General features: G+C 70.7%; 92 protein-coding genes, 2 tRNA genes, 5 pseudogenes and 1 riboswitch (2 of these 100 only partly in view). Of the genes and pseudogenes, 39 read left to right on the top strand and 60 right to left on the bottom strand.

Annotated elements, in window-relative coordinates; translation table 11 throughout:
* A protein-coding gene (locus ACZ5TL_RS18400; protein ID WP_010034659.1) for a WhiB family transcriptional regulator crosses the window boundary here: on the bottom strand, positions 1-156 show its 5' portion. 108 nt of this gene lie to the left of the window's left edge; the window shows 156 of its 264 coding nt (coding positions 1-156); its start codon is at positions 154-156; its stop codon lies off the left edge, out of view.
* 726 nt (positions 157-882) lie between these two features.
* Between ACZ5TL_RS18400 and ACZ5TL_RS18395 the strand changes: the two genes are divergently transcribed.
* The 4 genes from ACZ5TL_RS18395 to ACZ5TL_RS18380 all read left to right on the top strand — a co-directional run bounded on the left by ACZ5TL_RS18395 (position 883) and on the right by ACZ5TL_RS18380 (position 4,909).
* The gene (locus ACZ5TL_RS18395; RefSeq protein ID WP_468590888.1) at positions 883-1,389 is read left to right on the top strand and encodes a cysteine dioxygenase; all 507 of its coding nucleotides are present in this window, start codon (positions 883-885) and stop codon (positions 1,387-1,389) included.
* 171 nt (positions 1,390-1,560) lie between these two features.
* Positions 1,561-2,520 carry a 2-phospho-L-lactate transferase gene (gene cofD, locus ACZ5TL_RS18390; protein ID WP_468590887.1) on the top strand — a complete coding sequence of 320 codons (960 nt, stop codon included), beginning with the start codon at positions 1,561-1,563 and terminating at the stop codon, positions 2,518-2,520.
* On the top strand, positions 2,517-3,836 hold the full coding sequence (locus ACZ5TL_RS18385; RefSeq protein ID WP_468590886.1) for a coenzyme F420-0:L-glutamate ligase: 1,320 nt from the start codon (positions 2,517-2,519) through the stop codon (positions 3,834-3,836). Before cofD ends, ACZ5TL_RS18385 begins: the two co-directional genes overlap by 4 nt.
* A gap of 71 nt (positions 3,837-3,907) precedes the next feature.
* Positions 3,908-4,909: a DNA-3-methyladenine glycosylase family protein gene (locus tag ACZ5TL_RS18380; protein ID WP_468590885.1), complete on the top strand. Its 1,002-nt coding sequence runs from the start codon at positions 3,908-3,910 to the stop codon at positions 4,907-4,909.
* Between the two features lie 196 nt (positions 4,910-5,105).
* Here the strand turns inward: ACZ5TL_RS18380 and manB are convergent, their stop codons facing one another.
* Both manB and ACZ5TL_RS18370 read right to left on the bottom strand, forming a co-directional pair.
* Positions 5,106-6,188: a mannose-1-phosphate guanylyltransferase gene (gene manB, locus ACZ5TL_RS18375; protein WP_468590883.1), complete on the bottom strand. Its 1,083-nt coding sequence runs from the start codon at positions 6,186-6,188 to the stop codon at positions 5,106-5,108.
* A gap of 133 nt (positions 6,189-6,321) precedes the next feature.
* Positions 6,322-7,812, bottom strand: coding sequence for a peptidoglycan recognition protein family protein (locus ACZ5TL_RS18370; protein ID WP_468590882.1), 1,491 nt, complete (start codon positions 7,810-7,812; stop codon positions 6,322-6,324).
* A gap of 149 nt (positions 7,813-7,961) precedes the next feature.
* Here ACZ5TL_RS18370 and ACZ5TL_RS18365 point away from each other — a divergent pair, with 149 nt between their 5' ends.
* The 6 genes and pseudogenes from ACZ5TL_RS18365 (at position 7,962) to ACZ5TL_RS18340 (ending at position 16,939) form a co-directional block, all read left to right on the top strand.
* Positions 7,962-8,717: a TIGR03089 family protein gene (locus ACZ5TL_RS18365; protein ID WP_468590881.1), complete on the top strand. Its 756-nt coding sequence runs from the start codon at positions 7,962-7,964 to the stop codon at positions 8,715-8,717.
* Between the two features lie 260 nt (positions 8,718-8,977).
* Positions 8,978-10,114 (top strand): LCP family protein, encoded by a 1,137-nt coding sequence (locus tag ACZ5TL_RS18360; protein ID WP_468590925.1) that lies wholly within the window; start codon positions 8,978-8,980, stop codon positions 10,112-10,114.
* A gap of 239 nt (positions 10,115-10,353) precedes the next feature.
* Complete coding sequence (locus ACZ5TL_RS18355) at positions 10,354-12,096, top strand: LCP family protein (RefSeq protein ID WP_468590879.1); 1,743 nt, start codon at positions 10,354-10,356, stop codon at positions 12,094-12,096.
* A 90-nt stretch (positions 12,097-12,186) separates the two neighbouring features.
* A pseudogene (locus tag ACZ5TL_RS18350) lies at positions 12,187-13,160 on the top strand (LytR C-terminal domain-containing protein).
* A gap of 217 nt (positions 13,161-13,377) precedes the next feature.
* The gene (locus tag ACZ5TL_RS18345; protein WP_468590878.1) at positions 13,378-15,120 is read left to right on the top strand and encodes an LCP family protein; all 1,743 of its coding nucleotides are present in this window, start codon (positions 13,378-13,380) and stop codon (positions 15,118-15,120) included.
* Between the two features lie 91 nt (positions 15,121-15,211).
* Positions 15,212-16,939, top strand: coding sequence for an LCP family protein (locus tag ACZ5TL_RS18340; RefSeq protein ID WP_468590876.1), 1,728 nt, complete (start codon positions 15,212-15,214; stop codon positions 16,937-16,939).
* 58 nt (positions 16,940-16,997) lie between these two features.
* On the opposite strand, the gene ACZ5TL_RS18335 is transcribed toward ACZ5TL_RS18340, so the two are convergent.
* Entirely contained in the window at positions 16,998-18,041 is a 1,044-nt protein-coding gene (locus ACZ5TL_RS18335; RefSeq protein WP_468590875.1) for a glycosyltransferase family 2 protein, read from the bottom strand.
* A 127-nt stretch (positions 18,042-18,168) separates the two neighbouring features.
* On the opposite strand from ACZ5TL_RS18335, the gene ACZ5TL_RS18330 reads away from it, so the two are divergent.
* Positions 18,169-19,656 carry an LCP family protein gene (locus ACZ5TL_RS18330; protein WP_468590874.1) on the top strand — a complete coding sequence of 496 codons (1,488 nt, stop codon included), beginning with the start codon at positions 18,169-18,171 and terminating at the stop codon, positions 19,654-19,656.
* Between the two features lie 122 nt (positions 19,657-19,778).
* The gene (locus ACZ5TL_RS18325; RefSeq protein ID WP_468590872.1) at positions 19,779-20,144 is read left to right on the top strand and encodes a four-helix bundle copper-binding protein; all 366 of its coding nucleotides are present in this window, start codon (positions 19,779-19,781) and stop codon (positions 20,142-20,144) included.
* Between the two features lie 63 nt (positions 20,145-20,207).
* On the opposite strand, the gene ACZ5TL_RS18320 is transcribed toward ACZ5TL_RS18325, so the two are convergent.
* The gene (locus tag ACZ5TL_RS18320) at positions 20,208-21,509 is read right to left on the bottom strand and encodes an LCP family protein (protein ID WP_468590870.1); all 1,302 of its coding nucleotides are present in this window, start codon (positions 21,507-21,509) and stop codon (positions 20,208-20,210) included.
* Between the two features lie 225 nt (positions 21,510-21,734).
* On the opposite strand from ACZ5TL_RS18320, the gene ACZ5TL_RS18315 reads away from it, so the two are divergent.
* Positions 21,735-22,292: an acyl-CoA thioesterase gene (locus ACZ5TL_RS18315; protein WP_468590869.1), complete on the top strand. Its 558-nt coding sequence runs from the start codon at positions 21,735-21,737 to the stop codon at positions 22,290-22,292.
* A 37-nt stretch (positions 22,293-22,329) separates the two neighbouring features.
* Here the strand turns inward: ACZ5TL_RS18315 and ACZ5TL_RS18310 are convergent, their stop codons facing one another.
* Positions 22,330-22,773: an ATP-binding protein gene (locus tag ACZ5TL_RS18310; protein ID WP_468590867.1), complete on the bottom strand. Its 444-nt coding sequence runs from the start codon at positions 22,771-22,773 to the stop codon at positions 22,330-22,332.
* Between the two features lie 235 nt (positions 22,774-23,008).
* Between ACZ5TL_RS18310 and ACZ5TL_RS18305 the strand changes: the two genes are divergently transcribed.
* Positions 23,009-23,860 carry a helix-turn-helix domain-containing protein gene (locus tag ACZ5TL_RS18305; protein WP_468590865.1) on the top strand — a complete coding sequence of 284 codons (852 nt, stop codon included), beginning with the start codon at positions 23,009-23,011 and terminating at the stop codon, positions 23,858-23,860.
* 11 nt (positions 23,861-23,871) lie between these two features.
* On the top strand, positions 23,872-24,054 hold the full coding sequence (locus tag ACZ5TL_RS18300) for a DUF397 domain-containing protein (RefSeq protein ID WP_468590864.1): 183 nt from the start codon (positions 23,872-23,874) through the stop codon (positions 24,052-24,054).
* Between the two features lies 1 nt (position 24,055).
* On the opposite strand, the gene ACZ5TL_RS18295 is transcribed toward ACZ5TL_RS18300, so the two are convergent.
* The 6 genes from ACZ5TL_RS18295 to ACZ5TL_RS18270 all read right to left on the bottom strand — a co-directional run bounded on the left by ACZ5TL_RS18295 (position 24,056) and on the right by ACZ5TL_RS18270 (position 30,672).
* Positions 24,056-26,275, bottom strand: coding sequence for a PH domain-containing protein (locus tag ACZ5TL_RS18295; RefSeq protein WP_468590862.1), 2,220 nt, complete (start codon positions 26,273-26,275; stop codon positions 24,056-24,058).
* Positions 26,276-26,562: 287 nt separating this feature from the next.
* Positions 26,563-26,874, bottom strand: coding sequence for a hypothetical protein (locus ACZ5TL_RS18290; RefSeq protein ID WP_468590861.1), 312 nt, complete (start codon positions 26,872-26,874; stop codon positions 26,563-26,565).
* 161 nt (positions 26,875-27,035) lie between these two features.
* Entirely contained in the window at positions 27,036-27,368 is a 333-nt protein-coding gene (locus ACZ5TL_RS18285) for a hypothetical protein (RefSeq protein ID WP_468590859.1), read from the bottom strand.
* A gap of 395 nt (positions 27,369-27,763) precedes the next feature.
* Entirely contained in the window at positions 27,764-28,171 is a 408-nt protein-coding gene (locus ACZ5TL_RS18280) for a hypothetical protein (RefSeq protein WP_468590857.1), read from the bottom strand.
* Between the two features lie 382 nt (positions 28,172-28,553).
* Complete coding sequence (locus tag ACZ5TL_RS18275) at positions 28,554-29,132, bottom strand: PH domain-containing protein (RefSeq protein ID WP_468590855.1); 579 nt, start codon at positions 29,130-29,132, stop codon at positions 28,554-28,556.
* Positions 29,133-29,514: 382 nt separating this feature from the next.
* Positions 29,515-30,672 carry an acyl-CoA dehydrogenase family protein gene (locus ACZ5TL_RS18270; protein ID WP_468590854.1) on the bottom strand — a complete coding sequence of 386 codons (1,158 nt, stop codon included), beginning with the start codon at positions 30,670-30,672 and terminating at the stop codon, positions 29,515-29,517.
* Positions 30,673-30,859: 187 nt separating this feature from the next.
* On the opposite strand from ACZ5TL_RS18270, the gene ACZ5TL_RS18265 reads away from it, so the two are divergent.
* Complete coding sequence (locus tag ACZ5TL_RS18265; protein WP_468590853.1) at positions 30,860-32,203, top strand: UDP-glucose dehydrogenase family protein; 1,344 nt, start codon at positions 30,860-30,862, stop codon at positions 32,201-32,203.
* A 103-nt stretch (positions 32,204-32,306) separates the two neighbouring features.
* On the opposite strand, the gene ACZ5TL_RS18260 is transcribed toward ACZ5TL_RS18265, so the two are convergent.
* A complete protein-coding gene (locus tag ACZ5TL_RS18260; RefSeq protein ID WP_468590852.1) occupies positions 32,307-32,813 on the bottom strand; it encodes a CGNR zinc finger domain-containing protein in 507 nt (168 codons plus the stop codon).
* 156 nt (positions 32,814-32,969) lie between these two features.
* On the opposite strand from ACZ5TL_RS18260, the gene ACZ5TL_RS18255 reads away from it, so the two are divergent.
* Positions 32,970-33,341, top strand: coding sequence for a VOC family protein (locus tag ACZ5TL_RS18255; protein WP_468590851.1), 372 nt, complete (start codon positions 32,970-32,972; stop codon positions 33,339-33,341).
* Positions 33,342-33,542: 201 nt separating this feature from the next.
* Here the strand turns inward: ACZ5TL_RS18255 and ACZ5TL_RS18250 are convergent, their stop codons facing one another.
* Positions 33,543-34,676 (bottom strand): dipeptidase, encoded by a 1,134-nt coding sequence (locus ACZ5TL_RS18250; RefSeq protein ID WP_468590850.1) that lies wholly within the window; start codon positions 34,674-34,676, stop codon positions 33,543-33,545.
* Between the two features lie 266 nt (positions 34,677-34,942).
* Here ACZ5TL_RS18250 and ACZ5TL_RS18245 point away from each other — a divergent pair.
* Positions 34,943-35,233, top strand: a pseudogene (locus ACZ5TL_RS18245) (alkene reductase); the annotation flags it as partial.
* Here ACZ5TL_RS18245 and ACZ5TL_RS18240 read toward each other — a convergent pair.
* From ACZ5TL_RS18240 to ACZ5TL_RS18230, 3 genes are read right to left on the bottom strand one after another with little or no spacing between them, the layout of a single operon-like run.
* Positions 35,173-36,360, bottom strand: coding sequence for a dipeptidase (locus ACZ5TL_RS18240; protein ID WP_468590848.1), 1,188 nt, complete (start codon positions 36,358-36,360; stop codon positions 35,173-35,175). The pseudogene ACZ5TL_RS18245 and the gene ACZ5TL_RS18240 overlap by 61 nt on opposite strands.
* Positions 36,361-36,365: 5 nt before the next feature.
* On the bottom strand, positions 36,366-36,893 hold the full coding sequence (gene purE, locus ACZ5TL_RS18235) for a 5-(carboxyamino)imidazole ribonucleotide mutase (RefSeq protein WP_078899324.1): 528 nt from the start codon (positions 36,891-36,893) through the stop codon (positions 36,366-36,368).
* Positions 36,890-38,041, bottom strand: coding sequence for a 5-(carboxyamino)imidazole ribonucleotide synthase (locus ACZ5TL_RS18230; RefSeq protein ID WP_468590847.1), 1,152 nt, complete (start codon positions 38,039-38,041; stop codon positions 36,890-36,892). The genes purE and ACZ5TL_RS18230 overlap by 4 nt, the downstream gene beginning before the upstream one ends.
* A 160-nt stretch (positions 38,042-38,201) precedes the next feature.
* Between ACZ5TL_RS18230 and ACZ5TL_RS18225 the strand changes: the two genes are divergently transcribed.
* Positions 38,202-38,708 (top strand): GtrA family protein, encoded by a 507-nt coding sequence (locus ACZ5TL_RS18225; RefSeq protein WP_468590924.1) that lies wholly within the window; start codon positions 38,202-38,204, stop codon positions 38,706-38,708.
* Positions 38,709-38,790: 82 nt separating this feature from the next.
* On the opposite strand, the gene ACZ5TL_RS18220 is transcribed toward ACZ5TL_RS18225, so the two are convergent.
* Both ACZ5TL_RS18220 and ACZ5TL_RS18215 read right to left on the bottom strand, forming a co-directional pair.
* Positions 38,791-40,068: an ATP-binding protein gene (locus tag ACZ5TL_RS18220; RefSeq protein ID WP_468590845.1), complete on the bottom strand. Its 1,278-nt coding sequence runs from the start codon at positions 40,066-40,068 to the stop codon at positions 38,791-38,793.
* Positions 40,069-40,172: 104 nt separating this feature from the next.
* A complete protein-coding gene (locus ACZ5TL_RS18215) occupies positions 40,173-40,850 on the bottom strand; it encodes a response regulator transcription factor (RefSeq protein ID WP_468590843.1) in 678 nt (225 codons plus the stop codon).
* 514 nt (positions 40,851-41,364) lie between these two features.
* On the opposite strand from ACZ5TL_RS18215, the gene ACZ5TL_RS18210 reads away from it, so the two are divergent.
* The gene (locus ACZ5TL_RS18210) at positions 41,365-42,870 is read left to right on the top strand and encodes a peptide MFS transporter (RefSeq protein WP_468590841.1); all 1,506 of its coding nucleotides are present in this window, start codon (positions 41,365-41,367) and stop codon (positions 42,868-42,870) included.
* A 166-nt stretch (positions 42,871-43,036) separates the two neighbouring features.
* Here ACZ5TL_RS18210 and ACZ5TL_RS18205 read toward each other — a convergent pair whose 3' ends face one another.
* The 4 genes from ACZ5TL_RS18205 to ACZ5TL_RS18190 form a co-directional block, all read right to left on the bottom strand.
* Entirely contained in the window at positions 43,037-44,098 is a 1,062-nt protein-coding gene (locus ACZ5TL_RS18205) for a hypothetical protein (RefSeq protein ID WP_468590839.1), read from the bottom strand.
* Positions 44,099-44,234: 136 nt separating this feature from the next.
* Positions 44,235-44,942 (bottom strand): LPXTG cell wall anchor domain-containing protein, encoded by a 708-nt coding sequence (locus ACZ5TL_RS18200; RefSeq protein WP_468590837.1) that lies wholly within the window; start codon positions 44,940-44,942, stop codon positions 44,235-44,237.
* Positions 44,943-45,332: 390 nt separating this feature from the next.
* The gene (locus ACZ5TL_RS18195) at positions 45,333-45,887 is read right to left on the bottom strand and encodes an ATP-binding protein (protein WP_468590835.1); all 555 of its coding nucleotides are present in this window, start codon (positions 45,885-45,887) and stop codon (positions 45,333-45,335) included.
* A gap of 243 nt (positions 45,888-46,130) precedes the next feature.
* On the bottom strand, positions 46,131-46,508 hold the full coding sequence (locus ACZ5TL_RS18190; protein ID WP_468590833.1) for an STAS domain-containing protein: 378 nt from the start codon (positions 46,506-46,508) through the stop codon (positions 46,131-46,133).
* A gap of 251 nt (positions 46,509-46,759) precedes the next feature.
* On the opposite strand from ACZ5TL_RS18190, the gene ACZ5TL_RS18185 reads away from it, so the two are divergent.
* Positions 46,760-47,674 carry an RNA polymerase sigma factor SigF gene (locus ACZ5TL_RS18185; RefSeq protein ID WP_468590832.1) on the top strand — a complete coding sequence of 305 codons (915 nt, stop codon included), beginning with the start codon at positions 46,760-46,762 and terminating at the stop codon, positions 47,672-47,674.
* An 83-nt stretch (positions 47,675-47,757) separates the two neighbouring features.
* On the opposite strand, the gene ACZ5TL_RS18180 is transcribed toward ACZ5TL_RS18185, so the two are convergent.
* The 7 genes from ACZ5TL_RS18180 to hutU all read right to left on the bottom strand — a co-directional run bounded on the left by ACZ5TL_RS18180 (position 47,758) and on the right by hutU (position 56,970).
* Positions 47,758-48,465 carry a hypothetical protein gene (locus ACZ5TL_RS18180; protein WP_468590831.1) on the bottom strand — a complete coding sequence of 236 codons (708 nt, stop codon included), beginning with the start codon at positions 48,463-48,465 and terminating at the stop codon, positions 47,758-47,760.
* Between the two features lie 4 nt (positions 48,466-48,469).
* Positions 48,470-48,823 (bottom strand): hypothetical protein, encoded by a 354-nt coding sequence (locus ACZ5TL_RS18175; RefSeq protein ID WP_468590829.1) that lies wholly within the window; start codon positions 48,821-48,823, stop codon positions 48,470-48,472.
* A gap of 9 nt (positions 48,824-48,832) precedes the next feature.
* The gene (locus ACZ5TL_RS18170; protein WP_468590827.1) at positions 48,833-51,031 is read right to left on the bottom strand and encodes a glycoside hydrolase domain-containing protein; all 2,199 of its coding nucleotides are present in this window, start codon (positions 51,029-51,031) and stop codon (positions 48,833-48,835) included.
* Positions 51,032-51,360: 329 nt separating this feature from the next.
* On the bottom strand, positions 51,361-52,650 hold the full coding sequence (hutI, locus tag ACZ5TL_RS18165) for an imidazolonepropionase (RefSeq protein WP_468590826.1): 1,290 nt from the start codon (positions 52,648-52,650) through the stop codon (positions 51,361-51,363).
* Positions 52,647-54,020 carry a formimidoylglutamate deiminase gene (locus ACZ5TL_RS18160; protein WP_468590825.1) on the bottom strand — a complete coding sequence of 458 codons (1,374 nt, stop codon included), beginning with the start codon at positions 54,018-54,020 and terminating at the stop codon, positions 52,647-52,649. The genes hutI and ACZ5TL_RS18160 overlap by 4 nt, the downstream gene beginning before the upstream one ends.
* Positions 54,017-55,219 (bottom strand): allantoate amidohydrolase, encoded by a 1,203-nt coding sequence (locus ACZ5TL_RS18155; RefSeq protein WP_468590923.1) that lies wholly within the window; start codon positions 55,217-55,219, stop codon positions 54,017-54,019. Before ACZ5TL_RS18155 ends, ACZ5TL_RS18160 begins: the two co-directional genes overlap by 4 nt.
* An 86-nt stretch (positions 55,220-55,305) precedes the next feature.
* Positions 55,306-56,970: a urocanate hydratase gene (hutU, locus tag ACZ5TL_RS18150; RefSeq protein WP_468590823.1), complete on the bottom strand. Its 1,665-nt coding sequence runs from the start codon at positions 56,968-56,970 to the stop codon at positions 55,306-55,308.
* A 127-nt stretch (positions 56,971-57,097) separates the two neighbouring features.
* Between hutU and ACZ5TL_RS18145 the strand changes: the two genes are divergently transcribed.
* Positions 57,098-58,462 carry a type III PLP-dependent enzyme domain-containing protein gene (locus ACZ5TL_RS18145; protein WP_468590821.1) on the top strand — a complete coding sequence of 455 codons (1,365 nt, stop codon included), beginning with the start codon at positions 57,098-57,100 and terminating at the stop codon, positions 58,460-58,462.
* Between the two features lie 295 nt (positions 58,463-58,757).
* Here the strand turns inward: ACZ5TL_RS18145 and ACZ5TL_RS18140 are convergent, their stop codons facing one another.
* From ACZ5TL_RS18140 to ACZ5TL_RS18130, 3 genes and pseudogenes are all read right to left on the bottom strand, one after another.
* Entirely contained in the window at positions 58,758-59,342 is a 585-nt protein-coding gene (locus tag ACZ5TL_RS18140) for a hypothetical protein (protein ID WP_468590819.1), read from the bottom strand.
* 102 nt (positions 59,343-59,444) lie between these two features.
* Complete coding sequence (locus ACZ5TL_RS18135) at positions 59,445-60,290, bottom strand: MurR/RpiR family transcriptional regulator (protein ID WP_468590818.1); 846 nt, start codon at positions 60,288-60,290, stop codon at positions 59,445-59,447.
* Positions 60,291-60,450: 160 nt separating this feature from the next.
* A pseudogene (locus tag ACZ5TL_RS18130) lies at positions 60,451-61,419 on the bottom strand (alpha/beta hydrolase); the annotation flags it as partial.
* 67 nt (positions 61,420-61,486) lie between these two features.
* On the opposite strand from ACZ5TL_RS18130, the gene ACZ5TL_RS18125 reads away from it, so the two are divergent.
* Both ACZ5TL_RS18125 and ACZ5TL_RS18120 read left to right on the top strand, forming a co-directional pair.
* Positions 61,487-61,852, top strand: a complete 366-nt coding sequence (locus ACZ5TL_RS18125) for a hypothetical protein (RefSeq protein ID WP_468590816.1) — start codon at positions 61,487-61,489, stop codon at positions 61,850-61,852.
* A gap of 160 nt (positions 61,853-62,012) precedes the next feature.
* Positions 62,013-62,444, top strand: coding sequence for a hypothetical protein (locus ACZ5TL_RS18120; RefSeq protein WP_468590814.1), 432 nt, complete (start codon positions 62,013-62,015; stop codon positions 62,442-62,444).
* A 500-nt stretch (positions 62,445-62,944) separates the two neighbouring features.
* On the opposite strand, the gene ACZ5TL_RS18115 is transcribed toward ACZ5TL_RS18120, so the two are convergent.
* A complete protein-coding gene (locus ACZ5TL_RS18115) occupies positions 62,945-64,333 on the bottom strand; it encodes a cystathionine beta-synthase (RefSeq protein ID WP_468590812.1) in 1,389 nt (462 codons plus the stop codon).
* Positions 64,334-64,491: 158 nt separating this feature from the next.
* On the opposite strand from ACZ5TL_RS18115, the gene ACZ5TL_RS18110 reads away from it, so the two are divergent.
* From ACZ5TL_RS18110 to ACZ5TL_RS18100, 3 genes are all read left to right on the top strand, one after another.
* Positions 64,492-65,517, top strand: coding sequence for an SGNH/GDSL hydrolase family protein (locus ACZ5TL_RS18110; RefSeq protein WP_468590811.1), 1,026 nt, complete (start codon positions 64,492-64,494; stop codon positions 65,515-65,517).
* Positions 65,518-65,646: 129 nt separating this feature from the next.
* Positions 65,647-66,867, top strand: coding sequence for an acetyl-CoA C-acetyltransferase (locus tag ACZ5TL_RS18105; protein ID WP_468590810.1), 1,221 nt, complete (start codon positions 65,647-65,649; stop codon positions 66,865-66,867).
* Between the two features lie 273 nt (positions 66,868-67,140).
* Positions 67,141-67,923, top strand: a complete 783-nt coding sequence (locus ACZ5TL_RS18100) for a hypothetical protein (RefSeq protein WP_468590809.1) — start codon at positions 67,141-67,143, stop codon at positions 67,921-67,923.
* 298 nt (positions 67,924-68,221) lie between these two features.
* On the opposite strand, the gene ACZ5TL_RS18095 is transcribed toward ACZ5TL_RS18100, so the two are convergent.
* A complete protein-coding gene (locus ACZ5TL_RS18095; protein ID WP_468590808.1) occupies positions 68,222-68,533 on the bottom strand; it encodes a hypothetical protein in 312 nt (103 codons plus the stop codon).
* Positions 68,534-68,634: 101 nt separating this feature from the next.
* Here ACZ5TL_RS18095 and ACZ5TL_RS18090 point away from each other — a divergent pair, with 101 nt between their 5' ends.
* Positions 68,635-68,865: a DUF4287 domain-containing protein gene (locus ACZ5TL_RS18090; RefSeq protein ID WP_030242638.1), complete on the top strand. Its 231-nt coding sequence runs from the start codon at positions 68,635-68,637 to the stop codon at positions 68,863-68,865.
* Positions 68,866-69,005: 140 nt separating this feature from the next.
* Here the strand turns inward: ACZ5TL_RS18090 and ACZ5TL_RS18085 are convergent, their stop codons facing one another.
* The gene (locus tag ACZ5TL_RS18085) at positions 69,006-69,914 is read right to left on the bottom strand and encodes a Bax inhibitor-1/YccA family protein (RefSeq protein ID WP_468590806.1); all 909 of its coding nucleotides are present in this window, start codon (positions 69,912-69,914) and stop codon (positions 69,006-69,008) included.
* Positions 69,915-70,072: 158 nt separating this feature from the next.
* Positions 70,073-71,248, bottom strand: coding sequence for a 4-hydroxybenzoate 3-monooxygenase (locus ACZ5TL_RS18080; protein WP_468590805.1), 1,176 nt, complete (start codon positions 71,246-71,248; stop codon positions 70,073-70,075).
* Positions 71,249-71,919: 671 nt separating this feature from the next.
* On the opposite strand from ACZ5TL_RS18080, the gene ACZ5TL_RS18075 reads away from it, so the two are divergent.
* A complete protein-coding gene (locus ACZ5TL_RS18075) occupies positions 71,920-72,309 on the top strand; it encodes a hypothetical protein (RefSeq protein WP_468590922.1) in 390 nt (129 codons plus the stop codon).
* Between the two features lie 199 nt (positions 72,310-72,508).
* On the opposite strand, the pseudogene ACZ5TL_RS18070 reads toward ACZ5TL_RS18075, so the two are convergent.
* A pseudogene (locus ACZ5TL_RS18070) lies at positions 72,509-73,078 on the bottom strand (dienelactone hydrolase family protein); the annotation flags it as partial.
* A 213-nt stretch (positions 73,079-73,291) separates the two neighbouring features.
* Positions 73,292-73,375 (bottom strand) — tRNA-Leu (locus ACZ5TL_RS18065).
* Between the two features lie 426 nt (positions 73,376-73,801).
* Between ACZ5TL_RS18065 and ACZ5TL_RS18060 the strand changes: the two genes are divergently transcribed.
* Complete coding sequence (locus ACZ5TL_RS18060) at positions 73,802-74,572, top strand: ABC transporter ATP-binding protein (protein ID WP_468590804.1); 771 nt, start codon at positions 73,802-73,804, stop codon at positions 74,570-74,572.
* Between the two features lie 38 nt (positions 74,573-74,610).
* Positions 74,611-77,139 carry an ABC transporter permease gene (locus ACZ5TL_RS18055; protein WP_468590803.1) on the top strand — a complete coding sequence of 843 codons (2,529 nt, stop codon included), beginning with the start codon at positions 74,611-74,613 and terminating at the stop codon, positions 77,137-77,139.
* Between the two features lie 57 nt (positions 77,140-77,196).
* Here ACZ5TL_RS18055 and ACZ5TL_RS18050 read toward each other — a convergent pair whose 3' ends face one another.
* The 9 genes from ACZ5TL_RS18050 to ACZ5TL_RS18010 all read right to left on the bottom strand — a co-directional run bounded on the left by ACZ5TL_RS18050 (position 77,197) and on the right by ACZ5TL_RS18010 (position 88,011).
* Positions 77,197-78,525, bottom strand: coding sequence for a class I SAM-dependent methyltransferase (locus tag ACZ5TL_RS18050; protein WP_468590802.1), 1,329 nt, complete (start codon positions 78,523-78,525; stop codon positions 77,197-77,199).
* Between the two features lie 245 nt (positions 78,526-78,770).
* Positions 78,771-80,159 carry an NAD(P)/FAD-dependent oxidoreductase gene (locus ACZ5TL_RS18045; protein ID WP_468590800.1) on the bottom strand — a complete coding sequence of 463 codons (1,389 nt, stop codon included), beginning with the start codon at positions 80,157-80,159 and terminating at the stop codon, positions 78,771-78,773.
* A 420-nt stretch (positions 80,160-80,579) separates the two neighbouring features.
* A complete protein-coding gene (locus ACZ5TL_RS18040) occupies positions 80,580-81,521 on the bottom strand; it encodes a Ppx/GppA phosphatase family protein (protein WP_468590798.1) in 942 nt (313 codons plus the stop codon).
* The gene (locus ACZ5TL_RS18035; protein WP_468590797.1) at positions 81,518-82,123 is read right to left on the bottom strand and encodes a DUF501 domain-containing protein; all 606 of its coding nucleotides are present in this window, start codon (positions 82,121-82,123) and stop codon (positions 81,518-81,520) included. Before ACZ5TL_RS18035 ends, ACZ5TL_RS18040 begins: the two co-directional genes overlap by 4 nt.
* Positions 82,124-82,208: 85 nt before the next feature.
* Positions 82,209-82,685 (bottom strand): FtsB family cell division protein, encoded by a 477-nt coding sequence (locus ACZ5TL_RS18030; protein WP_468590796.1) that lies wholly within the window; start codon positions 82,683-82,685, stop codon positions 82,209-82,211.
* A 120-nt stretch (positions 82,686-82,805) separates the two neighbouring features.
* On the bottom strand, positions 82,806-84,095 hold the full coding sequence (gene eno, locus ACZ5TL_RS18025) for a phosphopyruvate hydratase (RefSeq protein WP_468590921.1): 1,290 nt from the start codon (positions 84,093-84,095) through the stop codon (positions 82,806-82,808).
* Positions 84,096-84,465: 370 nt separating this feature from the next.
* Positions 84,466-85,170 carry a transglycosylase family protein gene (locus ACZ5TL_RS18020; protein WP_468590795.1) on the bottom strand — a complete coding sequence of 235 codons (705 nt, stop codon included), beginning with the start codon at positions 85,168-85,170 and terminating at the stop codon, positions 84,466-84,468.
* 4 nt (positions 85,171-85,174) lie between these two features.
* Positions 85,175-85,341: riboswitch (cyclic di-AMP (ydaO/yuaA leader) on the bottom strand.
* A gap of 228 nt (positions 85,342-85,569) precedes the next feature.
* Entirely contained in the window at positions 85,570-86,571 is a 1,002-nt protein-coding gene (locus ACZ5TL_RS18015; RefSeq protein ID WP_468590794.1) for a LysM peptidoglycan-binding domain-containing protein, read from the bottom strand.
* A 180-nt stretch (positions 86,572-86,751) separates the two neighbouring features.
* Positions 86,752-88,011 carry a cytochrome P450 family protein gene (locus tag ACZ5TL_RS18010; RefSeq protein WP_468590793.1) on the bottom strand — a complete coding sequence of 420 codons (1,260 nt, stop codon included), beginning with the start codon at positions 88,009-88,011 and terminating at the stop codon, positions 86,752-86,754.
* Here ACZ5TL_RS18010 and ACZ5TL_RS18005 point away from each other — a divergent pair.
* Complete coding sequence (locus ACZ5TL_RS18005; RefSeq protein WP_468590792.1) at positions 88,010-88,357, top strand: hypothetical protein; 348 nt, start codon at positions 88,010-88,012, stop codon at positions 88,355-88,357. The two genes, ACZ5TL_RS18010 and ACZ5TL_RS18005, sit on opposite strands and share 2 nt — an antisense overlap.
* Positions 88,358-88,373: 16 nt before the next feature.
* On the opposite strand, the gene ACZ5TL_RS18000 is transcribed toward ACZ5TL_RS18005, so the two are convergent.
* The 5 genes from ACZ5TL_RS18000 to ACZ5TL_RS17980 form a co-directional block, all read right to left on the bottom strand.
* On the bottom strand, positions 88,374-89,408 hold the full coding sequence (locus ACZ5TL_RS18000; protein ID WP_468590790.1) for a nucleoside triphosphate pyrophosphohydrolase: 1,035 nt from the start codon (positions 89,406-89,408) through the stop codon (positions 88,374-88,376).
* 181 nt (positions 89,409-89,589) lie between these two features.
* Positions 89,590-90,237 (bottom strand): SurA N-terminal domain-containing protein, encoded by a 648-nt coding sequence (locus ACZ5TL_RS17995; RefSeq protein WP_468590788.1) that lies wholly within the window; start codon positions 90,235-90,237, stop codon positions 89,590-89,592.
* A 142-nt stretch (positions 90,238-90,379) separates the two neighbouring features.
* Positions 90,380-91,876 carry a protein kinase domain-containing protein gene (locus ACZ5TL_RS17990; RefSeq protein ID WP_468590920.1) on the bottom strand — a complete coding sequence of 499 codons (1,497 nt, stop codon included), beginning with the start codon at positions 91,874-91,876 and terminating at the stop codon, positions 90,380-90,382.
* 38 nt (positions 91,877-91,914) lie between these two features.
* Entirely contained in the window at positions 91,915-92,520 is a 606-nt protein-coding gene (locus tag ACZ5TL_RS17985) for a hypothetical protein (RefSeq protein WP_468590787.1), read from the bottom strand.
* A 308-nt stretch (positions 92,521-92,828) separates the two neighbouring features.
* Complete coding sequence (locus ACZ5TL_RS17980) at positions 92,829-93,605, bottom strand: HNH endonuclease family protein (RefSeq protein WP_468590785.1); 777 nt, start codon at positions 93,603-93,605, stop codon at positions 92,829-92,831.
* A gap of 161 nt (positions 93,606-93,766) precedes the next feature.
* Here ACZ5TL_RS17980 and ACZ5TL_RS17975 point away from each other — a divergent pair, with 161 nt between their 5' ends.
* A complete protein-coding gene (locus ACZ5TL_RS17975) occupies positions 93,767-93,952 on the top strand; it encodes an antitoxin (protein ID WP_468590784.1) in 186 nt (61 codons plus the stop codon).
* Positions 93,953-94,320: 368 nt separating this feature from the next.
* Here ACZ5TL_RS17975 and mfd read toward each other — a convergent pair whose 3' ends face one another.
* The 3 genes from mfd to ACZ5TL_RS17960 all read right to left on the bottom strand — a co-directional run bounded on the left by mfd (position 94,321) and on the right by ACZ5TL_RS17960 (position 101,535).
* Positions 94,321-97,854 (bottom strand): transcription-repair coupling factor, encoded by a 3,534-nt coding sequence (gene mfd / locus ACZ5TL_RS17970; protein ID WP_468590783.1) that lies wholly within the window; start codon positions 97,852-97,854, stop codon positions 94,321-94,323.
* A 316-nt stretch (positions 97,855-98,170) separates the two neighbouring features.
* Positions 98,171-100,750, bottom strand: coding sequence for an ABC transporter permease (locus ACZ5TL_RS17965; protein ID WP_468590782.1), 2,580 nt, complete (start codon positions 100,748-100,750; stop codon positions 98,171-98,173).
* A complete protein-coding gene (locus ACZ5TL_RS17960; RefSeq protein WP_468590781.1) occupies positions 100,747-101,535 on the bottom strand; it encodes an ABC transporter ATP-binding protein in 789 nt (262 codons plus the stop codon). Before ACZ5TL_RS17960 ends, ACZ5TL_RS17965 begins: the two co-directional genes overlap by 4 nt.
* A 560-nt stretch (positions 101,536-102,095) precedes the next feature.
* Here ACZ5TL_RS17960 and ACZ5TL_RS17955 point away from each other — a divergent pair.
* Positions 102,096-102,473: pseudogene (locus ACZ5TL_RS17955) on the top strand (cation acetate symporter); the annotation flags it as partial.
* Positions 102,474-102,675: 202 nt separating this feature from the next.
* On the opposite strand, the gene ACZ5TL_RS17950 reads toward ACZ5TL_RS17955, so the two are convergent.
* The 3 genes from ACZ5TL_RS17950 to ACZ5TL_RS17940 all read right to left on the bottom strand — a co-directional run bounded on the left by ACZ5TL_RS17950 (position 102,676) and on the right by ACZ5TL_RS17940 (position 108,087).
* On the bottom strand, positions 102,676-103,560 hold the full coding sequence (locus ACZ5TL_RS17950; protein WP_468590780.1) for a cellulose-binding protein: 885 nt from the start codon (positions 103,558-103,560) through the stop codon (positions 102,676-102,678).
* Positions 103,561-103,867: 307 nt separating this feature from the next.
* On the bottom strand, positions 103,868-107,044 hold the full coding sequence (locus tag ACZ5TL_RS17945; protein WP_468590779.1) for an SUKH-4 family immunity protein: 3,177 nt from the start codon (positions 107,042-107,044) through the stop codon (positions 103,868-103,870).
* 8 nt (positions 107,045-107,052) lie between these two features.
* Positions 107,053-108,087, bottom strand: coding sequence for an SMI1/KNR4 family protein (locus ACZ5TL_RS17940; protein ID WP_468590778.1), 1,035 nt, complete (start codon positions 108,085-108,087; stop codon positions 107,053-107,055).
* Positions 108,088-108,494: 407 nt separating this feature from the next.
* On the opposite strand from ACZ5TL_RS17940, the gene ACZ5TL_RS17935 reads away from it, so the two are divergent.
* Complete coding sequence (locus ACZ5TL_RS17935) at positions 108,495-109,082, top strand: YwqJ-related putative deaminase (protein ID WP_468590777.1); 588 nt, start codon at positions 108,495-108,497, stop codon at positions 109,080-109,082.
* 100 nt (positions 109,083-109,182) lie between these two features.
* Positions 109,183-109,677: an SUKH-3 domain-containing protein gene (locus ACZ5TL_RS17930; RefSeq protein WP_468590776.1), complete on the top strand. Its 495-nt coding sequence runs from the start codon at positions 109,183-109,185 to the stop codon at positions 109,675-109,677.
* Positions 109,678-109,801: 124 nt separating this feature from the next.
* Here the strand turns inward: ACZ5TL_RS17930 and ACZ5TL_RS17925 are convergent, their stop codons facing one another.
* Positions 109,802-111,100, bottom strand: a complete 1,299-nt coding sequence (locus ACZ5TL_RS17925) for a sensor histidine kinase (RefSeq protein WP_468590775.1) — start codon at positions 111,098-111,100, stop codon at positions 109,802-109,804.
* Between the two features lie 167 nt (positions 111,101-111,267).
* On the opposite strand from ACZ5TL_RS17925, the gene ACZ5TL_RS17920 reads away from it, so the two are divergent.
* The 3 genes from ACZ5TL_RS17920 to glmU form a co-directional block, all read left to right on the top strand.
* On the top strand, positions 111,268-112,140 hold the full coding sequence (locus ACZ5TL_RS17920) for a hypothetical protein (RefSeq protein ID WP_468590774.1): 873 nt from the start codon (positions 111,268-111,270) through the stop codon (positions 112,138-112,140).
* Positions 112,141-112,151: 11 nt separating this feature from the next.
* Positions 112,152-112,222, top strand: a tRNA-Gln gene (locus ACZ5TL_RS17915).
* A gap of 125 nt (positions 112,223-112,347) precedes the next feature.
* On the top strand, positions 112,348-113,160 hold the 5' portion of the coding sequence (gene glmU, locus ACZ5TL_RS17910; protein WP_468590773.1) for a bifunctional UDP-N-acetylglucosamine diphosphorylase/glucosamine-1-phosphate N-acetyltransferase GlmU. 636 nt of this gene lie beyond the right edge of the window; the window shows 813 of its 1,449 coding nt (coding positions 1-813); it begins with the start codon at positions 112,348-112,350; the stop codon falls past the right edge of the window.

Below are 113,160 nucleotides of genomic sequence, written 5' to 3'. Positions count from 1 at the left end.
CTCACAGGCGAGGCAGACCTTCTTGGCCTCCCGGGTCGAGCCGCCCTTCTCGGGAAAGAAGGACTCGGGATCGGTCTGGGCGCACAGTGCGCGCTCCTGCCAGCCGAGTTCCTCGTCCGCGTCGTCGACCAGCAGTTGCTGCACCGTCTCGGTCATGTGCGCCCCTCGTCTGTCTTTCGCGTCCCCGTGATCTAGCCGTTACCGATTCCGGCTGAACGACACGAGTGAAATTACAAGTGTGCTGCTCCGGGCGAGTCAAGCCGAGATCTGCTATTGGGCCCCTTATTCACTCTGCGGAACCAAGCCCATGCGGAAAGTGTTCAAATCACCATAAAACCTGACACACGGACGCGAGACCGCTGGGCTCACGCCTTCCGCCGGACCCCTCGCAGCCCCTACGGAGAAGGACGCCCAGGAGTTCGATCTCGTTCCGGCACGCCCCGCGAAGCGAACTGGATCACAGTCGGATCACGAGTGCGCAACGGGGTTTGCCGGCCCGGATGGACGCCATGTGTCCCGGGTCGGGCATGAACAAACCTTTCATCTGAGCGATCGACCGGATGAGGTGAACCTCATCCCACATACCGGGTGCCGAGTTGACAGTGGAGGTGTGAACCGGTGTCCTTGGGGGCATGCTCGCGAACTTGGCACTCACCTCGACCCGCACCGCCGGGTCCCACGGTGCTGCCCGCGCTCGCTGTAGCTGTCGCTGTTGCTGTTCCAGCTGTTGAGCCCAACGCGCTCCGGCTGCCGCTGAGTCACCCACGGCTCGGCCGCTGTTGCCTCCGCCCCCACCAGGCACTCCTGTCGCCGCCCGCGACCCGGGCACACGCGGCGCGCCCCCCACCGACTTTCCACTCCTGCCGAGGAACCACCGCACCCATGAACAGCGACAGCGACCTCCAGATCGCCGGCGACATCCTCGAAGTCCCGCACCTGCTCCAGCTCCCGCGCGAGCACCCGGCCACCGTCGCCGAGTTCGCCGGACTCGCCCGCTCCCTCGCCGACGACCGCTCCCAGTGGGAGCACCTCGTCCGCTACGACACGGCCAGCCGGTGGTACCACCGGCTGCGCACCGGCCCGGGCTACGAGGTGTGGCTGCTGTCCTGGGTGCCCGGGCAGGGCAGCGGGCTGCACGACCACGGCCGCTCCTCCGGTGTGCTGACCGTGCTGGACGGCACGCTCACCGAGCGCACGGAGCGGGGCACGCGCGCGTTGCGCGCGGGCGCGCAGCGTGTGTTCGCGCCGGGGTACGTACACGAGGTGGTGAACGATGCACTGGAGCCGGCGGTGAGTCTGCACGTGTACCACCCGGGGCTGACGGAGATGCCGATGCACACGGCTCCGCACTGCGAGGCCCTCACCGAGCCGGGCGCCCTGACCGCCTGACGGGTTGCCGTGACCGATAGCGGGTGGCCGTGACCGATGACGGGTGGTCTCAAGCCCCCGGCGGGTCCCGTGGCCGCTGACCGGTTGTCGTGGCCGCCCGCGACCCTGTCCCGCCCGTCGTCCGACCACCACCCCTCAACGAGTCCGCCTGGCGGCTGACACACTGTTTCAATGCGCATTGTGGTTCTGGCAGGCGGCATCGGTGGTGCCCGGTTCCTGCGTGGTCTGAAGCGGGCCGTGCCGGACGCGGACATCACGGTCATCGGCAACACCGGGGACGACATCCACCTCTTCGGGCTGAAGGTCTGCCCGGACCTCGACACGGTGATGTACACGCTCGGCGGCGGCATCAACGAGGAGCAGGGCTGGGGCCGGGCCGACGAGACCTTCCACCTCAAGGAGGAGCTCGCGGCGTACGGCGTCGGGCCCGAGTGGTTCGGCCTCGGCGACCGGGACTTCGCCACGCACATCGTGCGGACGCAGATGCTCGGCGCCGGGTACCCGCTGAGCGCGGTGACCGAGGCACTGTGCGACCGGTGGCAGCCGGGAGTGCGGCTGATCCCGATGTCCGACGATCGTGTCGAGACCCACGTGGCCGTGGAGATCGACGGCGAGCGCAAGGCGATCCACTTCCAGGAGTACTGGGTGCGGCTGCGCGCCTCGGTGCCCGCCGAGGCCGTCGTGCCGGTGGGCGCCGACCAGGCGAAGCCCGCGCCGGGCGTGCTGGAGGCCCTCGCCGAGGCGGACGTGATCCTCTTCCCGCCGTCCAACCCCGTGGTGTCGATCGGCACCATCCTCGCCGTGCCCGGCGTCCGGGAGGCGATCGCCGACGCCGGGGTGCCGGTGATCGGCCTGTCCCCCATCGTCGGCGACGCACCCGTGCGGGGTATGGCCGACAAGGTGCTCGCCGCCGTGGGCGTGGAGTCGACCGCGACGGCGGTGGCCGAGCACTACGGCTCGGGCCTGCTGGACGGCTGGCTCGTCGACACGGTGGACGCGGGAGCGGTGGACCAGGTCGAGGCGGCCGGGATCCGCTGCCGGGCCGTGCCGCTGATGATGACCGACGCGGACGCGACCGAACGGATGGCCCGGGAGGCGCTGGCGCTGGCGGAGGAGGTGCGCGGCGCGTGAGCGGCGAGGAGCGGGGTGCCGCGGAATACCGGGTGTGGGCCCCGGCCGGGCTGCCCGAGGTCGCGGCCGGAGACGATCTGGCCAAGCTGATCGCCGCCGCCGAACCCGGTCTGGCCGACGGGGACGTGCTGCTCGTCACGTCGAAGATCGTGTCCAAGGCGGAGGGCCGGATCGTCCGGGCCGCCGACCGGGAGGCCGCGATCGACGCGGAGACCGTACGGGTGGTCGCCCGGCGCGGCAGCCTGCGGATCGTCGAGAACCGGCAGGGCCTCGTCATGGCCGCGGCCGGGGTGGACGCGTCCAACACCCCTGACGGGACCGTGCTGTTGCTGCCCGAGGACCCGGACGCCTCCGCCCGCGCCATCCGCGCCGGGCTGCGTGACGCCCTCGGCGTCGATGTCGGTGTCGTCGTCACCGACACCTTCGGGCGCCCCTGGCGCGCGGGGCTCACGGACGTCGCGATCGGCGCCGCCGGAGTGCGCGTACTCGATGATCTGCGTGGGGGCACGGACGCGTACGGCCATCCGCTCAGCGCCACCGTCGTCGCCACGGCCGACGAACTCGCCGCCGCCGGTGACCTGGTCAAGGGCAAGGCCGCCGGCCTGCCCGTCGCCGTGGTGCGCGGACTCGCGCACCTGATGGCGGACGGCGACGACGGCGAGGGGGCCCGGGCCATGGTCCGCGGCGCCCGCGACGACATGTTCCGCCTCGGCACCTCGGAGGCGGTACGGCTGGCGGTGACCCAGCGGCGTACGGTCCGGGCCTTCACCGACGAGCCCGTCGACCCCGGTGCCGTACGGCGGGCCGTGGCCGCGGCCGTGACCGCGCCGGCGCCGCACCACACGACGCCGTGGCGGTTCGTGCTGCTGGAGTCGGAGGAGTCGCGGACGCGGCTGCTCGACGCCATGCGGGACGCGTGGGTCGCCGACCTGCGGCGGGACGGCAGGACGGAGGAGTCGATCGCCAAGCGGGTCCGGCGCGGTGACGTCCTGCGGAACGCGCCGTACCTCGTGGTGCCCTGTCTGGTCATGGACGGCTCGCACACCTATGGCGACGCACGGCGGGACGGAGCCGAGCGGGAGATGTTCGTGGTCGCCGCCGGTGCCGGCGTGCAGAACTTCCTCGTCGCGCTGGCCGGGGAGCGGCTGGGGTCGGCGTGGGTGTCGTCGACGATGTTCTGCCGGGACGTGGTCCGTGAGGTGCTGGAGCTGCCGGCGCACTGGGACCCGATGGGGGCGGTGGCGGTCGGGCATCCCGCGGAGGAACCGCGGGCGCGGGCGGAGCGGGACGCGGGGGCGTTCGTCGAGGTGCGGTGAGAGGCGCCGGCCCGGGCCTACCCTCGTAGGGCCCCTCTCGACCCCGGCGACCTCATTCAGGGACTTCATTCATGGCAGGACGGTTCGCTCCCCGGCCCACCCGTACGACGGTGCGCGGTGGGCATGTCGCCGTGCCCGGAGGGGTGCCGCGGCAGGCGGCGGGGCCGGGGCGGGTGCGGGACTGGGTGCCGGACGGGCCGCTGGATCTCGGGCTGGTGCTCGGGCCGTTGCGGCGCGGCCCGGGGGATCCGACGTTCCGGGCGATGCCGGACGGGTCCGTGTGGCGGGCGAGCCTCACTCCCGCCGGGCCCGGAACGCTGCGGGTGTGCGCGTACGGCGGTGGGGTGCGCGGGGAGGCCTGGGGGCCCGGGGCGGAGTGGCTGCTGGAGCGGCTGCCGGAGATGCTCGGGGCCGCGGATGATCCGTCGGCGTTCGTGCCGCGGCATCGGCTGCTGGCGACGACCCGGCATCGGCTGCCCGGGCTGCGGCTGACGCGGAGCGGGCTCGTGCTGGAGTCGCTGATCCCGTCGATTCTGGAGCAGAAGGTCACGACCGACGAGGCGTACCGGGCGTGGCGGTTGCTGGTACGGAAGTACGGGGAGCCAGCACCGGGGCCCGCGCCCGGGCGGATGCGGGTGATGCCGGCGCCTCGGACGTGGGCGCTGATTCCGTCGTGGGAGTGGCACCGGGCCGGGGTCGACAACAAGCGGGCGTCGACGATTCTGCGTGCCGTGCGGGTCGCCGCGCGGCTGGAGCAGGCGGTGGGGATGGAGCCGGGGGCGGCTCGGGCGCGGCTGGAGGTCGTGCCGGGGATCGGGCCGTGGACGTCGGCGGAGACGGTGCAGCGCAGTCATGGGGCGGCGGACGAGGTGACGGTGGGAGATCTGCACCTGCCGGGCATCGTGGGGTGGGCGCTGGCCGGGGACCGGGACGCGGACGACGCGGTGATGCTGGAGCTGCTGGAGCCGTATGCGGGGCAGCGGCATCGGGCGGCTCGGTTGATTCTGCTGAGCGGGAGGGTGCCGGGGCGGAGGGCGCCGAAGATGCCTCGGTGGGACATCGGGACGTTGTGAGGTGCTGCCTGGCGTTCGGTGCTCGGCGTGGGGGGCGGGGCGTTGCGCAGCCGGTGCTGCGGGGTGCCGCTGCGCCCGCCCCTCTCCCAAGCTCTCGGCTTCGCCAGAGCAGGGCCCCGACGCCCTGAGCGGCACGGTTGCCCGCATCTGAGCGGGAGGACGCCCCTGGTCGCGGCCCCGCCCCACCCCGTAGGCGCTACTGGTCCGACGAGAAGCGGACCGCTCCCGCTGGGATGCGGGCGTCGCACCATATGCGGGCGCCCTCCAGGAGTTCGTTGTCGGGGCCGACGATCGCGCCGTCGCCTATGACCGTGCCCGTGAGGACGGAGCGTTCGCCCACGCGGGCCCGGGTGCCGATCAGGGAGTCGGTGATGACGGCGCCCGGTTCGATCACCGCGCCCGGCAGGATCGTGCTGCCGAAGACACGGGCACCCTCGGCGACGAAGGCACCCTCGCCCACCACCGTGCCGCCCGACAGTTTCGCGTCGGACGCGACCTGAGCCGTCGGCAGGACCAGGCGGTCGCCGCAGCGGCCGGGGACGGCGGGCGACGGGGCCCTGCCCAGCACCAGGTCCGCCGAGCCCCGCACGAACGCCGCCGGTGTGCCGAGGTCCAGCCAGTACGTGGAGTCGACCATGCCCTGCAGGTGAGCGCCGGCGGACAGGAGGTCCGGGAAGGTCTCCCGCTCCACCGACACCGGCCGGCCCAGCGGGATCGTGTCGATGACCGAGCGGCGGAAGACGTACGCCCCCGCGTTGATCTGGTCGGTGACGATCTCCTCGGGGGTCTGCGGCTTCTCCAGGAACGCCAGGACCCTGCCCGTCTCGTCCGTGGGGACGAGACCGTAGGCGCGCGGGTCGGTGACCTTGGTGAGGTGCAGGGAGACGTCCGCGCCCGTCGTCTCGTGGGTGTCGACCAGGGCCCGGATGTCGAGGCCCGTCAGGATGTCGCCGTTGAAGATCAGGACCGGGTCGTCGGGCCCCGAGTGCAGCCGGGAGGCCACGTTCCGGATGGCGCCGCCCGTGCCCAGCGGCTCCTCCTCCGTCACGTACTCGAGGTGGAGCCCGAGCGCGGCCCCGTCACCGAAGTACGGCTCGAAGACCTCGGCCAGGTACGAGGTGGCCAGGACGATGTGCTCGACGCCCGCCGCTCTCGCTCTCGCCAGCTGGTGCGTGAGGAAGGGCACCCCGGCCGCCGGGACCATGGGCTTGGGCGTGTGCACCGTGAGCGGGCGCAGCCGGGTGCCCTTGCCGCCGACCAGGAGGATCGCTTCTGTCACGTGTCGTCTCTGCTTCCTGCCGGGACCGGCCGAACTGTCTTTCGGCCGGTCAGTGTATGCAGACCGTTCCGTGGCGCCTTCGTCGGCCGTGCGGCATCCGCCCCCCTGCCCCCCGGCGGCGGTGAACGTGTCCTCAGCGGCCCTGGTAGCGGGCCGCCTTGGAGCGGGCCGAGCCGAGCTTGCCGTAGAGCTTCCGGCCCGGGCACTCGGTCCTGAAGCCGTCCCGGTGGCCTGAGATCACGTTCAGTCGCACCTTCTTGCCTTTTCCGTAGAGGTTGCTGCCGGCCGACCGCAGGTACGTCTTTCCCCGCGGATTCACCCCGTACAGACCCAGCTTCCACGCGGTCAGCCGGGCGACGGCCTTGACCGCGGACTCCGAGGGCTTGGTGGAGCCGTACGACCCGAGGACGGCGATCCCCATGCTGTTGCTGTTGAAACCAAGCGTGTGCGCGCCGAGGACCGGCTTCGCCACGCCTCCGGCACGGCCCTCGTAGATCTTTCCGCACTTGTCGATGACGAAGTTGTAGCCGATGTCCCGCCAGCCCATGCTCTTGACGTGGTAGCGGTAGATACTGCGGATGAGTGACGGGGCCTGCGAGCAGCGGTACTTGTTGCCGCTGGCCGTGTGGTGCACGAAGGCCGCCTTCACCTTCTTCGTGTACCGGAAGCCCCGCTCCCGCACCCCCTCGTTCGCCCCCCAGCCGCGTCGCGTGACGATACGCGGGCGCGGGCCGACGTACGGCCTCGCCTGCTGGTGCGCCGTCAGGTTGCCGCCGCTGAACGCGCGGAACTTCCGCTCGGACTCGGCCCGGTTCAGGGCCGGGATCTCGGTGACGCCCAGAGGGGCGAGGTCGGCGTTGACCGCGGAGGCCTCGACGGCGGCCTCGACGGCGGCGGACGCCGCGACTGCGGCGGAGCTCTCGCCGGCGAGGCCGGCGGCGCGGGGGCCGTCCGCGGAGGCGCCGGGTGACGAGGCATCGTCGCCCGGGTCGACGAGTTCGAGGCGGAGGCCGGAGGGGAGCGGGGGCGCGGCGGGCAGGTTGCGGGCGCCCGTGCCGTGGTGCGCGGAGCCGGCTTCCGCGCTCTCGGGTTCGGAGCGGACCCGGAGTTCCACCCCGTCGGAGTCCCCCACCCACAGCGGGGCCGTGGCACCGCGGACTCGGCCCGACGTGCTCTCGGGCGTGCCCCGGTCGGCCGCGTGGTCGGCGTTGTGCGCCTCCATGTCCTGCCAGCCGGACCAGGTGCCGGTGTCCGCAGCACGGGTGCGGACCTGGACACGGCCGTGCAGTTCGGCCCGGGGGTCGTCCCAGACGACGCCGACGAGGGAGAAGTGGCGTACGGCACGGCGGGGCAGGCCCTGCTCGGTGGCGGGGGCGGAGGGGGTGGCGCGGTTGCGGGTGAGGGGGCCGAGGGGGAGCGACTGAGTGCTGCCGGGGGCGTACGGTTCGGCCGCGCGCCGGGGAGCCGTGGCCGACGTCCCCGTGTGGAGCGCGGGTCTCGCGGCCGTGGCGGCTTCCGTGGACGGCTCCGGTCTCGCCGTCGCCGCGAAGGCGGGTGGGGTGAGGGGGAGGGCCAGAGCGGCCGCACAGGTGACACCGATCGAGGAAGCAAGGAATCCACGCATGCCCCTGATCTTGGACATAGTCGTACAAGTCTGTCCATTTGGGAGTTGACGGCCCGTCGGTCCGGGTTCGGCCGAACCGGTGGCGGAATCGCGGCGGGAGGCGGGCGGGCCGTTGGGTGGGGGCCGGTGCGCCGCGTACGCTTGCGCGGGTGAACGCCACCGATCGCACCCCTGCCGACCTGCTGGGTTCCGCGCTCGCCGCGGACCCGGGACGTCCCCTGGTGACCTTCTACGACGACGCCACGGGCGAACGGGTCGAACTGTCCGTGGCCACCTTCGCCAATTGGGTGGCCAAGACCTCGAACCTGCTCCAGGACGAGTTGTCCGTCGAACCCGGGGAACGGGTCGCCCTGTTGCTGCCGGCGCACTGGCAGACGGCGGTGTGGCTGCTGGCGTGTTCGTCGGTGGGGGTCGTCGCCGACGTGACCGGGGATGTGCGGTCGGCCGATGTCGTGGTGAGCGGGCCGGACGGGCTGGAGGCGGCGCGGGCGTGCTCCGGGGCACGGGTCGCGATGGCGCTGCGGCCGCTCGGGGGGCGGTTCCCGCAGGCGCCCGAGGGGTTCGTCGACTACGCGGTGGAGGTGCCGGGCCAGGGCGACCGGTTCGTGCCCTATGCGCCGGTGGATCCGGAGGCGCCCGCGCTGATCGTGGCGGGGCGGGAGTTCAGCGGAGCCGAGGTGGTCGAGCGGGCCCGGGCCGAGGCGACGGTACTGGGGCTGACCGGGCCCGGGTCGCGGATCCTGTCGGGGCTCGCGTACGACACCTGGGAGGGGTTGAACGCGGGGCTGTACGGCCCCCTGGCCACGGGCGGTTCCGTGGTGCTGTGCCGGAATCTGGAGCGGGCCGGGGACGGGGTGCTGGACAAGCGGGTCGAGAGCGAGCGGGTCACGGCCATCGCCCGCTAGCGCCGCAACAGGCCACGTTCGCCCCGTCGCGACGCCCTGCACGCAAGGGCGTTCCCTCACCGTCCGCCTCTCCCCCGTTCGGACCATCCCCACCCCTCCCCCGCCGTCCATCCGCGCCATCGTCGTAGGAGCAGTGCGTACGGCACGTTCCTACGTGAGGAGGGGTGGTCCCTGTCGTGGCCGACACACGAAGGCTGGGGCCTGGGGCCGGGGCCTCCGCCAGTGGGCCGGGGCTGGTGCGGCGGCGTCGGCGGCGGGGCATGCGGATCGCGGCGTTCGCGGTCGGCGGTGTCGTCATGGCGGCCGCCGGGGCGGGATGGGCGGTGTACGCGAAGCTCAGCGGGAACATCACGCCCGACGAGGCGGCCGCGGCCGAGCTCGCCCGGTACGAGAAGGAGCGGCCCACCTCGCTGGTCAAGGACGCGCGGAACATCCTGCTGATCGGGTCGGACTCGCGTGAGGGCGACGACAACGCCCGGTACGGGCGGGACTCGGGCACCGAGCGGTCCGACACCACGATCCTGCTGCACCTGTCCGCGGGCCGGGGCCGCGCCACCGCCGTCTCCCTCCCCCGGGACCTGATGGTGGACGTGCCCGGCTGCCGCCGCCCGGACGGGTCCCGCAGCACGCCCCGGTTCACCATGTTCAACCAGGCCTTCCAGATGGGCGGTTCGGCCTGCACCATCCGGACGGTCGAGAAGCTCACCCGCGTCCGCGTCGACCATCACGTCGTCGTCGACTTCCACGGCTTCAAGGAGATGGTCGACGCGGTCGACGGCGTCGAGGTGTGCCTGCGGGAGCCGGTCGACGACCGGGCCGCCAAACTGCGGCTGCCCGCCGGGCGGGTGACGCTCGACGGCGAGCAGGCCCTCGGCTACGTCCGCGCCCGCAAGTCCCTCGGCGACGGCAGCGACACGGAGCGGATGGAACGGCAGCAACGATTCCTCGGGGCACTCGTCAACAAGGTGCGCAGCAATGACGTCCTGCTGAATCCGGCGAAGCTGTATCCGGTGCTGGACGCCGCCACGTCCTCCCTCACAACGGACCCGGATCTGGCGAGCCTGCGCGGTTTGTACGCACTCGTGCGGGGCTTGCGCGACATCCCCATGGAACAAGTGCAATTCCTGACCGTTCCCCGGGAGTCGTATGCGTACGACGCCAATCGCGACCAACTCGTGGAGCCCGAGGCGGAGAAGCTGTTCGAGCGGCTGCGCACCGACACACCGGTGGTCGTGGAGGGAAACGTACCGCGCGGTTCCGCTCCGCTGAAGCCCGCGGATTCGCGTGACGGGCCGCACGGGGACGCGCATCCGGGGCCCTTCGCGAAGCCCGTCCTCACCGTTTCTCCTCCACCGACGTTCCGGGGGAACACGGCAGCCGAGGACACCTGCGAGTAAAGCGGGCACCAAGGTAACTCCGAGGCAATGAACTCTTCACCTGAGAAATGGGCGAATTGCCCAGGTGTAGGGACGTGGAATGGGTCACCGCCGTCGCTCGACCCGGAAGTAGCCAGTTAATGTGAGCGGTCCGGTGCGCCCGGCTCTGAGGGACGGTCCTGAGGTCGCGCGCTGTGTGACCAAAACCGAGCGCCTTGGAGGGGAAGGCGCCGCGTGCCCCGACGGAGGAACAGGCAACCGTGGACGCGCAAGGCCGTGGGCGGGCGGACGACATCGATCCCGCAGACCAGTGGGTGCTCAACCCGAACACCGGCGAATACGAACTGCGACTGACCCCTTCCACACCGCAGTCGGGCGTCCCCGGGCCCCGGAAGCCGCCGGCCTCCGACACGGGCAGGCCGGCGCGCGGCCGTACGGGCACGCCCGGAAGGCCCCGGCCCGAGACCTCCGGCCGCACGGTACCGCCGCCGCGCAGGCGCCGCGGGGCGCCGGAGGAGCCGCTGCCGGGGCGGCGCGGGCGGCGGCCGGCCAAGAAGGCCGCGAAGGGGAAGAAGATCCTGCTGTGGACCGGCGGCGTGATGGCGTTCGTGCTGCTCGCCGGGGCAGGCGCCGGGTACTTCTACATCGAGCACCTGAACGACAACATCGCGTCCGTCTCCGACGACGGCGCGAGCACCGGTGGCTTCCAGAAGGACAAGGCCATCAACATCCTGCTGATCGGCACCGACAAGCGCACCGGCAAGGGCAACGACAGCTACGGCGACGCGGGCAGTGTCGGGCACGCCGACACCACGATCCTGCTGCATGTCTCCAAGGACCGTTCGAACGCGACCGCGCTGAGCATCCCGCGTGACCTGATCGTGGACGTGCCGGACTGCCCGACCACGCAGGAGGACGGCTCGCAGAAGATCATCCCGGGCACGCGGCAGGCCCGCTTCAACACCAGCCTCGGCCAGGACGGCCGTACGCCCAGCTGCACCATGCGGACCGTGACCGAGCTGACCGGGGTCAAGCCGGACAACTTCATGGTCGCCGACTTCAACGCGGTCAAGACGCTGACCAGCGCGGTCGGCGGGGTCGAGGTCTGTCTGGGCAAGGACATCGACGACCCGGACTCGCACCTGAAGCTGTCGAAGGGCACGCACACGATCGAGGGCGAGCAGGCGCTGGCGTTCGTGCGCACCCGGCACGCCGTGGGCTTCGGCGGCGACCTGAGCCGGATCGGGCTGCAGCAGCAGTTCCTGAGCGCGCTGATGCGCAAGCTGAAGGACAACGACACGCTCACCAGCCCGTCGAAGATGCTCGACCTGGCCGAGGCGGGCACCAAGGCACTGACCGTCGACTCGCAGCTGGACAGCATCGGCAAGCTGAAGGACCTCGGTCTGGAGCTGGGCAAGCTCAACACCAAGAACCTGACCTTCACCACCGTGCCGGTGGTCGACAACCCGGCGGAGAAGGTCAAGGCCACGGTCGTCCTCAACCAGTCGACGGCCCCGCGGGTCTTCGAGATGATCAAGAACGACGTCTCCTTCACCGCGGTCAAGGAGGAGAAGAAGAAGGAGGCCGCGTCGGTGGCCGCCCGGCTCAAGGGCACCAAGGCCCCGGCCTCCGAGGTGCGGGTGCGGATCCTCAACGGCGGTGCCGTCGCGGGCAGCGCCCAGGAGACGCTCAGCTGGCTGCAGAACGAGGAGGGCGTCACCAAGTCGGAGAACGCCGGCAACGCGCCCGCCGAACTGGCGAAGACCACCCTCGAGTACGCCCCGGACCAGGCCGCCCAGGCCCGCCGCCTCGCCGCCATCATGGGCCTGTCCGGGGCCGCGCTGAAGCCCGGCGAGAGCGTGACCAACTCCCAGGGCGTGCCCGCGATGACCCTCACCCTGGGCAAGGACTTCGAGGGGCCGGGCACCTCCCTCACGACTCCGTCGAAGGCGCCGGAGGGCGTCGACAGGTCCACGGCGGACAAGGTCGAGTGCGCCCAGTGACCTGACGGGCCTGTCGTACGTCTCACAGGGCGTACGGCGGGCCGTGTCCTATGACGCGCGGGACGCGCGCGGGGTGGGGAAGCGGGAGAGATGGCGCAGAGCAGCAGTGTGTACGGGGAGGGAACACGACCCGGTGCGGTGCCACGCGGCCCGGCCCCGGACGGAGACGGCCCGGGCGGGTCCGCCGGTGCCGCGGGCTCCGGGGGCCGGCCGCCGCGCCGCGGCGGGCGCCGCGTCCTGCGCTGGTCGGCGACCGCCCTCTCCCTGCTGATCCTCACGACGGCCGGCGCCGGCTGGCTCTACTACGAGCACCTGAACGGCAACCTCGAGAAGGGCCGGCGCAGCAGCGGTGACTCCAAGGCGAGGAAGGCCGAGCCGAACGCGGCCGGGCAGACGCCCCTGAACATCCTGCTGATCGGTTCCGACAGCCGGAACAGCTGAAGACGGTCCCGACGGACCGCATCACCATGACGACGCTGCCCACGGCCGCGGACCCCGAGGACGCCAACCACCTGATCCCGGCCGGTGCCGACGCCGACCGGATATGGGAGATGCTCCGCGACGACGTGCCCTTCGACGGCAAGGGCACGACACCGGGCGCGCAGCGCAAGGAGCCCGCGGCGCGGTCCTCCGGGGATGCCGCCGCGGCGGACGGCGAGATCGGCGTCCTGGTACGGAACGCCACGCGCTCCGGCACCCTCGGCCCGGTCGACGGGCGGGCGGGCGCCATCGCGCGGACACTCGTCGGCAAGGGCTTCACGAAGGCCGCCGCGGACACCTCCGGTGCACTGTCCGAGGAGCGGACCGTGGTGCGCTACCCGAGCGCCGAGCTGGCGGGCGACGCCCAGCGGGTCGCCAAGTCCCTAGGCATCCCGGTGGGTTCGGTGAGGCGATCCACCGACGTCTCGGGCGTCACGGTCGTCGTGGGCGCCGACTGGCGTACGGGTACGGCGTATCCGAAGCCGCCGAAGCCGCGGGCCGGGGATCTGCTCGGCGACGCGGACGCGCTCAACGGCTCGGACGCCGGCACGTGCATGGACGTGTACGCGCCCTACCGCTGGTAGCGGCCGAAGCGTCACGCGCGCACGGGCCCCTCGGACCTCGGTTCACGGACTTGGGATGGATTGCCCCCATGTAGGGATGTTGAATTTGTCATTCAGTGCACACTGGCGTTCAACTGGGCGGATAGTGTGAGCGATCCAGTGCTTCTGTGATGACAAGTACCCGTGCGCGTCCAGGGGGAGAGGGCGCCGCGTGCCCCGACGGAGGAAACAGACAACCGTGGACGCGCAACGCCGTGGGCGGGGGGATCAGATGGACCCCGCAGACCAGTGGGTACTCAATCCGAAGACCGGCGAATACGAACTGCGACTGACTCCCTCCGGACCGCAGTCACCGGCTCCCGGAACACGCAGGGGCCCGGGCGGCGCTACGCCCGCTCCCCGCACGGCGGCCTCCCGGACGGCGGCTCCCCGTGGCGGCCGGACCCGTACCGACCTTCCGTCGCAGCGCCGGCGGCGCGGTGCGCCCGAGGAGCCGCCTCCGGGGCGGCGCGGTGGGCGCCGGCAGGTGCAGCGGAAGCCGGCGAAGGCGAAGAAGGGGCTGAAGTGGACCGGCGCCACGATGGCGTTCGCGCTGGTGGGAGTCGCCGCGGCCGGCTACCTCTACGTCCGGCACCTGGAGGGCAACGTCTCGACGACCGACGTGGGCAGCGCCGGTGCCAGCAACTTCAGCAAGGACGACGCCTTCAGCATCCTCATCCTCGGCACGGACAAGCGCACCGGTGAGGGCAACGAGGGCTACGGCGACAAGGGCAGCTCCGGGCACGCCGACACCACGATCCTGCTGCACGTCGCGAAGGACCGCTCGAACGCGACCGCGCTCAGCATCCCCCGGGACCTGATCGTGAACATCCCGGACTGCCCGACGAAGCTGGAGGACGGCTCGGAGAAGATCGTCCCGGGCCTGCGGGGCGCCCGCTTCAACCGGAGCCTCGGGGAGAGCGGCCGGGACCCGGGCTGCACGATGCGCACGGTGAAGGAGAACACCGGCATCCAGGTCGACCACTTCATGATGGCCGACTTCAACGCGGTGAAGACCCTGACGACGGCGGTGGGCGGCGTCGACGTGTGCGTGGAGAAGGCGGTCAACGACAAGCAGTCCAAACTCGTCCTGCCCGCGGGCGAGTCGACGGTCGAGGGCGAGCAGGCCCTCGCCTTCGTCCGGACCCGCAAGAGCTTCGGCAACAGCGGGGACCTCGACCGGATCAAGGTGCAGCAGCAGTTCCTGGGCTCGCTGATGCGCAAGATGGCCTCCGGCGACACCCTCACCAGCCCCTCCAAGCTGCTGAAGCTGGCCGAGGCCGCGACCGAGGCGCTGACCGTGGACACGGCCATCGGCAAGGTCGGCACGCTCAAGGACGTCGCGCTGGAACTGAAGAAGGTGCCGACGAAGAACATCACGTTCGCGACCGTCCCCGTGAAGGACAACCCCGCGGAGACGGTGAAGGCGACGGTCGTCCTCGACGAGTCGCGTGCTCCCCAGGTCTTCGACATGATCGCGAACGACGTCTCGTTCACCGAGGTCAAGCAGCAGGAGAAGAAGGAGAAGGACGCCGAGGCCGCGCGGCTGAAGGGCTCCAAGGCCGACGCCTCCGAGGTGCGGGTGCGGATCCTGAACGGCGGTGCCGTCGCCGGCAGCGCGCAGAAGACCCTCCAGTACCTCCAGGTCGAGGAGGGCGTGACGAAGTCCGAGAACGGGGGCAACGCACCCGCCGCCCTGGCGAAGACCACCCTCGAGTACGCCCCCGACCAGGCCGCCCAGGCCCGCCGCCTCGCCGCCATCATGGGCCTGTCCGGGGCCGCGCTGAAGCCCGGCGAGAGCGTGACCAACTCCCAGGGCGTTCCGGCGATGACCCTCACCCTCGGCAGGGACTTCAAGGGCGCCGGTGTGAAGCTCAGCGCCCCGGCCAAGGCGCCGGACGTGGAGAAGTCCACGGCTGACAAGGTCACCTGCGCGAGTTGACCCGCTGAGGGCAACTGACAGGCCCGTCGTGCGTCTAACAGGGGGCAGGGCGGGCTGTTGCATGCGCCGGGAGGCGGAGAGGACCGGGGAAGTGACGCAGAGCGGTGTGCGGGAGGACGGAACACGACGGGGGGTCCTCGAACCGGGTGCGGACGAGACCGCGCACGACGCCCGGCACGAAACCGGGACGGACGGGGAGGAGCCGACGACGGCCGCGCGGCCGTCCGCCGACGACGGCGGGCCGACGGGGCCGGGCGGTGACGACGACGGCCCGGCCGGAAAACGGAACAGCGGAGCCGGAGACGGCGGCGAGGCGGGAGACCTGCGTCGCGGCGGCCGGCCCCCGCGCCCGCGGCGGGCGCTGAAGTGGGCCGCCGCCGTGCTGTCCGTGCTGATACTCGGGACCGCCGGCGCGGGTTACCTCTACTACCGGCACCTCAACGGCAACATCAAGAAGGACGCCCTCAACCTCGGCGACAACAAGGTCGCCGCTCCGACGCCGAACGCCGCAGGGCAGACCCCGTTGAACATCCTGCTCATCGGCTCCGACGCGCGGGACACCGAGGAGAACCAGAAACTCGGCGGTGCCCGCGAGACCTTCGGCGCCAAGCCCCTCGCGGACGTGCAGATGCTGCTGCACCTGTCCGCCGACCGCACCAACATGTCGGTCATCAGCATGCCCCGCGACACCCTGGTGAAGATTCCCAAGTGCACCGACCCGGACGACGGGAAGGTCTACCCGGCGACCCAGGGCCGGACGATGACCAACCAGAGCCTCGGCCACGGCGGCCCCGGCTGCGCCGTCGCCACCTGGCAGGAACTCACCGGCATCCACATCGACCACTTCATCATGGTCGACTTCGCCGGGGTCGTGTCGATGGCCGACGCCGTCGGCGGTGTCCCCGTGTGCGTGGACGCCAACATCCACTCCCGCACCTCCGACGGCAAGGGCTCCGGCCTGAAACTGGAGAAGGGCACCTCCTACATCCAGGGCGAGCAGGCCCTGCAGTGGCTGCGCACCCGCTACGGCTTCGAGGACGGCAGCGACCTCGCCCGCGCCAAGGCCCAGCACATGTACCTGAACGCGATGGTCCGCCAGTTGCGCGACAACGCCACCCTGAGCAGCCCGAACAAGCTGCGCAGACTCGCCGAGGACGCCACCCGGGCCATGACCGTCGACCCCGGCCTCGACACCGTCAAGAAGCTCTACGACCTCAGCAACGAGCTGCGCAAGGTCGAGCCGAGGCGCATCACCATGACCACCATGCCCAACCGGTACGTGGGCGCCCGGGTCGAGCCCACCGAGGACGCCGAGCAGCTCTTCCGGCTGGTGCGGGAGGACATCGCCCTGGACGGCCGGGACACGGCGAAGAAGGCCGAGGAGGAAGCCTCCACCGACCCGGCCGCGGCCGACGACGCGATCGCCGTCCAGGTCCGCAACGGCACCCGTACCGACACCCTGGCCCCGGCCGGCGGGCGCGCGAGCACGGTGGCCGGCCTGCTGACGGAGCGGGGCTTCACCCAGGCCGTCGCCGACACAAACGGCTCCTGGAGCGAGGACAGAACCGTCGTCCGCTACCCGAGCGCCGACCTGGAGGGCGACGCCCAGCGCGTCGCCGAGGCCCTCGGGATCCCGCGGGGTTCGGTGAAGCGGTCGACCGACGTCTCCGGCGTCACTCTCGTCGTCGGCGCGGACTGGCGTACCGGCACGGACTACGAGGCGCCCGAGCGGGACGACAAGACCCCCGAGTCGGCCGAGGCGCTCAACGGCGCGGACGACAAGGCCTGCATGAAGGTGAACCCGGCGTTCACCTGGTGACGCGAACGGGCCCCTCCTCAGAGGGGCCCGCACAGCAACGGCGTACGCGCGGCGTACGTCAGCCGGTGGCCGCGTCGGCGTCCGCGCGGACCGCGGGGCGCCGGGAGGCGATGACCTTCTTCGCCAGCGACCTCGGACTGGTCAGGAAGCCCCAGCCCCACGACATGTGCATCGTGGCCAGCGCCACGGGAATCCGCAGCCGCGCCTTCAGCGGCAGCCCCTTGCCCGCCGGGACCGAGCCGAGCAGGATCGCCGCGAGGTAACCACCGGGCACCACGAAGCCCCACGGCGTCAGCAGCGCCCCCACGACGGCACCCGCCGCGATCGCGCACACGGCGGTCGGCGGGGCGAGGTAGCGCAGGTTGATCGAGCCCTCGTGGTAGCGGGCGACGACGTGGCGCCAGCGGCCGTAGTCCTTGTACTGCTTGGCGAGCGCCCGCACGCTCGGCCGCGGCCGGTACGACACCCTCAGCTCGGGCGAGAACCAGATGAGGCCCCCGGCCTCCCTGATCCGGAAGTTCAGCTCCCAGTCCTGGGCGCGGATGAACTCCACGTTGTAGCCGCCCTGCCGCTCCAGCGCCTCGCGCCGGAACACGCCCAGGTAGACCGTCTCGGCCGGGCCCGCCTGCCCACCCGTGTGGAAGGCGGCGTTGCCGACCCCGATCTTCGAGGTCATCGCGGCGGCGACCGCGTGCTCCCAGTCGTTCTCGCCCTCGGCGTGCATGATGCCGCCGACGTTCTGCGCGCCGGTCTCCTCCAGGAGCCGTACGGCGGTGGCGATGTAGTTCGGCGAGAGCATGCCGTGGCCGTCGACGCGGACGACGATCGGGTGCCGGGAGGCGCTGATCGCGGCGTTCAGCGCGGCCGGCGTACGGCCGGTGGGGTTGGGGACGGTGTGCACACGCGTGTCTTCTGCCACGAGCTCGGCGGCGATCTCGTCCGTGCGGTCCGTGGACGGACCGAGGGCGATCACGACCTCCATCTCGCCGGCGTACTCCTGCGCGAGGATCGCTTGGACTGCTCCCCGCAGATGCCGCTCCTCGTTGAGGACGGGCATGATCACGGAAACGGCGGGGAGCCGCACGTCGGGATTGGCGTTCATAGGGGGCTCACGTTACCGCGAACGGGGGACACCGGTGCGCGCCGCCGGGGCGGTGGCGCGGGCCGCAGATCGTATCGGCCTACGGTGTCACGGATCCCACGTACGGCCGTCGTCCGGAGGTGTCCCCATGCCCACGCCGCCGCGGTCCCCTCGGTCCACCGCCGCTCCCCAGCGCCGTCCGCAGCCCCCCGCCCCCCGCCGGGCTCCACGCCGCCCCGCACCACCCGCACGGCGTGGCCGACCGCGCTGGGGCATGCGGGCGGTCACCACCTTCTCCGTGGTGGTCCTCGCCTCCGCCGGCATCGGGCACGCGGTGGTGACCAGCCTGGACGCGGACATCGCCCGGGTCGACCCCTTCAAGGACATGAAGAACCGGCCCCAGGCGGGCCACGGCATGAACGTCCTGCTGGTCGGCACCGACGGCCGCGAGAAGATCAGCGAGGAGGAGCGGCGCAAGTACCGGCTCGGCGGCGCCCCCTGCCACTGCACCGACACCATGATGATCGTGCACATCTCACAGGACCGGAAGCGGGCGAGCGTGGTGAGCCTGCCGCGCGACTCCTACGCCGTCATGCCCGCGCACGTCGACCGTACGACGGGCGAACGGCACGGCGAGCACCCCGTCAGACTGAACGCGGCGTACGCCGAGGGCGGGCCGCAGCTGACCGTACGCACGGTCGAGAACATGACGAAGGTGAAGATCGACCACTACCTGGAGGTCGACTTCACCAGCTTCATGAGGACGGTCGACGTGGTCGGGGGCGTACCGATCTGCACCCCGGTCCCGCTGAAGGACAGCCACACCGGCCTGAACCTCCCGGCCGGCCGGCACACGCTCGCGGGCGGGCAGGCCCTCCAGTACGTACGCGCCCGCCATGTCGACGGGGCGTCCGACCTCGGCCGGATGAAACGGCAGCAGCGCTTCATGGCCGCGCTCGTGGAACGGATCACCTCCTCCGGAATGCTCCTCAACCCGATGAAGTTCCGGGACGTGACGCGGGCGGTGCTCGGCTCGGTGCGGGCCGACAAGGGCTTCGGCACGGACCAGATGCTGGACCTGGGGCGGGCCATGCGGAACTTCTCCCCCTCCTCCTCCGAGTTCACGACCGTCCCGATCGGGCGGATGGGACACGCCGTGAAGGGCGTCGGCTCGACCCTGAAGTGGGACCCCGTCAAGGCGGAGCAGCTCTTCCACGCCCTGCGCCAGGACCAACCGCTGTCCGTGCACCGGCCGCGCGACGCGGCCCGGATCGTCACGGTCGCCCCGCAGCAGATCCGCGTCCAGGTGGAGAACGGCACCCGGACCCCCGGCCTCGGCCGCCGCGTGGACGCGGCCCTGGCCTCGACCGGCTTCCGCACCACCAAGGCCCCGGTGAACGCCCCCGCCCGCGACGTGAAGCGCACGGTCGTCGCCTACGACCCCCGCTGGGACCGCTCGGCCAAGTCCCTCGCGGCGGCCCTGCCGGGCAGCGAACTCCGGGTGGTCAAGGGCCTGGGCGCCACCCTGAAGGTCATCGCGGGCCCGGACTTCGAACGCGTACGGAAGGTGCGGGCCGAGGACCCGGGGAAGGGCGAGTTCGGGGTGGTGCGGGGGGACGAGGTGGCGTGCTCGTAGGGGCCGCGACGCACGCATGGCGGATTCCTTCCTTCCGCCCCGTGGCGGCCCGGGCCGCACAGGCGTAGGACGGAGGGCACGGGGTCCGACCCCCGGCCCCCGCCGTCCCCCGGGAGGAAGTCATGACCCAGCAGCCCGCCACCATGACCCCGCTGAGCAAGGAGATGCAGGACTGTGTCCAGGCGTGCATGACCTGCCACAGCGTGTGCGAGGAGACCATGAGCTCCTGCCTGCAGATGGGCGGCACCGCCCAGATGCAGATCATGCGCGCGGTCATGGACTGCGCCGAGATGACGCGCATGTGCGCCGACATGATGATGCGCCGCTCGCCGCTGTCGGCCGAGATGTGCGCGATGTGCGCCCGCGCCTGTGACATGTGCGCGGAGGCGTGTATGTCCATGCCGGACGACGAGCAGATGATGCGCTGCGCCGAGGCGTGTCGCCGCTGCGCCGAGATGTGCCGCTCGATGTCGGCCGCCACGATGTGAGGACCGCCTCACAGCAGTCGTCGGGGGCACCCCCTGTGGGTGCCCCCGACGCGTGCCGGTGCTTCAGTTGCCCGAGACGGTGACCGTCTCGTCGTTCTTCAGCTGGCTCACCAGCGTCTTCAGCTTCGCGGTGTCCCACTGGAGGTTGCCGTTCGGGGAGCTGCCCGAGATCGGCATGTTCATGGACTTGCCGTCGCCGCCGCTGACGCCCTTCATCGCCCAGAACATCGACGCCAGGTCGAACAGGCCCATGTCCTCGTCGACCACCAGGGAGTCCAGGCCCGCGCCCATGGTCGGGTACAGCCTGAACGGGTTGAGGATCGTGCTCGGGGTGGCGACCTGGTTGGCCAGGGCCGACAGGAACTTCTGCTGGTTCTTCGTACGGTCCAGGTCGGAGCCCTCGAGCGCGTAGCGGGTGCGGACGAAGGCGAGGGCCTGCTCGCCGTTGAGGGTCTGCTTGCCCTTCTTGAGGTCCGCGCCCGACTTGGTGTCCTTGATGTCCTTCGGGATGTCCATCTCGACGCCGCCGACCGCGTCCACGATGTTCGCGAAGCCGCCGAAGCCGATCTCCACGTAGTGGTCGATGTGCAGTCCGGTGTTGGCCTCGACGGTGCGGACCAGCAGCTCCGGGCCGTCCTCCGCGTACGCCGCGTTCAGCTTCACCTGGCGGCCCGCGGCCGGGTAGAGCTTGCCGGAGTCGGAGCCCTTGTACGACGGGATCGTGACGTTCGAGTCACGCGGCAGGGAGATCAGCGTCGGGCCGTTGCCTCCGGTGTGCAGGATCATCATCGAGTCGGTGCGCTTGCCCTCGGCGGACCCGGTGCGCAGCCTCTTCCTGTCCTCGGCCGAAAGGCCCGCGCGGCTGTCGGAGCCGACGATCAGGTAGTTCGTGCCCTCGCCCGCCTCCGGTCTGTCGATGACCTTCGACAGGTCGACGTCGCGGTTGAGCTTGGAGTCGGCCCAGAAGTACGTGCCGACGCTCGTCACGACCAGCACCGTCGCGACCATGATGGCCGTCACCTTGATACGGCGGCGCCAGTTCGGCGCGGGACGCGGCTCGTACATGCCGTCGCCCGGACCGCCGGGGCCTCTGCCGCCGGGGGAACCGTAGACCTGGCCGGTGTTGTAGCCGCTGTCGTAGCTGTCGCCGGGGCCGTAGCCGCCGCCGTCGACGTACGAAGGCTGCTGCGGTACTCCGCTGCTGTACGGCGGGGCGCCTCCGTAGCCGGCCTGCCCGGGCGACGCCGCCGGACCGCGGCGGACCTGCCGCATGACACGGGCGCTCTCGGGCTGTGCGCTCGCGCTTCCGTGTCCGTAGCGGTTGCCGCGGTTGTCGTCGGACCATCCCTCGGGCCAATTGTTCATGCGCTCAGTGTGCAGGTCCCCGTAGTGGGCCATACAAGAGTCGTCGGAAAATCAGAGCACGGCTGTGGCGAAGCTGACACAAAATCCCCCCATACCGCCTCGGCATAAGGGGTCGTTTCACTATGAGCGTCCGATCAGGTCGCGTGGTCTGGTGCCGTGCATCGCCGCGTTGCCAGGCCGCGCGACCCGGACGGGTGTAGTGAAAGGGCCCCTAAGGTGGGGGCCATGACAGACCAGGCCCCAGCTGCGGATTCCGGCACTACGGGAATCCCGGGCAAGCCGACTTCGGCGTCCCGCACCACCCTCAGCCACATCATGACCCACAACGACACGAACCTTCTGGGGACGGTGCACGGCGGGGTCATCATGAAGCTGGTCGACGACGCGGCCGGGGCCGTGGCCGGGCGGCACTCCGGCGGGCCGGCCGTCACCGCCTCCATGGACGAGATGGTCTTCCTGGAGCCGGTCCGCGTCGGTGACCTTGTCCACGTCAAGGCCCAGGTCAACTGGACCGGCCGCACCTCCATGGAGGTCGGCGTCCGCGTCCTGGCCGAACGCTGGAACGAGTCCACCCCGCCCACGCAGGTCGGCTCGGCGTACCTGGTCTTCGCGGCGGTGGACGCCGACGGCAAGCCGCGCCCGGTGCCGCCGGTGCTCCCGGAAGCCGAGAAGGACAAGCGGCGCTACCAGGAAGCGCAGATCCGCCGCACCCACCGCCTGGCCCGCCGCCGGGCGATCATGGAGCTGCGGGAGAAGCGGGCGGCGGAGGGGTTCGGGGACTGATCCGAGGGCCGAGGACCGAGGGCTGATCCCAGGCGCCTCACCCGCCCACTTCGAACCACAGCAGCTTCCCGGCCCCGCGGTCCAGCAGGCCGTCACCGAGGGGCCAGCCACCCCAGCGGTCGGCGTACTCCTGCACCAGGCGCAGGCCGCGCCCGCCGTCCGACTCCGTCGGAGCAGCCGGAACCCGGTCCCAGGGCGGCTGGCCGAAGGGCGCGGGGATGCCCGGATGACTGTCCCAGACACCGACCCGCAGACGCCCGCCGGCCAGCGCGGTCAGGCGGAGGGACGCGGGGCCGTCCGTGTGCCGGTAGGCATTCGTCACCAGCTCGGAGGTCAACAGCTCGACGGCGTCGAGCACTTCGGGTCTGCCGTGGCTGTCGAGCACCGAACGTACGGTCATGCGTGCGACCCGTGCCGCGCGGGGGTCGTGGGGCAGCCGGAGGGCGTACACCCAGGTGTCCGACGGGGATACGGTGCGCATGGGGACCTCCGGAAGTGTCGCGTGGAAGGGGTTGCGAACTCGCTCAACGGCCGCGCCTGGCGGTGGCAGTGCCTGGGGTGGTGCGCTTCCGGCTTATGGGCGGGGGAGTTGAGTGAATGCACGAGCAACGTAACGCAGGGACTGGAAGGTATTCCATCGAATCTGCGAAGATCTACCAGCGATCATCCGTGTGGGTGACGCCGCCCACCCGCATGCAGGGGAGAGACGACTCGACATGCCGCCCGCCTCCACCACGACCTTGCGGCAGCAGCGCCTTGGCGCCGAGCTACGCAAACTCCGCGAGCGCGCGGGACTGACGTCGACCGCGGCCGCCGCGCTGCTGGGCGCCCCGCAGGCCCGAATCAGCAACATCGAGGCCGGACGGTACGCCGTAAGCGCCGATCGCGTGCGAACGCTGGCACGCAACTACAGCTGTGCCGACGATGCATACGTGGATGCCCTGGCCGGTATGACCGGCACCCGCAGGCGGGGCTGGTGGGAGGAGTATCGAGACAACCTCCCCTCGGGCCTCCTCGACCTGGCGGAACTCGAACACCACGCAACGGCGATGCGCGTAGCAGTCACCGTTCACATGCCGGGGCTGCTGCAAACCTCGGAGCACGCCCGCGCCACCATGCGGGAAGCCGTTCCGCCTCTACGTCCGTACGAGATCGAGCACCGCGTCTCGTACCGCGTGAAGCGCCAGGCCATCCTGTTCGAGGACGCCCCGACCCCCTACCGGGCCATCGTGCACGAGGCGGCACTGCGTATGGGCTTCGGCGGCCCGGATATTGCCCGTGCCCAGCTCCGCTACCTGCTGGAGGCGAGCGAGCAGCCCACCATCACGCTGCTGGTGCTGCCCTTCGGCCAGACAGGCTTCCCCACCTCAGGTCAGCCCATCACGTACGCGACCGGCGATGTCCCACAGCTCGACACCGTCGTCCTGGACACCGACCACGGTTGTGAATTCCTTGACGCAGAGGCTCAGTTGAACCGTTACCACTCCGTACTGGACCGGATGGAGTCATGTGCCCTTTCCGAATCCGAGTCCCGTGACCTCATCCATCGCATCACCACAGAACTCTGAGGAAACCCGCCATGCCTGAACTCACCTGGCAGAAGTCCACATACAGCGCCGAAGCCGCCAACTGCCTCGAGATAGCCACCACCTCGACCACCGTCCACATCCGCGACTCCAAGAACCCGGACGGCTCTCACCTCACCCTCCGGGCCACCGCCTGGAGGGAGTTCCTCTCGACCGCGTGGAGTCGGGACGCTTGAACTAGGAGTCACCCACGAGTCGGCAGAGATAGCTCCGGTCCTCTGCGCTTTCAGTGCGGACCTCCCGCAACCCCTGAAGTGGCCACAGCGACTGCCCTTCGATCCACGGTACGACCGTAGGCTCCTCGTCGAGCCAGCCCCGCAGGTCGGCCGTGCCGACCGGGTCGGGCAGCCCCTGCCACGGTCGCTTGGCCGGGCCGGGAGGGAGGACGGTGAGCACGGCGTCAGGCAGGGCATCCGGTCCTGCATGGCCAGGGAACAGGACCAGCACAGGCATTCCGTCGTGGGGGTCGTGCACAAGAACGTACGGCCTCAGTACGGGGACGGGGGCCCGGGCCGCCCGCACAAGTCTGCGAACGGTGGCGAGCCCATAGGACTTGGCTCGCCAGCCCGACGCGACCATCGCTACGCATCCGGCCACCATGACAAAGAGCAGACCGACATCCGCCTCACCTCCGAACCGCCACCAGAGGAACGCTGCGAGACCTCCGCCCGCTCCCGTGAACACCCCGCCCAGATGGGATATCCGCCACAAGGTCCGCACCCGCCACCAGGGCAGGGAACGCACGTCGGCTTCACGCCGCCTGGTGGACTCCGACGGCGGCCAAGCCCTACGACGCGCCAGCTCCGCCCACGCCGCGTACGAGAGATCTGTGAGTTCCCGCGCGTCAACCGCACTGTCCTTGGTCAGCTCCACACGCGGGACGTTGCCTCCTGCCGCATTCCCGGACTCGCTCCCGCGCCAGGTGGCACGCCGCTCAGTCACACGTCGGGCGATACGAATACCGCCCCCGATCCCGGAACCGGCCAGGCCCAGAAGCCCGACGAGAAGCAACCCGTCGTTGACTGCGTTGGCGGGCGTGCCCTCCAGATCCGCGTTGTACAGATCGCCCTTCCAAGGCCCGTACGAGACGACGAATCCCGTCTCCCAGTCGCTCAGGATCGGGTCCCTGCCGGGATCACATCGGAACGGCCCATGGCGCTCCGCACCACTCCATGGATCGCGCCAGGTCACGGAGCAGTTCCCCTGCGCGCCTTCCTCGACGACCGTCAGGTCCACCTGGGGATCCCGCTCCGCCGCCATGGATCCGGCGATCCCCAGGCCCATGACCAAGGCGGCAAGGAGCCCGACCCACCGGAAGAGCGGTCGGCGGCGAGGTGGAGTGGCGATCGCTTCCCTCGCCGGCGAGTTCGCCTGCGGCTGCCGGGGCGCAGCCCACTTCAACAGCCCCAAGGACACGGCTCTTCGCACGTCGCCTTCTCGTCGGCGCCCTCTACGAGTCGGCCGCACCCACGCCAGGATCTCCCCACTCGGCTGTGCGACGACTCCACCCCGGCGGGGATCCCCACACCACCAGAGCACCCCGGAGCCCCCCGGCACAACGAGGTGGTAGCGCTGCCGAACGGCGACCACGGTCAGTGCCAGGAAGTCGCTGCTGCCGGGTACGCGCAGCACGAGGCGAGGTGCTCCCGTTCCCACCGGCAGTGCGATAGCGGAGCAGGCGATCCATGGCCCGCCCGACAGGGTGTTCCCCATACGCGCGGCGATACGGACGGAGCCGACTCCGATGACCGCGATGCCCAGGCCGCCTCCCCCCGCCCACACGGCCACCGTGCCGGACCACTCGCCACTCACCGTTTCCCCGCTCACTCCGGCCACCGCGACGCCCGCCACAAGGCCAAGCCCCACGCCCAGCAGGCGCCATGCACGCCGCCGGTAGTCGGCCAAGGCAGCACGCGTGCCACCGTAGGCGAGAGCGGCTGTCGACACACGGGCAGAGCGAGTCCAATACTCACGAATCAGATTGAATTTTCCTTCAAAAGCGCTGTCATGCCTCCGGGTGGCAAATGCGCCAGGTATCGCAAGCGGCCGCCCGTGCGAGCGAACGATGCGCAAGTCCCAGCACTCTCCACTTCGCGCCTGATGACGCCGCTTCTCAATATCGACAATCTCGACCCACGGAATCGACCGGCGGCTGAAGAAAGTGCGGAATGCGATCCGATCCGACGTAAGGAGACTTCGACCGTACCCTCGGTTAACCATATAGACGACCGAGAGCAGCCAGCACACGGCAACAGAAAATACCCACCAGAACTTTTCACCCGTCGCAGTAAGTGCCACCGCGACTTCCAATCCGCCGAAAATCGCCGTCAAATACCCGGTCCACCACCAGTTCTTGCGCCGGGCAGCGACATCGAAGGCAATCCAAGTGTCAGGCATGCACGGATTCTACAGCCACTGTTCCCTGCAACCCCGAGCTCCACGATTAGGATCCCTCAAGCCAGGGACGCCGCCGGGTGTCAGCGAATTCAACACTCCATGATCATCGATCCGTTCCTGCACGTTTCTATCTGCCGACCCATCACCACCACGGCTGAATCGATACTCTATGATCACGGGAAAGCCGCAGGTTGGGGGGCGACCTGGTCCCACACTCTCAGTGTGCAGTGAACGCCATCCAAAGTGCACCCGCACCTATTGTTAGCGCGAAGAGAATCAAGGCTGCGTCAGCGTACCTGCGCCACGTCCAGGACACCTGCACGGCCGCCTGTTCTCCGTCTGGAGTCCGGGCGAGTGAGAGCCACTCGCGGATGGTCTGCTTTGTTTTGCCGCTCGTGCCCCTGAAATGATTCCATTAGAGACCCGGCGAATGCGGTCACGTAGACGTTCGAAATCCTGCCCAGGATGCGCAGTCTCAGCTCTTTGTGCAGATAGATTCTGAGATTCCCGTTGTTGTCGACTTCGACGTCACGGGTCGCGTTTTCCGGGATTTGCAGGTTCGAAAGATGGTATTCCTTGCCATCCTTGCCGGAGCCCATGCGCCATTGTTACCGAGGATATCGCAATAGGGAGGACGATTCCCAGACCAGCGAGGAGCACCCAGGCAAGTATCAACATGCCGGGACGTTTAAGTACAACGTCAATTTTGGTATCCGTCATTACTTTTGCCAGCATACCGAGAGACCTAGCCGTCTCCTCGTCAACGCAATGCCGCGTATGCCAGCATGCAGCCACCGGCTGCCAGCACCATGAATTCGGCTACAGCATCCGCTACAATACGACGCCGCACAGGGCCGTCTGCTCCTTCCATGCGCCGCCCCTTCTTCTGGGCTTTCTTCAACTCTCGAGCCGCCCTTTCCGAAGCCTTGAAGATGCGGTCGAGCAGCGAGCCGGAATATCCCACAGCGAGATACCCTTCCCCCTCATCATTTGGAGTGTAATCCTTGGGGAAAATGATCAGACTACCGGATGGATTGGTCTCAATTTTCTGGATCGCGAAATAAGGAAATTCGTAACTGAAGATGGGATTCACGACAATGAGTGAGGCGTCGGTAAGATGGATCCTGCTGCGCATTGTTCGATATGCCATGGATCCGACGCCAAGGCAGACCGCTGCCCCGAACATTGGGCCTGCCTCACCGCTGGAGATTGCAGCGGAAGCGGGGAAAAGAGCTCCTCCCCCGAACAAAATCAGGACCAGCACAGCCAGCACCCTGAAGGACCGGCGGCGAAGTACGCGTCCACCAGCGGCCCGTCCGTATTTCATCAGGCTGACGTCCGTTCTTCTTGCTCGTGCTCGTGGGGGCGTACACCCCTACGAGCCCAATTCCATCCGCACAATAGATGATGCATGCCCCCCACAAGCCAAACCATCCCAAACCGAACCTGGGCGGCTTGACGAAAGACATTGAGGCACCCCCCGGGCACTCAGTCACCGACGAACATCGAGCCAACGACAGACGCCAAGGCCACGAGAGCCAAAAGTTCGAAAACCGGATCACGCACGATGCCGCGTACCACAGCAGAATCAGACGCATAGGCGCTGCGTGCTTTTTTCTTGGCCCTATTTATTTCTTTTGCAGATTTCTCTGCTGTGCGGAAATGCCGGTCGACGATTGACCCAGCGAAGCCGATTGAGTGAATCTCGGAATCTTCCTCGGGGACTCCTCGGATGTAAATCGCCAACCCGCGCCCGAGCCCTCCTTCCACTTTATGAAGTTGACCATAAGGCACTTCATGCCAAAACAGGCAGTTAACGACCGTGATCCCTGTAGACGTCACATGCACACGTGATCTTGCGAACATATAAGTGACGGCTCCCACGACGAGAATCATGGCCGCTCCGCGCAGCGCGATAGGATCCGGTCCGGAGATCCCATCGACTGCGGCGTACGATGCCACACCCGCATACGCGAACGGCATGATCCATGACGCCAAACAAAAAGACCTTCTCCAAAGAACGGTGCCAGAAGTGATACGCCTGTAACGTCTCATGCCACCTACTTTCCATTGGTGGGTGGCAGCGACGGGTGGAGAGTCGCTGCCACCCGTCTTCGCCCACCGGAAGAGGGGCCGGCGGCGAGGTGGAGTGGTGATCACTTCTCTCGTCGCCGAGATGGGCCTCGCGTGGCTCCTCCTGGATGGCGACTTCCCCCACCACACCCCGCCACCCGCTCAGCCAGCCATCCTCCAGACAACTCGACCACGCCGATCGAGGTCATGACACATGAAGGATGTACTTCAGAATTCCATAACACAATGCATGCAGCACCATAATTATCAGTGGAACTTGCAGCGAGAGAGAAAATTTTTCCTGCATCCTCTCGCCTTCGAGCGACTCTTCAGAGCTCAGGAAAGGCTGAATTACGCGCCTGATCCGCTTAGCTGACGGGTAGCCTCCGAACTGCCCGATGAGTGAATTACCGACCACGCATCCTCTGAGTTCGGATCCGTCTTTGAGTTCAAATACCAGCCCACCATTCGTCCGCACCCTGGCAATGCAGCAATAAGGAACCACAGTCTCAGTAATCCAATTTCGCACCTTAACCGAGTCACTCGATAGCGTCACGCGGGGGCGAACAGTCAATACCCAAGCCAGCCATGTGGTCGCAGTACTGATTAGCCCGCCCACGATTGACCTGTTGAGTAGCGGTTCACCTGAGTTTCCCTGACTTGTTGCGATAAATACCCCCACCCCGGACATCGCAATAGATGCGGCCAGTCCGAAATAGCGGACCTTGCTGTAGAATTCATTGCCCTTTTGCGTGACGGCGGTGAAGTTCTTCACCTTCTTCATCACCCGCTCCCGTAGACCGTAGGTGGACCTGCGGCCGGTACTTCACCGCATGGTTCACCCGCAGCGACAACGCCCTGTGGGCCTACACCAAGCTGGGCAGCAACGGAGCCGGAGCCATGAGCAAGATCAGCGATGGCTGGACCGGCTACCAGACCATCAGCTGAGCACTCCCCCACGCGGCCTCCCCCACACCAGCACAAGTGAGGGAGGCCCTGCGGCGCCCGCGCCGCTTGACCTCTCCGGCGGGAACAGCGTCTCCCGGTGCTCGGCCGGGATCGCGGACATACTCCCGACCGGGATCAACTCCCAGCAGGTCTCCCACACAAGAGTCTGGCCCCGCCGCCCACGCGGCGGGGCCAGAACCCCGAGATCTTCATGAGTCTTATGGAAGGTTCCTGGCCATCACGATGCGCTGCACCTGGTTCGTGCCCTCGTAGATCTGCGTGATCTTGGCGTCGCGCATCATGCGCTCCACCGGGTAGTCGCGGGTGTAGCCGTACCCGCCGAGGAGCTGGACCGCGTCCGTCGTGACCTCCATCGCCACGTCCGAGGCGAAGCACTTGGCGGCGGCGCCCAGGTAGGTGAGGTCGGCGTCGACGCGCTGGGAGGCGGCGGCGGCCTGGTAGGTCAGGGCGCGGGCGGCCGAGATCTTCATGGCCATGTCGGCGAGCATGAACTGGATGCCCTGGAAGTCGGCGATCGGCTTGCCGAACTGCTTGCGCTCCTGGACGTAGCCCTTGGCGTAGTCGAGGGCGCCCTGGGCGATGCCGAGGGCCTGGGCGGCGATGGTGATGCGGGTGTGGTCGAGGGTCTTCATCGCCGTGGCGAAGCCGGTGCCCTCGTCGCCGATCATGCGGTCGGCGGGGATGCGGACGTTGTCGAGGTAGACCTCGCGGGTCGGGGAGCCCTTGATGCCGAGCTTCTTCTCGGGAGCGCCGAAGGAGACGCCCTCGTCGGACTTCTCGACGACGAAGGCGGAGATGCCCTTGGAGCGCTTGGCCGGGTCGGTGACCGCCATCACCGTGTAGTACTCGGACTCGCCGGCGTTGGTGATCCAGCGCTTCACGCCGTTGAGGACGTAGTGGTCGCCGTCGCGGACGGCCTTCGTCTTCATGCCGGCGGCGTCGGAGCCGGCGTCCGGCTCGGACAGGCAGTAGGAGAACATGCCGTCGCCCTTGGCGAGCGCGGCCATGTACTTCTTCTTCAGCTCCTCGGAGCCGGAGAGGATCACCGGGAGCGAGCCCAGCTTGTTCACCGCGGGGATGAGGGAGGACGAGGCGCAGGCGCGCGCGACCTCCTCGATCACTATGACGGTGGCGAGCGCGTCGGCGCCCGACCCGCCGTACTCCTCGGGTACGTGCACGGCGTGCAGGTCGCTTGCGACCAGCGCCTCGAGCGCCTCCTGCGGGAAGCGGGCTTCCTCGTCCACCGCGGCGGCGTACGGCGCGATCTTCGCCTCGGCCAGGGAGCGGACGGCGTCACGGAGCATGTCGTGCTCCTCGGACGGGCGGTACAGGTCGAAGTCAGCCGATCCGGCCAAGGTCTCTCACGCTCCAAAACGCTGCGATGGTGACGCTAACTACCGTTAAGTAATCAAAAGTTTATGGGGTCGCCACGCGCGTGGATACGTGAGCTAGGCGACAGCGGAAAGTTGCCCGGTGAAGGGCGCTGCCATGCCCCGGCTATGCTCGGGCGCGCACCGCATGCCGTAGACCTCTGGAGCACCCATGGCCTTGAAGATCACCGTGATCGGCACCGGTTATCTCGGCGCGACACACGCGGCGGCCATGGCCGAACTGGGCTTCGAGGTGCTCGCTCTCGACGTCGTGCCCGAGAAGATCGAGAAGCTGGAGCGGGGCGAGGCCCCGATGTACGAGCCGGGGCTCGACGAGCTGCTGCGCAGGCACGTCGCCGGTTTCGAGGGCACCAGCGGGCGGCTGCGCTTCACCCAGGACTGGGCCGAGGTCGGCGCCTTCGGCGACGTGCACTTCGTCTGCGTGAACACCCCGCAGCGGCACGGTGAGTACGCCTGCGACATGTCGTACGTCGACTCCGCGATCGCCTCGCTCGCCCCGCATCTGCACGGTCCGGCCCTGGTCGTGGGCAAGTCGACCGTGCCGGTGGGCTCCGCGGACCGTCTCGCCACGTACCTGGCCGCGCACGCGCCGGCCGGGGAGGACGCCGAGCTGGCCTGGAACCCGGAGTTCCTGCGCGAGGGCTTCGCGGTCGACGACACGCTGCACCCCGACCGGATCGTGGTGGGGGTGCGCAGCGAGCGCGCCGAGAAGCTGCTGCGGGAGGTGTACGCGACGCCGATCTCCGAGGGCTCGCCGTTCGTGGTGACCGACTTCCCGACGTCCGAGCTGGTGAAGACCTCCGCGAACTCCTTCCTCGCGACGAAGATCTCCTTCATCAACGCCATGGCGGAGGTGTGCGAGGCCGCCGGCGGTGACGTCGCCAAGCTCGCCGAGGCGATCGGCTACGACGACCGGATCGGCAAGAAGTTCCTGCGGGCCGGGATCGGCTTCGGCGGCGGCTGTCTGCCGAAGGACATCCGGGCGTTCATGGCGCGCGCGGGTGAGCTGGGCGCGGACCAGGCGCTGACCTTCCTGCGGGAGATCGACTCCATCAACATGCGCCAGCGCGGGCAGATGGTGGAGCTGACCCGGCAGGCGCTGGGCGGCGGGCCGTTCCTGGGCAAGCGGGTGGCGGTGCTGGGCGCGACCTTCAAGCCGGACTCGGACGACGTACGGGACTCCCCCGCGCTGAACGTCGCCGGGCAGATCCACCTCCAGGGCGGCCAGGTCACGGTCTACGACCCCAAGGGCATGGACAACGCCCGCCGCGTCTTCCCGACCCTCGGCTACGCCGACTCGGCGCTGGACGCCGTGCGGGGTGCCGACATCGTGCTGCATCTGACGGAGTGGCGGGAGTTCCGCGAGCTGGACGAGGAGGCGCTCGGCGAGGTCGCGGCGGCCCGGGTCATCCTCGACGGCCGCAACGCCCTCGACCCGGAGCGCTGGCGCAAGGCGGGCTGGACGTACCGGGCGATGGGGCGCCCCAAGGCCTGAGCGCAAGACGTACGCGACAGGTGACGCCGGTTCGGCCGAGGCTCAGTCGGCCGAACCGGCGTCTTCGTGCATTCTGCACCACCGGGCCGGGGCTCGGGGTGCCCTACGCCTCCTTGGCCCGGTACCGGCGCATCTTCGCCCTGGCTCCGCACACCTGCATCGAGCACCAGCGGCCGCGGCCGGCCGGGCTGCGGTCGTAGTAGGCCCAGTGGCAGTCGGGGGCTTCGCAGGCCTTGAGGCGGGTCCAGGTGCCGGCGATCAGGGACTCGGCGACGGCGGCGGCCACGCGGGCGTGGAGGGAGTGGTCGCCGGCGGGGGTCAGGGCGGCCGAGCCGTCCGCCGCGTCGACCGTGACGACCAGGGGGGCGGCGGCCAGGAGGTCGCCGAGCGCGGACACCTCGCGGTGCGGCGGATGGCCGGCGTGGGCGAGGAGGGTCGCGCGCAGGGATTCGCGCAGGGCGCGAACCCGGTCCGTCTCCTCGAGGGTGATCCCGAGACGCGCCCGGCCCTCAGGCGTGTCCAGCGCGTCCGCGCCGGACTCGATGTCCAGTGTGTTCACCAGGGCCTCGATCAGGGCCAGGCCGCCTGGCGCGGGCGATCTCTCCGTCATGGCTGGACCGTACCTCTCGCGGCCTCTCGCGGTTTCCCTTGCGAGGTTACCTCCAATGCGGAAGCATGCAGTAACGGTTACCGGTTACACGCATCATGTAGGTAACGCACTCCGTGGGTAACGACCACGGGTAACAGCCACTTCAAGGAGGAAGTCATGGCTCTCGCCAAGCTGGGTGTCGTCGTCCTGGACTGTCCGGACCCACGGGCACTGGCGGGCTTCTACGCCGAGGTGCTCGGCGGCACACCGACGGTGGAGACCGACGGCGAGGACACGTGGGTCGACCTGAAGGTGCCGGGCGGACCGGCGCTGGCGTTCCAGGCGGCTCCGGGTTACGTACCGCCGCGGTGGCCCGCGCCCGAGCACTCGCAGCAGTTCCACCTCGACCTGGACGTGGAGGACCTGGACGCGGCCGAGAAGGGCGTGCTGGCGCTCGGCGCGAAGCCGCTGGACGCCGAGGACCGCAAGCGGAGCTTCAGGGTTTACGCCGACCCGGCCGGGCACCCGTTCTGCCTCTGCGCCTGCTGACACCGGGAGGCCCCATGTCCGCCGTGGCACGTTTCCGTTCCTGATCCGGCGGACCCGGCGGGCGTGGTACGGGCCGACGGCCGACGCGGCGGGCCCGGCCGAACCGTTGGAAGCGCCGGCGCCGGCCGTGCGAGGGCGCGCGCCCATCCGAGGCGCCGGGCGGCACGCCGGCCGGGCCCGCGTGCCGCCCGGCGCGTCACCTCACCCGTCCAGCTCCGAGATCGTCGCTGTCGACGGCTCGCGCCGCTGCTGTGCCGCGCGGGCCGTGAAGTCGGCGCCGCGCAGGATGCGCTGGACGTTGCCCCAGGTCAGCAGGGCCACGTCGGCCTCCTCCCAACCACGTCGCAGCAGCTCGGCCACCAGCCTCGGGTAGCAGGAGGTGTCGCCGAGTTCCTGCGGGTGCGCGGAGCCGGTGTCGTACGTGCCCGACAGGCCGACACTCTGGGCTCCGGCCACGGCCCGGATGTGGTCGAGGTGGTCGGCGACGTCGCGGACGGTGGGGCCGGTCTGCTCGGCCGTCAGCGGCACCAGGCACAGCCCCTTGGCCGCGCCCAGTTCCGCCAGCAGGTCGTCGGGGAGGTTGACCGGGTGGGGGCGGATGGCCCGGGCGGCGGAGCGGGTGCACAGCACGGGCGTGCGGGAGAGGGACAGCACGCGGCGGATGGTCTGCGCGGACGTACCGGAGAGGTCCGCGACCACGCCGAGCCGGTTCATCTCGCGCACGACCTCCTCGCCGAACCGGGTCAGCCCGGCCTCGCTCGCCCAGGACACCCCGGTCAGGGTCAGGACGCGCAGGCCCAGCAGGTGCAGCTGGCGCAGGATGCCGAGGGAGTCGCCCAGGGCCGGGGCTCCGGCGGGGCCGAGGAGCACGGCGACCCGGCCGCAGTTGCGCGCGTCCGCGACCTGCCCGGCCGTACCGGCCAGCCGCAGTCCCTCGCCGCAGGTCCGGGCGACGGTCCTCGCCAGGTCCAGCTGCTCCAGGGTGGCGCCGACGGCCCGGTCGCCGTCGAGGCCCTCGGGCAGGTGCAACGACCAGAACAGCGCGCCCACATGGCCGCCGCGCAGCCGGGGCACGTCCGTGTCGACGGTGCTCTCGCCCTCCTCCAGGTCGTACCAGGACAGCCTCTTGAGCGCCCAGGGCAGGCCGTTGTAGCCGTCGGCGACGGGGTGCGCGGCGAGGATGGCGTGGGCCCGGGTCATGGGCGCGTCGTCCGGGTCGGAGACGGGCTCGTAGGCCTCCGCCGTGACGACGGTCTCCTCGGGGTACGGGTCGGTCAGGCCGTCGACCTCGCCGGCCGCGGCGGTGGAGCGCAGGTCGTCCTGGAGATCTGCCATGGCGACTCCCGTACGGTCGTTCGTGAGGTACGGTCACCGTCGCACGGAGCGGTGGGCGGTTCCTGGTGGGAAGGGCGTTCGGAGTACACCCTCGCGGGCGCGCGCTCTCAGGGCGGCCGGGCCGCCTCGATCACCTCGTCCAGGGATGTCGCGGGAGCGCACCAGGTCGGCGATCATGCGGGCGATGCTGGGGATCCGGTCAATGCGGGCGCGCTCGGCGGTGAGGTCGGCGACGAGCTTGGGCGTGGCGGCGGCCGGCCGATGTGCTCGTCGCCAACCCGGTGCTGAAAGCGATCTCGACGGACGGTGTGCTCCAGGCGTCCGAGGCCCTGCCGGCCGCCGGGGCCGACCTGGTCGCGCTCGGCCGGCCCTTCCTCACCAGCCCCGACCTGGTGGCACGCCTGCGGCTCGGGGCGCCGCTCAACGCGATGCGCGACCGGTACTTCAGGTACGTGGGCGGGGCGGCCGGCCACACCGACTCCCCCGCCCTCGATGCTCAGCCCGCGGCCGGATCCAGCGACTCGATCATGGCGTTGGACGGCGACCGCGTCGCCTGAAGGCCCCGGGCCACGTCCTCCGCCGCGTCCAGCACCCGGACCGCGTTCTTCCAGGTCAGCTTGGCCAGGTCGGCCTTCGACCAGCCGCGGTCGAGCAGTTCGGTGATCAGGTTCGGGTAGCCGGAGACGTCGTCGAGGCCCTCGGGGGTGAAGGCCGTGCCGTCGTAGTCGCCGCCGATGCCGAGGTGGTCGACGCCGGCCGCCTCGCGCATGTGGTCCAGGTGGTCGGCGACCGTGGACACGGTGGCGACCGGGCGCGGGTGCCGCTCCTCGAAGGCGCGGTGGATCTTCATGGCCTCCGCGGTGGTGTCGAGGGGGTGGAAGCCGTGGGCGCGCATGTTCTCGTCGGCCGCGGCGGTCCAGTCGACCGCCGCCTGGAGCACGAACTTCGGCACGAACGTCACCATCGCGATGCCGCCGTTGGCGGGCAGCCGCTCCAGGACGTCGTCCGGGATGTTGCGCGGGTGGTCGCAGACGGACCGGGCGGAGGAGTGCGAGAAGATCACCGGGGCGGTGCTGGTGTCGAGCGCGTCGCGCATGGTGGTCGCCGCCACGTGGGAGAGGTCGGCGAGCATGCCGAGCCGGTTCATCTCCCGTACGACCTCGCGGCCGAAGGCGGTGAGGCCGCCGGCCTTCGGTTCGTCGGTGGCGGAGTCCGCCCAGTCCACGTTGTCGTTGTGGGTGAGCGTGAGGTAGCGCACGCCCAGCCCGTACAGGCCGCGCAGGGTGCCCAGGGAGTTGGCGATGGAGTGGCCGCCCTCGGCGCCCATGAGGGAGGCGATCCGGCCCTCCCGGCGTGCGGCCTCCATGTCGGCGGCCGTCAGCGCGGGCCGGAGGTCCTCGGGGTGGCGGGTCAGCAACTGCCGTACGCAGTCGATCTGTTCGAGCGTGGCCGCGACCGGGTCGGGCGAGTCCGTGCGGACGTACACCGACCAGTACTGGGCACCGACGCCGCCCGCGCGCAGCCGGGGGATGTCGGTGTGCAGGTGGGCGCTCTGGTCGGCGCCGATGTCCCGGGCGTCGAGGTCGTAGCGGACCTGCGCGCGCAGCGCCCAGGGCAGGTCGTTGTGCCCGTCGACGACCGGGAACTCGCTCAGGAGTTCCCGGGTTGCCTCGAGGGAGGTCATCGTCGTCACTTCCCCGCGCCGAAGCCGAATCCGCCCGAGCCCTCGACCTTGGAGCGCAGGCGCTTGCCCTTCTCGGTGGCCTGGTCGTTGAGTTCCTGCTGGAACTCGCGCATCCGGCCGCGCAGTTCCTCGTCGTGCGCGGCGAGGATGCGGGCCGCGAGCAGACCGGCGTTGCGGGCACCGGCGACGGAGACCGTCGCGACCGGGACTCCGGCCGGCATCTGCACGATCGACAGCAGGGAGTCCATGCCGTCGAGGTACTTCAGCGGCACGGGCACGCCGATGACCGGCAGCGGGGTGACCGAGGCGAGCATGCCGGGCAGGTGGGCGGCGCCGCCCGCGCCGGCGATGATCACCTTGAGTCCGCGGCCGTCGGCCTGCTCGCCGTAGGCGACCATCTCGCGCGGCATGCGGTGCGCGGAGACGACGTCGACCTCGTAGGCGATCTCGAACTCGTCGAGGGCCTTCGCGGCGGCCTCCATGACGGGCCAGTCGGAGTCCGACCCCATGACGATGCCGACAACAGGGCTCATTCGGTGATCGTGCCTCTCAGGTAGCCGGCAGCGTGACGGGCGCGCTCCAGCACGTCGTCCAGGTCGTCGCCGTAGGTGTTGACGTGGCCGACCTTGCGGCCGGGCTTCACGTCCTTGCCGTACATGTGGATCTTGAGCTGGGGGTCGCGGGCCATGCAGTGCAGGTACGCGGAGTACATGTCCGGGTAGTCGCCGCCGAGGACGTTGACCATGACGGTCCAGGGGGCGCGCGGGCGCGGGTCGCCGAGGGGCAGGTCCAGGACCGCCCGGACGTGGTTGGCGAACTGGCTGGTGACGGCGCCGTCCATCGACCAGTGGCCGGAGTTGTGCGGGCGCATCGCGAGTTCGTTGACGAGGACACTGGAAGACCCGTCGTCATTGCGGGTCTGGAACAGCTCGACGGCGAGGTGGCCGACGACGCCGAGTTCCTTGGCGATGTTCAGCGCCATCTCCTCGGCCCGCAGGGCGAGGCCCTCGTCGAGGTCGGGCGCCGGGGCGATGACCGTGTCGCAGACGCCGTTCACCTGGCGGGACTCGACCACCGGGTAGGCCACGGCCTGCCCGTGCGGGGAGCGTACGACGTTGGCGGCGAGCTCGCGGACGAAGTCGACCTTCTCCTCGGCGAGCACGGGGACACCGGCCTTGAAGGGGTCGGCGGCCTCCTCGACGGAGTCGACGACCCACACGCCCTTGCCGTCGTAACCGCCGCGGACGGTCTTGAGGACGACGGGGAAGCCTTCGCCCTCGGCGGCGAAGGCCGCCACGTCCTGCGGATCGGAGACGATCCTGTGTCTCGGGCAGGGCACGCCGATCGCGTCGAGCTTCGCCCGCATCACGCCCTTGTCCTGGGCGTGCTGAAGCGCGTCGGGGCCGGGACGCACGGGGATGCCGTCCGCCTCCAGGGCCCTGAGGTGCTCGGTGGGTACGTGCTCGTGATCGAAGGTGATCACATCGCACCCGCGGGCGAACTCGCGCAGCGTGTCGAGGTCGCGATAGTCGCCGACGACGACATCGCTCACGACCTGCGCAGCGGAGTCCTGCGGGGTGTCACTGAGAAGCTTGAACCTGATGCCGAGCGGGATGCCTGCCTCGTGTGTCATACGAGCGAGCTGGCCCCCGCCGACCATGCCGACTACCGGGAACGTCACGCCCCCAGGGTATCGGCCGCGCCAGGGTGGCCGGTTTCCTGCCCCTCCCCGGCCCGCCCGGACCATCTCCGGCCGTCCGCCGGCGTCCGCAGGAAGATCGCGGGGGAGGGTGGTTAGCATGGCTGGGTTGACGCCAACCCGGACGGGGGCCTGCACGACCATGGGACATGGTGCCTCGCGGCTCCGACGGCTCGTTCACGAAGTCGCCAAATTCGGCGCGGTGGGCGGTGCCGGGGTGCTGGTCAACCTCCTCGTGTTCAACCTGGTGCGGCACGTCACCGACCTCCCGGTGGTCCGCGCGAGCGTCATCGCGACCGTCGTCGCGATCGTCTTCAACTACGTCGGCTTCCGCTACTTCACCTACCGCGACCGCGACAAGACCGGCCGTACGCGGGAGATGTCCCTGTTCCTGCTGTTCAGCGCGGTGGGGCTGGTCATCGAGAACGGCGTCCTGTACGCGGCCACGTACGGCTTCGACTGGGACACCCCGCTGCAGAACAACGTCTTCAAGTTCCTCGGCATCGGCCTCGCGACCCTGTTCCGCTTCTGGTCGTACCGCACGTGGGTGTTCCGCGCCCTGCCCGCCCGGGAGGCGGTGGCGGACGCGGAGACGGTCCTGAAGAGGGAGAAGGCCCGGACGTCACGGACCAGGCAGCGGGTGCCGTAAGCAGCGGGCGCCGTAAGCAGCGGGCGCCGTAGCGGCCCGGAGCATCCCCGGCGGACCACGGCATCCCTGGCGGACCGCCTCCCTAGCGGACCGTCGGCTCCCCGTCGTTCCCCGACGGCTTCCGCAGCGGCGTGCGGGACAGGAACAGGCCGAAGACCGGGGGCTTGGTCTGGAGCATCTCCAGGCGGCCGCCGTCGGCTTCCGCCAGGTCGCGGGCGACCGCCAGGCCGATGCCCGTGGAGTTGCGGCCACTGATCGCCCTTTCGAAGATGCGGGCGCCCAGGTCGGCGGGGACGCCTGGGCCCTCGTCGGTGACCTCGATGACGGCCTGGTTGCCGGTGACGCGGGTGCGCAGCGCCACGGTGCCGCCGCCGTGCATCAGGGAGTTCTCGATCAGCGCGGCCAGCACCTGCGCGACCGCTCCCGGCGTGCCCACGGCCTCGAGGTGCCGCTTGCCGGAGCTGACGATCGCCCGGCCCGCGCTGCGGTAGGCGGGCCGCCACTCGGCGAGCTGCTGCTGGATGACCTCGTCGAGGTCGAAGGTGACGGCGGAGCCGTTACGCGGGTCGCGGGAGTTCGTCAGCAGCCGCTCGACGACGTCCGTGAGCCGCTCGACCTGCGCCAGCGCGATCGTCGCCTCCTCCTTCACCGTGTCCAGATCGTCGGTGAGGGTGATCTCCTCCAGCCGCATCGACAGAGCCGTCAGCGGCGTCCGCAGCTGGTGGGAGGCGTCCGCGGCCAACCGCCGCTCAGCGGTCAGCATGCGGGCGATGCGCTCGGCGGAGCCGTCCAGCACGTCCGCCACCCGGTCCAGCTCGGGCACGCCGTACCGCTTGTGCCGCGGGCGCGGATCGCCCGAGCCGAGCCGCTCGGCCGTCTCCGCGAGGTCGGTCAGCGGCGACGCCAGCCGGTTCGCCTGGCGGACCGCCAGCAGCACCGCGGCCACCACCGCCAGCAACGCGACCAGCACGATGATCAGCAGCGTCCGGCCGACCTCCCGGGTCACCGAGGAGCGCGGCTCCTCGACCGTGACCGTCTCGCCCTCCTCGCCGGGCGCGGTCGCGCTGATGACGTCACCGGCCGGCTTGGTGCCGAGCCGGATGGGCGCCTCCCCGGGGATCCGGATCACCGCGTAGTAGCGGTCCTGCGTGACCTGCTTGCGCAGCACCTCCGCGTCGACCTGCTGGGCGACGAAGAGCCGGCTGTCGACGATGCTGGCCAGGCGGACCGCCTCGGACTGCACCCGCTCCTGGGCACTGTCGCTGATCGTCCGGGTCTCGACGATGACGAGGGAGACCCCGAAGACGGCGATCACGACGAGCACCACGGCGAGCGTGGACTGGATCAGTCGGCGGCGCATGTGCTGTTACCCGTGTACTCGTAGACCCGTATACCCGTGAACCCCGTAGGCCCCGTAGGCCCCGTAGACCCATACACCCCGTACACCCGTGCCTGTCTCGCGGCTCAGCTCTTCTCGAAGCGGAAGCCCACACCGCGCACCGTGGCGATGTAGCGGGGGTTGGCCGCGTCGTCGCCGAGCTTCTTGCGCAGCCAGGAGATGTGCATGTCGAGGGTCTTGGTCGACGACCACCAGGTCGTGTCCCAGACCTCGCGCATCAACTGGTCGCGGGTGACGACCCGGCCCGCGTCGCGCACCAGCACCCGCAGCAGGTCGAACTCCTTGGCGGTGAGCTGGAGCTCTTCCTCGCCCATCCAGGCGCGGTGCGACTCGACGTCGATGCGCACGCCGTGGGTGGCGGGCGGCTGCTGCGGCTCGGCGGCGCCGCGCCGCAGCAGGGCGCGGACCCGGGCGAGCAGCTCGGCGAGCCGGAACGGCTTGGTGACGTAGTCGTCGGCGCCCGCGTCGAGCCCGACGACGGTGTCCACCTCGTCGGCGCGCGCGGTCAGGATGAGGATCGGGATGCTGTGGCCTTCGCCACGCAGGCGGCGGGCCACCTCCAGACCGTCCATGCCGGGCAGACCCAGGTCGAGCACGACCAGGTCGACGCCGCCCTGCAGTCCGGCGTCGAGAGCGGCGGGGCCGTCCTCACGCACCTCGACCTCATAGCCCTCCCGGCGCAGAGCGCGAGCCAGCGGCTCCGAGATGGACGCGTCGTCCTCGGCGAGCAGTACTCGGGTCATGAGGTGATGGTAGACCTGCGAGGCCCTGAGCTGGGGTGTGACCGGAAGCCTTGATTCTTACCGTCCCCACACCCGGTTCTTACGTTCTACGGGTAGACGTCGGAACCTCTGCCTGTGGGGTGCGATCCTGGCGAGGACCTTGGAAACATGGCGCGTGGTTCCCTCTAGACCTGTGATCCGAGCCTCAAGCCCTTCCATATGCCGCGGTGTCCTGCCGTATGGTGATTCAACGCCTGTAGCGCCACGGCGGCCTTCTGCGGCCTTTTGCCCTGAAGGTCTCTTTTGTGTGCGGACTGGTTCCGACCAGCCCCTTTGTGCATCGACCTGTGGCCGGGCCTCGTCGTGCGGCGACGCGCGTAGAGGTGTGGATCCCGGTGGCGACCGCCCACCGCTCCGTGCCCGGAGCGGACCCCCGTAAGGCGTCGGGCGGACGGCCGTACGCACCGGTTCCGGCAGCCCCCACCGGGCGCACCACCGCTGCGGCGGGGCGCGTCCCGAGCAGCAAGGAACGACCATGGCGTCCAGCCTGACGAAGGACTCGGCCCGACCGGGCACCCCCGGTTCCGAGAAGACCTTCTTCGGCCACCCCCGCGGACTGGCCACTCTGTTCATGACCGAGATGTGGGAGCGGTTCTCCTACTACGGCATGAGGGCCCTGCTCCCGCTGTACCTGGTGGCCCCGGGTGGCCTGCACCTGAGCGCGGGCACGGCGACGGCGATCTACTCCGTCTACCTGTCGCTGGTGTACCTGCTCACCCTGCCCGGCGGCTGGTTCGCCGACCGTGTGCTCGGCCCCCGCAAGACGGTCGCCGTCGCGGGCCTGGTCATCATGCTCGGCCACCTGTGCCTGGCGCTGCCCGCCGCCGCGAGCTTCTACGTCGGCCTGGGCCTGGTCGCCATCGGCTCCGGTCTGCTGAAGGCCAACATCTCCACGATGGTCGGCCACCTCTACGACGGCCCGGACGACCCGCGCCGGGACGGTGGCTTCACCGTCTTCTACATCGGCATCAACCTCGGCGCCTTCGTCGCCCCGCTGGTCATCGGCACCGTCGGTGAGAGCGTCAACTGGCACCTGGGCTTCGCGCTGGCCGCGCTCGGCATGGCGCTGGGCCTCGTCCAGTTCCTGCTCGGCGGACGCCACCTGAGCGCGCGGAGCAGCGAGGTCCCGACCCCGCTGTCGCCCGCCGAGAAGGCCGCCACCCTGCGCAAGGGCCTGATCTGGCTGGCCGTCGCGGTGGTCTTCTACGCCCTGGTCGGCGGCACCGGCCACTTCACCCTGAACTGGGCACTGATCCCGCTCACGCTCCTCGGCCTGATCGTGCCGATCCTGGTCATCACCCGCATCCTGCGCGACAAGGACCTGGACGACGACGAGCGCTCGAAGGTGTCCGCGTACATCTGGTTCTTCGCCGCCGCCGCCGTCTTCTGGATGATCTACGACCAGGGCGGCTCGACCCTGTCGCTCTTCGCCAGCGACAAGGCCGACAACACCGTCTTCGGCTGGGAGTTCCCGGTCTCCTGGTACCAGTCGGTCAACCCGGTCCTGATCATGGCTCTGGCACCCGTCTTCGCCTGGCTGTGGCTGTGGCTGAACCGGCGGGGCAAGGAGCCGAGCACCATCGTGAAGTTCGCCTCCGGCCTGGTGCTGGTGGGTGCGTCCTTCTTCCTCTTCCTCGCTCCGCTGTCGATCGCGGAGGGCGGTCACAAGGCCGCGGCGATGTGGCTGGTCGCGGTCTACTTCGTGCAGACCGTCGGTGAGCTGACGCTGTCACCGGTGGGTCTGTCCGTGACGACGAAGATGGCGCCGGCGAAGTACGCCTCGCAGATGATGGGCGTCTGGTTCCTCGCGGTCACCGCGGGCGACTCCGTCACCGCGCTGCTGTCCAACCCGGCCGTCGGCGGGGTGAACCTCGACCGGACGGGCTTCGTGGCGCTGGAGGCGGCGCTGGCCGTGTTCGCCGGTTTCTCGGTGTACATGTTCCGCAAGAAGGTCAAGGGGCTCATGGGCGACGTTCGCTGAGTCCGCTGACCGGCGGGGCCTGAGAAGGGCCGTCGCCCCTTCGGGGTGCGGCGGCCCTTCTTCATGGCGGCCCTTCTTCATGGCGGCCCTTCTTCATGGCGTCGCGTCTTCGTGGCGTCGCGTCCTCTTGGCGTCGCGCCCCTCGCGTCTTCACGTCCTCGTGTCTTCACGTCCTCGTGTCTTCACGTCCTCGTGCCGTCGTTGACGCCGGCCGGTCGGCTTCGGCTTCGGTTTCGGCTTCCGGGGCGAACCAGGGCAGGGCCGAGGGCCTGCGGGCGGCGGGCAGCCGCTGGCGGCTTGCCCGGCGGGGCGGGCGGGCACGGGCCGCGTGAGCGGGGTTGCGGGGGCGTACGCGGTCGACCACGGCCAGTCCGGCGCGGAACACCGCTGCCGGGACGACGAGCAGGACGAGCACCCAGAACAGGGTCACGCCCCACGGGCGGCCCACGCCCCAGGGGTGTTCGGCGAGGACCTTGCCGCCGTACTTCAGGGACACGGTGTAGTCGCCGTGGGCGCCGGACGCGAGCTCCACGGGCAGCTCGACGCGCGCTTTCCCACCGGGCCGGATCGTGCCGCGCCAGCGCTGGTCCTGCCATTGCGGGGCGAACACGCCGTGCGAGGTGCCGACCTGGAACACGGGGTTCTTCACGGGGGACGTGCCGACGTTGCCGACGGTGACCACGAGGGTCCGTGAGGGCGGTGAGCCGAACCAGGTCAGCAGCCCGCCGGAGCCGCGCAGCCGGGTGTCAGCGAGCAGGGACAGCCGCCCGCCGGACGGTTCCGCGGGCAGCGGCTCGACCGCGTGCCCGGCCACCTGGAAGGCAGCGTCCGCCTCCGCCCCGGCCCCGGTGACCGTCGCCACGTGTACGACACAGGGGCACGGCACCGGCGGCTCCACGACGGGCAGTTCCCGGCGGAAGCGCCCCTCGGCGTCGGTGGTGACGGCCCGGCCGTCGGCGTTGGCACAGGAGTTGGTGCCGCCGGTGACGCCCCGGTCCGGCTCGGCCTGCCCGCAGACCAGCAGCGTCAGCAGGGCCCGCGGCCGCCACCCTCTGCCGGTGACGGTGACCGAACCGCCCGTCCCCGCCTGCGGCTTGGACACCTCGACACGGGGCCGGTCGTCCACCGCCCGGACGGGCCCGGCACCCGCCAGGACGAGCGGGAGCGTGAACAGGAGCGCGAGCAGGACCGGCAGTGACGGGTACGGACGTCGGGCGGAGGGCGACATCGGCGACTCCAGCGGTCGTACGGGCGGTCGTACGGCGTCGGCGGCGAGCGGTCGGGCGGACGGCCGGACCGGCGGACGGGCGACCGTGCGTCGATGGCGGGCGGTCGGCCCGTGCCGCCCGCCCGCGTCCCCGCGGTCAGCGGCCCTGCTGCGGGCTCCGGTGACGCCGGGTCAGCCACAGGGCGCCCGCCGCGCCGGCCAGCAGGACCGTGCCGCCGAGCGTGCCGAGGGCGACGGCCGAATCCTCCGGCCCGGTCTGCGGAAGCTCGGCACCGCTGCCGGAGCCGGAGCCGGAGCCGCCGCCGTCCTGGACGGGGCCGCCGGTGCCGCCGCTCGCGGCCGTGACGTCGAGGGTCAGGGACGGGCCCGGGTCGTTGGTCGGCGTGCACGTGGTCGTCGTGCCGAGCGCCTTGATGGTGAGCACACCGGCCGTGAACGTGACCTCGCCGCTCTTCTTCGGCGTGTACGTCCCGCTCAGGTCGCTGATCTTGATGGGCGTGTTGGCCGGGACTGCGGCTTCGTTGGCGGGACCGGTCACCGTCAGGGTGCCGCTGTCGGCACCGCCCAGGGCGATGGTGGCGCTCGGCGTCATCGCGCCCTTGCCCAGCTCGACCGGGCTGGAGGAGACGCCCTTCTGCCAGGACATGGTGATCCGGTAGCCGCCGCCGCTCCTGACGCCCTTGATGTCGATGGGTGAGACGGCACTCTTGTCGCCGATCGGCGTCTTGCACTGGTAGTTGACGTCGACGACCTCGGCCCGGGCCACGGGGGCGGCCATCCACACCACCGAGCCGGCCAGGGCCGCGGCGGACGCGAGCGCGGCGGTTCGTTTCCGGTACGACACGGTGCCGCTCCCCTTCCTCTTTCTGACGGCGTATCAGATGGGGTCGTCAAGGTACGCCCGGGGCCTTGAGGAAGGAAGACACAGTGCGGGCCGGATCTGTGGCGATCCGGCGGGCGGCGAGTGACGCACGACGGGATGTACGGCGGGGTTTCGTGGGGGGGGTGATCAGCCTCGGGAGAGGTCAACCGGGACACTTCGCGGACTCGGCACCGAACCGGCCTCCGAGAGGGCCCGAAGCGCGACAGGCCCGACACCCGAACCGACCGCCAACGGAGCCCGAAGCGCGACGGACCCTGCACCCGGGCCACGAGTCCGGGGAAAACCGGCGGGAGCCTCTGCACCACCCCGGTATCGAGCCGGGGCGCCTGACGGGCGCCCCGGGCCGCGCCCTCAGGCGGGCGCGCCCAGTTCCGCCCACACCGTCTTGCCGGCCGCCCCCGGCGTGCGCACCACGCCCCAGTCCAGGCACAGCCGCTGGACGATGAACATGCCGTGACCGCCGGGGCGCCCCGCCCGATGGGGCGTGCGCGGCGCTGGTTGCCCCGTGCCCCGGTCGGCGACCTCGATGCGGATCACCTTGTTGTCGCAGGTGATCCGGAGCTGGTCCGGCCCCTCGGCGTGCAGGCAGGCGTTGGTGACCAGCTCGGACACGACCAGAAGTACGTCCTCGGCGGCGGCCCGCCGGTCGGCGGAGGCGGCGGGCAGCCAGCCCCACTCGTACAGCGCCTGGCGGGTGAAGTCGCGGGCCAGCGGGACGACACCGCTCTCGCCCTCGAAGCTCAGCCGGCGCACCTGCCGGCCCCCCGGCGGCGCCGCGGCTCCGGACGGCGCGGCCACGCCCTCACCGGACGGGCCGGCCGCCGTTACGCCACCCTCGGACGCCCCGGAAGCGCCGCTGGGCTCCGGCCCGCGGTCGCCCGGCGGGTAAGGCCGGGTGGTGCTCATCAGCGCTTCACCTCACCGATTCACCAGTTCACGATTCAAAAGATTCACGTCACCGTCGGTCACGCAGTGGGCGGCACGTCGGTTTCGCGGCGTCCCCGTCACCCGGACGGCCGACAGGTTCAGGATGTCTCCTGCCCTGGCGGACCGAGGGAACACCCATGCATTCGCCACGAAAAACGTCACAGGCGCAGGACGCCCGTCACAGGGGGACGGCCGGGGCACGGCGCGCCGACGCACCGGCGGTCAGCCCGACTCTTCGGCCAGGGCCGCCTCGAGCGTGTCATGAACGCTGAAGACCGCATCCGCCCCCGTGATCTCGAACACGCGTGCCACCACCGACTGCATCCCGACGAGCGCGACGCCGCCACCGGCGGCCTCCGCCTTCAGTCGCGCGCCGAGGAGCACGTTGAGCCCCGTGGAGTCGCAGAACTCCAGGCGCGCGCAGTCGATGACCAGACGCTTGAATCCCTTGGCGAGGCAGTCCTCGAGTGGCTCACGCAACAGATCGGCGGTGTGGTGATCCAACTCACCCGCCGGGGTCACGACGGCACTAGAGCCCTCTTCCCGCACCTCGACCAGAAGCCGGCCAGACTGTGCGCTGCCGACCGTCCCGCGGTCCATGCCGTCTCTCTCTCCCGACCTCGTGGCTGCTTGCTGACGACCTCGAACACTACGCCTTCCCGCCACGCTTCGACACCCGAACAACCACACGCAAACGGACACATGCACGCAAAACGCACTTGCGGTGGGCTCAGGAAAGCGGGTAGGCCTAGTAAGGACACGTACCCGACACGGCCGGCTTTGGAGGCGCCGCACACCGCAGTGCACCTAACGGCTCCGGCAGCCATATGCCGAGAACGATGGAGGACACCATGTCACCCCGGCTCGACGCATCGCGTACCCAGAAAGCGACGTCGACACCCCGTTCGGAACCTCTGGATCCCATCGAGCAGGACGAGATGCTCGTCACACAGGACGACCTTCTCGCCGGACTTCCGGACATCCCCCCGTACGAGGAAGTCGGCGCGGTCGACGCGCGGGCCCTGTCCAGGACCCTCTTCGAGCGCCTCGAGTCGCTGGAGGAAGGGACCCACGAGTACTCGTACGTCCGCAACACGCTCGTCGAACTGAACCTCGCGCTGGTCAAGTTCGCCGCGTCCCGGTTCCGCTCCCGCAGCGAGCCGATGGAGGACATCATCCAGGTCGGCACCATCGGCCTGATCAAGGCGATCGACCGCTTCGAGCTGTCCCGCGGTGTCGAGTTCCCCACATTCGCGATGCCGACCATCATCGGCGAGATCAAGCGCTTCTTCCGTGACACCTCATGGTCCGTGCGCGTTCCGCGGCGGCTCCAGGAGCTGCGGCTCGACCTGGCCAAGGCCGGCGACGAGCTCGCCCAGAGGCTGGACCGCGCCCCGACGGTGGCCGAACTGGCCGAGCGGCTCGGCATCTCCAACGACGAGGTCGTCGAGGGCATGGCCGCGTCGAACGCCTACACCGCCTCCTCACTGGACGCCCAGCCGGAGGAGGACGACTCCGAGGGCGCGCTCGCGGACCGCATCGGCTACGAGGACCACGGGCTCGAAGGCATCGAGTACGTCGAGTCCTTGAAGCCGCTGATAGCCGAACTCCCGTCACGCGACCGGAAGATCCTGTCCCTGCGGTTCGTCGCCGGCATGACCCAGTCGGAGATCGGTGAAGAGCTCGGCATCTCGCAGATGCACGTCTCGCGCCTGCTGTCGCGGACCCTGGTGCGGCTGCGCAAGGGGCTGACCGTCGAGGAGTGAGCCTGCCGGACAACGCTGTACCGGGTGACGCTGTCCTTCGGGGGCGGACCGAACGGTCCGCCCCCGGACGCGTTTGCCGGGCCTCAGTGCGCCCGCTGCTCCTTCACCAGCCGCTTCGCGCGGTCGCGCCGGGACGGGGCCAGCACGTCCACCGTCACGCCGGCACCGTCGCCGGGCGTGGCCTCGGCCAGCCGCAGCCGGTCGGCGAGCTTGCGGACCGACGCGTCGTCCGGGGCGCGGTCGATGTAGAACAGCGACTCGTCGACCGGGTCGTCGTCGCCGCCCCAGCGCACCACGCCCTCGCAGTCCGCGAGGATGTCGCGCACCGTCAGCACCTGGAGCGGGAAGAGGCTGCCGCTCGCGCCCGCGCCCGGGCGGATCCGCACCGCGGTGCCCGAGGCGAGGTTGGACTCCGGTGCGTCCTTCTTCAGACCGTCGATCCGCTGCCAGCCCGCCAGGTCCACACGGGGCAGCTGCTCGACCTCGTAGTGGTAGCGCCGTACGACATGGAGCAGGATCGCCTCCACGTCGCCGATCCGGATGTCGACCTCCAGACCGGTGCCCGAGACGGGGCGTGTCCAGACGGTGGAGACGTGATTGGCCTGCTTTTCCAGGGGCCAGCCGTTGGCGGAGGTGGGGGCCTCCTTCCGGGCACCGGGAGGGACGGCGGGGGCGGCCGCGGCCGCGGGCGATGCGTGGGAGCCGGCGGCGGCCGCGACAGCGAGCACACCGGCCCCCTTCATCACGACCCGTCTCGATATGCCGCTCGTGCTACGCGTGTTGTCGGTCACGTCCTCAGTTCCTTCCCAAGCTGATGATGATGAGAGTGAGCGTGGGCAGTGCGGTGGCCGCTGCGCTCAGTAGCCAGTACGCGCGGGATGACAGCGCCGTCCTGCGCCGAAGAGGACGGTTGGCCAGCCACCAGACGAGACCGAACAGTGTGAGGATCGGTGTGGCGATGATGAACCAGGGCAGCATGCCGTCGTTCTCGGTGGGCTCGCGCTCGGTCCAGCCCAGGTCGGCAAGGGGCCAGTTCGACGCGAAGTACCACAGCAGGAACGCCGGAACCACGGCTGGGACCCCCAGGACGACGTTGACGGCCAGGGGAAGGATCAGCCGGAGCCATGAGTGTTCGGTGCTCGTCTTCATCCGGTCTCTCTAGCCGCGCGACAGCATGTTGTAGTTCTCCAGCACGTTGTACAGGCCAATCAGCTCACGGCCATACTTCGCGGCATCGCCCCCGGTGCCGTTGTACCGGGCCAGCAGCGCCTGGGTCTGGGGCAGGCTGGTCGTGAGGTTCGGTCGAGGTGCGCCGAGCTGGTAGGCGTTGTAGATGGTCAGGTAGGCGACCGAGCGGATGTTGTACGTCTCGTCGTCGTTGAGCTGCTTCCAGACCGTCGGGATGTCGGCGTCGGTGAGCGGCGCGCCGTTGATGATGCCCTGCTCCCGGCAGTAGTTGCGAGCGTCGATCGTCACCCAGGCGTGGATCTGCCCCCAGCCGGTGCTGCAGTCGTCGTCCAGCCCCGCCTTGACGGCCTCCACGGCGGCCATGTCGAAGGGGTTGAGCTTACGCAGTTCCCACAGCACGGGCGCCTGGATGAGGGCCTTGCGGAGCTTGAGCTGCCGCGCCAGCGAGGTGAACAGCCAGTCCGCGCTCAGCACCAGGTCGAGGGCCTTGGTAGTGGAGATGCCACCGAGCGTCGCCCAGTCGTCGTCGGCCTCCCAGCCCTCGCCACCGGTCTCTGGCACACCGATCGAGGTCAAGTACGTCTGCACGTCCTTGAGCAGGGGGTCCCGATACGCCGCCTTGTCCAGGTCCGTGTCCAGCCCGCCGAGTTCGGCCCCGGGGTTGAAGTCGCTCTGGCCGAAGTCCCGCCCGGACGCGATGTTGTTGTCGATCTCGATCAGGCCGGCGCCCGAGCCGACCTTGATCGTGGAGATCTGGTCGAACGCCCAGTTGGTGGGCAGCGGATAGCCGAGGTTGCCGGAGAAGCCGCTGGACATGTCGGAGACGAAGCTCGTCGCCGCGTACCCTGCGTCGGCGACGCGCTGGCAGACGTTGCGCGGGCCGTAGACGCCGATGCCGTAGGCGGAATTCTCGCCGATCGTGCGCATGATCCCGCGGAAGTGCGGGATGATGTAGTCCGTGACCTCGCCGTCCATGGCGTCGTAGTCGACCGCGAAGTAGATGATGGTGCCGGGCTTGAAGCCGTGGTACTCGGCCCACTCGATCGCGCGGAACGCGTCGGCGGTGCCCTGGTTGTAGCTGAAGTAGTCCGCGGACCGGCTCCACGTCTGGAAGATCGGGAAGCAGCTCAGCCCGTATTCCTTGATGGTGGCCAGCTCCCCCGGCTGGATCTGCTTCTCCGGCAGGCTTGTCGCGGAGGGGTTGAAGAGGTAGCGGCCGATGTACTTGTAGCCGGCGGCCTTCAGGGCCTGCGCCCGCGCGGGCGTGATCTTTGTGACGCCGTCGCAGGCCGTGCCCTTGCGGGACTGGTCGCCGTAGGAGACGAGCAGCGAGGCCCAGGTCTGGAAGTCACCCTTGCCGGTGACCGGCAGCTTGCTGAAGGACTGGAAGGTCTGAACACCGGACTGCACCGTGGCGGTGAAGCTACCGAAGGGGACATTCCGTTTGTTGAGGATCATGGCCGCGGTGAACAGCTGCGCCCAGACGCCGGTGGTCCCCAGCGAGACGGTGTGGGACTTCAGACCGGACTGCGTACCGGGCCCGAAGACGCCGTTGGCGACGCCGTCCGCCATGCCCAGCTCGTACTGGATCGCGAACAGCATCGACTTGGCGACGTCGCGTGAGTGGTGGCCGTCGCAGGGGATGACGTAGAAGTCCTTGCGCAGGATGTACTTGCCGTTCAGCCACTGCTGGATGGAACGGATGGTGCCCGAACCGTTGTTGACGGTGACGTAGGCGTCCATGTTGAACAGGCCCTTGACCACCTTCGGCCACAGGGAGCTGCCCGGGTAGACGCCGGACACACCCATGTTCTGGTGCAGCTTCACGACCGCGGCCTTGACCCGGTCGTTGTACTTGCCGTCGATCTCGCCGCCGTCGTAGCCCTTGCAGTACAGGGCGGACTGGATGATGCGGCAGAAGTTGGCCGACGGAATGGTCGTCTCGTCGAGCTTGCCGTAGAGCTCCCCCAGCTTCCCGAGGGTGGTCGGGCCGAAGGAGTTGGACAGCGCGGTGATGCCCATCTCGTACTGGAGCGCCCGGGTCAGCGCGTACATCACGGGCCAGCCGGTACGGCCGTTCTCGTCCAGCTTGGATATGCCCAGCGTGGCGCCGTTGTTGTACGTGGTGTTGATGAATCTCTGGGCGCGCTGCACCATCTCGTCTGCCATGGGCTTCCTCCTGTCGTCCGGAACGTGAGGCGGGGAGGAAAGCGCTGTCGTCGTGGGCGCGTGCACTGCTCACACCGACGCGTCCGCGCATGGAACGGCACCCCCCGTCGGGGGCCATGCCGAAGACAACCCCCCTCGTCGCATGCGGCCGGCGCGTGGTCAGGGTGCGCGCGGAGCGACTGGCGCGATCTTCCGTCGCGCCACGAGGGGGGGTCAAGTCCGTTATGTACGAAGCAAGTTGATGTGGCAGGCCGTCAACTCCGGTTTGTTGTCCGGTCGTTATGAACACGGTATGGAAATCGTCCACAACCTTCGTGTGTCTTCGTCGGTCAGAGCACCCGCTCGCCGCGCCGCCACACTCCGGTGACCAGCGGGACGCCCGGCCGGTAGGCCAGGTGGACGTGGCTCGGGGCGTCGAGGAGCGTCAGGTCGGCGTACGCGCCCGGGGTGAGGCGGCCGATGTCGGTGCGCCGCAGGGCCGCGGCGCCGCCCGCCGTGGCCGACCAGACGGCCTCGTCCGGGGTCATCCCCATGTCCCGTACGGCGAGCGCGATACAGAACGGGACGGACGAGGTGAAGGACGAGCCCGGGTTGCAGTCGGTGGAGAGGGCCACGGTGACGCCCGCGTCGAGGAGGCGGCGGGCGTTCGGCCACTCGGCGCGGGTGGAGAACTCGGCGCCGGGCAGGAGGGTGGCGACCGTGCGGCTGTTCGCGAGGGCGTCGACGTCCTCCTCCGTCAGGTGGGTGCAGTGGTCGGCGCTGGCCGCGTCGAGCTCGACGGCGAGCCGCACGCCCGGGCCGTACGAGAGCTGGTTGGCGTGGATACGGGGGTGCAGGCCGCGTGCCTTGCCGGCGGTGAGGATCGCGCGGGCCTGGTCGCCGTCGAAGGCGCCCTTCTCGCAGAAGACATCGATCCAGCGGGCGTGCGGGGCGCAGGCGTCGAGCATCTCGCCGGTGACCAGGGCGACGTAGCCGGCCGGGTCCTCCGCGTAGTCCGGGGACACGATGTGGGCGCCGAGGTAGGTGACTTCGTCGGTGTGGGCGGCGGCGATGCGCAGGGCCCGGGCCTCGTCCTCGACGGTCAGGCCGTAGCCGGACTTCGTCTCGAAGGTGGTGGTGCCCTGGCGGAGGGCTTCGGCGAGGTAACGGGTGAGGTTGGCTTCGAGTTCCCGGTCGCTCGCCGCCCGGGTGGCCGCGACGGTCGTGCGGATGCCACCCGCGCTGTACGGCCGCCCCGACATCCGGGCGTTGAACTCCTGTGTCCGGTCGCCCGCGAAGACGAGATGCGAGTGGGAGTCGACGAAGCCGGGGAGGGCGGCCCGGCCGCCGGCGTCGACCCGATTGTCAGTGGCGGGTGCTTTCCTGTGATCACCGGTCCACGCGATGCGGTCGCCTTCGATGACGACGGCCGCGTCCTGGATCAGTCCGAGGGGGGAACCGTCACCGAGGGAGGGGTCGTTGGTGACCAGGGCGGCGATGTTGGTGATGAGCGTGCTTGCGGTGCTCGCGGAGTGGGCGGGGCTGACGGTCGTCGCGTTGCTCATGGCGTCCTTGCTGGCCTGGTCGGCGGTGGGGTGGGGGGCGGGAGCCGACCGCCCGGAGGGGCGGCCCGGGGTCATCCGCGCAGGGCTTCGACGGCGTCCGCGAGGGCTCGCGGCACATCCGGTACGAGTGAGTGCGCCCCGTCCCGTACGACGTGCCGGCCTCCCACGACCGTATGCGACACGTCTGCTGCCGACGCGGCGAATACGGCCGTCTCGGCCCCGAACCGCGGAAGCGGCCCTGCCGTCCTGACCGAGTCGAGGGCGATGGTCGTGAAGTCGGCGAGCGCCCCGGGCTCCAGGGCGCCCGCGTCCGCCCAGCCGAGGGCCGCGTGGCCGTCGGCCGAGGCCGCCCGCAGGAGGGCCGCCGCCGTCCAGTGACCTCGGGTGCGGGTGCGCAGCCGCTCGTTCAGCTCCATGGCCCGCGCCTCTTCGAGCAGGTCGATCACGGCGTGGCTGTCGGAGCCGAGGGACAGCGGCGAGCCCGCCTGCTGAAGGGCGGCGGCGGGCCCGATGCCGTCGGCCAGGTCGCGCTCGGTGGTGGGGCACATGCAGGTGCCGGTGCCGGAGGTGCCGAGCAGGGCGATGTCCTCGTCGGTGAGGTGCGTGTTGTGGACGCCGGTGGTGCGCGGCCCGAGCACGCCGTGCTCGGCGAGCAGCCGGGCCGGGGTGCACCCGTGGGCTTCCCGGCAGGCGTCGTTCTCGGCGGTCTGCTCGGACAGGTGCACATGCAGCGGGGCCCGGCGCTCCTCGGCCCACCGCGCGACGGTCGCCAGCTGGCCGGCGGGCACGGCCCGTACGGAGTGGACGGCCGCCCCGATCCGCGCGTGATCCCGTTCCTTGAGAACTGAACAGCGTTCGGCCCAGGCGTCCGCCGTGCCGTCGGAGAAGCGGAGCTGCTGGGCGGTGGGGGGCTGCCCGAAGCCGGCGGAGAGGTAGGCGGTGTCGAGGAGGGTGATGCGGATCCCGGCTTCGGCGGCGGCCGCGATCAGCGCTTCGCCCATCGCGTTGGGGTCGGCGTAGGGGGTGCCGCCGGGGGCGTGGTGGACGTAGTGGAACTCGCCGACGGCCGTGATGCCGGCCAGGGCCATCTCGGCGTACACGGCGCGGGCGAGGGCGTGGTAGCTGTCCGGGGTGAGCCGGGCGGCCGTGGCGTACATGACCTCGCGCCAGGTCCAGAAGGTGCCGGAGCCGACCTGGACGGTGCCGCGCAGGGCCCGGTGGAAGGCGTGGCTGTGGGCGTTGGCGAGGCCGGGGAGGGTGAGCCCGCGCAGGATCTCGGCGCCGGGGGGCGGGGTGGCGGTGTCCGGGCGGACGGCGGCGATGCGGCCGTCCCGGACGTCGAGGGCCACGCCGGGCTCGATGACGGTCCCCCCTGCCCGAGCGGAGCCGTGACCTGGGTAGATGGTGCCGAGCCAGGCGTGCTCCAGCCAGTACGTCTGTGTCACGTGCGGGCCAGTCCTTCCAGTACGTCGGCGAGTGCGAGTACCCCGGCCACGCAGTCGTCCTCGGCCGCGAACTCGGCCGGGGAGTGGGAGACGCCGGTGGGGTTGCGCACGAACAGCATGGCGGTCGGGACGCTCCCGGAGAGGATCCCGGCGTCGTGTCCGGCGCCGGTGCCGAGGACGGGGACGGTGAGGCCGGTGTCCCGGTCGAGGATGCGGGCGAGTTCGTCGCGCAGGGCGTGGTCGAACTCGACGACGGGGGTGAACGACTCGCGGACCACGGTGAGGTCGACACCGTGGGCGGCGGCGTACTCCCCGGCCGCCGTTTCGACACCGGCGACCACGGCGTCCAGGCTCTCCTGGTCGGCGGCGCGCGAGTCGAGCCAGCCGCGCACCATGGAGGGGATGGCGTTGACGCCGTTCGGCTCCACGGCGATCTTGCCGAAGGTGGCGACGGCTCCGGCGAGTTCGGCTTCGCGGCGGGCGGCGAGGACGGTCTCGGCGTAGGACAGCATGGGGTCGCGCCGGTCGGCGAGCCGGGTGGTGCCGGCGTGGTTGGCCTCGCCCCCGAAGTCGAAGCGCCACCGGCCGTGCGGCCAGATCGCGCTGGCGATGCCGACCCGGTCACCGGACAGGTCCAGGGCCCGGCCCTGTTCGACGTGCAGTTCGACGAAGGCGCCGATGCGGGCCAGTCGTTCGGGGTCGGGCCCGATGGCGTCCGGGTCGTGTCCGGCGGCTGCCATCGCCCGGGGCAGCGGCACGCCGTCGCCGTCGGTGAGCCGGTGCGCCTGCTCCCGGGTGAGCTGCCCGGCGGTGAGCCGGGAGCCGACACAGGCGAGCCCGAACCGGGCGCCCTCCTCGTCCCCGAAGTTCACGATGCCGAGGGGCCGGGCGAAGCGCACGCCCCTGCTCCGCAGCTCGTCCAGCGCGGCGAAGGCGGACACGACTCCGAGGGGCCCGTCGAAGGCCCCGCCGTCCGGCACGGAGTCCAGATGCGACCCGGTGACGACGGCGTCGCCCCGGGCCGGGTCCCCGAGCCAGGCCCACTGGTTCCCGTTCCGGTCGACTTCGTAGCCGAGCCCGCGTGCCCGGGCCTGGCCCTCGAACCAGGCCCGGCATTCGCCGTCGGGCCCGGTCCAGGCGAATCGGCGGTATCCGCCGGAGGCGGCGTGGCGGCCGATGGGGAGCAGTTCGCGCCACATCCGGTGGAAGGAGTCACCGGTGGGCGCAGCCGCACCAGCGGGCGGCGACGACGTACCGGTCCCGACCGGGGAGATGCCGTCCCGGGTCACGCCGGGTCACCCTCGCGCATCGGCACCCGCACGCCCCGCTCCCCCGCCACCGACTCCGCGATGTCGTACCCGGCGTCGACGTGCCGGATGACACCCATGCCGGGGTCGTTGGTGAGGACCCGGCGGATCTTCTCCCCGGCGAGTTTCGTCCCGTCGGCGACCGTCACCTGCCCGGCGTGGAGGGACCGTCCCATCCCGACCCCGCCGCCGTGGTGGATCGACACCCAGGACGCCCCGGAGGCCACGTTCACCATGGCGTTCAGCAGCGGCCAGTCGGCGATGGCGTCGGACCCGTCCAGCATCGCCTCGGTCTCCCGGTAGGGCGACGCCACGGACCCGCAGTCGAGGTGGTCGCGGCCGATGACGACCGGCGCGGCCAGCTCCCCGCTCGCGACCATGTCGTTGAACCGCTCACCGGCCTTGTCCCGCTCCCCGTACCCGAGCCAGCAGATGCGCGCGGGCAGCCCCTGGAAACGGACCCGCTCCCCGGCCAGGCGGATCCAGCGGGCGAGGGACTCGTTCTCGGGGAAGAGGTCGAGGATCGCCTTGTCCGTCCTGGCGATGTCGGAGGCCTCACCGGACAGGGCGGCCCAGCGGAACGGGCCCTTGCCCTCGCAGAACAGCGGGCGGATGTACGCGGGGACGAAGCCGGGGAAGGCGAAGGCCCGGTCGTACCCGGCGAGTCGGGCCTCGCCGCGGATGGAGTTGCCGTAGTCGAAGACCTCGGCGCCGGCGTCCATGAAGCCGACCATCGCCTCGACGTGCCGGGCCATGGACTCGCGGGCACGGGTGGTGAAGCCGGCCGGGTCCTTGGCGGCGTAGGAGGCCATGTCGTCGAAGTCCACGCCGAGCGGCAGGTAGGCCAGCGGGTCGTGGGCCGAGGTCTGGTCGGTGACGATGTCGATCGGGGCGCCCATGGCGAGGAGCTGCGGGACCAGCTCGGCCGCGTTGCCCAGGACGCCGATGGACAGGGGGCGGCGGGCGTCGCGCGCCTCGGTCGCCAGCTGGAGCGCGTGGTCCAGGCTGTCTGCCCTCACGTCCAGGTACCGGTGCTCGATGCGCCGCTCGATCGCCCGCGGGTCGCAGTCGACGCAGATCGCCACACCGTCGTTCATCGTCACGGCGAGCGGCTGGGCCCCGCCCATGCCGCCGAGACCCGCGGTGAGGGTGATCGTGCCCGCCAGCGTTCCGCCGAACTTCTTCGCGGCGACGGCGGCGAAGGTCTCGTAGGTGCCCTGGAGGATGCCCTGGGTGCCGATGTAGATCCAGGAGCCGGCAGTCATCTGGCCGTACATGGTCAGGCCCAGCTGTTCGAGCCGGCGGAACTCCTCCCAGGTGGCCCAGTCGCCGACGAGGTTGGAGTTGGCGATGAGGACGCGCGGGGCCCACTCGTGGGTCTGCATCACGCCGACCGGGCGTCCGGACTGGACCAGCATGGTCTCGTCCTGCTTCAGGCCCTTGAGCGTGCGCACCATCGCGTCGAAGGAGCGCCAGTCGCGTGCGGCCTTGCCGGTGCCGCCGTAGACGACGAGCTTGTCGGGGTGCTCGGCGACCTCCGGGTCGAGGTTGTTCTGCAGCATCCGCAGGGCGGCTTCCTGCTGCCATCCCAGGGCGCTCGGTTCCGTGCCGCGCGGCGCTCGGACAGGGCGGGGTCCTGACATGGTCTGCCTCCTGGTGGGGTCTCCCGGCGGATGTTGCTGCATCCATTCACATCCTGGACTCCTGAATAGGGCTAGTCAATACGGCGGGGGGTCGGCGCGGCCGTGCCGTGGATGTTTGGCTGGATGCATGGGCGCACACATCGAGGCGGAAGAGGCGGGCGGCTCCGGTGCGGGGCGGGCGGCCCGGCGGGACGAGGCGGTGCGGGCCGCCGTGGAACAGGGACTGCTGGGGCCCGGCAGCCCCATCCTCGGGCTGCTGGACGTCACAGGTGTCCAGGAGTCGGCGGCGGAGTTGCGGACGGCGTTCGACGCGGTGGTGGCACCGGGCACGCCCGTGCTGCACGCCTTCGCGGTGAAGGCGACCCCGCTGGTACCGGTGCTGCGGCTGCTGCGCGAGGAGGGCATCGGCGCGGAGGTCGCGAGCCCGGGCGAGCTGGCCCTGGCCCGGTCGGCGGGAATGCCGCCGGACAGCACGGTGCTCGACTCGCCCGCGAAGACGCCGGCCGAGCTGCGGGAGGCGCTGGCCTCGGGCATCGCCGTCAACGCGGACAACCCGCAGGAGCTGGCGCGCCTCGACGGCCTGGTGCGGAGGGACGGCGGCCACCGCTCCCCCCTCGGAATCAGGGTGAATCCGCAGGTCGGCGGGGGCACCATCGAGGCGTTGTCGACGGCGACGGCGACCTCGAAGTTCGGCGTGGCGCTACGGGACGAGGGCGCCCGTGAGTGGGTCGTCCAGGCGTATCTCGACCGGCCGTGGCTGACCCGGCTGCACACGCACACCGGGTCCCAGGGGATCCCGCTGTCCCTGATGGTGCGGGGCGTGGCGGAGGCGTACGCGCTGGCCGAGGAGATCAACCGGCGGGCCGGGCGGCGGCAGGTCGACACACTCGACATCGGCGGCGGGCTGCCGGTGAACTTCGCGTCGGACGCGACGACCCCGACGTACGCGCAGTACGCGCGGATGCTGGCGGAGGCCGTGCCGGGGTTGTTCGACGGGCGGTACGGGCTGGTCACCGAGTTCGGGCGGTCCCTGCTGGCGAAGCACGGGACGGTGGTGGCGCGGGTCGAGTACGCGAAGGTGTCCGGCGGGCGGGCGGTCGCGGTGACACATGCCGGGGTGCAGGTGGCCACGCGGACGGTGTACGCGCCGGGGAGCTGGCCGCTCAGGATCGCCCCGTATGACGCGAAGGGGCGGGTGAAGGACGGGCCCCTGGTGGTGCAGGACGTCGCCGGGCCGGCCTGCTTCGCGGGGGACCTGCTGGCCGAGGGGCGGTCCATGCCGTTGCTGGAGCAGGGGGACTACGCGGCGGCGCTGGACACGGGGGCGTATTACTTCGCACACCACTACGGGTACAACTCGCTGGTGCGGCCCGGGGTTTACGGGTTCTGGCCGGATGGCCGGTTCGCGGTGGTGCGGCGGGCGCAGACCGTGGAGGAGGTGGTCGCCGAGTCCGGCGGGGGACAGGTGGACGCGCTGACGGAAGCGCCGTAGGGCTTGAGGGCCCCCGGGGCTGCGCATCGTCGTCGTGGGGCTCGGGGGCACCGGGGCTGCACGGCATCGCCGTAAGGGCTTCGGCCACCAGGGCTGCGCAGGGTCACCGTGGGGCCTCGGGGGGGGACCGAGACCGCGCGCCATCGCCGTAAGGCTTCGGCGGCCACCGAGGCTGTGCGTCATCACCGAGGCTTCGCAGGGACACCGGGAGTGCGCGACCGTTGTGGCCGGCCGCGCAGCACCTCGTACCCCGTAACTCCTGCCCCGTGCCCCCGAACAGGCCGCACTGGCCCGGTCAGACGAGTGCCGGTGTCTTCTTCCGGGCGCCGCCCGGGGTCGCGTCACCCGCCTCGATGCCCGTGCTGCGGTAGGACTTGACCGGCTTGCCGGCCGGGCTGCCCGCGCCCGCGCGCAGCCAGTCGACCCGGACCCACAACAGCACCTCGCCGGCCCGCTCGACGCGGCCCAGCCACGCCGCCTTCAGCCACAGTCCCGCTCCGCAACCCGCCAGGAGCATGCCTCCCGCCGCCGGTACCGCGAAGGCGGTGCCCAGGGCGGCGAGGAAGGCGAACAGCAGCCACCAGCGGTGGCCCCGGCGCCAGTTGCGTACCGACACCGCGCGGTCCTGCAGGATGTCGTGCCTGCCGGCGCGGGTCGCGGAGGCGGCCAGGGTGACGTAGCGCTTGCGGCGGCCGTAGGCCACCACCGCCGCCGCCAGGACGAACAGAGCCGCCCCGGCCAGGACGCCGATACGGCGTCCGGTCAGTCCCGGTGTCAGCAGGCCGATACCGGCCGCGAGCACCCCCAGCCACCACAGCGGGGCGGCCCCCGCCCGTACCACGACGGCCACCCGGGCCAGTCCCTGTGCTCCTCGTGTCACGTTCAGCCTCCGTCTCCTACCCGAAGCGTCTGAAAGGTGTTGTAGGAGAAGCACGCTAGCGACGCAACGTGAGAAGAGTCTGAGAATCCGCCGAGCGTGCCGTCAGTCGACGAAGAGGCCCCTCGCTGCCGCCTTCGCGTCGAACTCCTCCAGGCGGGACTGGGCCTCGGGCAGGTCGTCGCACATCGCTTCCAGCAGGACCCGGCCGAGCAGCATCGGGGCGCAGGCCGTGTCGAAGGCGAGGCCGGTGCCGACGGCGGCGGGGAGCAGCAGGTCGGACACCTTGGCGACGGGTGCGAAGGCGGAGTCGGCGACCGTGACGACGGTCAGCCCGGCCTCCTCCTTGGCGTAGACGAGGGTGTCGAGGACCTCGCGGGGGTGCCGGGGCAGTGCGAAGCAGAGCAGTGCGGTCGCGCCGGCCCGGACGGCGGCGTCGATGCGGTCGTGGAGCATCGTGCCGCCCTCGCCGAGCAGCCGTACGTCGGGGTGGACCTTGGCGGCGAAGTAGGCGAAGCCGTGCGCCTGGGCGGCCGCCGCCCGCAGTCCGAGGACGGGGAGCGGCCGGGAGGCCGCGAGGATGCGCCCCGCGCGCAGCACGGGCCCCGGGTCGGCCAGCGCCTCCGCCAGGTGCCGCAGGTTCTCGATCTCGGCCTCGACGGCCTGCTGGTACTCGTTGTGGGCCGCGGCCTGCGCGGCGGGCTCGGCGGGGGCGACCTCCCGCAGGTGACGGCGCAGGGCGGGGTAGCCGTCGAATCCGAGGGCGACGGCGAAGCGGGTCACGGACGGCTGGCTGACCCCGGCCAGTTCGGCGAGCTCCACGCTCGACAGGAACGGCACGTCGGCGGCGCGCCGCACCATGCTGTGCGCGATGCGCCGCTGGGTCGGCGTCAGCCGGTGGCCCTCGAAGAGCGCCTGCAGCCGCGCGGCAGGGCTGTCGGTCACGCTCATGACGTGCTCCCCCTCGCCTATTCAGTAGCTGAGGATTCTGCATGAGCATATGCAGACCGGCAAGCGGAGCGGGGCCGGAGGCCCACCGCTGGGAGCGGCGGGCCGGCATGCCCGGTTGGGGGCCTTCCGCGGGCGGATGGCCCCCAGGGGCTCCTGGCGATCAGAAGCGGCTGGCCATCCCCGGAATGCCCGGGGGTGTCGGGAGCGGCAGCCGGTCGGGGGCGTGGTGTTCGTCTGCGGCCGGAGCGGCCTCGCAGGTCAGGTCCTTCGTGGGGAGCTTGCCGGTGGTCAGGTAGGTGGTGGCCGTCTTGTCGGCGCACGACTTGGTGCCGTAGGTGCCGTGTCCGGCACCTCCGGCGACCGTGACCATCTTCGAGCCCTTCATGGCGCGGCGCAGGCCCTGGCCGCTGGTCAGCGGCGTCCGGGGATCCCACTCGTTCTGGAGGATCAGCGCACGGACCTTGTTGCCGATCCTGGTGGCGGGCTCGCTGCCGTTCTTCTTCCAGAAGGCGCACGGCTTGATGTGGGAGGCGAAGTCGCCGTACAGCGGGTACCTGGCCTTGTCCCGGATCGCGTCCTTGCGGTACTGCCCGGGATCGCGCGGCCAGGCGCGGGTGTCGGCGCAGACGACGGCCCAGAAGCCGGCGTCGCCGTTGTCCTCGGGCACGGCCCGGCCGAAGGACGGCGGAAGGGGCTCGGGCGTCCTGAGCTCCCGGCCGGCGGACGGACGGGCCCCGGTGGCGGCCTTCTTCAACTCGGCGACCGCTTCGGCGGCGTCGCGCGGGCTGAAGAACGTGCCCCGGAGGCCGTGGCGGATGTCGTCACCGGTGAGCCGCGTGCCGTCGAGGTCGATCGGTTTGCGGTCGGCCCGTGCGACCAGGCCGTGGAAGGCCTTGCGGACCGCCTCGGGAGTCCGGCCCAGCTTGTAGGTGGCGTGCCGCGCGGCGGTCCACTCGGTCCATCGGGTGAAGGCGGGCTCGGTCCCCTCCGCCCAGACCTGGATCATCCCGCGCCAGACCCGGGCGGGGTCGACGGCGCTGTCCAGCACGAAGCGGTCGGTGCACTGGGGGAACATCTGCGTGTAGACGGCGCCGAGGTAGGTGCCGTAGGAGTATCCGAGGTAGGAGAGGTGATCGCCTTCATCATCAAGTGCATCCGCTGAAGTTGCTCGGCACCGCGCGAATCCTGGGGCATCCATGGCCTACATCTTCATCTTCGGTTGTTTCCTCCTGCTGGGCGTGGCCAGTTCACTGGCCGCACGCACCGGTTACCGGGGCAAGGTCTGTGACCGTTCCGACGGGTACGAGGTCCCTGCGGAGGTGAAGTCCGACCCCGGGCTGAGGAAACAGGCGAATGACCTGGTGGCCTTCTGGTGCACCGGGGCCGCGGTGCTCAGCTTCGCCCCGTTGGTACCGATCGGCACGGTCATCATGAGCGGCGGTGGCCGAGCGGTCGGCACCTGGGGACTTGTGGTCCTCGCCCTCTACGGCCTGGCCGTGGTGAGCGTGAGTGCCTTCCCGTTCGAGAAGATCAAGAGCCTGAGGCGGTCCGCCGAGCGGTGAACAGAGCAAGGGCTGCCGCGTCATGGGGGCCGGAGCGGGCGCCTTGTCAGCTCTCCCTTTCGGCGGCGTCTCCCACCGGCCCCCTGCCCCGCCAGCCCCCGCTCCGAATGGGGGGCTAACCCCAGTGCGGCCCGTGCCACCGCTTTCTACCGTGGGGGACATGACCGGAATGGACGCGCGGGACACCGAGCTGAAGAAGGAACTCGACGCCGCCCTGCACGCGCGCGGGGAACTGGGCGAGGAGTACGAGTCCGCGCTGGTGGACTCGTTCCTGGAGAAGGTCGACCAGCGGATCGACGGAGCGGTGGAGCGCCGGGTGCGCCGGCAGCTCGCCGAGCGGCAGATGCAGACAGCCCGGGAATCCCGGTCGCCGGGGGCCACGGACTCCTGGGGCGAGCGCTTCGGCTTCGGGATCGTCTCCCTCGTCCTCGCGGTGCCGCTGTCCGCGATCGGCGGGGGCATCGCGCATCTGCCCGGCCTGATGGTCGCCTGGGTCGGCATCGTCGGTGTCAACATCGCCCAGGCCGCCCGCACCAACCCGGGCCTGTTCGGGCGCCGCAAGTCCTCCCGGGACAGCGACTGGGAGGACTGAGCCCTCGGTCTTCAGCCCGGCGGAGCGGGTGGCGCCGCCGGGGAGGCTGGGCGACGAGCCGCGCGGGCTGATGGTCCGTAAGCATGAGGCCCGTCAGGAAGAGCACGCGGGCCGGCAGCCCGGGAAGAGCCCGCGCCCGTGAGAGAAGTGCGCGGGGACCGCCGCACCCCCGTGAACGGGGGGCGGGACGACGGCGGTCCCCGCGAAGGACGCGGGCCGGGCAGGCCGGGCTTCGCGTCCGTGGCGTCCGTGGAGGTCCGGGAGCCGCTCCGGAGGTCCTTCGACGCCGTTCGCCGCCGGCCGGGGCGGGGAGCCTCCCCCAGTGCTCAACGCCTGGGAGGTACCCCCATCGCCCTGCCGACACCCACCAATGTGCAGCACTCGTGTTAAGCGGGTGCTGCGCGAACGTGACACCCGCGTACCACTTCCGCGAAGTCCGCGAAGATCGACGGGCACCTCAAGTTCACCCGGTTCACGGGGAGTTCACCGGATGTTGGCCGTCACTTCCCGGTGCGGGCGAGGAAGGACAGCAGGTCCTGCCGGCTGACCACCCCGGTCGGCTTGCCCTCGACGAGGACGATCGCCGCGTCCGCCTTGCCGAGGACGGCCATCAGGTCGGCGACGGGTTCGCCGGAGCCGACCTGGGGCAGCGGGCCGGACATGTGCTTCTCCAGCGGGTCGTCCAGCGAGGCGCTCTTGCTGAACAGCGCGTCCAGCAGCTCGCGTTCCACCACCGAGCCGACGACCTCGGCGGCCATCACGTCGGGGTGCCCGGCGCCCGGCTTGACGACCGGCATCTGGGAGACGCCGTACTCGCGCAGCACGTCGATGGCCTGGCCGACCGTCTCCTCGGGGTGCATGTGGACGAGGGAGGGCATGCGGTCGCCCTCCTTGTCGTTCAGGACGTCGCCGACGCGGGCGCTGGGCCCGGCGTCCTCCAGGAAGCCGTAGTCGGCCATCCACTCGTCGTTGAAGATCTTGCTGAGGTAGCCGCGGCCGCTGTCCGGCAGCAGGACCACCACGACGTCGTCCGGGCCGAGCCGCTCGGCGACCTCGAGCGCGGCGACGACCGCCATGCCGCAGGAGCCGCCCACCAGCAGGCCCTCCTCCTTGGCCAGGCGGCGGGTCATCTGGAAGGAGTCCTTGTCGGACACGGCGACGATCTCGTCCGCGACGGTGCGGTCGTAGGCGGTCGGCCAGAAGTCCTCACCGACACCTTCGACGAGGTACGGCCGTCCGGAGCCGCCGGAGTAGACGGAGCCCTCGGGGTCGGCGCCGACGACCTTCACCTTGCCGTCGCTGACCTCCTTCAGATAGCGCCCGGTGCCGGAGATGGTCCCGCCGGTGCCCACACCCGCCACGAAGTGGGTGATCTTCCCCTCCGTCTGCTCCCACAGCTCGGGGCCGGTGGAGTGGTAGTGGGAGAGCGGGTTGTGGGGGTTGGAGTACTGGTCGGGCTTCCAGGCCCCCGGCGTCTCACGGACCAGCCGGTCGGAGACGTTGTAGTACGAGTCCGGGTGCTCGGGGTCGACGGCCGTCGGGCACACGACGACCTCGGCGCCGTACGCGCGCAGCACGTTGATCTTGTCGGTGCTCACCTTGTCGGGGCACACGAAAATGCACTTGTAGCCCTTCTGCTGGGCCACTATGGCGAGCCCGACCCCGGTGTTGCCGCTGGTCGGCTCGACGATCGTGCCACCGGGCTCGAGCGCGCCGCTCTCCTCCGCCGCCTCGATCATGCGCAGGGCGATGCGGTCCTTCACGGAACCGCCGGGGTTGAAGTACTCCACCTTGGCCAGGACGGTCGCCCTGATGCCCTTGGTCACGCTGTTGAGCCTCACCAGCGGGGTGTTGCCGACGAGGCTGATCATCGAGTCGTGGAAATGCACCGTTGTCTCCGGATGCCGCAAAGAAGTGGTCCTAGTGGTGCCGCCAGCCTATGGCCTGCCGGTGGTCCGTGACGGTCGTTCACTCCCCGTTGAGATTGGGCGACGGGCTGTACGGGGCAAGCACTGGGTGTACGGGTTCGAGGAGGTGGCGGCGACGCATGACGAGCATGTCGAGGGCGAGGGTGGCCCGGCGGATCGCGGCCGGCGCGGCTTACGGCGGCGGCGGGATCGGTCTGGCCTGGGCGGCCACCGTGGGACTGGTGCTGGCGGAGGTGCGGCTGGCGCGGCGCCGGGTGGGGAACGGCACGTCGCCGCATGTGCCGCACACGGACGGGCTGTACGGCCGTACGTACGCCGTCCCCGCACAGGCGCCGCTGCGGCTGACGATGCTGGGTGACTCCACGGCAGCCGGTCAGGGGGTGCACCGGGCCGGGCAGACGCCGGGAGCGCTTCTCGCGTCGGGCCTCGCGGCGCTGGCGGAGCGCCCGGTCGAGCTGTGCACGGTGGCGACCCCGGGGGCCCGTTCGGACGACCTGGACCGCCAGGTGGCCCTGGTGCTTGCCGATCCCGGCCCCGCACCCGACGTGTGCGTGATCATGGTCGGCGCGAACGACGTCACCCACCGCATGCCCCCGACCCGCTCGGTCCGCTACCTGTCCTCGGCGGTGCGCCGGCTGCGTACGGCCGGTGCCGAGGTCGTCGTGGGCACCTGCCCGGACCTGGGCACGATCGAGCCGGTCCGGCAGCCCTTGCGCTGGCTGGCCCGACGGGCCTCCCGCCAGCTGGCGGCCGCCCAGACGATCGGAGTGGTCGAACAGGGCGGCCGCACCGTGTCCCTGGGGGACCTGCTGGGCCCCGAGTTCGCCGCGAACCCGCGCGAGCTGTTCGGCCCGGACAACTACCACCCCTCCGCCGAGGGCTACGCGACCGCGGCTATGGCGCTCCTGCCGACCGTCTGCGCCTGTCTCGGCCTGTGGCCGGCCGAGGAGGAGCGGCCGGACTCCTCCCGCCGCGAGGGCTTCCTGCCGGTGGCCCGGGCGGCGGCGGAGGCCGCCTCGGAGGCGGGCACGGAGGTCGCGGCGGCCATGCCGTCCGGCCCGCGCGGCCCGTGGGCCCTGCTCAAGCGCCGGCGGCGCCGGCGGGTGCCCGAGCAGGAACCGGCCCCCGCCGCGCCCTCCAACTGAGGGAGGCGAAAAAGCAAGCGCTTGGAAACTGCGGTCAGGGTCACACCTCGACACCCGTGACCCAGGCCATACGTACGGGTAACTTCCCAGTCAGCCCGCCCGACCACCCGGTACGTCAATGGAGCCGTGATGCCCGAAGCCGTGATCGTCTCAGCCGCCCGCTCCCCCATCGGCCGCGCCGTCAAGGGCTCCCTCAAGGACCTCCGCCCGGACGACCTGACCGCCGCGATCGTCCAGGCCGCCCTGGCCAAGGTCCCCGAGCTGGACCCGAAGGACATCGACGACCTGATGCTCGGCTGCGGCCTGCCCGGCGGCGAGCAGGGCCACAACCTCGGCCGCATCGTCGCCGTGCAGATGGGCATGGACCACCTGCCGGGCTGCACCATCACCCGGTACTGCTCCTCCTCGCTGCAGACCTCCCGCATGGCCCTGCACGCCATCAAGGCGGGCGAGGGCGACGTCTTCATCTCCGCGGGTGTGGAGACGGTCTCCCGCTACGCCAAGGGCAGCTCCGACGGCCTGCCCGACACGCACAACCCGCTCTTCGCCGACGCCGAGGCCCGCACCGTCGCCACCGCCCAGTCCGAGGGCTCGACCTGGCACGACCCGCGCGAGGACGGCCTGCTGCCCGACCCGTACATCGCGATGGGCCAGACCGCCGAGAACCTGGCCCGCGCCAAGGGCGTCACCCGCCAGGACATGGACGAGTTCGGCGTCCGCTCGCAGAACCTCGCCGAAGAGGCCATCAAGAACGGCTTCTGGGAGCGCGAGATCACCCCGGTGACCCTCCCCGACGGCACGGTCGTCTCCACGGACGACGGCCCCCGCGCCGGCGTCACCCTGGAGGGCGTACAGGGCCTCAAGCCCGTCTTCCGCCCCGACGGCATGGTCACCGCAGCCAACTGCTGCCCGCTGAACGACGGCGCCGCGGCCCTGGTGATCATGTCCGACACCAAGGCCCGCGAGCTGGGCCTCACCCCGCTCGCCCGGATCGTCTCGACCGGCGTCTCCGGCCTCTCCCCCGAGATCATGGGCCTCGGCCCGGTGGAGGCGAGCCGGCAGGCCCTGCGGCGGGCCGGGCTGAGCATCGACGACATCGACCTCGTCGAGATCAACGAGGCGTTCGCCGCCCAGGTCATCCCCTCCTACCGCGAGCTGAACATCCCGCTGGAGAAGCTGAACGTCAACGGCGGCGCCATCGCCGTCGGCCACCCCTTCGGCATGACCGGCGCCCGCATCACCACCACGCTCATCAACTCGCTCCAGTTCCACGACAAGCAGTTCGGCCTGGAGACGATGTGCGTCGGCGGCGGCCAGGGCATGGCCATGGTCATCGAGCGCCTCAGCTGAGCGCCCCACCGTAGCCGCCATAGCACGCACGGTGAGGCTTGGGCCCAGAACCCCGGAACCCCCGGGGTTCTGGGCTGTTTTGTGATCCAATCTCCCCCAGGATGTGACCTATCTCCCTCCCCGAGAGGAGAAGCCCTGGTCACAGCAGCCCCACCCCCTCCCCCGAGACTGAAGCCCTGTCCGTTTCGTGACGTTACGCACTGACAGCTGGTCAGTCCGCCCTTCAAGCTGATGTAGGAAGTCGGGGGTCGACTTTGAACCGGGAGTACGTCAGTGAGCGCCATGCCGATCGCGTTGCTGGTCACCACGGCCGCCACGGGCGCCGTGGGCGTCGCCGTCCTGCGCACCGTCCTGCAGCTGCGCCGCCAGGTCGCGGCCCTGCACACCGCGCTGGCCGAGAACCGCGCCGCCGCCACCCGCGCACTGCTGCCCGCCGCCCGCACCGCTGCCGACACCGACGAGATACGGGCCGCCGTGGCGGCGGCACTCGCCGAGGAGCGGGAGCGGGAGCTCGCCGAGGCGCGCGCCTTCTGGGCCGCCCAGGAGGCCCGTGACGCCTCCGACGCGCCGTCCCTGCTGGGCCTGCCCGACACCGATCTGTTCCTGCCCCGGCAGGCCGATTTCGCGGGTCTGGAGCCGGTGTCCGAGCCCGGCGCGGACACCGAGGAGCCCGCGGGCGAGTCGGCGGAGCTGGCCGCCGCCCGCCGCCGTCACCCGTCCCACCCGGACTTCGTGCCGAACCCGTCGCCGGTCGTGAACGACCACGAGCGCACGGTCGCCGCACTGGAGGAGCTGGCCGCCTCCCGCGTCGAACTGACGGACGTCCGCCCGGGTCCCCTGGGCACCCTCGACGTCTACGTCTTCGCCGACGGCACGACCCTGTGCATGACCCCGGGCCACCGGGAGACGGCGGAGCACCTCGCCGCGGCCCTGCGCGCGGGAGACATCCCCGTCCTCCTGGGCGGCTCCGGCATCTCGGGCGCCTACACCCTGACGTTCGAGTGCGGCAAGGAGAACGTCTACATCCTGGCCGACCGGGTCATCGCGTCCCTGTAGCGCAGCGCCCCACAAGGGGCGCGAGGCCGCGTCGATGTGCGGCTCCGCCGCGCGGCCCGACCGCCACGAACCACCCGCACCCGCGAACGGCGCCAGGGCCTGTTGCGAAAGTGGCGTCGTCGCCCGAAGGGGCGGCCGCGCGGCGTCCGGTGCGTGCTCTGGGGGTACCCCCTGCTCGAAGAGCTTGGGGGGGAGTGCCGTGCGGAAGCCCTCGTACTGGGCGTACTCGGGCTTTCGGACGGTGCGGCGAGAGGGCGTGCCGGGCGTCGCGCGGCAGACGCCCCTTTCGTAACAGGCCCTAGACCCCCGCCCGCTTCTGCGCCTCCTCCACCAACCGGACCGCGTCGTCGACGTCGGCGTCACTGGGAATCACCACCGCCAGATCATGCACGGCGACAGTGATCTGATCCGCCGCCGCGAACATCCCCGCGTCCGGCATCTCCCGGGGCTCCGCGCCCGGCTCCTCCAACTCCTGCGCCCACCGGGCCAACTCCCGGGCCAGCCCGAGAGCCTCGGCGGCAGCGCCCCGCTGCAACCGGCTCTGGGGCGCAGCCCTCAAACGATCGGCGAAGTGATCCACCGCACGGGTCAGAGGCGTCGTATCAACCACGCCGCGAGCGTACGCGTCGCACCGGGACTGTTGCCAACGGGCGAACACTCAGGCACGGTGACCTGAAGGACCGGCTTACATCCCAGCATCCGGAGGCGCCGATGTCCCAAGTCTTCTCCGAAGAGACCCATCGCAACCTGCTCGCCCGCATCCCCCACTGCACCGGTCGTGAGATCTCCGACTGGCTTCGCACCGTCGACGAAGGGCCGGCCCTCTTCCGCTTCGAGGAAAAGGTCAGCTGGCTCCGGCACGAACACAACCTGGCGTACGGTCACGCCAAGGCGATCATCCACGAGTACGACCTGAGGAGGGCCGCGCGCAAACTGCTCTAGGCGCGCACCGTCTCGACGACGAGACCGTCCGAACGAACTGCCGGAACGAACCGTCTGGACAAGCCGTCTGGACGGACCGTCTGGACAACGCGAAGGGCCCCGGCCGAAGCCGGGGCCCTTCGCGTACGACAGGTCGGAGACTAGTCGCTGCTGTTGAGGATCGAGATGAGCCTCAGGAACTCCAGGTAGATCCACACCAGCGTCAGCGTCAGGCCGAAGGCCGCGAGCCACGCCTCCTCGCGCGGGGCGCCGTAGGCGACGCCGTCCTCGACCTGCTTGAAGTCCAGGGCGAGGAAGCAGGCACCGAGGATGATGCCGACGACGCCGAAGACGATACCGAGGGGACCGCTGCGGAAGCCGAGACCGTCACCGCCGCCGAACACCGCGAACAGCAGGTTCACCATCATCAGCAGGATGAAGCCGAGCGCGGCCGCCATCACGAAGCCGTAGAAGCGGCGGTTGACGCGGATCCAGCCGGCCTTGTAGGCGATCAGCACACCGGCGAAGACCGCCATCGTGCCGATCACGGCCTGCATGGCCGCGCCATCCGCGATGCGGTTGTCGACGATGTTGGACACGACGCCGAGGAACACACCCTCGAACGCGGCGTACGTCAGGATCAGCGCGGGCGAGGCCTTGCGCTTGAAGGACTGCACGAGCGCCAGGACCATGCCGATCAGCGCGGCGCCGATACCGATGCCGTAGCTACGGCCGATGTTGGCGTCGTCGATCGGCAGCAGCGCCCAGGAGAGCGCCGCGGTGAGGATGAGCACACCGAGCGTGCTCGCCGTGCGCAGGACGACGTCGTCGATGGTCATCCGGCCGGTGGTGGCCGGGGCCTGCGGCGGCGCGCCGTACTGCAGGTCCTGCTGGGCGTACGGGTTCTGCGCGTACGGGTTCTGCGCGTACGGGGCGCCCGTCGGCTGCGCGTACGGGTTGCCCTGGGTGGCGACAGCGGGACCCCCGGCCTGCGGCGCGGTGTTGAAGCCCGCGTAGCCGTTGTCGCGGCTGAACCCCCGTCGCGAGAAGACCGGGTTTCTGCTCCTCATTTCACTCCTCCATGGCCAACACTGCGTGACCTTGGGCTCAAGAGTAATAGGTAGGCAAAGGAATGACCCTACTGCTTGGGGAGGATCTTTCCCTCATCGTGCTGCGCAACACGCTACGCCGCTCCCTGATTCCCCCGACCGGAGGGGGTCATTCACCGTCACCCGAGCGGGAAGCCCGTGTACCCCTCCGCGAGGTCCGCCCCGGCGGCACGGGAGGAGGCGATCCTGTCCAGCCGGGCGAGCTGGAGGCGGTCGTCGAAGGGCGTCGCGCCGGGGACGCGGTGCAGAAGGGTCGTCATGTCGTAGGAGAACCGCTCTGCCTGCCAGACCCGGCGCAGGCAGGTCTGCGAGTAGGCGTCGAGGAGTTCGGGGGATCCGGTGCTCTGCCGGTGGATCAGGGCCCGGGCGAAGGTGACGACGTCGCCGGCGGCGAGGTTCAGGCCCTTCGCGCCGGTGGGCGGCACGATGTGGGCGGCGTCGCCGGCGAGGAAGAGGCGGCCGTGGCGCATGGGCTCGTGCACCCAGGAGCGCATGGGCGTGACCGACTTCTGGGTGATCGGGCCGCGCGCGAGGCGCCAGTCGTCGGCGGTCTCGAAGCGGCGCTCCAGCTCGTCCCAGATCGCCTCGTCGCTCCACTGGTCGGCGTCCGTGCCGTCGGGCACCTGGAGGTAGAGGCGGGAGACGCTCGGCGAGCGCATGGACAGCAGGGCGAAGCCGCGGTCGTGGCGGGCGTAGACCAGCTCGTCGTGCGAGGGCGGCACGTCGGCGAGGATGCCGAGCCAGCCGAAAGGGTACGTCCGTTCGAAGACTTGGGTGAGCTCGGTGGGAATCGCCTTGCGGGCCACCCCCCAGAAGCCGTCGCAGCCGACGACGTACGCGCACTCCAGGACGTCCTCGCGGCCCTCGTGCCGGAAGCGGATCCGCGGGGCGTCGGTCGCGGCGTCCTCCACGGCCAGGGCCTCCGCCTCGAACAGCAGCGGGCCGCCCTCCCGGAGCTGCAGGGCGATGAGGTCCTTGCAGACCTCGGTCTGGGCGTAGACCATCACGGACCGGCCGCCGGTGAGGGCGGGGAAGTCGACGCGGTGGCGCCGGCGCCCGAAACGCAGTTCGATGCCGTCGTGGCGCAGCCCCTCGCGGTCCATGCGCTCCCCGGCGCCGGCCGCGCGCAGCACGTCCGCCGTGCCCTGCTCCAGGATCCCGGCGCGCTGGCGTCGCTCGACGTAGGCGCGGTCGTGACTCTCCAGGACGACCGAGTCGATGCCCGCGTTGTGGAGCAGCCGGGCGAGGAGGAGGCCGGCCGGCCCCGCTCCGATGATGCCGACGGTGGTGCGCATCGGACGACCTCTTCTCATCCGGTCGACAGGGCCCGTGCGTCAGAGCCCTGTTCGGCAGAGTCTGTACCGCAGCGTACGTGCGGCAACTTGTTCGTCAGGTGAAATTCTCTTCACCATTGACCCAGTGAGTCTCCGACGGTATGCGGCCGCTGTCAACGGGCACGCCGTGAGCTCCTCAATGGACCACACGGGGATCGGAAGGCGCACCCGGAGGCGGACTCGAACCTGACCCGGCATCACCTCTGGCCTGCGGCGACACTGTGACCTCGTCGAATGTTCCCGCGTCCTCACGCATACTCCACAGCCAGGACCTCGCACAGCGGCAGGCCCTCCCGGAACTGCAGGTGATGTGGTTCCTGGCGCGCGAAGATCCAACTCCGATCCCCTTCAAAACCCTCCGTGACCGCATGTGCAATCTGAGCAACATCTGAGCCGGAACTGTGGCTTCCAACACATCAGTTGGCTGCTGGAGCTGATCATGTAGGTGATGACCAGCCGGGCGCAGAATCCCTTACAAGAAGGCGGGCAAGGCTTTCAAGAAGGGCATCGCGGGAGGTCTTCGAAGAGGCCGGCTCCGGCATCGGCGGGATGACCGCGGGCATCCTTGGGGCCGCTGGCGTCATCAAGCACTGCTGGTAGGCGACGGAGCTTGAAGGAAGGTGGTGTTGACCATGGATTTCGTGGCCAATGTCCTGCGTTGGGGCTTCTTCAGTGGCGGGACCCTGCTCTTGGTCGCCTTCGCCGTAACAGCCGTGCGGGAACGCCGCTCTGGCGTCAGCTTCGGTGAACTCGCGGACCTGACGGAACGCGAGTGGTTCAGCGCGGGAAAGGTGTTCTTCACCGTCCTCGTCGGCCTGGCCGGCTCTTGGGCGGCGGCATACGTGGGCGGGACACGCAGCGGACTGTCAGAGTCCGTTCCGATTCTGTTCCCGCTGGGTATTGTCGCCGCCTTCACTGTCTGCCGCTTGACCACGGTTGACGGCAGTCATCCTCTGCGAGTGAAGGCCATAGCGCTGGTAGCGGCGCCGTTGGCGCTCGGCACCGTCATGACGGGCTGGTAGACCGGAGGTCGGTGCCGGTGCCGTCGGCCCGGTGACTGTCGACGGCACCGGCACCGGCCGCCCGCCCACACCCGCCGGCGGCCCGCGGGGACGCCCTGTCCCTGTGCTGCGATCCTGGCCGCGTACCGACCGGGGAGCCGGCCGCATTTACCCGTTGCTCCAGAACCGTGTACTTCAGGCTTGGTTGCGAGCCAGAGCCTCAGCGGTTGGCCAGGGTGCGGTCGAGTAGGGGCAGCAGGCGGTCCCAATGGCGCTGCAGAGCGGCGGGGTTGAAGGCATCGGTGTCGGACATGGTGAAGCCGTGGATGGTGCCGGGGTAGATCTCCGAGGTGAAGCCGACCCCTGCGGCGTCCAAGGCCAGGTTGAGTTCGTCCAGGGCCTCGGGCGTCATGTCGCCTTCGGCGTGGCCGAGGTGGACCTGGGCGGTTAGCTTGGCGAAGCTGTCGGACCCGTCAGCGCCCACAGGGCCGTGGAACGCGGCGACGGCGGCCACTTGGCCGGGGTGGGCCGCGGCGGTGCGTATCGCCAGGAGGCCGCCTATGCAGTAGCCGGTCACCGAGACCGGTCCGGCGCCGACCTCGTGCTGGGTGGTGAGGAACCTGAGGTAGGCGGCGGCATCGCTCAGGACACGTTCGGCGGTGTGCGCCTCGATCAAGGGCATCAACTGGGCCATGAGGGCGGGCCGAACCTCTTCTCCGATGTGCTCGGGGAGTTCGATCACCGGAGCCGGGCCGTGCCGGTAGAAGAGGTTGGGGACGAGCACGTAGTACCAGCCAACGAGGTGGGCGCTGCGACGGACTCACCGCTCAGGCGGCACTCCGAGCCGCCGGCCTTCGACTGGCCGCACGAGGCTCAGGACTCCAACGTCCCGGTCCGCCCGGCCTGCTGGTACTGCTCCACGGACACGCCGTGTGCCGACGACACGAACGAGCGACGGCGCCGACCGGCCACACCGGCAGGCCAAGCGCCGTGAGCATAGAAGTGCCCGGAGCCGGACTTGAACCGGCACGCCCGCGAAGGGGCAGCGAGGTTTAAGCTCGCCGTGTCTGCATTCCACCATCCGGGCAGGCCATGGGCTCCGCGTCGAGGTTCCGAGACTATCGGGACAGGTCCCTCGAACAGCGGACGCGTGGACCGATGTTGTCTTATTTTATTGACGCCTGAGGGTGCATCAGCACATGGAACGCGCCATCCGCACTTGCCAATAGCCTTGCGTGCGACGGTCGGCCGCGTATGCGGAATGACGGAATTTCACCGCTTGAACAAGGGCACTCCACCTGTTCTCGACACCCGGAGACATCCGTACCCGACACCGGCCCCCTCAGGGGAGTTCGTCATCCCCAGGTATGACACCGACCCGCGCGGTCAGACCGCAGTACGCCTGCGGAACCGGAACAACGGGTGACTACACGGCGCCGTGGGACCCGGACGATGGAACACGTCTTCCCCTCGCATCACCGACCCGTACGCCGTCCGACAGGAGAGCCATCCCGTGACCACCGCATCCCTCGCCGACCGGGCCACCACCATGGCCGCGCGCGCCACAGATCTGTCGAAGATCTACGGACAGGGTGAGACCCAGGTGGTCGCCCTGGACCGGGTCTCAGTCGACTTCCGGCAGGCCGAGTTCACCGCGATCATGGGCCCCTCCGGCTCCGGCAAGTCGACCCTGATGCACTGCGTGGCCGGACTCGACACCTTCTCCTCCGGGTCGGTGCGCATCGGCGACACCGAGCTCGGCACCCTGAAGGACAAGCAGTTGACCAAGCTGCGCCGGGACAAGATCGGCTTCATCTTCCAGGCGTTCAACCTGCTGCCGACCCTGACGGCCCTGGAGAACATCACCCTTCCGATGGACATCGCCGGCCGCAAGCCCGACAAGCAGTGGCTCGACTCCGTCATCGCGATGGTCGGCCTGGCGGACCGGCTCGGCCACCGGCCCGCCCAGCTGTCCGGCGGTCAGCAGCAGCGCGTCGCCGTGGCCCGGGCCCTGGCCTCCCGGCCCGAGATCATCTTCGGTGACGAGCCCACCGGAAACCTCGACTCCCGCTCCGGCGCCGAGGTGCTGGGCTTCCTGCGCAACTCCGTGCGGGAGCTGGGCCAGACGGTGGTGATGGTGACGCACGACCCGGTGGCCGCGGCCTACGCGGACCGGGTGGTCTTCCTCGCTGACGGCCGGGTCGTCGACGAGATGCACCGGCCCACGGCCGAGACGGTCCTGGACCGCATGAAGGCGTTCGACGCCAAGGGCCGCACCAGCTGATCCCCCGTCAGGACTGACAGGACTGAGAAGAAGAACCCATGTTCCGTACCGCCTTGCGCACTGTGCTCGCGCACAAGGCCCGGCTCCTGATGACCGTCCTCGCCGTGATGCTCGGCGTGGCCTTCGTGTCGGGGACCCTGGTCTTCACCCACACCATCTCCGACGCGTTCCAGAAGAGTTCCGCCAAGGGCTTCGACCAGGTCGACGTCGCCATGACGGCGGACTACCGGGAAGCCGAGGGCGACCAGGTCGGCGAGCTCCACGAACTGGACCAGGCCGTCTTCGACAAGATCGAGCGGGTTCCCGGGGCCGCGTCCGCCATCGGAGTCGTACAGGGCTTCACCGCGATCGCCGACAAGGACGGCAAGCTGATCGGCGACGGCTTCCAGTCGCAGGGCGGCAACTACTGGGGCTCGAATGACCCGCGCTACCCCCTGGTCAGCGGGCACGCCCCCAAGGGCCGGGGCGAGATCCTCATCGACTCGGCCACGGCGAAGCGCGCCGGATACAAGGTCGGCGACACCCTGCGGATGTCGGTCGACGGGCCGGTCCTGACCCCGCGGATCACCGGCATCTTCACCACCGACGACGGCAACGTCGCGGCCGGCGGCAGCCTCACCCTCTTCGACACGGCGACCGCCCAGAAGCTGTTCGGCAACGCGGGCGTGTACGACCAGATCGACGTCAAGGCGAAGCCGGGCGTCACACAGGCCGCGCTGAAGGCGGAGCTGGACAAGGCGCTGCCCGAGGGCACGGTCGAGACCACCACCGGCAAGGAGCTCGCCGACGACCAGGCGGAGGCGATCGCCCGGTCGATGAGCGGCATGCAGACGACCCTGCTGGTCTTCGCCGGCATCGCCCTGTTCGTCGGCACGTTCATCATCGCCAACACCTTCACCATGCTGGTCGCCCAGCGCACCAGGGAGCTGGCGCTGATGCGGGCGGTCGGCGCCTCCCGCCGCCAGGTGACGCGGTCGGTGCTCATCGAGGCGTTCGTGGTCGGCGCGGTCGCCGCCGTGACCGGGCTGGTCGCGGGCATCGGCATCGGAGCCGGACTGCGCTCCCTGATGGGGACGTTCGACGCGACCGTGCCGGACGGGCCGCTGATCATCAGGCCCGCCACGATCCTCACCGCGCTCGCGGTCGGCATCCTGGTGACCATGCTGGCGGCGTGGCTGCCGGGCCGCCGGGCCGCGAAGATCCCGCCGGTGGCGGCCATGAACAGCGTGCACGCCAAGGCCACGACCAAGTCGCTGGTGCTGCGCAACACGCTGGGCACCCTGGTCTCGGGCGCGGGCATCGCGATCGTCCTGGTGGCCACGACGATGGACGGCTCGGACGGCCAGATGCCCATGGGCCTCGGCGCGGTACTGCTGATCATCGGCGTGTTCATCCTGACCCCGCTGCTGTCCCGCCCGCTGATCGCCGCCGCGGCGCCGGCGCTGCGCGTCTTCGGCGTCTCCGGCAAGCTGGCCCGGCAGAACTCGGTGCGCAACCCGCGCCGTACGGCCGCCACCGCCTCCGCGCTGATGATCGGCCTGACCCTCATCACCGGCATGACCGTGACGGCGGGCAGCCTCCAGCAGGCCATCGAGAAGATGGCGGCGGCGTCGATCAAGGCGGACTACGTGGTGTCCATGGCGAACGGCAACATCCTGTCGCCGGACGTCGAGAAGAAGCTGGCGCGGACCGACGGCGTCACCGCCGCCAGCCCGATGCTCAACGCCGAATCCCGGATCGACGGCCGGACCGAGTATCTGACCGGCGTCAACGGCGCCGCGATCGGCGAGCTGGTCGGCCCCGAGGTCGACGAGGGGTCCTTCACGGTCGGCGGCACCCAGGTCGTCGTGGACAGCGCAACGGCCAAGACCTACGGCTGGAAGGCCGGCTCCTCCTTCACCGCCTCCTTCGAGGACGGCGAGAAGCAGAAGCTGACGGTCGCCGGGACCTACGAGAGCAATGACTTCCTGAGCGGCGTCCTGCTCGACCAGTCGATCCTCGCCCCGCACGTGTCGGACCCGTACACCATGAACGTCATGGTGAAGACCGCCGACGGCACGTCCGGCGCGACCCAGGACAGGCTGGAGAAGGCCCTCGGCAGCAACCCGGCCATCAAGGTCCAGGACAAGCAGGACATCTCCAACGAGATCGCGCAGATGTTCACGCTGCTGCTGAACATGGTCTACGGCCTGCTCGCCATGGCGGTGATCGTGGCGATCCTCGGCGTCGTCAACACCCTGGCCATGTCGGTCTTCGAGCGCTCCCAGGAGATCGGCATGCTCCGGGCGATCGGCCTGGACCGCAAGGGCATCAAGCGGATGGTCCGCCTGGAGTCCCTGGTGATCTCCCTGTTCGGCGCGGTGCTGGGCATCGGCCTGGGCGTGTTCTTCGGCTGGGCGGCCGGTGAGCTGCTGGCCACGCAGCTCGCGACCTACGAACTGGTCCTGCCCTGGGCGCGGATCGGGATCTTCCTCCTGCTGGCCGCGACGGTGGGTGTCCTCGCGGCACTGTGGCCGGCGCGGCGGGCGGCCCGGCTGAACATGCTGGAGGCGATCAAGGCCGAGTAGCCCCGGACGTACGCGGGCCCCCCTTCCCACTCGTGGGAAAGGGGGCTTTCGTCGTTCTCAGTTCCAGGTGCGGGCGCGCAGCGGCATGCCCGACGCCCCGGACTCGGGGGTGCGGACGGCCAGGACCTGGTTCACGCCGATGCGGTTGTGCTCGAAGGCGAGCGCGGAGGCGGCCATGTACAGGCGCCAGACCCGGGCCCGGCCGGGGCCGGCGAGCTGGACGGCACGCTGCCAGTCGCCTTCCAGGCGGGCGACCCACCGGCGCAGGGTGAGGGCGTAGTGCTCGCGGATCGACTCGACGTCGCGCACCTCGAACCCGGCGCGCTCCAGCTGGGCGACGGTGCTGCCGATGGGCTGGAGCTCGCCGTCGGGGAAGACGTAGGAGTCGATGAACGCGTCGACGCTGTACGTCGTCTCGTCCCGGTGCGGGCGGCGGGCGATCTGGTGGTTCAGAAGCCGCCCGCCGGGCGCCAGCAGGGCGAACAGCTCGGCGGCGTATGCCAGGTACCGGTCGGCGCCGACGTGTTCGGCCATGCCGACGGAGGAGATCGCGTCGTACGGCCCGTCACGGACGTCCCGGTAGTCCTGGACGCGGATCTCGACCTTGTCGGTGAGGCCCTCGCCGGCGACGCGCTTGCGGGCGTACGCGGCCTGCTCCTGGGAGAGCGTGATGCCGACGACGCTCACGCCGTGCTCGCGGGCGGCGTGGATGGCCAGGGAGCCCCAGCCGCAGCCGACGTCGAGCAGCCGCTGACCGGGCCTCAGGCCGAGCTTGCGGCAGACGAGTTCGAGCTTGTCGCACTGGGCCTGTTCGAGGGTGCTGTCGGGGGCGGGCCAGTAGGCGCAGGAGTACACCATGGACGGGCCGAGGACGATCTCGTAGAAGTCGTTGCCGACGTCGTAGTGGTGGCTGATGGCGCGTCTGTCGGTGTGCTTGGTGTGCCGGGGGCTGAGGGGGCTGCGGGGGCCGCGGAGCCGGCGGACGCGGCGAGGGCTGCGGGTCTCCTCGCGGGGCGGAGCCGGGGGCAGCGGGGGGCCGGCCAGTAGGACGAGTCCGCGGACGGCGGCGCGGACCTCCGGGTCGCGCAGGGCCTGGGCGAGGGTGCGGGCGTCCTCGCCGCGTTCCCAGATGAGACCGGCGAGCAGGTCGAGGGTGGCGTAGAGGTCGCCCTCGATGTCCAGGTCGCCCGCCACCCAGGCGCGGGCCAGACCCAGTTCGCCCGGCTTCCACAGCAGGCGGCGCAGGGCGCGGCGGTCGCGTACGACCAGAGTCGGCGCGCCCGGCGGGCCCGCCTGCGAACCGTCCCAGGCGCGGATGCGCACGGGAAGCGGTGCTCCCAGCATCTGTGCGAAGAGGCCCTGCAGCCGCAGCGCGGCGTCTGCCATGGTGTACACCTCCGATGGGGGTGTCCCCTGCTCGAGCGAAGTCGAGAGCTTGGGGAAGGGGAATCCCGGAATGTCCGACACAACGTAAACACCTGCGGGGCCGCACCGCAGCCCCCGGCACGCGTCATGACCGGGCAGAGCCGGTTCTTCCCCCGCCCGGCGGCCAGGCCCCGGCACGCCGAAGGACCTCCCGCACCACGGATGGCGGGAGGTCCTTCGTCAGGCGGATGCTGCCGGACCGGAGGTCAGGAGGCCTTGGCCTTCGCCTCGGTCTTCTCCTTGGGGGCCGCGGCGACCGGGGCCGGCTTGGCGGCCTCGTAGAACTCCTCGCGCGGGGTCTCGATCGCGCCGAGGGAGACGACCTCGCGCTTGAGGAACATGCCGAGGGTCCAGTCGGCGAAGACGCGGATCTTGCGGTTCCAGGTCGGCATCGCCAGGCCGTGGTAGCCACGGTGCATGTACCAGGCGAGGCGGCCCTTGAGCTTGATCTTCATCTTGCCCATGACGATCATCGCGACGCCCTTGTGGAGGCCGAGACCGGCCACCGCGCCCTTGTTGGCGTGGGCGTAGTCCTTCTGCGGGAAGCCCCGCATACCGGAGACCACGTTGTCGCCGAGGACCCTGGCCTGGCGCAGCGCGTGCTGGGCGTTCGGCGGGCACCAGGCGTTCTCGTTGCCCGCCTTGCGGCCGACGAGGTCGGGGACCTGGGCGTTGTCGCCGGCGGCCCAGATGTAGTCGGTGCCCTTGACCTGGAGCGTCGGCTCGCAGTCGACGTGACCGCGGGGGCCGAGGGGCAGACCGTAGCGGGTGAGGGCCGGGTTGGGCTTGACGCCGGCGGTCCAGACGATGGTGCTGGAGTCGACCTCGAGGCCGTTCTTCAGCACCACGTGGCCGTCGACGCAGGAGTCCATGGAGGTGGACAGGTAGACCTCGACACCGCGGCCCTCGAGGTGCTCCTTGCCGTACTTGCCGAGCTTGGGACCCACCTCGGGGAGGATCTTGTCGGCGGCGTCGACCAGGATGAAGCGCATGTCCTCACGGGACACGTTCTTGTAGTACTTGGCCGCGTCGCGGGCCATGTCCTCGACCTCGCCGATGGTCTCCGCACCGGCGAACCCGCCGCCCACGAAGACGAAGGTGAGCGCCTTGCGGCGGATCTCCTCGTCGGTGGTGGAGTCGGCCTTGTCCAGCTGCTCGAGGACGTGGTTGCGCAGGCCGATGGCCTCCTCGATGCCCTTCATGCCGATGCCCTGCTCGGCGAGGCCGGGGATCGGGAAGGTGCGGGAGACCGCGCCGAGCGCGATCACCAGGTAGTCGAAGGGCAGCTCGTAGGCCTCGCCGACCAGCGGAGAGACCGTGGCGACCTTGCGGTCCTGGTCGATGGTGGTGACCCGGCCGGTGAGGACCTCCGCCTTGGGCAGCACGCGTCGCAGCGGAACGACGACGTGGCGCGGGGAGATGTTGCCGGCGGCGGCTTCGGGGAGGAAGGGCTGGTAGGTCATGTACGACCGGGGGTCGACGACCGTGACGGTCGCCTCGCCGTAGCGCATCTTCTTCTGGATGCGCCGAGCTGCGTACAGGCCTACGTACCCACCGCCTACTACGAGGATCCTGGGACGCTCCGTGGTGCTCATGCCATCGAGTATCCACCCGCCTCAGGGGGTGGGCTCGTGCGCCCCTTCACAAGCTCCCCCAGGGTGTGTGCTATCCTGCGCGGCTCGCGTGATCCACGTCATGGTGACAACCGGGCTCCTTTATGCACCCCGGACCGTTGTCAATGCCGCGTGAGCTGCCTCTCTGGGCGGGAAGACACCCGGTGAGGGCCTTTTGGGGTGCCGCTTCGGGCACCTTCCCGGCCACCTCCATACCATGCTTCTGAACATGTTCAAGAGGCTGTTCGGCCCCCGGGCGGGCCAACGGGGCCCTTGCGGTCGCTCAGAGGGGGCGAATTCCTTGTGAAGAACTTCACGAACTTTTCCGAGGGGCTGCCGCCGGGGGGTCCCCAGAAGCCCCCGGGCGCGCTCATTCGTGATCCATGCCTGCTCAGAAGCGGGCTACGCCACCGACCACGCGATGCCGTCGAGGATGTCGTGCTCGCTGACGACGACCTCCTCCGCGCCGATCCGCTCCATGATCGATAGGAGCACGAGGGCCCCCGCCCCGATCACGTCGACCCGTCCCGGATGCATGGACGGCACGGCCGCCCGCTCGGCGTGGGTGGAGCGCAGCAGCCACTCGGTGATCTCGCGGACCTTCGCGCGCGAGACCCGGGAGTGGTGGATGGCGGCCGGGTCGTACTCGGGCAGCTCCTGGGCGATCGCCGACACGGTCGTCACGGACCCGGCCAGGCCGGCCAGCGTGCGGGCCTCGCGCAGCGGGACCGTCTCCTCGGCGAGGTCGAGGGCGGCCTCGATGTCGGCCCGCATCGCCGCGATCTGCTCCTCGGAGGGCGGGTCGCTCACCACCCCGTCCCGGACCAGGTGCCGCTCGGTCATGCGGACGCAGCCGATGTCCACCGAGCGTGCCGCGCGCACGTGGTCGTCGCCCACGACGAACTCGGTCGAGCCGCCGCCGATGTCCACCACCAGGTAGGGCTTGGGCAGGTGGTCCCGCCCGGCCAGCTCCTTGGTGGCGCCGGTGAAGGAGAACTCGGCCTCCTGGTCGCCGGAGATCACCTCGGGCTCCACGCCCAGGATGTCCAGCACGCCGCGCACGAACTCGTCCCGGTTCTCGGCGTCCCGGGAGGCGGAGGTCGCCACGAACCGCAGCCGCTCCGCCCCGTGCTCCTTGATGATCCCGGCGTACTCGCGGCACGCCTCGAAGGTCCGCTGGAGCGCCTCGGGGGCGAGCCGGCCGGTGCGGTCGACGCCCTGCCCGAGCCGCACGATCGTCATCCGGCGGTCCAGGTCGACCAGCTCGCCGGTCGCCGGGTCGGCGTCGGCGACGAGCAGCCGGATGGAGTTCGTACCGCAGTCCACGGCGGCGACCCGGGTCACTGGGCGTCTCCTTCGACCGGCTTGAACGCGAAGTAGCCCGTGCCGTCCTGCGAGGCATCCACCTGCCAGTCGGCACCGGACGGTGGCTGGGCAAGCGACACGCACGCCCCCTTGCGCCACCACTCCGGCAGCATCTCCAGCGCCTCGTCGCCCAGCGGGTTCACGCCCGGCCCCGCGGCCAGGGAGTGCGCCACCAGCACGTGCAGACACTTCACGCGGTCCGGCATGCCGCCCGCGCTCGGGAAGTTCCTCAGCTCCTCGATCTCGTCACGGCGCCGGACGTAGTCCTCGTGCGCCACCCGGTAGGCCGCCGCCAGCTCCGGGTCGGAGGCCAGCCGCTCGGTCATCTCCTTCATCACGCCGTTCGCCTCCAGCGTGCCGATCGCCGAAGCGGCGCGCGGGCACGTCAGGTAGTACAGCGTGGGGAACGGCGTGCCGTCCGGCAGCCGCGGGGCCGTCTCGACGACGTCCGGCTGTCCGCACGGGCACCGGTGCGCGATCGCGCGCAGGCCGCGCGGGGGCCGACCGAGCTGCTGCTTGAAGGCCTCGACGTCCGCGTCGGTGGGCTCGGTGCGCGGAGTGGTCGGCGGGGGCGTATCCATGGCTGTCTTCAGGCTGTCTTTCTCTGGGTACTGACTCTTGGCGCTGGCTCTGGGGGCTGACTCTTTGTGCTGACGTGGGTCACGTTCACTGGTCGGAGGCGTCGGCCTTGTCGACCCCGTCCCAGACGTTCGCGTACCAGGGGCGGTCGGCCGCCCCCAGGTCGGTGTGCGACTGCTTCGCCGCGTGCGGGTCGACGACGATGAACCCCGTCTCCCCCGGCATGACGTAGTGCAACCGCTTCCGGATCTGCTGCTCGGCGTACGCGTCGTCCTGCCAGCGCGCCTTCTGGTCGCGCAGTCGTTCGACGCGCTGGCGGGCCTGCTGCTGTTCGCGCTGGAGGTCGTCGATCTCGGCCCGCTGGGCGACGTACTGCCGAATCGGGTAGGCCAGGGCCACGATCAGCGAGCACATCACCAGCGCGAGCAGCGCGGCCCGGCCGGTCAGCCGGGAGCGGCGGGCCTGGCGCCTGGTCTGGGAGCGGTAGACCCGGGCCGCGGTCTGCTCGCCGAGCACCCGGATCCTGGTCGCGGTGGAGAACCGGTCCCGGTCCTTCACGGCCATGTCTGCCCGCCTCCCGCTCCGCCGTCATACGCACGTACGTCCCCGGACACGGTACGGGACCGAGTACGGGGACGTACGTGCGACGCTTCCTACGAAGCCGAGCCTCAGCCCTTGCCGTGCTTAATTGTTCGCAGAGCGAAACCGCGGGAAGGCGCTGCGGCCGGCGTAGACCGCGGCGTCGTCGAGGATCTCCTCGATGCGCAGCAGCTGGTTGTACTTGGCGACCCGCTCGGAGCGGGCCGGGGCGCCGGTCTTGATCTGGCCGCAGTTGGTGGCGACGGCCAGGTCGGCGATGGTGACGTCCTCGGTCTCGCCGGAGCGGTGGGACATCATGCACTTGAAACCGTTGCGCTGGGCCAGCTCGACGGCGTCCAGGGTCTCGGTCAGCGAACCGATCTGGTTGACCTTGACCAGGAGCGCGTTGGCCGCGCCCTCCTCGATGCCGCGGGCGAGGCGCTCGGGGTTGGTGACGAACAGGTCGTCACCGACGAGCTGGACCTTGTCACCGAGCTTGTCGGTGATGGTCTTCCAGCCGTCCCAGTCGTCCTCGAACAGCGGGTCCTCGATCGAGACGAGCGGGTACGCGTCGACGAGCTCCGCGTAGTACTCGGTCATCTCGGCCGCCGAGCGGTCCTTGCCCTCGAAGGTGTAGACGCCGTCCTTGTAGAACTCGGACGCGGCGACGTCGAGGGCGAGGGCGATCTGCTCGCCGGGGGTGTAGCCGGCTTCCTTGACGGCCTCGAGGATGAGGTCGAGGGCCTCACGGTTGGAGCCGAGGTTCGGGGCGAAGCCGCCCTCGTCGCCGAGGCCGGTGGCCAGGCCCTTCGACTTCAGGACCTTCTTCAGCGTGTGGTAGACCTCGGCGCCCCAGCGCAGGGCCTCGGAGAAGGACTCCGCGCCTACGGGTGCGATCATGAACTCCTGGATGTCCACGTTGGAGTCGGCGTGCGAGCCGCCGTTCAGGATGTTCATCATCGGCACCGGGAGCAGGTGCGCGTTCGGGCCGCCCAGGTAGCGGAACAGCGGCAGGTCGGACGCCTCGGAGGCGGCGTGGGCGACGGCGAGGGAGACGCCGAGGATGGCGTTGGCGCCGAGGGAGCCCTTGTTGTCGGTGGCGTCCAGGTCGAACATGGCCTGGTCGATCAGGCGCTGCTCGGTGGCGTCGTAGCCGACCAGCTCCGGGCCGATCTGCTCGATGACCGCGAGGACGGCCTTCTCCACACCCTTGCCGAGGTAGCGGTTCGAGTCGCCGTCGCGGAGCTCGATGGCCTCGAAGGCGCCCGTGGAGGCGCCGGACGGGACGGCGGCACGGCCGGTGCTGCCGTCGTCGAGGCCGACCTCGACCTCGACCGTGGGGTTGCCTCGGGAGTCCAGGATTTCCCGGGCTACGACGACGTCGATGGACGGCACGAGCATCTCCTTCTTCATGTGACGCGGGTACGCGGGCCACGTGGACCCGGCGAGGCGCGGGCCGCGGTGGCTCGCGACATGAGCCTAACCGGCTCCGGGCGATCGGCCACCGGGTCGCCCACCCCATGGACAGAACCGAGAGTAAATTGTTTCCGAACGGAACAAAGCGGGGGTGCCAAGGTCGGCAGAAACCGGTGCGCCAGGGTCGGCGGAGACCGGTAGGCCAGGACCGGCAGGACCGGCAGGACCGGCAGGCCAGGACCGGCAGGACCGGCAGGCCAAGACCGGCAGACAAAAGCCCCGCCCCGGTGCGTACGGGGGGAACGCGCACCGGGGCGGGGAACCCGTGGGGACGGGGGTGGGCCGCTGCTTACTTCAGGTGCAGCTGCTGGCCCGGGTAGATGAGGTTGGCGTCCTCGACGATGTCCTTGTTCAGCTCGTGGAGCTTCTCCCAGCCGCCCTCGACCTTCTCCTCCGCGGCGATGGAGCTGAGGGTGTCGCCCTTGACCACCTTGTACTCGCCGTCACCCTTCTTGACCTTCTTGCCGGTCGGGGTGGTGACGGTCTTCTTGGCGGCCGGGCGCTCGTCGGAGCGGGAGGCCGGCTGCTGCTGGGTCTCGCGGCTCTCGGTGCTCTGCTGGCTCTGCTGGCTCTGCTGCGAGGAGCTGCCGGAGTCGCTCGAGGAGCCGCCGCCGGTGTAGCCGGCGCTCGACAGGCCCTTGCCGCAGACCGGCCAGGCGCCCTTGCCCTGACCGGCGAGGACCTTCTCGGCGATCTCGATCTGCTGGGCCTTGGTGGCCTGGTCGGCGGTGGAGGCGTACTTGGTGCCGCCGTAGCCGGACCAGGTGGAGGCGGAGAACTGCAGACCGCCGTAGTAGCCGTTGCCGGTGTTGATGGACCAGTTGCCGCCGGACTCGCACTGGGCGACGGCGTCCCACTCGGAGGCGGTGGCGGCGGAGGCGTTGCCGGCCGCCATCAGCGGCGCAGCGACGGCGGCGGAGGCGACACCGGCGACGGCGATGGCGCGAGTGGCCTTGGACGGACGACGGTGCTTGCCCTTGCCGGAAAACAGCATGGATGGATCCCCTCACCGACGCCTGCGAGGTGAGCTGTCGGGTTCGGGCCGGTTGAGTTGCCCGGCCGCGTCCCTCACGGGACACGGCTTCACCCCTAGCCCTTCCGGCACAACAGGCCGGTCGGGCGCCTACCTTGGGTCCCCCGCTCCTGCCTACGGCGCTTGACGCGACGACTGTTCCCGTACGGCCGCTGGCAGGATTCGGCGTTGCGGCAGCCGGGGCTCGCGATGACGAGCGGTCACGACCGTAGGCACGCGATCGCCGGAATTTCAAAGACGATCAGGGCCTCTGAGATCTATCTCTCACCGCACCCATACGGGACATTCACTGCGAAACACGACGTGAACTAGCGCCGTTTCGGGGCGACTTCCACCCTCGTTTCCGCACTGCCCGAACGGCTACTCCTCGTCCGGTTCGGCCCCTACGGTGAGCGTCTGACCGGGGCGGATGAGGTTCGGGTCGATACCGACGGCCTCCTTGTTCCCGGCGTAGAGCGTGCGCCATCCGCCGCCGAGGTCAAGGGAGTCGGCGATGGACCAGAGACTGTCGCCGGAGCGGACGGTGTAGGAGCCGTCGGAGAGCTCGCGTGAGGCGCCGTCACCACGCGAGGCGTGCCGGCCCGTGGACTCGTCCGTTCGGCCCTTACGGCTGTCCACCGCCGGGTCCTCGTCGGCGCTGGGGCCGCGGTGGCGGCCGGAGCCGGTGTCGGTCAGGGCCGAAGAGTCGCCGTCCTGCCGGGAGTTACCGGACTCGCCGCTCTCGGGGGCGACCGAGGAGGAGCTGCCGGACTCCTGGTCCCGCTCCTGCGAGGTGGACTCGGAATCAGACGACTTGTCGGACTCGGTGGATTCATCCTGCGAGGTCGACGGCGCGCCAGACGACGACGGCGCGGACGGAGAAGGCGAAGGGGACGACTCGGAGGAGCCGGAGGACCCAGAAGACCCGGATGAATCGAGCAATCCAGGCGAATCCTTCGAAGTGGCGGAGCCGGACGAGTCGGATGAATCGGAAGTGTCCGACTTCGCGTCCTTCTCGAGACCTGAGAGCAGTCCGCAGGTGCGCCACGCGCCGACCCCCTGGTCGGCGAGGATTCTCTCGGCCACGGTTATCTGCTGGGAGCGGCTGGCCAGGTCGGCACTCGCGGCGTAGTCGAGGCCGCCGTAGTTCTCCCAGTCCTCCTGGGACAGCGCGAGGCCGCCGAAGTAGCCGTTGCCGGTGTTCTGGCTCCAGGCGCCGCCGGTCTCGCAGTCCGCGACCCGGTCCCAGGTCGTGCCGTCTGCCGCGCTGGCACCGGAGGCCCCGAGGAGCGGGATCGCGATGGCGGAGCCGGTCACCCCGGCCGCCACGAGGAGAGCCGGAGCCTGGCGGGGGCGACGGTGCCGACCGTTCCCGGAGAGCATACGGAGACCTTTCGCGAGACAGCAGTGACCTGCGCGGCGCGATTCCCTGGCCGCGTTGATGGGTGAACGTATCGGCAGACGATCACTTGTCACAAGTTCATGCCGCGCAGATCACGTGAAGATCACAGTCCTGACGGCTTGCCATGTTTGAGGGCGGTGTCCGGTTGGTAGCGGCCGCTCTCAGGCCGGCGTGAACTCCACCGGCAGGGTGCGCAGCCCCCGCATGATGAGACCGCCACGCCATCGCAGCTCGGCCGGGTCCGCCGCGAGCCGGAGGTCCGGGAGACGGGTGAGGAGCGTGGCGAGCGCGGCCTGGCCCTCCAGGCGGGCGAGCGGGGCGCCGAGGCAGTAGTGGATGCCGTGGCCGTAGCCGAGGTGCTGGTTGTCGCGGCGGGCGAGGTCGAGCACGTCCGGGTCGGCGAAGCGCTCGGGGTCCCGGTCCGCGGCGGCCAGGACGACGAGCACCGGGTCACCGGCCTCGATGCGCTGTCCGCCGATGGTGAGCGGTTGTGTGGCGAACCGCCAGGTGGCGAGTTCGACGGGGCCGTCGTAGCGGAGGAGTTCCTCGACTCCGGTCTCCAGCAGGCCGGTCTCCCCGGCGGCCAGGGAGGCTTGGAGCCGGGCGCGCTGCCCGGGGTGGGTGAGCAGGGCGTAGGTGCCGTTGCCGATCAGGTTCACGGTCGTCTCGAACCCGGCGAACAGCAGGATGAAGGCCATGGCCGCGGCCTCGTTCTCGGTGAGGTGCTCGCCGTGGTCGGAGGCGCGGATGAGGCCGGAGATGAGGTCCTCGCCGGGGGCGGGTTCGGCGGGGAGCGCCTCCCGCTTGCGGTGGATGAGGTCGGCGAGGTAGCCGCGCATCTTCTTCACCGACCGTGCGACCCCGCCCCTCGGTCCGCCCTGGTGACGGATCATCATGCCTGCCCAGTCGCGGAAGTCGTCCTGGTCCTCGCGGGGGACGCCGAGCAGGTCGCAGATGGCGTAGATGGGGAGCGGGAACGCGAACTCGTGGATCAGGTCCGCGGACCCCTGCTGCGCGAACCCGTCGATGAGCCCGTCGGTGAGCTCCTGCACCCGGGGCGCGAACTCGGCGACCCGGCGGGGTGTGAACGCCTTGGACACGAGCCGCCGCAGCCGGCTGTGGTCCGGCGGGTCGATGTTGAGCAGATGCGTCATCAGGTCGGCCTTGCGTTCCCCGGGGATCCCGGTCTTTCCCTTGGCGTGCGCGGGTTCGTGGTGATGCGCCGGGTTCTTGGAGAGCCGGTTGTCGGCGAGCGTCTGCTTGGCATCGGCATACCGCGTGACCAGCCAGGCCTCCACACCGCTGGGCAGTCGCGTCCTGTGTACGGGGGCGTGCTCACGGAGCCAGGCGTAGGCGGGGTACGGGTCGGTCGCGAACTCCCACGAGAACAGCTCGGGCACCCCGGGCACGTCATGTTGCATGCCACGACCCTACGCAGCCGCCGGCCGGGCAGCGGCCGCCGCTGTCGGAAACAGCGGCTGGCCGTGCAGCCCCGGCGGTGGACCCTGCTGGACTTCGCCGCGGAGGAGGCAGACGCGGAGCGGCTGGCCGACCTGCCGGCTGCCTGCCTGGACCCCGGCCGGTGGCTGGTACCTCGACTACAACACCGCAGCGGAGGCGTTCGTGGTCTTCGCCGGCAGGGTCTTCCGCTATCCGCGGGGACAGGATCCACGCGGCCGGGCGGACCGGGCGGAGGGGCGCCGACAGGCACGGGAGTACGCCCGCTCGCTCGGGATCCCCGAAGCGCAGCTGGACCGGCAGGACTGACGCACCGGGTTCCGCTTCATGGCCGCCGGTCCTGGTCCTCCGCCTCCCTGATCGCGTCCCGGTACGCGCGGGCCGCCGCTCTCAGGGCCGCCTCCGGGTCGATACCCTCCGACTCCGCCCGGATCGCCAGGGCCAGGAGGTCGTAGCCGATGCCCTCGACGGGTGGGAGGGGTATGGCGAGGTCAGCGGTGCGGGCTCGGGAGGCGAGCTTGGCGGCGAGGGCCAGGCCGGGCTGGCCGAGGGGGATACCGTCGGTGATGGAGGTTCGCTGCTTCTCGACCGCCTTGGTGCGCAGCCAGTGCGCCTTGACCTCCTCGGGGGTCGTGGCCGTCTCCTCGCCGAAGACGTGCGGGTGGCGGTGGATCAGCTTGGCGACGATGCCGCCGGCCACGTCATCGATGGAGAAGGGGGCGGCCCCGTCTTCCGGCCGGCCTTCCTCGGCGATGCGGGCGTGGAAGACGACCTGGAGGAGGACGTCACCGAGCTCCTCGCGCAGTTCGTCACGGTCGCCCTCCTCGATCGCCTCGACGAGTTCGTAGGCCTCCTCGATGCCGTACTTGGCGAGGCCCTTGTGGGTCTGCTGGGACGACCAGGGGCATTCGGTGCGGATGCGGTCCATGACCTGCACGAGGTCGAGGAGGCGGGCGCCGGGCAGGTCGTAGGAGGCGGGGAGCAGCTCCAGCTCGGGCATGGCGACATGGCCGGTGCCGGCGAGGCGCGCCAGGCCGTCCGTCAGGGCCGGCTCGCCCTCCCCCGTCGCCACGACCACCACCGTGCGGCCGCCGGCGCAGGCGTCGACCAGCTCCTGGGCGGTGGGGGACGCCTCTTCGACGGTGATCCCCGCCTCGCGCAGATAGGGCAGCTGCGGGTGCGCGCCGTCCGCGCACAGCACTCGGTCGGCCGCGTGCAGCGCCTGCCAGGCGAGCCAGGAGAGCAGGCCGGGGGCGACACGGTGGCTGGTGGTGAGCAGGACGATGCGGCCGGGGGCGGCGGCCGCGTCGGGGGCGGTCCGCTCGGGGCCCGGGGTGGCTTCGGGGCGGTTGGCGTTCACGATCCGAAGCTATCCCACGCCGCCGACAGTCCCGAAAGTTGTCCACAGGGCCTGGAACCGGGTTGTCCACAGAGCATCGGTGGTGGTGGGGGCAGGGGTGGCGGTGGTGGGGCAGGGATGACGGGGTAGTGGTGACGGCGACGGACCGTTACTTCACCACCTCGTCCCGCCCGGCCCCTCCCTACATGGACTGCTGTGTCTGCGCCGCCGTCACCTCCCGCACCCACGGCGTCTTCGCGTCGGCGCGGCTGCTCTTCTGGACGTCCCAGGTGCCGTAGCGCGGGTTGAGGTCGATGTTCAGGTCCTCGGAGGCCTCGGACAGGGCCTTCCAGAACTCGGGCCGGTCGGTCCCGGTGCCGAGCTTCTGGGCGAGCTTCTGGGCCTCCAGCTGGAGGCGGAGGTTCTCCTCGAGGCGCTGCGGCGGGATGCCGTACCGCTGGAGCCAGGTCGTCTCCAGGGCCTCGGAACCGCCGGCCTGCTCCTCCAGGCCGGAGCGCATCTGCTGGATCTCCTTGCGGGTGACGGTCACACCGGCGTCCTCGGCGGCGCGGTGCAGCACCCGGTCGAGGACCATGGTCTGCAAGGTGTCGCGGGTGAGGGTGCCGGTTCTGGCGATGACCTGCTGGTACTGGGCCTCGTCCTGCACGGCCGCCCGCTGGGCCGCGCGGACCTCGCCGACCCGTTCCTCCAGCTGGGAGACGGTGATCCGCTGGCCGCCCACCACGGCCGCAGCGCCGGGATGCGCGTCGTTCCCGCAGGCGGTGAGGAGCGGCGCCGCGGCGGCGATCGCGGCGGTGAGGAGGAGCGCGGTGCGACGGCGGCGGTGCAAGGAGACCTCCCGAGGAGATTGTGCGACGGTGCACAAGGTCTTGCGATGATCGATGGTAGGCAGTGGGCAGGCTCTGGCCAACCCATTCGACCAACGATTCACCGGGACTTCCGGCACCGCCGCGCCCGTCCCCTGGCGGTCGTCAGCCCCGGACCTGCCCCAGCCACTGGAGCGTCCTGCGGATCTCCGCCCCGAGCGGGTGGCTGTGACCGTGGGTGCGTTCCACGTCGTGCAGCAGCCGGGCCAGCGTGTCGTGGGCGGCGCCGCGGTCGCCGAGGGCGAGCAGCAGATGGCCGATGCGCCGGCGGACGTCGTGCGCGAGCTCGGGGCCGCCGGCGGCGACGTACTGGTTCTCGTAGTACGGCAGCAGCGCCCGGTACTCGGCGAGCGCTGCCGCCGGTTCGCCCAGCTGTTCCAGGCACTGGGCGGCCTCGTAACGGAACCTCAGGCACTGCGGGTCGGCCTGACCGGCCTCGGCGGCGCGTTCGTCGGCGAGGCGGCGCAGCTCGGGCAGGGCGCGCCGGTACTGGCCGTCGTCCAGGAGCGTGGCCGCGTACTGCCTGCGCAGGGTGCGCACGACCGGGGAATGCTCACCGTGCTGTTCGGCTGCGGCGGGCAGGATCGCGCCGAGGATGTCGACGGCCTGGGTGATGCGGCCTTCGCCGAGGAGCCGTTTGACCTCGTCGACGGCGCGGGCGATGTCCGTGTTGCCCGGTGTCCCGGTGACGGGTGCGGCGGGCGCGGGCTGGGGGGCCGGGGTGCGCGCACGGTCCGGCCAGGGGGCGTGCGGGCGCGCGAACGGGCGGGTGGGGTCCAGGGGCGCTCCGGTGGGCGTGCCGCGCGCGGGCAGGAGCGGCTCCAGGTGCTCGTAGACCTCCTGCGCGGAGGCGGGACGGTGCTGCGGGTCCTTGGCGAGCAGGCGCAGGACGAGGGTCTCCAGGGCCTCGGGTACTTCGGGGCGCAGGCGGCGTACCGGCAGCGGCGGTTCGTACAGGTGGCGGTGCAGGACGCCGAGGACGGTGGAGCCGGAGAAGGGGACGTCGCCGCTGAGCAGTTCGTGGAGCACCACGCCGAGTGCGTACAGGTCCGTGTACGGGCCGACCGCGCCGCCCATCGCCTGCTCCGGAGCCATGTAGGCGGGCGAGCCGATGGGGGTGCCGGTGTGGGTGAGGCGGGTGGTGTCCGCCTCCATGACGGAGGCGACGCCGAGGTCGAGGACGGTGACCGTGCCGTCCTGCTTCACCATCACGTTGCGCGGCTTGAGGTCGCGGTGGACGATCGGCACGGCGTGCACGGCGCTCAGCACGGCGCACAGCTGCGCGGCGACCGCGACCGCCCACTGCCAGGGATACGGGGTGCGGTCGGCGAGATGACCGGCGAGGTCGGCCCCGTCGATGTACTGCATGACGAGGAACAGCTCCTCGCCGTCACTGCCCGCGTCGTGCACGGTGACCAGGCCGGGGTGGTCGACCTGCGCGGTCACCCGGCACTCGCGCACGAAACGGCGCCGCAGTTCCTCCGCGTCCTGTCCGGCCACCTTGTCGGGGCGCAGCAGCTTCACCGCTACGCGCCGGTCGAGCTGCTGGTCGTAGGCCGTCCAGACCTGTCCCATGCCGCCCTGGCCGAGGAGCGCGGACAGTTCGTAGCGACCGGCGACGACGCGTCCTGCCGCCGCGCTCACCTGCTGCCCTCGGAGTCCCCGGAGGTGCCGTCCGGCCGGCTTTCGTGCCGGCGCAGGTAGTCGCTGAGTTCGTCGAGTTCGGCGCGTACCTGGTCGATGCGGGCGGGCGCGGGGCGCTGCGGGGACGGGGGCGCGGGGTGTTGCGGCGGCTGGGGCGGCGGCTGCGGGACGGGCGTGGAGGCGGGGGTGTAGGGCGGCGCCGGGTGCGGATAGCCGTACGGGGTCTGCGGGGAGTGGACGGTCGGGGACTGCGGCGACGCGTAGCCGGCGAACCGGCGCTGCGCGCTGTGGTGGTTGATGTCCACGATCAGGAAGTAGATCGCGGCACCCACGCCGAGCAGCATGATCACAGCCACCCCGATGTCGGTCCGGGGGTCCCCCTCCGGCAGCGTGCCGATCACCACGAAGCAGACGATGGACAGGGGCAGGGTCACCCAGGCCACGACCCAGTCGAGCGCCCTTCCGCGCAGCACGGCGACCCGGAACAGCGGTACGCAGGCCAGCATGCCGCAGGTGAGGAACCCTGCTGCGGCGAACAGCACGCGCAGGGAAATGACCGTTGCCGCGCTGCGGGAGGGCGGCGGCGCGCCATGGCCGTACATGACTGCTCCTGGACCGGTGTAGTCGATGGGAAGAACGTGCGCGTGACAGAGCACGGTGGGGGATCCGAGCGTATAGCCCGACACGGGCAACCGGTTACGGGTTGTACCGAACCGTTGTCGTGCTGATCACATCGCGTGGCCAACTGCGCGGGAGCCCTCGCCCGCCGCCCGGCAGCCACCATGACGGCCACGGACGTCAGGGCGATCCCGGCCCTCACGTAGAGCGGCGCGGTGCAGCCGAGGCCCGCGGAGAGGGCCAGACGTTGCCGGGGGACCTCAAGCCCTGTTCCGCAGGGGCCTCAAGCGCCTCACCCGCCGCACTGCTCGAGCATCATCTCCTTGTCGGCCGCCGTCACGGGGAGGTCGTACTTCAGCGACACCTGGGCGAAGCGCACCGAGTAGGCGCAGCGGATCTGCTTGTTCGGGGGCAGCCAGGACGCCGGGCCGGAGTCGCCCTTCGAGCCGTTGGTCGGTCCGTCGACCGGGACAAGGTTGAGCGGGTCGTTGGCTATGGACTCCCGCTTGTCCTCGGTCCAGCGCGAAGCGCCCATCTGCCAGTCGTACGACAGCGGCATGACGTGGTCGATCTGGACCTTCGTCGCCCGGGACTTGGTCCACTCGATGACCTTCCCGGTGTACGGGTCGTGCAACGTCAGCGAAGTGACGACGCAGTCCGAGCCCGACCGGAAGCGAAGGTCCTCGCCGTCCCGCTTCAGGAGGTCGTTCCGCGAGTCGCAGCCGTTGTGGGAGAAGGGCACGTCGCGCGGTGCCGAGTCCATCCAGGCATAGCCGAACTTGTCCCGGTCGTATCCCGTCCTGGGACCGCGCCCCTTGGTCTCCACCTTCTCGATGAGGGCACGTGCCTTCTCCTTGTCCGCGGACGAAGTGATCGCCGCCAGGCCCGGCTTGGTGCCGTCCGGGTTGTCCAGGGGGCTCACGGCTCGTCCGTCGCCGGTGGCCGGGACGCCGGTGCCGGAAGGCCCACCCCCGTCCGACGGAGGAGCCAGACCTTCGCAGCCGGCCAGTGCCGAACCGGTGAACACCATGGCGACAGCCAGTGCCGCCCCGCCCCTCAGACGCGTCACCGTGCGCCCCTCCCTGCTCGTTCGTTCCGCCCCGGCGCGGGCGGCCGGTGCAGGGTCCCACGGTAGCGAGGGAGAGGTCCAGACCATATCGGACCTTAAGGGGCATTCTTCGCATGCCGCGCGTATCGTCGGTTCTGAGTCACCTCCGGAAGGAGCTCTGGATGGGCATCTTCGACAAGTTCAAGAGCCAGGCGCGGCACAGGGGCAAGCGAGGCTCCGACACCGCGGAACAGAAGGCCAACGAGAGGACCGGAGGCAAGTACGAGGACCAGGTCGACTCCGGCCAGCAGCGCGTCGAGGGCTCGCTGGGCATGGACCGCGACCGGAACCGGCCCGACCAGCGTTAAGACCTTCGGTGATCGAAGCCGTCCGCAGAGGCGCGGCGCCCGATGGACGCAGCTCCTGCGGACGGCTTCTTGCGTGCGGAGCGGCAGAGCTCCAGAGCGGCCCCGGCCTCTGGGACCGGCCATCCCGCGAGCTGGCGGTGATGCTGTTCCGCAACGCCGAGTAGCGGCGGGCACAGCCGTGGCCGCGAACCGTGCTCGGCACCGGAGCGGGTGTCGGCACCGGCCCTGCCACCGCCACACGTTCGCCGACGAGGGCGCACGCGTCCTGACCGGCGGCACCGCGCCGGACCACCGGTGCACAGGTGCCCCGATACACAGGTGCACAGGTGCAACCGGTGGTCCGACGAAGCCTCAGCGTGGCCGGGGCGTCAGGACCCCAGCACCGACGTCAGGAACTCCCCGACCCAGGCCAGCAGATCGCGCCCGACCAGCGGCTTCCCGCCCACCTTCGCGGTCTTCGGGCGCGGCACCAGCACCTGGTGCGCCGCCGGCTTGATGACGACCCCGGGGTACAGCCGCTTGACCCGCAGTTCCTGCGACTCGCGCAACTCCACCGGCGCGAACCGGATGTTCGTGCCCTGCAGCACGATCTCGCCGACGCCGCACGCGCGCGCGAGCATGCGCAGGCCCGCGACGAGCAGCAGGTTCTCCACCGGTTCGGGCAGCTTGCCGTAGCGGTCGACGAGTTCCTCGCGTACGGCCTTGATGTCCTCCTCCGAGTTGGCGGAGGCGATGGCGCGGTAGGCCTGGAGCCGCAGCCGCTCGCCTGGCGCGTAGTCGTGCGGGACGTGCGCGTCGACGGGCAGCTCGATCTTGACCTCGAGCGGCTGCTCCTCCTCGATCCCGCCGGTCTCCAACTGGCGGCGGTAGTCGGCGACGGCCTCGCCGACCATCCGCACGTACAGGTCGAAGCCGACGCCCGCGATGTGGCCGGACTGCTCGCCGCCGAGGAGGTTGCCCGCGCCGCGGATCTCCAGGTCCTTCATCGCCACGTACATTCCGGCGCCCATCTCCGTGTGCTGGGCGATGGTCGCGAGCCGCTCGTGCGCGGTCTCCGTCAGCGGCTTCTCCGGCGGGTAGAGGAAGTAGGCGTACCCGCGCTCACGGCCACGGCCGACCCGGCCGCGCAGCTGGTGCAGCTGGGACAGGCCGAAGTTGTCGCCGCGCTCCACGATGAGGGTGTTGGCGTTGGAGATGTCGATGCCGGACTCCACGATCGTGGTGGACACCAGCACGTCGAACTTCTTCTCCCAGAAGTCGACGACGACCTGCTCCAGCGCCTGCTCGGACATCTGGCCGTGGGCGGTGGCGATGCGCGCCTCGGGGACGATCTCGCGCAGCCGGGCGGCGGCCCGGTCGATCGACTCGACTCGGTTGTGGATGTAGAAGACCTGGCCCTCGCGCAGCAGTTCGCGGCGGATGGCGGCGCCGATCTGCTTCTCCTCGTAGGGGCCGACGAAGGTCAGCACCGGGTGGCGCTCCTCCGGCGGGGTGGTGATCGTCGACATCTCGCGGATGCCCGTCACCGCCATCTCCAGCGTCCTGGGGATCGGGGTCGCGGACATCGTCAGCACGTCGACGTTGGCCCGCAGCTTCTTCAGCTGCTCCTTGTGCTCGACGCCGAAGCGCTGCTCCTCGTCGACGATGACCAGGCCCAGGTCCTTGAACTTCGTCTCGGACGAGAAGAGGCGGTGCGTGCCGATGACGATGTCGACCGAGCCCTCGCGCAGGCCCTCCAGGGCCGCCTTGGCCTCGGTGTCGGTCTGGAAGCGGGACAGGGCCTTCACGTTCACCGGGAACTGCGCGTACCGCTCGCTGAACGTCCCGAAGTGCTGCTGCACCAGCAGGGTCGTGGGCACCAGGACGGCCACCTGCTTGCCGTCCTGGACGGCCTTGAAGGCGGCCCGGACCGCGATCTCGGTCTTGCCGTAGCCGACGTCGCCGCAGATCAGGCGGTCCATCGGGACCGTCTTCTCCATGTCCTCCTTGACCTCGGCGATGGTGGTGAGCTGGTCGGGCGTCTCCGCGTAGGGGAAGGCGTCCTCCAGCTCGCGCTGCCAGGGCGTGTCCGCCCCGAAGGCGTGTCCGGGGGCCGCCATGCGCGCGCTGTACAGCTTGATGAGGTCGGCGGCGATCTCCTTGACGGCCTTCTTCGCGCGGGCCTTCGTCTTGGTCCAGTCGGCGCCGCCCAGGCGGTGCAGGGTGGGGGCCTCGCCGCCGACGTACTTGGTGATCTGCTCCAGCTGGTCGGTGGGGATGTAGAGGCGGTCGCCGGGCTGGCCGCGCTTGGCGGGGGCGTACTCGACGACCAGGTACTCGCGGGTCGCGCCCTGCACGGTGCGCTGCACCATCTCGATGTAGCGGCCCACGCCGTGCTGCTCGTGGACGATGTAGTCGTCCGGCTCCAGGGTGAGCGGGTCGATCGTCTTGCGGCGGCGGGCCGGCATCCGGGCGCCCTCGCGCCCGGAAGCCCTCTGGCCGGACAGGTCGGTCTCGGTCAGGACGGCGAGTCCGAGGGCCGCGTCGACGAAGCCGTGCTCGATCGAGCCGCACGCCACGTGCACGACCGACGGGGAGATCTCCGCGAGGTCGGCGTCGAGGCGGGCCGCGATGCCCTCGCCGCCCAGCACCTCGACCGTACGGGCCGCGGGGCCGTGCCCCTCGGTCACGAACACCGTGCGCCAGCCGTCGGCGAGCCAGCCCTTGGTGTCGGCGAGGGCCTTGGCGGTGTCACCGCGGTAGGTCTCCGGCGCGTGCATGCCGAGCTTGAGGGTGTCCTCGTCGAGCTCCTCGTCCGCGGCGAACGGCGACACCGACCACCACATCATGTCCAGCTCGCGGGCCCGGTCCCGGACGTCCGCGATGGACCACAGGGAGGCCGCGCCGACGTCGATGGGGGCTTCTCCGCCGCCCGCGGTGGCCGCCCACGAGGCCTGCAGGAACTCCTGGGAGGTGGCCACGAGGTCCGAGGCACGCGTACGGACCCGCTCCGGGTCGCACACCACGGCCATGGCGCCCTCGGGCAGCACGTCGAGCAGCAGCTCCATGTCGTCGACCAGGACCGGAGCGAGGGATTCCATGCCCTCGACGGCGATGCCCTCGGCGATCTTGCCGAGGAGTTCGCCGAGCTCGGGGTGCTGTTCGGCCAGGGCACGCGCACGCGTGCGGACGTCCTCGGTGAGCAGCAGCTCGCGGCACGGCGGCGCCCACAGGCCGTGCTCGGCGACCTCGAGGGAGCGCTGGTCGGCGACCTTGAAGTAGCGGATCTCCTCGACGTCGTCGCCCCAGAACTCGACGCGCAGGGGGTGCTCCTCGGTGGGCGGGAACACGTCGAGGATGCCGCCGCGTACGGCGAACTCGCCGCGCTTCTCGACCAGCTCCACGCGCGCGTAGGCGGCGGCCGCGAGGGCCTCCACGATCTCGCCGAGGTCGGCGCTCTGCCCGGTCCTCAGGGCGACCGGTTCCAGGTCGCCGAGGCCCTTGACCTGCGGCTGGAGCACGGATCTGACGGGCGCGACGACCACGGAGACCGGGCCGGTCTCGGGGTCGTCGGGGCGGGGGTGGGCCAGGCGGCGCAGCACGGCCAGGCGGCGGCCGACGGTGTCGCTGCGGGGGCTGAGCCGCTCGTGCGGGAGCGTCTCCCACGAGGGGTACTCCACGACGCCCTCCGAGGGGAGGAGGGAGCGCAGGGCGGCGGCCAGGTCCTCCGCCTCGCGGCCCGTCGCCGTTACCGCCAGCACCGGGCGGCCCGTCTCGCGGGCCAGGGCGGCGACCGCGAAGGGGCGGGCCGCAGCGGGGCCGACCAGGTCGACGTGCATGCGGTTGCCGTCTGTGGCCGCCTTGATCGCTTCCGCGAGCGCGGCGTCCTTGGCTACGGCGTCGAGCAGACCGTGCAGGCTCATTCGGGGCTTTCCGTCCAGGGGGGTGGGCAACACGACGGGCCCGACACGCGCTGCGGGCCGGGGGTCTCCAGCGTACGACGCCGCGCGGCTGGGCGGCGGGGCTGTGGACAACGCCCCGGGTGTGAGGTGCTCGGCGTCCTGGCCCACCACGGGGCGGAGCCCCCTGGTGGGCCCCGGTGCCCGTGCCCGCTCTCCGCCCGATTCGGCCGGACAGGATGCCGGGCTCGCGGGGCGTGACAGCGCCCGGCGCCGGGAAGTCCTGGACTCCCCGGCGCCGGCCCCCGCAACCCCCGTGTGCGGTGGTTCTCGGTGGTGACTACTCCGTCGCGATCGCGTTCAGGACGTTCATCCGGCCCGCCCGGAACGCCGGGATCAGGGCCGCGAACAGGCCCACGAACGCCGAGCTGACGAAGACGCCCATGATCGTCGGCCAGGGGATCTCCAGGACCACCAGGCCCTCCAGGGCGAGCAGCTGCTGCGCGGTGGCGCCCCAGCCCATGCCCAGTCCGAGGCCCAACAGGGCCCCGAAGAGGGCGATGACGACCGACTCCATGCGGATCATGCGGCGCAGCTGGCGGCGGGAGAGGCCGATCGCCCGCATCAGGCCGATCTCCCGGGTGCGCTCCACCACCGACAAGGCCAGGGTGTTCACCACGCCCAGGATGGCGACGATGATCGCCAGGGCCAGCAGGCCGTAGATCATGTTGAGCAGCTGGCCGATCTGGTCCTTCAGGGCCTCCTTGTAGTCGGTCTGGTCGCGCACGGTGTACTGCGGGTAGTCGTGCAGCGCCGACTTCAGGGACTTGTAGGCGGCGTCCTGCTGCCCCTCCTTGGCGCTGGCGAAGAGCAGCGAGTCCAGCGGCATCTTGTCGGCCGGGACGTACTTGGCCATCGTCGAGATCGACGTGTACATCGCGCCCGCGTCGATCACGACGTCGCTGCTGGTGATCGCCCGGACCGTCAGGTCGGCCGCGGAGCCGTCCTGGAAGGCCACCTTGATCTTGGAGCCGATGCTGATGCCGTGGTCCTTGGCGAACTTCTCGTGCACGGACATCGAGTCGGGCTTGTAGGCGTCGGGGAGCTTGCCGGCGACCGTCTCGGAGCGCAGGTCGGTCGCGTACGACGGGTCGGCAGCCGTGATCGCGGTGTCCTTGAGCCTCTCGCCGTCAGGGGTGGTGAAGTCGGCCTTGGTCCACTTGTACCGCGTGACGTGCTCCAGGTCCGGCGAGGACTTCGCGGCCTCGACCGCCTGCGGGGTGATCAGCTGGCCGCTGTCGGACTGGATGATGAAGTCCGTGCCGACGGTCTTGTCGAGCTGGTCGGTGGCCGACGCCACCATGGAGGAGCCGACCACGGACAGGCACGCCACCAGGGCGAGGCCGATCATCAGCGCGGCGCCCGTCGCACCGGTGCGGCGCGGGTTGCGCAGGGCGTTGCGCTCGGCCATGCGCCCCACGGGGCCGAACATCCGCAGCAGGACGGCGCCGAGGACGCGGACCACACCGCCGGCGAGCAGCGGGCCGATGACGACGAAGCCGATCAGCGACAACACCACGCCGAGGCCGAGCCACAGCGATCCCTCCGTGGCCTTGTCGGCCTCAGCCGCCAGGTACAGGCCGAAGACACCGGCGCCGGTGAGGAGCGTGCCGATCACACCGCGGATCCGGCCGGCCTTGGCGTCCGCGGGGGCGCCCGCGTCGCGCAGGGCCGCCATCGGGGAGATCTTGCCGGCGCGGCGGGCGGGCAGGTAGGCGGCCAGGACGGTGACGATCACGCCGAGGACGAGGCCGGCCACGGGGGTCGTCCAGGCCACGGTGAGGTCGTCGGTGGACAGCTCCATGCCCATCTGGCCCATGAGCTTCATCAGGCCGACGGCGAGACCGACGCCCGCGGCCACTCCGAGCACCGATCCGACGAGGCCGAGCAGCAGCGCCTCGGCCAGCACGGAGCGGTTGACCTGCTTGCGGGAGGAGCCGATCGCCCGCATCAGGCCGATCTCCCGGGTGCGCTGGGCGACCAGCATGGAGAAGGTGTTGATGATCAGGAAGATGCCGACGAGGAAGGCGATCCCGGCGAAGCCGAGCATCGCGTACTTCATGACGTTCATGAAGCCCGCGACTTCCTTCTGGTTGGCGTCGGCGGTCTCCTTGGCGGTCTTCACCTGGAAGTCGCCGCCGAGCGCGGCCGTGACGTTCTTCTTCAGCTGCGTGTCGCTGACGCCGGAGGCCGCGGTGACGTTGACGTTGGTGTAGACGCCACTCTCGCCGACCAGGGCCCGCTGAGCGGTCTTGGTGTCGAAGTAGAAGATCGCGGCGCCGGGGTTGGTGACGGTGAAGTCGGCGATGCCGGAGATCCTCGCGCTATGGGTGCCGACCGCGGTGATCACACCGATCGGGTCACCGAGCTTCAGGTCGTGCCGGTCCGCGGTGTCGGCGTCGACCATGATCTGCTCGGGGTGCTGGGGCGCCACACCGGAGGTGATCTTCATGGTGCGGGCCTCGTTGCCGTTCCAGCTGCCGACGATGGTCGGTGCGCCGCTGGAGGGCGACAGGTTGTCCTTGTCGCCGTCGACGACGGTCACCGAGGTGGAGAACACGGCGCCCTCGGCGGACTTCACGCCCTGCGCTTTGCGGACCTCGTCCAGCACGGAGGCCGGCATGACCGGCGGCTTGCCGTTGTCGGCGGTCGTCTCACCGGTGTCGGAGGCGCCCTTGGCGCTCACCGTGACGTCGGAGGAGGTGGCCGCGAAGAGCTTGTCGAACGTGGTGGACATGGTGTCCGTGAAGACGAGCGTCCCGCAGACGAAGGCCACCGACAGCAGGACGGCGATCGCCGACAGGGCCATGCGTCCCTTGTGCGCGAGGAAGTTGCGCATCGAGGTCTTCATGACGGTCATGACGTGCGCCCCCGGGCGTCGAAGTCCTTCATGCGGTCCAGGACGGCCTCCGCGGTCGGCTTGAGCATCTCGTCGACGATGCGGCCGTCGGCGAGGTACAGCACACGGTCCGCGTAACTGGCGGCGACCGGGTCGTGGGTGACCATCACGATGGTCTGGCCCAGCTCGTCCACCGAGCGGCGCAGGAAGCCGAGCACCTCGGCGCCGGCCCGCGAGTCGAGGTTTCCGGTCGGCTCGTCACCGAAGATGATCTCGGGCCGGGCGGCGAGCGCCCGCGCCACGGCGACGCGCTGCTGCTGGCCGCCGGACAGCTGGGTGGGCCGGTGCTTGAGGCGGTCGGCGAGGCCCACGGTCTCCACGACCCGCGTCAGCCACTCCTGGTCCGGCTTGCGGCCCGCGATGTCCATCGGCAGCGTGATGTTCTCTATGGCGTTCAGCGTCGGCAGCAGGTTGAACGCCTGGAAGATGAACCCGATCCGGTCCCGGCGCAGCCGCGTGAGCTTCTTGTCCTTCAGGCCGGTGATCTCGGTCTCGTCGAGGTAGATCTGCCCGCCGGTGACGGTGTCGAGCCCGGCGAGGCAGTGCATGAGCGTGGACTTACCGGAGCCCGAGGGGCCCATGATCGCGGTGAACTGGCCGCGTGCGATGTCCACGTCGACGTGGTCGAGGGCGACGACGCGGGTCTCCCCGGAGCCGTACGCCTTCACGACCTGCCGCGCCCGCGCGGCAACGGCCGTAGGCCCTCCAGTACCCCCGTGCCTGGGAATGGTCACAGCCGAAGTCACGGTATGTCTCCTATATCGATCAGCAGATGGTGAAGGCGGTCGCATGGTCGACAGCCGCGGTACGCGGTGCCGGACCATGCGATCCGTCCGACGCGTCTCAGTCTCGCTGCGGGAAGGGGCCCCGCGCCCTGGTGTTCAGCGCAGTCATCTCCTGTGGAAAACCCCACCCCCGCTGGTGTGAAAACCGCCCCCCGGCGGCGTAAAGCCAGGTTAAGGAAAGCCCCCCGCACGTCTCGTCCTCCGCCGGTACGAACCCTCCCCAGGTCGTAGTACGGAGGTACCCCTAGGGGCAGTCAACCGAAGGGTGGAGACCGTCTCAGGGTTCGCTCCACCTCTCGGCTCATTCAGGCTCCACCCTCCCGCTGCGTCAGGGTCAAGTGGGAAGCTGCCGGGCGGCAGATAGGTGCAAGGGGCAGGCACAGCGGCGACGCCGGGGCGACGGCGTGGCCAGGGCGAGGGGGAGGATCCAGGGATGGGCGGCACCAGTTCCGCGGCACGCGAGACCGCGCGTCCCGCCACGACCGGCCGGCGCGGAGCCGTCGTCGCCGCGCTGATGCTCTCGCAGCCTGCAGCCGCTGGTGACGCTGTCGTTCTGCCTGGGCGCCTCGGCCATCGCCCCCGCGCTGGTCTACAGCCTGTTCTGGCGCCGCTTCACACGAACGGGCCTGCTCAGCACCCTCATCGGCGGCTCGCTGGCGGTCCTGCTGCTGATGCCGGGCACGAACCTGGTCTCCGGCTCGCCCGTATCGGCCTTCCCGGAAGCCGACTTCAACTGGTTCCCGTTCACCACCACGGGCCTGCTGTCCATCCCCCTGGGCTTCGCCTGCGGCTGGCTGGGCACGGTGGCCTGCGGCCGCCGCGAGTCGGAGGAGCAGCGCCACCAGTACGAGGCCGTGGAGGGCTGGATCCTCGCGGGCGCGGCACGCAGGGACCACTGACGCGGACGCCCGGCACGACACGGACCGACACGCACGGCACGGCACGCCATGTCACGGACGGCACGAGACGACACGGCATGTCGCGGGCGGCAGGCACGACAGGGCACGGTACGGGCAGCAGGCCCGGCACGGCACGGACGGCAGGCCCGGTGCGGCACGGCGGCCGACGGGATTGTGCCGGGCGCCGCTCCTCACTCCGCTCTCACTCCGCCGCCTGCCCCGCCCATGCTGTGAGGTGGGTGTGGACGCGGTCGATGTGCTCCCGTACGGCGTCTGCGCGCGCCGCGTGCTCGCGGAGCACCCGGTCTGTCTCCTTCTCGACGGACTCGGCCCGTACCCGGGCCCGGTCCACCGACTCCGCGGCGCGCGCGTGTGCCTCGTCCATGAGACGCCGGGCGGAGTCCTCCGCGGCGGCGAAGTCCTGCTCGGCGTCGGACAACGCCGCCTCGGCGCGCGCCGCCGCCTCCGCACGGTCCGCGTCCGGCGCCTCCGCCCGGGCGGCCTCCTCCCGCTCCACCTCGGCCCACCGCTCGGCGCGTTCCTTGTCCTGCTCGGCCAGCATGCCGGAGGTGCGCTGCCGCATCTCCCGCAACGCGGCCAGGGCCTCGCCGCGTCGTTCCTCCGCCTCCCGCCGGGCCGCGCCCCGGATCTCCTCGGCCTCGGCGCGCGCGGCGAGCAGCCGCTGCCGGGCCCGGTCATCCGCCTCGGCGCGCACCGACTCGGCGTGCGCCTGCGCGGACTCGTGCACGCCGGTCGCGTACGCCCGCGCCTCGTCCACGTGTTGCCGCGCCTCCTCCCGCGCCCCCTCCCGTACGGCCGTCCCCTCTTCCTGACCGAGCGCGAAGAGCCGGCGCGCCCGGTCCCCGAGCGACTCGTAGGTCTGCGGGGCCAGTCCGGCCACGGCCTCCCGCAGCCGCCCCAGTTCCTCGTCCATCTGCCGGGCGAGCACCGTCAGCCGGGCGGCCCTCTCCCAGGCCGCGTCACGATCCGCGGAGAGGGCCTCGGCGTACCCGTCGACCTGCCCGGGGCGGTAACCACGCCCCCGCACGACCACGAAGCCGTGCGGCGACACCGATGCGCTGCTCATCCTGGGACCCCTCTCCACCACACCGACGCGACGTCACGAAGAAATGGGATGATTTCGCGCACATCTTGGTGGATCAGGCGGAAGTGTTCATAACGCGACACTCCGCACAGAGGTCACGGGCCAATCGACCGGCCCGTACGGCCGTCAGCCCACGTCGCGCCCGCGGGCTCCTGGATGGTCGTGTCGATGCGGTGGTGTTGACGCGGTGGTGTTGATGGCGGTTGGACCGCACCGGCACCAAGAAGAGCCGGGCCCGGTCGTACGAGCGACCGGACCCGGCTCCTCACGGCACGTCAGCGGCGGTGCGTCACAGCAGCCCGTCCCACATCTGCTCCAGCAGCACCGACCACCAGCTCTCCGGCGACCCCAGCGCCGCCGGGTCGAGCGCGGCCAGCTGGGCCTGGAAGTCGACGGTCCAGCGGCCCGCCTGCTCCTGGTTCAGCCCGAACCTGAGCCGCCACATCCGCCCGAGCAGTGCCAGGCAGCGCGCGAACTCCGGCAGCCCGGTGTTCACGAACTGCGGCGGTACGGGCGCCCCGCCCGGCCCCGCCTCCACCGGCACGGCCACGATGTTCGCCGTGCCGTACTGCACGCACAGCGCCTTGCCGAAGTCGCTGCCCATCACCAGGTAGGAACCCGCGTCCGAGGCCGGCTGCACACCGCGCTCGGCCGCCAGCTCCGCCAGCGTCGGCACGGGCCGACCCGGCTGGGCCTGCGCCCAGAAGAACGGGCCCATGTCCATCGGCAGACCGGCCGCCACCAGCGTGTGCGCCACGACCGGCGGCACACCCTGCCGGGACACGGCGGCCTGCTCGAACCGGAACACCCCCGGACCGAACGCCGCCGCCAACTCCTGCGCGATGGCCTCCGGCGGGATCGGCGGCGCCGCGTGCACCGGCGGCAGCGGCGCCCGCGCCGGAGCCGGACGCGCCGGGCCGTCCGCCACCTGGTGCAACTCGCCCTGGTGGGCCAGCAGCTGCTGCATGCCCTGCTGCCGGCTCGTGTGGTCCGTGCCGTACGGCGCGATGCTCGTGATCCGCGCCTGCGGCCACTGCTCCCGGATCATCCGCGCGCAGTACGCACCCGGCAGCTCGCACGACTCCAGCTCGGTGTGCAGCTCCAGCACCTGGTCCGGAGGCACGTTCATGGCCCGCAGCTCGTGAAAGATCTGCCACTCCGGGTGCGGCGTGCCCGGCGCGGAGCGCCGGATCAGCTGCTGCTCGGAACCGTCCTGCGCGCGGTAGCGCAACACGGCCTGGTAGCCGGGACCGACCGTCGGCTGCCCGGTGGGCTGCTGCGGATAGCCGTACGCCGGCGGCTGCCCGGGGACGGGCTGACCGGGCGGGGGCATCGCGCCGGGCGGCATGCCTCCCTGAGGCATCGCACCCGGCGGCATGACGCCGGGCGGCACGGGTCCGGGCGGCATCGCGCCGGGCGGCACGGGCGGGGCGCCGGGCACGCCAGGGGCGCCAGGAGCACCCGGAGCGGCGGGCGGTGCGCCGGGAGCCTGCGGGGGCGGAGGCACGCCGGGGCCGCCCGCCGGGGGCGCGGCCAGCACGGTCTCCGCGTGGTGCACGGGCCCCGGGGCGCCGGGCGCACCCGGAGCACCGGGGACGCCGGGCGGATGCGGCGCGCCGGGAGGCTGGGGGGTACCAGGGGCACCCGGAGGACCCGGAGGACCCGGAGGCTGAGGTGTGCTCGGGCCCATCCGGCCAGGGTCGGCCAGCATCGTGGCGGCATGGTGGACGCCGCCCGGGGGCGTGCCACCAGGGGCACCGGGCGGGTTCGGGGCGCCGGGCGGCTGCGGCGCACCAGGGGGGCCAGGCGGGTTGGGAGCGCCCTGTGGCTGCTGCGGAGACAGCGGCGCACCGGGCCCCTGGGTAACCCCGGCGCCCAGAGAGCCCTCAGGGTTTCCGGCACCGCCGGCACCACCGGGACCGCCTGCTCCACCAGGCCCTTCAGGACCCGGACCACCCGGACCACCCGGACCACCCGGACCACCCGGACCACCCGGACCACCCGGACCACCCGGCCCGCCCGGGCCTCCGGACCCGTCAGGGCCCAGCGCCGACACCATCTGCGTCGGCACATACCCACCCGCGGGCGTGCCCGGCGCACCGGGCCCCGACGGCGGAGGGGTGCCGCCCGGCCGTGCACCCGGCGCACCGGGGGCCCCCGGCGGAGGCGGCGTGGACGGACCCGTGCCCCGCCCGCGCCCCGGCGGCGGAGCCGCCTTACTCGTCGCGGCGTCGGCGATGTCCCCGGCGTTCGGCGCGAGCGGCCGCCCGGGCACGCCCGGCCCGGCCGTCGGCTGCGGCCCGCCGGCGGGACCGGACCCCGGATACCCGTACGACGCCCCACCGGACGTGGGCGCGGGCGGAGGCGTCCCCTGCGAATCCCGCGAAACCTGCGCGGCCTGCGCGGCCTGCGCGGCCTGCGCGGCCTGCGCGGACTGCGGATAGCCGTACGGCTGCCCGGCAGGCGCCGGCGGAGGCGTACTCCCCTGCGGCACCCCACCCGGCCCCGGCACACCGGGAGCAGCCCCCGGCGGATAGCCGTACCCCGGCCCGCCGGAAGCCCCCGCACCCTGCGCGTTCGGGTCGTCGACCGCCGGCGACAGCGCCGTCGGCGGAAGCTGGCTGCCGCCCGACATCAGGGCCGTCTTGGCGTCGGACGTCGTCGACGGCGGCGGAGTGTCACCGTCTGCCTCACTCAGCGGCGGCGCGAAGACCGTCGCAGGCAGCGGCACGGAACGGTCGTCACCGGCATCGGCGTTGGTGTCCGTACCGGCCCAGGGCGTCGCCCCGGCAGACGCGGCCGGCGCTCCCGGAGTCCCGGAAGGACCCGGGTCGGTCTCCGGCCCGCTCCCCCCGGCGACCGGCCACGACGCACCGCTCCCCGGCGCGCCGGGCGCTCCCTGCCCGGGAGCAGCCGTCTCACCGGCCGAAGCAGCGGCCACCCCGGGGGCGGAACCCGGCTCGGCCCCGGGGACGGAACCCGCCTCGGCACCCGAAGCGGAAGCCGCCTGAGCACCCGCACCCGGACCCGCGCCCGACCCCACGCCTGCCCCCGAAGGCGCACCCGCCCCGGAACTCCGCCGGTCCGGAATCCCCAGCTTGTCCGCCGCGTCCTGCAACCATTCCGGCGGAGTCAGCAGGAAGGACGTCTGATTCAGATCCACCCGCGCGGCAGGAGCCGACGGCGCGGCCTCCTCCGCCCCGTCCGGACGGCCGTACTCCTCCTCGTACCGGCGGATCACCTCGCCCACCGGCAGCCCGGGCCACAGCGTCGCCTCACCGCTGTCCCGCGCGATCACCAGCCGCTGCGCGCCACCGTCCGACCGCGGCCCGTCCGCCCTGTCCTCGGCCCACACCACGAACCCGAGGTCGAACTCCCGCACCCGCACCTCACGATGCTGGTACGACGGCAGGTCCCCGTTGATCCACTCTTCCGCGCGCTCCTGCGCCTGCGCGAAGGTCACCATCGCTGAAGTCACTCCCCCACGGCCGAGGACGACACCGCGTCCACCGGCACCACACGCGCGAATCCGCCGTCCACCATCAGGTTCGCCACCGTCTCCAACTCCGGCGGATCGCCCGCCAGCCGCGACAGGAAGACGTCGAAGTCCTCCCCGCACGGCAGCAGCAGCCGCTCCACCCGCTCCGCCGGCGGCATCGCGGGATCCACGTCCCGCACGTCGTCGTACGCGCAGAACCACACGGACCCGATCCGGTCGCCCTTCACCTTCACGGCGAGAAGCCCGCCCTGGACGAAGGAGATCCCCAGGTAGTCCTTGGTCAGATGATCACGCAGGCACTTGTTGACATACACCAGGTCGTTGACCGCCGCCTCGTCGCGCACCGTGAAGAACGGCTGGTCGAGCAGCAGCCCCAGCTCCGCGTCCAGCGCGGCACCCACCGGCGCACAGCCGCCCGCCGCCTTCAGGAACGACCGGTACGCGCCCGGCAGCCGGTAGCCGAGGTCCTCCTCGACACCCTGCACCTGCGACTCGGTCACCGCCACACCCGACTTGGGCAGGCCGAAGTGCGCCGGCCGCGTCTCCTGCAACGGCCGCGTGCCCCGCTTGGCATGGTCGACGCCCGACGTCGCCACCCCGCCGTGATGCCGCAGCAGCGCCTTCACCTCGACCGGGACCAGCTCCAGCCGCCGCGTGCCCACCACGTGATGCCACGTCCAGCCGTGCGGCGTCGCCACCGCCGGCACCGTGTCCCACAACTCGTGCCCCGACGCCGACAGCGCCGTGTTCGCCGACACGTAGTCGGTCAGCCGCAACTCATCGACACCGAATCCCTCCGGCGGCTCCGCGATCTCCGCGGCCGCGCGCGCGTAGGGCGAGAAGTCGGGGTAGCCCCGCTCGTCGACCCGTACCCCTCTCGGGTGACGGGCCGCCCGGACCGGATCCGGGAAATGCACGACCTGCCCGGCGTAGGCCGCGTTCGGCGGCGCGGCGTGTCCCCCGGCCTGGCGGCCGGGAGGTGCCCCCAGCCCGAGCCGACCTGTCGTCATGGCGGTTGCCCCCTGCGGCACTCTGTACGACCCGTATTGACCACCGTTGGCGCACTACGGCCCGTATCGACTGTCACGTCTGCTGATGCGACTTCACTGAACTTCACTGAACTTCACTGAACTTCACTGCACTTCACTGCACCCGCGGCCTCCACGGATCACCCTCCGGATCACTGCATCGATCCCCGAACGGATCACCGCACGGCCCGCGGTCCCGACAGCCTATGCGGTACGACGACACCGGTCACCGGCACCGGCCGGCACCCCCTTCCGCATCCGTGACCAGCCGTCACCCCACCGTGACGACATGCCCCGCTCCGGGCGTGTCGCCGCGCCCCAGCTTCCGCACCAGCCACACCATTTGGCAGTCTGTGACCCCGGGGGGATGCACGGAGGGGTATACGATCATGAACGCGACACAGACGGGGCCACACACCGGCAGGTCCGCCGACCCACGAAACAGCGACCCACGAAGCGGCGACCCGCGAAACGGCAGCCCACGCGCCACCGACCCCCGAAGCGGCGACCCCCGCATCGGCTGGAGCGCCCAAACAGCCCACTCCCCCGTCCTCCTCCACCGCCGCGACGGCATCCTCCCCACCGTCGCCGCCGCCCTCTCCGTCCGCGGCGCCACCCTCACCGGCACCGCCGCCCGCGGCGACACGCCCCCCACCCTGCACCCCCTCGTCCAGGACTTCCTGGACACCCTCACCAGCGCCCAGCGCGACCGCTTCACCGGCCGCTGCGCCGAGACGATCCTCATCTCACGCCACATCGCCGCCGCCGACGCCGCCCGCAGCAAGCGCGCCGCACGCAAGCCCATGACCAACGGCGAGGCCCGCAAAGCCCTCAAGCAGGCCAAACTCACCACCCGACGCATCCGCGAGGACGGCGACCCCCTCCACGGCAGTTTCGCCACTCCCTGCCGCGCCTGCACCGCGCTCAGCGCCCACTTCGGCGTGCGCATAGTCGACCCGGCGCCCCGGAACGGCTGACGCCCCCGACTCCCCCCGCATACCCACACGCCACTCCCGCACGGCCGAAACCCCGCGGGCACCTCGCGCCACCCCGTGACCTCGACGAGACGAAGGGCAGATGCACACCGACCGCACCTCCTCCACCCGCTTCGCCGTACCGGTCGACGCCGCCCTGCGCGCCGCCGGATGGCAACCCGGACGCTGGGACATCAAGCAGGCCGAAATCTGGGCCGACGCCCTGCGCGACCACATCTCCCCCGCGGGCCACCGCCACACCGTCTTCCCCGCAGCCGTCGAGGCCTGGGCCGAATTCGGCGGACTCCACATCGCCCCCACCGGACCCGGCCGCCAGGTCGCCCCCGCCACCCTCCACCTCGACCCACTGCACGGCCTCCACATGGCCCGCACCCTTGGCGACCTCGGCCGCGCCCTCGGCACCCAGGTCTGCCCCCTCGGCGCCGAAACCGACAGCCAGGCCCTCCTCGCCATCGACACCGACGGCCGCGTCTACACCCTCGACCACACGGGCGACTGGTACGCCGGCGCCGACATCGACCAAGCCCTGGCCACACTCATAGCCGGCACGGAACCGGTACGCCTCACAGCAGGCTGACCCCCGGCCACACCGCGCCATGGGCTGCGGGGCACGGACAACGGAGCAGGCACGACAAAGCCACAGGCCAAGGGCAACGGGCGATGGAGCAGGCACGACAAGCCACAGGCCACGGACCACAGGCCTACGACGCCGGAATCACCGCCGACACCCGAAAACCCCCCGCATCCGTAGGCCCCGACACGAACACCCCGCCCAGCGCGGACACCCGCTCCTTCATCCCCACCAGCCCGTTCCCCCCGGACGGCAGCCGCGCCGACGACGCCGCCGCCTCAGGCGGCTCGTTCTCCACCTGCATCGCGATCTCCGACACCCGATGCGCCAGCCGGACATACGTCTTCGCCCCCGCCGCGTGCTTGTGCACGTTCGTCAACGCCTCCTGCACCACGCGATACGCCGTCTGCTCCACCTCCGGCGCATACGGCCGGGCATCCCCCTCCACCGCCAGATCGACCACCATCCCCGCCGCAGCCGACTGCCCCACCAACTCCTCGATCTCCGCCAGACACGGCCCCTCGTCATCGTCCGCTCGCGAGGCCGCCGCCACGGCAGCCACCCCCACCGCCGCCAACGGCACCGACGCGGCACGCTCACGCCGCACATCCCCACCACTGCGCAACACACCGAGCATCTCGCGCAGCTCGGTCAGCGCCTGCCGCCCCATGTCCCCCACGAGCGCGGCATTCCTGACCGCCTTCTCCGGATCCTTCCGCGCCACCGCCTGCAGCGCCGCCGCATGCACCACCATCAGACTCACCCGATGCGCGACGACATCGTGCATCTCCCGGGCGATCCGCGTCCGCTCCTCGTTCCGGGCCCACTCGGCCCGCTCCTCCGCCCGCTCCGCGAGCAACTGAAGCTCCCGCTCCAGACTGTCCGCCCGCTCCCGCAGACTCTCCATCAGCCGCCGCCGCGCCCCCACATACAGACCCAGCAGCACGGGAGGCGCCGTGAAGCCCAGCGACATCGTGATCGCCGCGAAGGGCACGAACCAGTCCCCTATGTCCAGGTCCCCGTGGGACATGTCCTGGCGTGTCTTCACGAACGTCACGATCAGCGTCCCCACCAGCGACATCCCCGCCAGCGAGACGATGATCCGCCGGGGCAGCTCGGCCGCGGCCAGCGTGTACAGACCGACGACGCCCATCAGAAAGCCCATCTCGGCGGGCGTGATCGCGACCGAGACCAGCACCACGACGATCGGCCACCGCCGCCGCACGAGCAGCACGGAACCGGCCACCAGCCCGAACACGACCCCCGCCGGCACCGGAATCCCGGCGTCCCTGGCGAAGGGGATCCCCTCCAGCGCGCACTCCAGCGCGGACACCACGGCCAGACCCACATCGAACACGGCACTGCGCCGTCTGGCCCACCACCACGGCCCTCCCCGGGCCGTCACATGGTCTTCCCCCGTTTCGGTCATGCCCACAGCCTAAAGGCGCCCCCCGCCCGCTTTCCGGTGAGTTTCCGGGACTGGCCTACACCACACTCCGTGACCGTTCGGCTGCGATACCGCCCGATATCCCTCGAACTGCTGAATCGCTCACCGTTCGACCCCGGAACCCTCCATTCCGCCCGGGCGGTATGCGTATGACACATGCACCTGGCAAATTCGCCGACTTCGAGGGACTGCGGGAGAGGGCGGTGACTCTGCGGCGCGCAGGGCTGAGCCGGCGCCAGATCCGTGACCGGCTGCACGTCGACAACAACGACATCCTCAACCGGCTACTGGAGGGCGAACCGCCACCGGAGTGGACCAAGCACCCGAACGCGAAGGACGACCTGCGGGAGAGGGCCAGGGAGCTCCGCCTCCAAGGCTGGACGTACGATCAGATCCAGGTGGAGCTCGGTTGCTCGAAGAGTTCGATCTCGCTGTGGGTGCGGGATCTACCGAAGCCGGATCGCAGACGCGGCACCGAGGAGGCGTCAGCGATCGCGAAGCGTGGGTGGGAGGCCACCATGCGCCTGCGCGACGAGGAACGACAGCGCACCAAGGAGGCCGCCCGTCGGGCCGTCGGCAAATTGTCAGAGCGAGAACTGTTCCTCCTGGGCGTGGGCCTGTACTGGGCCGAGGGCGGCAAGGGCAAGCCCTACGATCGTCGCGAGAACGTCTGCTTCGTCAACAGCGACCCCGGCATGATCCGGGTCTTCCTGGCCTGGCTCGACCTGCTGGGCGTGGAACGCGACCGCCTGCGCTTCGCGGTGATGATCCACGAGTCGGCCGACGTGGCCGGCGCCGAGATGCACTGGGCCGACCTCGTCGGCGCTGAACGCTCCGCGTTCAACAAGACGACGCTGAAGAGGCACAATCCGAAGACCCGCCGCAAGAACGTCGGCGATTCCTATCGGGGTTGCCTGGTCATCAAAGTCCTGAAGGGTGCCGATCTGTACCGTCGCATCGAGGGGTCCTGGTACGGCATAGTGGAGTCCGCACGCGAGGCCGATCTTCCAAATCGGATATAGCGCGCACTCTATCCCGGATCGTCTAAGGGTAGGACAAACGGTTTTGGTCCGTTGAATGAGGGTTCGAATCCTTCTCCGGGAGCCCACAGAGCACACCAGCTCGGTTCGCGGCCTGACCGATCAGTCCCCGGTCAGGCCCCACCCCCCCAAAACCCCCCGGTATCCTGCGGATGTCACCCCACCCCATCCACAGCCGAAGGGCATCCCGTGAGCGCCAACCGCCCGGCAGCCGTCGTCGTTCTCGCAGCGGGTGAGGGCACCCGTATGAAGTCGGCCACACCCAAGGTCCTGCACGAGCTGTGCGGCCGCAGTCTCGTCGGGCACGTGCTCGCCGCCGCGGGCGAGCTGCGGCCCGAGCATCTGGTCGTCGTGGTCGGCCACGCCCGGGAGAAGGTCACCGCCCATCTCGGCGCCATCGCCCCCGAGGTCCGGACCGCCGTACAGGCGGAGCAGAACGGCACGGGGCACGCCGTAAGGATGGGCCTGGAGGAGCTGGGCGGGTCCGTCGACGGGACCGTGGTCGTCGTGTGCGGGGACACTCCGCTGCTGACCGGCGCGACCCTGCAGGCGCTGTCCGCCACGCACTCCGCCGACGGCAACGCGGTCACCGTGCTGACCGCCGAGATGCCGGACGCGACGGGGTACGGGCGGATCGTGCGGGATGACGCCACCGGTGCCGTCACCGCCATCGTCGAGCACAAGGACGCCACCGAGGCCCAGCGGTCGATCCGTGAGATCAACTCGGGTGTGTTCGCGTTCGACGGGCAGTTGCTGGCCGAGGCGCTGAAGAAGGTGCGGACGGACAACAGCCAGGGCGAGGAGTACCTGACCGATGTGCTGGGGATCCTGCGTGAGGCCGGGCACCGGGTCGGGGCGTCCGTGGCGGGTGACCACCGGGAGATCGCCGGCATCAACAACCGTGTGCAGCTCTCGGAGGCCCGTCGCATTCTCAACGACCGGCTGCTCACCGAGGCCATGCTGTCCGGTGTCACGGTCATCGATCCGGCGACCACCTGGGTC

This window comes from Streptomyces sp. NPDC033136, assembly GCF_055578235.1.
The sequence above is the reverse complement of the archived record's forward strand: the minus strand, read 5'-3'. Positions and strand labels throughout refer to the sequence as shown.

What these genes read in the sequence shown, in the direction of transcription:
- ACZ5TL_RS18395 (WP_468590888.1), top strand. Translation starts at nt 883, where the DNA reads ATGAACAGCGACAGCGACCTCCAGATCGCCGGCGACATCCTCGAAGTC.
- cofD (WP_468590887.1), top strand. Translation starts at nt 1,561, where the DNA reads ATGCGCATTGTGGTTCTGGCAGGCGGCATCGGTGGTGCCCGGTTCCTG.
- ACZ5TL_RS18380 (WP_468590885.1), top strand. Translation starts at nt 3,908, where the DNA reads ATGGCAGGACGGTTCGCTCCCCGGCCCACCCGTACGACGGTGCGCGGT.
- ACZ5TL_RS18370 (WP_468590882.1), bottom strand. Translation starts at nt 7,812, where the DNA reads ATGCGTGGATTCCTTGCTTCCTCGATCGGTGTCACCTGTGCGGCCGCT.
- ACZ5TL_RS18360 (WP_468590925.1), top strand. Translation starts at nt 8,978, where the DNA reads ATGCGGATCGCGGCGTTCGCGGTCGGCGGTGTCGTCATGGCGGCCGCC.
- ACZ5TL_RS18335 (WP_468590875.1), bottom strand. Translation starts at nt 18,041, where the DNA reads ATGAACGCCAATCCCGACGTGCGGCTCCCCGCCGTTTCCGTGATCATG.
- ACZ5TL_RS18330 (WP_468590874.1), top strand. Translation starts at nt 18,169, where the DNA reads ATGCCCACGCCGCCGCGGTCCCCTCGGTCCACCGCCGCTCCCCAGCGC.
- ACZ5TL_RS18325 (WP_468590872.1), top strand. Translation starts at nt 19,779, where the DNA reads ATGACCCAGCAGCCCGCCACCATGACCCCGCTGAGCAAGGAGATGCAG.
- ACZ5TL_RS18320 (WP_468590870.1), bottom strand. Translation starts at nt 21,509, where the DNA reads ATGAACAATTGGCCCGAGGGATGGTCCGACGACAACCGCGGCAACCGC.
- ACZ5TL_RS18315 (WP_468590869.1), top strand. Translation starts at nt 21,735, where the DNA reads ATGACAGACCAGGCCCCAGCTGCGGATTCCGGCACTACGGGAATCCCG.
- ACZ5TL_RS18310 (WP_468590867.1), bottom strand. Translation starts at nt 22,773, where the DNA reads ATGCGCACCGTATCCCCGTCGGACACCTGGGTGTACGCCCTCCGGCTG.
- ACZ5TL_RS18305 (WP_468590865.1), top strand. Translation starts at nt 23,009, where the DNA reads ATGCCGCCCGCCTCCACCACGACCTTGCGGCAGCAGCGCCTTGGCGCC.
- ACZ5TL_RS18300 (WP_468590864.1), top strand. Translation starts at nt 23,872, where the DNA reads ATGCCTGAACTCACCTGGCAGAAGTCCACATACAGCGCCGAAGCCGCC.
- ACZ5TL_RS18295 (WP_468590862.1), bottom strand. Translation starts at nt 26,275, where the DNA reads ATGCCTGACACTTGGATTGCCTTCGATGTCGCTGCCCGGCGCAAGAAC.
- ACZ5TL_RS18290 (WP_468590861.1), bottom strand. Translation starts at nt 26,874, where the DNA reads ATGGGCTCCGGCAAGGATGGCAAGGAATACCATCTTTCGAACCTGCAA.
- ACZ5TL_RS18280 (WP_468590857.1), bottom strand. Translation starts at nt 28,171, where the DNA reads ATGATTCTCGTCGTGGGAGCCGTCACTTATATGTTCGCAAGATCACGT.
- ACZ5TL_RS18275 (WP_468590855.1), bottom strand. Translation starts at nt 29,132, where the DNA reads ATGAAGAAGGTGAAGAACTTCACCGCCGTCACGCAAAAGGGCAATGAA.
- ACZ5TL_RS18265 (WP_468590853.1), top strand. Translation starts at nt 30,860, where the DNA reads ATGGCCTTGAAGATCACCGTGATCGGCACCGGTTATCTCGGCGCGACA.
- ACZ5TL_RS18260 (WP_468590852.1), bottom strand. Translation starts at nt 32,813, where the DNA reads ATGACGGAGAGATCGCCCGCGCCAGGCGGCCTGGCCCTGATCGAGGCC.
- ACZ5TL_RS18255 (WP_468590851.1), top strand. Translation starts at nt 32,970, where the DNA reads ATGGCTCTCGCCAAGCTGGGTGTCGTCGTCCTGGACTGTCCGGACCCA.
- ACZ5TL_RS18250 (WP_468590850.1), bottom strand. Translation starts at nt 34,676, where the DNA reads ATGGCAGATCTCCAGGACGACCTGCGCTCCACCGCCGCGGCCGGCGAG.
- ACZ5TL_RS18240 (WP_468590848.1), bottom strand. Translation starts at nt 36,360, where the DNA reads ATGACCTCCCTCGAGGCAACCCGGGAACTCCTGAGCGAGTTCCCGGTC.
- purE (WP_078899324.1), bottom strand. Translation starts at nt 36,893, where the DNA reads ATGAGCCCTGTTGTCGGCATCGTCATGGGGTCGGACTCCGACTGGCCC.
- ACZ5TL_RS18225 (WP_468590924.1), top strand. Translation starts at nt 38,202, where the DNA reads ATGGGACATGGTGCCTCGCGGCTCCGACGGCTCGTTCACGAAGTCGCC.
- ACZ5TL_RS18220 (WP_468590845.1), bottom strand. Translation starts at nt 40,068, where the DNA reads ATGCGCCGCCGACTGATCCAGTCCACGCTCGCCGTGGTGCTCGTCGTG.
- ACZ5TL_RS18215 (WP_468590843.1), bottom strand. Translation starts at nt 40,850, where the DNA reads ATGACCCGAGTACTGCTCGCCGAGGACGACGCGTCCATCTCGGAGCCG.
- ACZ5TL_RS18210 (WP_468590841.1), top strand. Translation starts at nt 41,365, where the DNA reads ATGGCGTCCAGCCTGACGAAGGACTCGGCCCGACCGGGCACCCCCGGT.
- ACZ5TL_RS18205 (WP_468590839.1), bottom strand. Translation starts at nt 44,098, where the DNA reads ATGTCGCCCTCCGCCCGACGTCCGTACCCGTCACTGCCGGTCCTGCTC.
- ACZ5TL_RS18195 (WP_468590835.1), bottom strand. Translation starts at nt 45,887, where the DNA reads ATGAGCACCACCCGGCCTTACCCGCCGGGCGACCGCGGGCCGGAGCCC.
- ACZ5TL_RS18190 (WP_468590833.1), bottom strand. Translation starts at nt 46,508, where the DNA reads ATGGACCGCGGGACGGTCGGCAGCGCACAGTCTGGCCGGCTTCTGGTC.
- ACZ5TL_RS18185 (WP_468590832.1), top strand. Translation starts at nt 46,760, where the DNA reads ATGTCACCCCGGCTCGACGCATCGCGTACCCAGAAAGCGACGTCGACA.
- ACZ5TL_RS18175 (WP_468590829.1), bottom strand. Translation starts at nt 48,823, where the DNA reads ATGAAGACGAGCACCGAACACTCATGGCTCCGGCTGATCCTTCCCCTG.
- ACZ5TL_RS18170 (WP_468590827.1), bottom strand. Translation starts at nt 51,031, where the DNA reads ATGGCAGACGAGATGGTGCAGCGCGCCCAGAGATTCATCAACACCACG.
- hutI (WP_468590826.1), bottom strand. Translation starts at nt 52,650, where the DNA reads ATGACCCCGGGCCGCCCCTCCGGGCGGTCGGCTCCCGCCCCCCACCCC.
- ACZ5TL_RS18155 (WP_468590923.1), bottom strand. Translation starts at nt 55,219, where the DNA reads ATGTGGCGCGAACTGCTCCCCATCGGCCGCCACGCCGCCTCCGGCGGA.
- hutU (WP_468590823.1), bottom strand. Translation starts at nt 56,970, where the DNA reads ATGTCAGGACCCCGCCCTGTCCGAGCGCCGCGCGGCACGGAACCGAGC.
- ACZ5TL_RS18145 (WP_468590821.1), top strand. Translation starts at nt 57,098, where the DNA reads ATGGGCGCACACATCGAGGCGGAAGAGGCGGGCGGCTCCGGTGCGGGG.
- ACZ5TL_RS18135 (WP_468590818.1), bottom strand. Translation starts at nt 60,290, where the DNA reads ATGAGCGTGACCGACAGCCCTGCCGCGCGGCTGCAGGCGCTCTTCGAG.
- ACZ5TL_RS18125 (WP_468590816.1), top strand. Translation starts at nt 61,487, where the DNA reads ATGGCCTACATCTTCATCTTCGGTTGTTTCCTCCTGCTGGGCGTGGCC.
- ACZ5TL_RS18120 (WP_468590814.1), top strand. Translation starts at nt 62,013, where the DNA reads ATGACCGGAATGGACGCGCGGGACACCGAGCTGAAGAAGGAACTCGAC.
- ACZ5TL_RS18110 (WP_468590811.1), top strand. Translation starts at nt 64,492, where the DNA reads ATGACGAGCATGTCGAGGGCGAGGGTGGCCCGGCGGATCGCGGCCGGC.
- ACZ5TL_RS18105 (WP_468590810.1), top strand. Translation starts at nt 65,647, where the DNA reads ATGCCCGAAGCCGTGATCGTCTCAGCCGCCCGCTCCCCCATCGGCCGC.
- ACZ5TL_RS18090 (WP_030242638.1), top strand. Translation starts at nt 68,635, where the DNA reads ATGTCCCAAGTCTTCTCCGAAGAGACCCATCGCAACCTGCTCGCCCGC.
- ACZ5TL_RS18085 (WP_468590806.1), bottom strand. Translation starts at nt 69,914, where the DNA reads ATGAGGAGCAGAAACCCGGTCTTCTCGCGACGGGGGTTCAGCCGCGAC.
- ACZ5TL_RS18080 (WP_468590805.1), bottom strand. Translation starts at nt 71,248, where the DNA reads ATGCGCACCACCGTCGGCATCATCGGAGCGGGGCCGGCCGGCCTCCTC.
- ACZ5TL_RS18075 (WP_468590922.1), top strand. Translation starts at nt 71,920, where the DNA reads ATGGATTTCGTGGCCAATGTCCTGCGTTGGGGCTTCTTCAGTGGCGGG.
- ACZ5TL_RS18055 (WP_468590803.1), top strand. Translation starts at nt 74,611, where the DNA reads ATGTTCCGTACCGCCTTGCGCACTGTGCTCGCGCACAAGGCCCGGCTC.
- ACZ5TL_RS18050 (WP_468590802.1), bottom strand. Translation starts at nt 78,525, where the DNA reads ATGGCAGACGCCGCGCTGCGGCTGCAGGGCCTCTTCGCACAGATGCTG.
- ACZ5TL_RS18045 (WP_468590800.1), bottom strand. Translation starts at nt 80,159, where the DNA reads ATGAGCACCACGGAGCGTCCCAGGATCCTCGTAGTAGGCGGTGGGTAC.
- ACZ5TL_RS18035 (WP_468590797.1), bottom strand. Translation starts at nt 82,123, where the DNA reads ATGGATACGCCCCCGCCGACCACTCCGCGCACCGAGCCCACCGACGCG.
- ACZ5TL_RS18030 (WP_468590796.1), bottom strand. Translation starts at nt 82,685, where the DNA reads ATGGCCGTGAAGGACCGGGACCGGTTCTCCACCGCGACCAGGATCCGG.
- ACZ5TL_RS18020 (WP_468590795.1), bottom strand. Translation starts at nt 85,170, where the DNA reads ATGCTGTTTTCCGGCAAGGGCAAGCACCGTCGTCCGTCCAAGGCCACT.
- ACZ5TL_RS18015 (WP_468590794.1), bottom strand. Translation starts at nt 86,571, where the DNA reads ATGCTCTCCGGGAACGGTCGGCACCGTCGCCCCCGCCAGGCTCCGGCT.
- ACZ5TL_RS18005 (WP_468590792.1), top strand. Translation starts at nt 88,010, where the DNA reads ATGCCACGACCCTACGCAGCCGCCGGCCGGGCAGCGGCCGCCGCTGTC.
- ACZ5TL_RS18010 (WP_468590793.1), bottom strand. Translation starts at nt 88,011, where the DNA reads ATGCAACATGACGTGCCCGGGGTGCCCGAGCTGTTCTCGTGGGAGTTC.
- ACZ5TL_RS17985 (WP_468590787.1), bottom strand. Translation starts at nt 92,520, where the DNA reads ATGTACGGCCATGGCGCGCCGCCGCCCTCCCGCAGCGCGGCAACGGTC.
- ACZ5TL_RS17975 (WP_468590784.1), top strand. Translation starts at nt 93,767, where the DNA reads ATGGGCATCTTCGACAAGTTCAAGAGCCAGGCGCGGCACAGGGGCAAG.
- mfd (WP_468590783.1), bottom strand. Translation starts at nt 97,854, where the DNA reads ATGAGCCTGCACGGTCTGCTCGACGCCGTAGCCAAGGACGCCGCGCTC.
- ACZ5TL_RS17965 (WP_468590782.1), bottom strand. Translation starts at nt 100,750, where the DNA reads ATGACCGTCATGAAGACCTCGATGCGCAACTTCCTCGCGCACAAGGGA.
- ACZ5TL_RS17950 (WP_468590780.1), bottom strand. Translation starts at nt 103,560, where the DNA reads ATGAGCAGCGCATCGGTGTCGCCGCACGGCTTCGTGGTCGTGCGGGGG.
- ACZ5TL_RS17945 (WP_468590779.1), bottom strand. Translation starts at nt 107,044, where the DNA reads ATGGTGACCTTCGCGCAGGCGCAGGAGCGCGCGGAAGAGTGGATCAAC.
- ACZ5TL_RS17940 (WP_468590778.1), bottom strand. Translation starts at nt 108,087, where the DNA reads ATGACGACAGGTCGGCTCGGGCTGGGGGCACCTCCCGGCCGCCAGGCC.
- ACZ5TL_RS17935 (WP_468590777.1), top strand. Translation starts at nt 108,495, where the DNA reads ATGAACGCGACACAGACGGGGCCACACACCGGCAGGTCCGCCGACCCA.
- ACZ5TL_RS17930 (WP_468590776.1), top strand. Translation starts at nt 109,183, where the DNA reads ATGCACACCGACCGCACCTCCTCCACCCGCTTCGCCGTACCGGTCGAC.
- ACZ5TL_RS17925 (WP_468590775.1), bottom strand. Translation starts at nt 111,100, where the DNA reads ATGACCGAAACGGGGGAAGACCATGTGACGGCCCGGGGAGGGCCGTGG.
- ACZ5TL_RS17920 (WP_468590774.1), top strand. Translation starts at nt 111,268, where the DNA reads ATGACACATGCACCTGGCAAATTCGCCGACTTCGAGGGACTGCGGGAG.